The sequence below is a fragment of the Ureibacillus sp. FSL K6-2830 genome (assembly GCF_038004145.1).
GTDB lineage: Bacteria > Bacillota > Bacilli > Bacillales_A > Planococcaceae > Ureibacillus > Ureibacillus thermosphaericus.
In genome coordinates this window covers 1,972,501-2,087,843 of sequence record NZ_JBBOQR010000001.1, presented here as the reverse complement: position 1 = coordinate 2,087,843, position 115,343 = coordinate 1,972,501, and the positions used below count along the sequence as shown (strand labels likewise).

Sequence of the window (115,343 nt, the reverse complement as noted above, 5' to 3'; positions counted from 1 at the left end):
TTCGTTTGCTCCCACTGGTCATAGGCATATTTGACATTTTTGTCAGTTGGAAACAATTGAAACCCTTCCGTAATGTGGCGGATTCGTTCATCAATGGCTACCAGCTGCTCTCGTTTTTCTCTGAGTTGAGTGTTTAAAAGCTGTAATTCTTCCTCAAATTGCTGAATTTTCTCAAGACGCAGCCGTTTCCGTGCGGCTCTTCCAATATACTTTGCCTTTTCCCTTTCAGGGGCATGTCCTTTTAAAAGTCCTAGTGAATATTGTCCGGATTCGTTTATGACAAAATAATCCTTTTCTTGCGGTTCGTCCGATACGATAATACTGCGCAATACCGCTTCGATTCGTTCCTTAGTAACACCTGAGTCATTCTCTACATCAGGTTTTAAATAATCCTCTAGCGTGTGTGCCATCATTGCCGGGTTTGGCATGATTACTCGATCATATTGGATATCTAAATCCGCTTCCACAATTAAAGCGTCGAGCAATCCAGCATGATTTAATGTAGATTCGATCCGTTCCCTCAACTCTTCAGAAACGTGCTCCTGAAATTCCACAGCTGCATAAAACGGAACGTAAGGTATTCCTTTCTCTTTTAACAAAACCCTTGTTTGCACCGTTTGCATGTCTCGTTCTGGTTCAGGATCTTTTTGTTCCTTCCAATAGCGTAATTTTTCTTCCGTTTCACGAATTTCATTTTCTATCAATTTCATTTCATGTTGTTTTTTAATTTTTTCCGCTTTCCACGATTCTAAAGATTGATAATATTGATTTGTAAACGGTCGTTTCACCTCTTCGAAATGATAGCGCTCATATAGCTCATTCAACCTTTGTAAAAATACTTGAAATGCTTCGTCATCCACCTTTATATCCGGATACATTTTGCTCCATTCAAACACGCTTTCCTGCAAACGGGATTTTTCGTCTTCAACCAGTTCATACCATTTTTTCTCTTCATTTTTTAGTTGATCTAATTCCCTATTTAATTCGCCGAGCTCTTTATACGTTTCTTCATAACGTAATTGAATTTCATCATGTTCTTTCCAAAGTCCGTTAATTTGCTCCAGTCGATCAAAATGTGCATTAGCTTCCCGCTTCCATACGGTAAAATCAAATTCATATTCTCGGTTCCGCTGAAAATCTTCTTCGTTGATTGTATGCTCGGAAAAAGAGCTTTCTAACGCATCGTTCCGCATCATTTCTAACTGTTCTGTTAGCTTTTTCAACAACTGTTCGAAACGTTCTTCATACATGTTTAAGTTTTGTTCAATTTTCCGTTCTTGCTCTCGTTTTTCATCTATAAATCTTTCTTTCTTTTTGAGCTCTTTGTTTACATTCTGCAGTTTTTCCGCTGTTTCATTACGCTTTTCTTCTGCCTGAAACACTTCATGATTGGATAAATCAAGTTCCCGTTTACGCAGCACTTCTTGTTCAATCGATAATTGTTGAGTCTCTTCTTTCAATGTCGCAAGTGTTTCCTCATATTCACGATGTTGTGCGACAAACTGTTTCTTTTCTTCAGCTAACTTTTTAAATCTTTTTTCCGATTTTACATATTCATTCGCTTTCTCAGCCAACATATACTCATTGTAAGTCGAATAATGCTGGCAAAGATGCTTTAGAGCCTTCTCGTCTTTTTCAAGCTGTTCTAATTGTTGTTTTGCTTGATCCATGTTTTCTATCGTTTCTGACAAGTGTCGCAGCTCTTCATCTGTAAGTGCTGGCAGCGAGCTTTCTAATATTTCGTAGATCACAGTTGGCTTAAAATCTTTTGAAAGCTTCGGACTGCGTAATTGAATGAGTAATTCAATCAATTCGTGGAACGCATCAAGCGACTCAAATCGAAAAATATGTTTATTCACTAACTCCATATATTCACGTTGCGAATCAACAACCGTACCGCCTTCACCAATAACAGTGATCAACTCCCGTTTCGTTAAAGGAATTTTTTGCGTCTTCCCGTCTGTCTTTTCTTCTTTATATAAACGCAAGTCTTTGCCGATGCGCCGATTGTCAAAAACGACAAATCCCCAAAAATCCATATTTTTCTGCCGTTTTGCCCGTAAGCCGATACCCGTTGTGATATATTGTTCAGAGTTTTTTCGCTTATATTCTAAAAATAAATAGCCTGTTCGTTCATCCCTGTCGACGAGTTCTTTTTCCCCAAGCAAGTAATCTTCCATTCTTCTAGCTCGGGAACCGAACGGATCGAGGCGGTCAGGACTCTTTTTTCCATCAAGCAGAACCGGAAGAAAACTTTGCATCGTCACCGATTTGCCGGAGCCGTTGCTTCCACGCAATAAAAGTTTTCCGTCTGCGAAATGAAAAAATTCTTCATCATAATACCAAAAATTTAACACTCCCGCTCGATATAACTCCCATTTACTCGTCATCTTCATTCGTTCCTTTCATTAGAAAATCATCAGGATATGTTCCGACTAATCGACCTAAAAGAGGGTAGAGAATAATCATCCCAGTCTCCGCTTCACGTTCTGCCATTTTCCACTCCTTTAATGCACTCAATACTTCATCAGAAAGCTGAGAGATTGTCATGTCGCGGTATGTTTTACTCCATCCTTCGGAAAATTCGTCACGGCATTTTTTTAACAGACCTAAAAAATCATTTGGTGTTAAGCGGATTTGTCCATATTCATCAGGCATGTGAACATCAAGATGCTGGCGAATAATTTTGGAAAAATGAAGAATAATCTCCGAAGTACCTTTTTGATCCGGAAACAGCGTATAGCGGCTTTGACGTTCCGGTAAAGTTAAAAGTGCCGCATTTTTAAAAAGTTCATAGTGATAATCAGTATGTTTTTCAATATCTTCCCGCAAGCGATGGCGAAAGTTTCTTAAATAATAAAAGTCAGGATCGTCTTTTTGTCTTCGATAAATGGCTGGCGACAAAAATAGTTGCCGATATATCCGATGGCGGCGATAGTCTTGCGGGGACGCTTTCCATTCTTCTTCTAAAATCTCCTCTATCGTTTCATATTGAAACAAGTCTTTCGGATATGATCTCATAAAATAGCGGGATACAACGGGAACTTCATAGAGTGCTTCATGGTCTTCTTTATTTGCAAACCCTTCAAGATCCCCATCGACGCGTTTTACGATACCAATTTGCTCCGACGTTCTCAGCACGCGAATGAGCGACTTCCGATGTTGATAATTCGTCCAATCGATTGGCAGTTCCCCAGGATACATCGCTTGAATCTCTTCACATAAATCGGACAGAAGAAATTTTTCATCGACGGCTTTGCTCTCTAAATATGCTAATAAGCAGCAAAACAAGGCATAATCTAATATATCTTGAAAATCTTGAATACCCATCCACGATTCTGGCTCAGCCGGGATTTTCTCGAGCTTTGCAAAATAGCGGTGAATGATTAGCCGATATCCAAACTTTTCTTGCAAGTAACGTTTCAATACTTTTTCACGTTCTCTAATCTTTTGATAAAGCTCTGGTTCCTCTTCCCGGACAATCCAGAAGTTTTCAAACAGGGCTGTCATGGCTTCTTTCGCTTTTTCATCAAACCCTTGCTCCGTCTTTTCCAATGTTACATCTCTCCCTTTTCGAGGACATAAAGTTCATAATTCGGCATCGTAAGTGTACCGTCAGAGGCTTTCAATTGAATCGAGGAAGAATCCTTTTGCAAGATTTTCACTTTCCACCCGTTTTCCGTTTTTACGACTCCGTCTTGTTTTGTCATTGATTTTGCTATCCAGCTTAACAATGTTTTTCGAATGTGCGGTTCGATCACCGGCAACTCTCGTAATACGATTTTATTGTCTTGAATGAGGTTCTCTAACTCTTCTTTCTCACGTTTTTTCTCCAGCAAAAATTTCTCCTTCATCTCCTGTTTCTCTTTTTCATGTGTTTCGATCGCTTCCGGCTTTTTCTTTTCACGGTAATGGCGAACGCGAGGCTTTACCGTCCATTCTGTCGGCTCTTCTTCCCAAATATCGCGATAAAAGTTTTCTGTTGCATCGTTCTCTGTTATGAGATGCTTTGTATGGAAACAGCCGAAAACAACAGAGGATAGTCGGTGGGCATCTACTAAACTCGGAAGCTCGGAAAACCACTTTGCTAAATGGAGAAAATCTTTCTTGCGGCTGCGGAAATTGTGATGACGTTCCCCCAGCCTTTGCACGACCCGAGTCATGCGGCGAATGGCTTCATTCGTTTGGTGCTGAAGAAAATACAATTCACTTTCACGTCCTTCTCTGCCTAAAAACCATTCTTTTAGACCTCTCCACTTTTCGAATAAATCTTCTTCAAGTTGTTCTTTCGTCACTTCCATTTCTTCTAATCGAGGAATCGTCATTTGATAATCAGCAACAATTGCGACTAGTTTGTGAACATCATCTTCTGCGATATCTTCCAACAACTTTTCAATTTTTAACGATGTTTTCTGTAAGGCAACGATGAAATCGCGTAAATATGTCGTAAATTTTTCTTTATATACAAGAAAGGCTTCCGACATCATTCGTTCTTCCGTGTTCTCACTGTTAAGGTAAGCGATGTAATCCGCAGAATTTTGAATGATTTTTTTGAAATAATCGAATGTTTCTTCCCAAATTTGATTAATCTCTTCTCGTTTTTCTTGAAAATCGTTTTGTATAATATTTTCTATTCGAACGAGTGAAGAGTATAAACGGTCAAAACGAGTTTTTTCTAAAGATCCTCCGAATGAATCCCCTAGCTTCTCTAACGTGCGGATCATCCTCTCAATTTCAACCGTGTAAGGACTGCATTGATAACGAAACCGTTTCTTTTTAAATTCTTCGATTGTGCGAATATTCACCGTCTCTTGCCGAGCAATTAAGTTTTTCCATTTGACAAGCTGATCTAAATCCTGCTGGAGATCGTCTTCCGTATAGTTCTGAAACTCCTTATGTTCTTTTAAAAATGCAAATACTTCTTCAGGAAACAAATATTGCCGCATTCGTTCATGCTGCATATAAAAATATCGTAAAATCGCCCGATAGCGATAAGCATTGTCCGTTGCCAAATACTTTGCCTCAGAAATCGGCTTCAGCCATGAAGAATCCATTATGCATCACCTTATAAATTATGTTTTTATTTCTATTGTAATAGATTTGCAGAGAGATTGAGACAAGATTTTGATGGGGATTTTTTTGCTGTTTTGATTTTTTGGGTATATTTCGTTTTTACGATCTGTTTTGTAAGCGTTCGCCAACCATCTCATCCTGTTTGTGTGTGCCTCTTTTGTTTTTTAAAACCCTTTCAACACTTTTAATGCTTGTAAATCGGTGTTCCTGCCGTTTTCCGAAATACTCGCGGCAAGCGGTGATCCACGCGGTTCCATCTCCATTCAGAAAACCAGTCCATCATCGGGTCATAGCCGTATTCTTCCATCATAAACCTTTCAAGCCCTTCCTACACCGGCTCATTTCGTCTGATGCACATAGTGACGTTTGTTTACCAAGGGCACTCGTGATCGATGTACTCCAACACCTGTTGAAGCAGTTCCCCGAAGGTTTCTTGAATCATCGAAAATAATTCCATTTCGATCTTTCCCCAGTACTTAGGTGCTGGGGGTTAATGTATTTATTGGAGAAGATTTCTTACGAAGAAAATCTACATAAAGGTCTGCAATGTTGAATGATTTCGCACCAAAGCGGCTGAATTACTTGTGTAATTCAACATAATTAATGTACGTGTTCACTTACAAGGGGTAGAAAAGAGCATCCGTTGATTTTGCTGCCAGCTGCCTAATAAATAGAAAAAGGTATTTTTGCCCGGCAGATCAACGAACAAGAACAATACAAAGGGCAATAAGTTAAAATTTCTTTGTTATATACAAGAAAGACTTCTAACATCATTCGTTTTTCCGTGTTCTTTACTGTGAAGGTAAGCGATATCATCCGCACAATTTGAAATCATCGAACGTTTACTCTCAAATTTGATTCATCACTTCCAGTTTTTGTTCATAATCAGTTTTTCAAATATTTCTATTCAAACGATTAAAGAATAGAAGCCGTCAATACACATCTTCTAAAGCCCCTCCAAGTGAATCTCCTGCTTCTCAACGTGTGAAGCATCTGTTCAATTTCTTTATACCTTCCTATGGTATAATGAAGTAAGTTTTTTGATCATGAAAGGAGACGAAATGAATTTTGCAGACAAACCATGATTTATTTTCCATAGAAGATGTCGAGCAATTTATTAATAGTCATCATTTGGCATTTTTATATATATCCAAAACAAATTGCAGTGTTTGTCATGCTTTGCTGCCAAAGGTGGAAAAAGTGCTGGCTGAGTTTCCAAAGATTCAAATGGGCTTTATCAACGTCGATGATATTCCGAGCATAGCCGGTCACTTATCCATATTTACCGCACCTGTTTTAATTTTGTATGTCGATGGAAAAGAGGTTTTGCGAGAAGAGAGGTTTGTTCATGTTGAACAATTTAAGGAGAAAGTGAAGAAAATTTATTTTTTAGCGGAACAATCGTAACTTGTTTGCGTGGTGATAGGCACCTTTTGGCTGAGATGTTTCACAGAGGCGGAATGCTAACTAATGTATTCCATGAGCGGAGTCTTCTACACATAGGGGCTGTCTAATAAGTCGATTTTCCGGCTTATAGACGCCCCTTTAATATTTTAGAAACGTTGATATATCAATGCTTATGATGTTTCATTTTCAGTGGATTTTGACTTTCTGGACAGCCCAAAAAATATTCTTGTTCTAAAAGGGAATGAGCCTGCTTAAAGTTAGACTGGATCATCAAACGAAAGCAAACTTGCCAACGCCGCAAGAAAAATCTCCAATGATAAAAATGAAATCTGGAATAAAAAGAAACGTTTAGTTATTTCATTCATGAAAAATCTATATGTTCTCACAACCGTAAAATCTATCTTGATGGCGGTTGAAATAACGGAATGCATGCGCGGTACATTCCGTTTCTTTTCTTCATTTTATGTTGAATTTAACTTAAAATCAGACACAGATGCTTCCGAAGGTCTGAGACACTTGAGTAGAAGCTACTTCAAACAAGTCCGCTTCTTAGAGAAAGTCCTCCCCCAAAATCATCTGAACAAAAAACTGCAGCTTAGCAATTAAACATTCACATTAAGTTTCAAAATTACATCAAATATAGTGCTTGTTCGTTATTTCGCTGCTTCTAACAATAGATCCACAATATGAACAGCTTTTACATCCTTTAATCCTTCTCTTTCAATTCCTAGCTTCATTTGCATGAAACATCCTGGATTAGCTGTTACTATTGTAGTGGCTTTGGTTTTTTTCATTTTTTCCATTTTCTGATCTAAAATTTCCATGGATGTTTTCGGTTCGACAATGTTATAAATGCCTGCAGAGCCGCAGCAGCTATCGGCATTTTCCATTTCTGTGAATGTTACTCCTTTAATTGAACGAAGCAATTCTCTAGGAGCTTTTGACGTTTTTATGACGTTTCTCAGATGACAGGAATCTTGATATGTGACGACTTGTTCAGGAAGTGAAAGGCGAAATTGTTTGTGAAAATCAAGCTCATATAAAATGGACGTAATGTCTTTTATTTTTGCAACAAATTTTTCAGCGCGCTCTGACCATTGCGGATCATCTTTTAATAAGTGATCATATTCAATCAAGAAAGCGCCGCAGCCACCTGCGTTTGTTATAATATAATCTACTTCGTTTTTTCCAAACGCTTCAATATTTTGTTTTGCTAATTCTTTCGCTAGTTCTTTTTCTCCGCTATGACCGTGCAAAGCTCCGCAGCATGCTTGTGTTTTAGGAATAACAATTTCACACCCGGCTTTTTGCAATAATTGAATGGTTGCATGATTTGTTTCGAGAAACAACGTGTCCATTAAACATCCGGAAAAGAAAGCAACAGTTGCTTTTTTCTCTCCTTTTGGCGGGAAATATTCAGATCGCTGTTTCAGTGTCTTTCTCTCAGGAACATCAGGTAATATTTTTTCCATTTCCCGGAGATGATATGGAAACAGTTTCATAAATCCTATTTTACGTGCCGCTTTTTGAAGTCCAGATTTTTGATAAAATCCAACTAAGCTAGTTATGTTGATTAAATTACTTTTTTTAGGAAATAGTTGTTTAAAAACTACATTTCGAACTGCCCGCACAGGTAAAGAATGCTTTTTATTTTGGTTAATTATGTCTCTTGCTTCTTCTAATAAATGTCCATAATTCACACCTGATGGACAAACCGGCTCACACGCACGACATCCTAAACACAAGTTTAAAGACTTTTCAAATTCATCATCCGGTTGAAGGACCCCATCATAAACTGCCTTCATTAAGGCAATTCTTCCTCTTGGTGATTGGCTTTCTTTATATCCAGACACAATGTAAGTTGGGCAAGATGGCAAACAAAAACCGCATCTCATACAATTTAACAGCTCATCTTCGTCCATGCGTTCCTTGAAATCTCGTTGGATATTTTGCTTTTCTGATTCTGTCATCATTTTGAGATCACCACTCGTTTTCGTGTATCCTTTGCAAATAATTTCCCAGGATTCATAATATTGTTTGGATCCAATGCAGCTTTGATCGACTTCATCACATCGATGCCAGATTTTCCTAGCTTCCATTCTAAATAAGGCGCTTTCATGGCTCCTACTCCATGTTCTCCAGTAATTGTTCCTCCCAGTTCAATGGCCTTTGCAAATATTTCAGCAAAAGCTTTTTCCACCCGTTCCATCTCATCTTTCTTCCGAATATCTGTCGTGCAGGTAGGATGAAGGTTTCCGTCTCCCGCATGACCAAACGTGCATATTTTTACGTTATGTTTTGCGGCTATTTCATTAATGGCTTTGACCATTTTGGCAATTTCTGATCTTGGTACAGTCGCATCTTCTAAAATAGTAGTTGGTGCTAGTCTGGCTAAGGCGGACAAAGCGGTGCGTCTCGCTGTTCGTAAAGCTTCAGCTTCTTCTTCTGACTGGGCAATTTGTACAGATACGGCGTTTTCACTCCTGCATATTTCTTCCATGACCTTCATATCTTTACTCACATTTTCAGGCGTTCCATCTTGTTCAATCAGTAATACGGCTTGAACGTCTGTTGGCAGTCCGATTTGTGAATAGTCCTCCACTACTTTTAGCGTCGGCTGATCTAAAAACTCTAAAGTTGCCGGAATTACTTTATTGGCAATAATTTTCGATACGGAACGCGCAGCAGCTTCTAAATCTTGAAATAAAGCAAGCATTGTCTTTTTTGATTCAGGCAGTGGGATCAGCTTTAATGTCGCTTCTGTAATCACTCCTAACGTTCCTTCAGAACCTATAAATAAGCGTGTTAAATCATACCCTGCCACATCTTTCGCTAGCTTTCCTCCTGTTCGAACAATTTCCCCATTAGGAAGAACCGCCTCTAGCCCCAGCACATAATCACGAGTTACTCCATATTTCAGTCCTCTTAATCCTCCAGAATTTTCGTTAATATTTCCCCCAATTGTAGATATTTTCATTGAGCTTGGGTCTGGTGGATAAAACAAACCTTTTTGTTCCACCGCATGGATTAAATCAAGTGTGATAACTCCCGGTTGACATGTGACGGTTAAGTTTTCCTCATCGATCTCTAAAATTTTGTTCATATGTTTAAATAGAAGAACGATTCCTCCTTCAACAGGACAAGTGCCGGCGCATAAGTTCGTACCAGAGCCCCGCGGAACAATCGGTATTTTATTTTCATTACATAATTGCAATATTTTAGATACTTCCTCTGTATTTCTAGGCGAAACGACCGCATCCGGAATCGATTGAAAATTTGGAGTCGCATCATACGAATATACTAACCTTTCAACTTCCGAATCTTCAAAATTTTCTTCTCCTACAATATTTATGAATTCCCTCTTTATATCAGGAGCAATCATTCAAACCCCTCACTTTTATTCTTTTCGTTTTATTATAAAGAATGAGAGTCATATTATCTATGTATGATGATATAATTAACATACCAAAAATGCCTATTTTATTGTCTTTTTAACCAAAAGGGTGGTGATACGAGTTGCAATTATCCCCAAAGCTGGCTGCTAAAATTATTTCAGAGGTTCAGGACGTAGTCAAAGAGGATATTATATTAGTTGATATTAATGGGATCATCATATCCTCCACTGATGAGAGTCGGATCGGCTCTTTTCATGAAGGAGCTACGATTGTTATTAAGTCCAAACAAAAGCTTTACATTGATCAAATCAAAGCACAAGTGCTGAAAGGCGTCAAAGCAGGAATCAATATGCCCATTATGTTTCATAAGAAGGTAATTGGAGTGATCGGAATAACTGGCGAACCGAAACAAGTGGAGCCTTATGCGGACTTAATTAGAAGAATGACAGAGCTCATTATACAAGAAGCATATTATACTGAAAGAAACGAATGGGAAATAAGAGGAATAGAATCGTATCTTTATGAATGGATCAATGCTTCATCTGTGGATAAAGATTTTTTAGAGCGCGGGTTTATGTTAGGCATTCCTGTGTATGACACTCATGTTTGCACACTCATGGAATTGGAGATACACACATTAAATAATTACGATATTCATCGAATTCAAAAAGAAATCATAGAATTGTTTTATTCTATCTTCGGGAAAGAAAAACATTTTATTGTTCGATGGGGGCAAGAGCGCTTTTTAGTATTAAAAAAGATGGATGCTTCTTATAAACAAAATTATTTTTACAGTCAGTTAAACGATTTAAAAAAAAGATTCGAAAACAGATACAAAAGCACTTTAGCTATTGGCATAGGAAAAACAGCTTGCAAACACATGATCAATAAATCTTTTAAAGAAGCACAAAAAGCATTAAAGGTAGCGCGAAAAAATAAAGGCATTGTATTTTATGAGGATCTTATATTAGAGATCATCTTGGATGATATCCCAACAGAGATGCAAAAGGATTTTTTGAAGCAAACCATTCATATGATGGAAAAAGATCAAATTCTAATCGAAACGTTACAACACTATATGAACAATAATCAATCGATCAAAAGAACGGCAGAGGAAATGAATATCCATATTAATACACTGCACTACCGTTTAAATAAAATCGAAGAGCTGACAGGAATTAACCCTAAAACAACAGAAGGAATTGTCATATTTTATATATCGTTACTGTTATTAAATTCTTTAAACCGTTAAGTCCGTATAATTTGATCGAAACGGGAGTGAATGAAAAAAGACAATCGGCAAATGTTGTTCGGGGAGACGACCGGCAGGAAAACTTTGGGATTGCTGCCATACAGCAAGCATTAATTCCATAGTGTCTTTCAATGGGCAATTTCCTTTTAGACAAGTAATTAAGAACTGCTCTACTGGAGCTTCTTTTTAACAGGTGAGGCAATTGTACAATTAATATTTTCTTCAATACAACGATAATAAGGATAAAAAGTTGCAGAGAAAGAAGAAAATTTTTCAATTGATTTTGAACTAGAAGCAGCTTTTGATGAAAAAGGTGAACAGTTTGGAATAACTGCTGAGGCAATTGCATTTTATCAAGTGTATGATAAGGTACGAAAAGGATTTAAGATTGAAAGAATTGTAAAAAGTAACAATAGAGTCCAGTATCGTTTATATAAACCTGAATTGATCGGCGTTTCTCCTCCGAGAAATGGAAGGAAATCAAAAATATATTGGGAAGATGATTTAAAGGCAAAAGCAAGACAGGGCAATCCACCAAAAGTGTCTTCATATGTTCGTCCTGGAGCAAGTGCAGTAAGTGCATTAAAAAGTAAAGCAGGTTGGATAGGTATAGGGATTTCAACTGTAGAAAATGTAGTTGAAAATGTAAATAATGGTGAAGATGCAACAAGAATTATTGGGGATGCAGCGGTTGATGTTGGTATCGGTGCAGGAACATTGGTATTAGGTGGAGTTGTTGCAGGAGTTGCTGGGACTTTAGGGGCTCCAGTTATTGTTGGTGCAGGTGTAGCTGCTGCAGTATCCGTAGGAATTTCTGTATTACTTGAAAGTGTCAAAATTAATGGAAAGAGTATCACCGACCATGTTAAAGATGCCGTTAATTCTATAGCTAATAGTGCAAAAAATGCTGTTAGTACGGTTGCTGGTTGGTTTGGATTTTAAAAAAATTATTGAGCCTGATACAGCAATATAACCACGGAATCAATTTTGTAATACTAATATTAAAGGTGGATGACAATGAAAATCGATACAGAAATAAAAAAAGAACATTTACCAACATATGTTCAAGAACATTTAATGTTTTTTGATTCGCTCCAAAAAAACGGCTTAGTTGCAGGAATCACCTTTGCAGGGCTGGATGTGTTGATCGCAGTTCCTTTGTTTTACCCAACTAATAACTTATTTCATTTTGTATTATTGCCTTTTTTAATTTTCATTAATATTTGGGCGATAAGACTACTATTTAAGAATAGCTACTCCATTCAATATGAACTGATTCTTTTCATTGGTTCGATTGGTTCGATTGGTTCCTATACTTATTATTTACTTGCGCTTAAAATGGCGTATCACTACGTAAATATCACAGAACCCATTTATTACTTCATTTCCTTTGCTATATTTATTATTTCCGTCGTTTCATTGATTATTTATCAAATAAAAAAATATTCAAATATAAAACCAGTCAACAATAAAGAAAGGGCATTGGAGGAACTTATTAAAGCAAGAAAAGAAAAGTATTATTCAGTTGCAGCTATTTTTCCTGCTTTAGGTTATTTTGTTGCACATAATTGGATTATTAAATCTGATGATTTAGCACTTGGGATTCTTGTTTTAATCTTTTATTTAATGTCCTTCTTTTATGCATACATTGGCGCTAAGTTTTTCCACCGATATTTTTTCATGAAAGCAAACCCTAGTTTCGTTCATTTATTAAAACCTTCTAAAAGCGAAATTAAAGAAATGCGAAAAAAAGGGAAAGAAATTATTATTAAGTAATTAAATCTGTAAAACATAAATAATTTAAAAAAGTAGCTTTATAAAAAAGTGGTGATTCTTATGTCATTATCTTATGTAAATTCGCAAATTCAATATTATAACCATTTAATATCTTTGACTAACGTAAGCATTGGGAATAAAGAGGAAAAAATACAACGATTAAAGAATGTAAAGTCAGAATTACTAGATATCAAAGGTGAGTTCTCTAACTATGAACGTCGAACAAAAGAACCAGAATTCACATCAACCACTTGGCACGGAAAATTAGCTACTGAATTCCATTCATTTCGTCTGGGAGATTTAGTTTCAAATTATCGATACCTTTATCAAAATCAATTAAGTGACATTGTATCGAAAATAGAAACAAAAATTAATGATTTAAATCAACAAATTCAAAATTTAAAAGAAGATATTAATAAATACGAAAACCGAAGAAGTGATTTATATAATCTAAGGACAAAATTAAAAAACGAGGGGGGAATGAATTAATATGAGTGAAATAAAACATGAAGAAGATTAATGAAGAGTTCTATGAATTAATTGCACAGGATAAGCTACCTAGTGATAATAATCCTTATGAAGTGGACTGGAGTAAATACGATTCATTAGCTCCTAGAGAGGAGGCTGTCAATTGAAACAGGACATTAAAGAATTGTGTAAGGTCATTGAGGTTAGCTTATGTTGCGGATGTATACGAGCAAATACCGTTTGAAACTCCGGAACAATTCTTGTATGGGCTACTTAAGGAGGAAATAAGATTAAGAGAAAAAGCGAGAGCGATCCGCTTGATAAAAAAGGCGAAGTTCTTAGATAAAATCGTTACTTCTGAAACACCATATTCGCTAGAGAGTTGACTGACTGGAGTGCCTGAGCGATAAAGCTCAACTACTGTTTGTTTAAATTCTTGATTATACCGTTTTTGACTCATGATTTGGACACAACCTTTCGTTAGTTTAATATTAATGACTTAACCAAGTTGTGTCCATAAATCTATACTACATCTACTTGTACCGCCCACACGATAAAAGAGGATTTTCTAAAAGAAACAATCCTAGATGACATCCAAACCTTAATTCAACAAGTTGATAAAGAGAAATATATAAAGAAGATGGAGAGAAAATCGAAAAGTACAAAATCGGATTCTCAAAAGAAAATCAATAAGATTAACAAACAGATGGATGTTTTAAAAAATCGAAAAAGGAAATTCATCAACCTGTTAGCTGACGGAATCATTACCAATGAAGAATATCAAGAGAGTATTGAAGCAACGAACAAGGATTTAACTGAATTAATGGAACAGAAAAATGAACTTCTTTCATTGATGGAAAGCGAGGATGTAATCGAAACAATTGAAAAGCTCAAAAAGGAATTACTTCAATTCCTAAATTTCGATGAATTAACCGAGGATATTCTCCATCGACTGATTAATCGAATCGAGGTAAAAGAGGACGGTACACCAATAATTCATTACCGGTTTACCACACCAAAAATTGAATAGAGGCAAGAGAGAAACCTTATCTTGCCTCATTTTTTTCATTTTAAAACTATCTGCGAAACGCACTCAACGTGTGTTGACTATACAGTAAGAACAATTATTCAGAAGTGGATAGTGTTTGCTGTTTTCTTAATACCCGTGTTCAAGATGTTATTTCTTTAGAACTATATCCTGAAACAAGCAATTCTGGTGCTACTGCCGCATCATTCCGATTCGCTGTGGTCAACACAGGAGATAAAATGATTCCCTCGGCAGTGGTGGAGAGATGGAGCTTATATCCTTTAAACCAGTGGTATCGGGTGGCCGCTCCTCATTTTGCTTGCGAATCGTAAAAACTACTTCGAAGTTCCGTGCTGTCGGATCCACACAATTTGGGGATACCGTACTTCTAAATCTTTGAGCAGCTGTGCGCGAAAAACAGGAAATCCCTGTTCTCAACCACTTCGCCGCTCGGAAAAACGAGGAGGGACTTCCCGAAGCCCGCAAGCTCGCTGAAAATAGCGAAAACGCCGGAGGATGGGCCTAACATAAAAGAAGTACACTTCATATCCAACACCTAATAATTTACATATAACCAAATAAAAACCTTAGTTCCCTATATATGTAGTGGAACTAAGGTTTTCAGGCTTTCTTCTATAATCTATCATGTACCTTAATTATTTAAATTTAACGCACGATATAAGAACACTGCAAATTCAGCTCGTGTCGTTTTAGAACGTGGATCAAACATTCCACCTTTTCTACCAGTTGTTACCCCATTTTGATAAAGGATTTTTATATTTTCTTGATGAGCAGGCGAAGCGGATTTTAAATCAGATAATTTTACTTGAACATGGTTTTGAGCTTTTAAAGAAAACGCACGAACTAAAATAGTCGCCATTTGTTCACGGGTTAATACATCATTAACACCAAATGTTCCATCTGCTTTTCCCTTAAAAATGCCTTTTGCTTTTGTTGCAGCAATTTCTTTAGCATATGGATGATTTTCATTCACATCTTTAAAAGCGTTTAAATCAGTTGGAATCTCAAGATTTAATGCACGCTGCAACATAACAGCTGCCTCAGCGCGTGTAATCGCTTTGTTTGGATAGTAGTTTCCTTTATCATCTAGAGAAATGACATTTTGACTGATTAAATGTTGAATTTCATTATAAGCAAATTGACCCTCTTTCATATCGGCAGGAGTTTGTCCTGTTTTTGGTTTATTCACTTTTTTATTTTCTAAAATGTCAAAAATAATTTTCGCATGATCAGTGTTGTCAATTTTACCAGCAAAACGTTCAATTTGCGGTCCGTATCCATAAACCGCTACATCTTCTCCAGTATGACCGCCTGTTGTCCAACCAGTAACAGAACGGGTATTAAAAATTGCTTCAATCGCATCATCAATTGTTCTAAGGTCTTTCGTTTGCGCAGCGTCTTCTACGGATTTAATTTCTTCTTCCGTTAAATCAAGAGCAATATATTTCTTTAATGTTTCTCTCACATTTGCACCATTGACGATTTTTTCTGCCATAAAATCAGGTGTTCTTTTCGCTGCTTTGATTGGCTCTGGGAACCAGTTATAAATACCATTAGCTCCTAATGAGAATCCCCCTGTAGAATGGTCTGCTGTTAATACGACTAAGGTTTCACCGTCTTTTTTCGCAAAATCAAGAGCTACTTTAAAAGCTTGTTCGAAATCTTCCATTTCAGACATTGCCGCTACAATGTCATTATCATGTCCAGCCCAGTCAATTTGGCTTCCTTCAACCATTAAGAAGAAACCATTTTCGTTTTTACTTAAACGTTCAATCGCTTCTCTTGTCATTTCTTCTAGATCCGGAGTTTCTTCAGTACGGTCAATGCGTTTAGGAAGACCGCCTTCAGCGAACAATCCTAAAATACGTTCGTTATTGTCTTTTAACAATTCATCTTCATTTGTCACAAAACTGTATCCATCTTTTTTAAATTCTTCGACTAAACTCCGATCTTCACGAATGAAGTTCTTAAGTCCTCCGCCTAACATGACATCAATCTTATGTTGGCCATTGATTAATTCGTCATAGTAGTCATCCGCAATCGCATTCATGTTCTTTCGGTTCACATCATGGGCACCGTAAGCAGCCGGTGTTGCGTGCGTAATTTCTGATGTCGCTACAAGACCTGTCGACATTCCTTTTTCCTTTGCTGCTTCCAATACCGTTTTTACTTCCGTCTTATCATTATCAACCGCGATAGCCGCATTATACGTTTTAATACCAGCTGACATCGCTGTTGCTGCAGAAGCAGAGTCCGTGATATTTTGATGTTCATCTTCTGGATTTGTAGATTGCATACCAATTAAGTAGTCATCAAATGTTGTATTTTCGACAACAAATGTATCAGGGTTATCTTTCATATAACGATGTGCTGTTAGGTAAGAAACCCCCATTCCGTCCCCTATCATAAAGATGATATTTTTAACTTGCTTCGGTTTTGTCTCAGCTTTGACAACATCATGATTCGTTACTAAGCTGCTGACTCCTAAACTAGAAGCTAACGTGAACGCCGCTAATCCTCTAAAAAACTTCTTCTTGTCCAAATACAAAACCTCCTTACAATGTTTTATATCAATAATAAACATACAACGATTGTATTAATAGATTATGAATTTTCTATTAATATTTGTAAAATTTCCGAAAATACAATAACAATTAAACTTGACCAACTGTACAAAAACTGTTCATTCTAGACGTAATGCTTCAAAGAGATATGCCATTATTTTTACACCAATTTACATTCATTTAATTTATATTAAAAGAAAATTCATATTTCTTTATTATCATAAATTTATGCTACTTAAAAATTTCGTTTTAGGAGGAACACGAATGGTGAAATATGTTCCATTGATTTTAAGTTTTATGCTGTTATTCGGATGTTCAGCCAATCAAGATAAAAAAGAAGAAATAACCCGGACAAAAGCTGCTAATCAAAGCGAAATAAGAGAAAACGAAGCAAATAAGACCGAGTATTCAAAGACAGAATATAGCGGTAATCCTCAAGTTACAGACGATTCGTCATTACAAAAAACCGGTGATTCGTTTTGGGATGAAAAAGGAAAATTGATATTAGAAGACATAAAAGAGGTGAACAAAACGTATAAAATCGGTCCTATAGAGTTAACCATATTAGATGTCAAAGTACTTCATTATCTTCCAGCATATAACTTAATTGATTTTTTCCATGGATTTACACATGAAGCAGAAGACTTTGATTTTATAAGAGTGCAGATGAAGATTAAAAATACAACAAATGAAGAAGTATACTTCGCACCAATCGCTTTATTAGAAACAAGCTCAGGGGAAAAGATGACTTGGGAAAATGATTTTTATCTTGAAGAATTAAACGGCATGTATAGCGGCAGCGAAGAGAAGATAGGCAACATGGGATTTCCTTTAAATAACCATGTTCATGGGCAAGAAGACAAAGCTAAGAGTAATCATTTAGAATGGATCAAACTAATGACAAGTGAAGTGCTAAATAAAGAACATAAAGAAATTGCCGGCAAAAAAATAATAGAAATAAAATTCTAATAGTGCGACTTTAACTTTGAAAAGAACAGTGAAGTTCATTGATCAGCCTGAAAGCTGAATGAAATAGGTGTACTTGTTTATAGAAGTTTAGCCAAGAAAACCTGTCATCTTGCCGTCAGAATGAATCAGCTTTAGACAAGAGAGGACTTTCCCTCTCAATTGTCCGACTTTCATACTCTTTTGCATAGATCATCTACAACTTGCTTTTTCTTAAAAGCCGGTGACATTGGAATATGAAATGTTCTGCCTTTTTGTATTTGAATTGCGAATAACTTCATTCGAAAAATTCGTCTTTATTAAATTGCTTTAATGTTTGTTGAGCAGCAGAACTCATTAACTTTAACTTATAGTTTTAGTTTTCGCTCGTTTTGCATTTATGATGGTTTCGAAAAAGTGTTGTCAAACAGAATAAAGACCGAAAAATAAACTTTTGACATGGAAAAGGGGAAAGGGCTTGAGAAATAAGGATTTCCCTTCCCCTTTCCCTTTTTTCTCGCAAAACTTTATTTTCATTTTCGCACAAGTTTATTCAGTTTCTACAATTTCAAGGCTAGTTTCGCTACACACTCCACATGACTCGAGAGGACAGAATGAATGTCATTTGAGTATGCCTGTTCTCGGAAACATATCTACTTCATTTTTAGAGCTATCGGTAGACGGGAACATATCGACCCAAGCAACCACTCAATTTACGAAAGGGACACTCTATTTAAGAGTGCCTCGGATTTAAGTTCCCTTTTCCGCCGTGGTAGAAAGGCCCGAGTCTAAAAGTTTTTCATTAATTGCTCTTTCCATTTATTAATATTAACGATTGCATTTTGCTCCCAACCTAAATATATATCTTCAATTGTCATTGCCCAAAGTCTTAGTTCACGCTTTCTTGCGTTGCTTGGTAAAGGGTTTGTTACCAACCTCCCTTATTTAAATTATTTTAATATTCATTAATGTAATGTTTGCCAAAGAAAAAAGTCTTTTTACTTTAACAATGAAGCCGCCAGCCAGAGAAGCCTATTCTGACCAGCGACTACCTTACGTTTAATGTTTCAGATTTATTTTCTTATCACTAATTTCATAAATCACATCAGCCACATTATCAAGCAACCGTTTGTCATGGGTGATAAACACTATAGTTCCAGCATACTCCTTCATTAAAATTTCCAAAGCCTCTAAGCTTGGTATGTCAAGGAAGTTGCTTGGTTCATCCATTAGTAGGATGTTATATCTGCCCATAAGCATTTTAGCTAGCAACAATTTTATAATTTCTCCGCCGCTTAAAACAGATAAACTTTTCCCAATATCGTTTTGTTTAAACCCCATCGAGGCTAGCACTGAACGAATTTCTGAAACATTGTAATCACTATCTTCCTGCATAAACTCCAATACTTTCTTATTACTGTCGTACTTGTAACCATTTTGTGCAAAGTAGCCTATTTTTGCCTTAGGTGAAATAGATATTCCATCCTCATGGTTTAAGATCATTTTGATTAAAGTTGATTTTCCGGTTCCATTACCACCAGTTAATGCTACTTTTGCGCCAAGCGGAATTTGAAAAGATGCTTTTTCAAACAATACCTTATCTCCAAATATTTTATTAATTTCCGTACCGATAATAGGATATGGATTGTGGAGCTCCAATGCTTTACTTTGCCTGAAACGAATCCTGCGAATGTCTTCTGGAGCTTCTACATTTCCTAAGGCCGCAATCCTATGTTCTAGGGATTTAGCGGCATTATGCATCTTTTTTTCCTTACTTCCTATAGATTTTTGATGAGCTAAACGCCCTCCGCCTTCAGTACTTTTTTTCTTTGAAGCACCTTTTGCCTTCTGTCCTATTTTACGAGCCTGTTTTCGCTTTTCCTCTGCAGCCCTTTCCAATCGGGCACGTTCTGCAACAAATTGTTCGTATTCTGCAGCTTGGCTCTTGCGTTCTTCTTCTTTCTGGCGAAGATAATCAGAATAGTTTCCCCAATACTCAGTGATTTTGCCATCTTTCAGTTCCCATATTTTATCTACTACCTCATCAAGAAAATAACGGTCATGGCTAATAACTAACAGTGCACCTGTAAAATATTTTAGCTGTCCAATTAGAAAATCAATTCCTTCACGGTCTAAATGGCTCGTAGGTTCATCCGCTAAAATACCATGAACCTGTGCTGATAAAGCCTGTGCTATTTTAAGCCTTGTTTCTTCACCACCGCTCATGGTCTGTATATCTAATTGTTCAACACCAAGCTTTCCTACAAGTGCAAAATCTTTTTCTTTCTGCAAAGTTACTTCGTCTAACTGAGGGATATAGGCAAGTTCACCCAGACGATTCAATTTACATCCTGGGGGAGTTAATTCTCCTAAAAGTACCTTGAGTAGAGTGCTTTTCCCTGCACCATTTGCTCCCACTAAACCAATACGGTCATAATCATATACTTCTAATTCATCTATATCTAAAACATCGCGTCCTTTGAATTCCACACGAATGTCTTTTGCTTTTAATATCAATTCCATAACATTATCCTCCTGTCTATAATCGCATGTTTTCATTTGCTTGTACGCAGGGAAAACCCTGCGATTTAAGCAGGAAGAATTACATGAAAATAAGATACATAAATATCCCTCCAATATTGTTTATTTTAAATCTAATTTTCTAACCTCAGTTATCATGGGGCAAACAATAGCAATGCCAATAATTAAAATACCTGATAGTAAAAACCAATGATTTACACCGATCCTATCAGCAAAGAACCCAGAAAGAATTAACCCAATTGGCATTGCAAGTGACATGATACTTCCGGTCAAAGAAAATACACGTCCTAAATATTCAGGCTTAATTTTCTCCTGAAAAAGAGCTGTTTGCACACCGCTATAAAACGGCACCGAAAGCCCCATTATTGCACAGCAAACTACAAATATAACAAATCCACTTGGAGGAAGTATTCCTGAAACGGCTAAACTGGCCCCCATTATAAAAAACGAACCTGTTATTAGTAGTACACGCTTTTTGAAACTTCCTAATCTCCCCAATAGTAAGCCTCCTACTAGCATTCCAGATGCAAAAGCGATTTCGGTAATAGAAATATGCACAGGTGTTCCATTAAAGTATTCCATGCTTATTAAAGGAAATAGTGCATTAATTGGCATATAAACAAACGTATATAGTGTTCCTAAGAGTAATAAGGCAAATAATCCTTTGTTTTGTCTCAGTACGACAATTCCTTCTTTCATTTCTCTTATGAAATTTGGTTTCAAGCTTTGCACTTGATCGCCCAGCTTAGGAATACGTACAATTGCCACCGTAATAGACGCAATCACAGCACCTAATACATCGATGGTAATAATAGCATTTAATTCCCAAACAGAATATAACAATGCTGCAACCGCCGGACTAACAATATAGCTTATAGACTGCAAAGACTGACTATAGCCTGCGCATTTCGTCAGCTGCTCTTCTGGTACTAAAAGTGGCGTAACTGCATTGAGTGCTGGGGTATGAAAAGCTGTTCCAACGCTGCGGATAAACAATACTACCATAACCATCCAGACAGGTAGCTCCATATACAATGCAACAATAGCAAGCACTGCCCCAGCTGCTGCGATAATTAAATCAGCACCAACCATTATCTTCTTCCTATCATGACGATCCACTAATACACCAATTGCAGGTCCAAAGACCGCATAGGGTAAAAAACCTACTAGTGAAGCCATAGACAAGACCATCGCAGATCCTGTTTTTTCTGTAAGGTAAAAAATAATCGCCATTTGCAGGATAGCACTAGTGATTAATGATACTGCCTGCCCTGCCCATATTGTATAAAACTTAAGTTTCCAATTGTTGTTGTTTTCCATTTATATTATCTCCTGCATATTATTTTGCTTGAATTTCTATTTTGAATAGCATTCTAGGCAATAAAAAATGCAGGCCTAAATCCACAATGTGGCTTTTGGTCTGCATACATACAACTTGGAAACATTCATATTAAAGACATAGCTAAATAAAGGTATAGTTAAATAGCCTATATCCTCACCGTAACTAATGAATGCTCAATATCGTATAAATAAGCACAACAAAAAAGCCTATCATCGGGGATAGATTCTGCCTTTTTTATTGCCAGCTTATCTTAAACGCATTGAGGCTGTCATAGTTTCGGTTCCTCCTAAATTCTTATTTGTATCATCGTACATTTTAACACAATAAGGTGATATATTCAATATAAAAAATATAAAAGCAGGAAAAACCGCCAAAGGGCGATATTTTCCTTAATTGCGGTTGACCCAATAATCTATATCATTTCCTCAATCGTCACACCTGATTTGAATTCTACAGTGAGCTTTTCTTCATATATCGTTACTTTTTCAATAAGTCGCCTTACTAATTGCTCATCATACTCCTCCAACTCACAGGATTGCTCATTCAAAAAATCAGTCATTTCAGCGATTCGTTGCCTTTTCCCTTCTCGCTCTGCATTCTCTACAAGTGCATTTTGCTTTAACTCCCGAAGTCGATAAATTTCGTCAGCCACTTCTTCATAGTCATTCTTTGATTTTGCTTGTATAAGAAGCTGTTGCTGTAATTCTTCCAATTTGCCATCAATATCGTCAGTGGCATTATCATTTTCTTCATTAAATACAGTAGCTATGTTTTTCTGCAAGGTTGAGAGGAAGGGTTCTTTGTTAGCCAAAAGTTCGTTAATGGCCTTGACCACTGCTGTCTGCAATGTTTCCTCGTTTATGGTTGGGGCCATGCATTCAGACCCTTTTTCCTCCAATCGGCTGACGCATCTCCAAACAATAGACTTGTATCCTCGGTTATTCCAATGTACCCGTCGGTAAATATCGCCGCAATGACCGCAGTACACAATACTCGATAAAGCATACTTGCTGCTATAGACTCTCTTTTTACCGCCTTTACCGCCACGCAGGTTGGCTCTTCGAACCATTTCTTCTTGAACCTGCATAAAAAGCTCCCTTGGAATAATCGGCTCATGACTGTTTTCTACATAATACTGGGGAACGATGCCGTTATTCTTGACCCGTTTTTTAGAAAGGAAATCAACCGTATAAGTCTTTTGTAGAAGGGCATCACCGATGTACTTTTCATTCTGCAATATCTTTTTCAGTGTTTCTGGTCTCCATTTAGCTTTGCCTGCCGCTGTAAGAATACCGTCTGCTTCTAGTCCTCTTGCTATTTGTAAAAGACTAGCTCCTTCAAGGTACTCTCTATAAATCCGTTTAACAACCTCCGCACCCTCTGGGTCGATGACTAGTCGCTTGTTTTCGTCCTTGGTGTACCCAAGGAAACGCTTGTGGTTGACCTGAACTTCACCTTGTTGATAGCGATACTGAATACCTAGCTTTACGTTCTGGCTTAAGGATTGGCTCTCCTGTTGGGCAAGAGAAGCCATAATGGTCAGCATGATTTCGCCCTTAGAATCCATGGTGTTAATATTCTCTTTTTCAAAGAATACGGCGATGTTTTTATCCTTTAATTGACGAATGTATTTAAGGCAATCCAACGTGTTTCTGGCAAATCGGCTGATGGATTTTGTGATGATCATGTCTATTTTTCCTGCCATACACTCTTCAATCATACGGTTGAACTCTTCACGCTTCTTGGTATTTGTACCTGTGATACCGTCATCCGCAAAAATACCTGCCAATTCCCATTCCTTGTTCTTCTTAATATAGTTTGTATAATGTTCAATCTGAATTTCATAACTTGAAGCCTGCTCTTCACTATCCGTTGAAACACGACAGTAAGCAGCTACTCGTGTTTTGGGTTTGCTTTCACTATTATTATTATTGTTTCCGATTCGTTTAATTGCCGGAATTACTGTGACATTCCTACTCACTGCCACTTGTTACACCTCACTTTCTATTAAACTGTAGGCATATTCGGCCTGCTTGTATGGATCTTCATATTTTTGCACTAGAGGTTTTGCTTTGAACTTTACAGGGTAGGTCGTTTCCGGCACATCTTTAGGTTCCCATATCCTTCCGAGCTTTTCTGCTCTTTTTCGTTTTTCCACCCTGGCTTTTTCAAAGGTCTCCTCATCAATAATGGGAGGGTAAAATTCATCGCCAAGGTAGTGCTTGTTCTGTAACATCTTACCTGCTGTGCCATGATAACAATCTATCCCAGCTTTTTTAGCAGCTTCCTTCAAAGAAAGGCCTGCCAAGTAACCTGAGAATAATTCTTTTATCTGCTCAGAAGCTTTTTCATCCACAACAGCCTTTCCATCCTCAATTCTATATCCATAGGGTGTGTGACCCATCTAATTCACCAACCTTTCCTTCAATGTGATTCCACATTTTAATTCAAAACCTACTTTCTCCCGTGAAAAGACCATAATCCTCTCTACGTAATCTTCAAACAACTCATCCTCATAAGCTGTGAGCATTTTGGACTTAGTGGCAAACTTAATCAGACGGTCAACTTCATCTACTTTTGCAAAATTGCCATTGACGGAACGAGTAAGTTGATCCTTTTCGGCAAGAAGCCTTTCTCTTTCTGCCTCCAGTGCATTCTTTTCTTTATTAAACAGAGCAGGTTCCAGATACCCTTTGGCCATTAAACCTGTCAGTACCTGGCTCTGCTCCATGTTGTTTTCAATTTTAGTTTCCAGCTCTTCAATTCTACGAAAACTCGCTGCATTGTTCTGGTTACGTAACGCCTGCAAAAGTGGTCTTAATATGAACTTCTGACCAAATATGAGTTTATTCATCATCGTAACAAATGCAGTCTTTATATCTTCATCTCGAATGAACTGCATAGAACATTCCGTTATATTGCTTATATGCTTACTGCAGCACCAAGCAATGTATTTTCTTGGACCAGATGAATGAATCCGTCTTTTAAAGGTACTGCCACATTCCGAGCAGATAATTTTGCCAGAGAAAGAATATCGGTTTAGATATTTACTGTTGCGCTTTTCGATGCCTTTTTCCTTTGCTCTCTGATTGAGAATGGCATCTACAGCTTCAAAATCTTCATGGCTGATAATTGCCTCATGGTGGTTTTCTACTAGATACATATTTTTCTCACCATAATTGGTGTGCCTGTTAAAATGGCTATCAGTATAAGTCTTTTGCAAAATAACATCGCCAGTATATTTTTCATTGGTTAGAATCCCTCGAATAGTAGTAGCCGTCCAACGACCTCCTCTTTTTGAAGGGACACCCTTTTGATTAAGATCATTAGCAACCTTCTGTGTGCCTTTGCCCGATAATACCTCTGCAAAAATATACTTTACAACTTCAGCCTGCTTGGGATTTACTATCATCTGACCGTCAATGTTTTGATATCCATACGGTGGGTAGGAAATTTTAAAGGTTCCGTTTTGGAATCGTCTTTGAATTGCCCATTTCGTATTTTCAGAAATTGAAATTGACTCACTTTCAGCAAGTCCACTTAAAATGGAGAGCATCAATTCACTTTCCATTGAACCCGTATTGATGTTTTCCTTCTCAAAATAGATATGAACCCCAAGGTCGATCAGTTTTCGAACCATCTCCAAGCAATCTGTAGTATTTCTCGCAAATCGGCTAATTGACTTTGTAATGATTAAGTCAATTCTTCCAGTTTCACAGTCTGATAACATTCTAAGTAGGTCAGAGCGGTTTTCCTTTTTCGTGCCGCTGATTCCCTCGTCATAATACAAGCCTGCGTATTCCCATTCTGGATTTGCCTTTATGTAGCTCTCATAATGGGCCTTTTGTGCTTGCAAGCTGACAAGTTGTTCATCACTGCCTGTAGAAACTCGGCAGTAGGCAACTACTCGTATTTTTGGCTTAATAAAAGAATTGGCCGTATTTCCTTCTATTTTCGTTATCTTTTTCATCCTCTCACCTCCTTCTTGGTAGGTCACATATTACCTCTGAAACCCTTATATATCAACGATTTCATGGCATTATCTCCGCTAAAAAGGGGGAGAAAGTTTGGCGATTTAGAGCGTCTATCTTGTTGAATTCCACCTCTGTTATTAAGCCTTTTCCGAGCATCTTTCTTAGCATTTTTTCTGCCTGGATATAATCAAACTCACGCTGTAGCTGTTCCTGTGATACCCTCTTTAATTCAATACTTTTGTCTATAATCTCGTCTGAAATTTTTGTAACTTTTTTATCCTCGTGCTGATTCACTAGGAAACACCTCCTACCTAATAGCCGTGGGAACAGGTCGAAGTTGAGGATTTGTAAAATTTAACGTGAATCAGAGCATAAAAAAAGAGCCTGCAAGGGAAGAACCCCCACAGGCTGGATAAATCTAATAGTTTAATATTTTATTTGGGAACCCGATGAAATTCTAGGAGCACCGCTTTTTAGCTTGCCAATTGATTAGTCATACTTAATAAATGCATCCTTAAAGCCTGCCTTTTTAGCTTTGGCAAGCTGTGCCTCAGCATTTGCTTTGTCCAAATATGCACCGATCTGCACACGATAATATTTCTTTTTCACTGGCTCTGATGGTTTATTTTCTGTGATAAGTAACTTCTTCACATCTGCTCGAAAGGTATTCATACTCTTTCCATGCTTAGGAAACCAATGCATCACATCCGCATGATTACTGGCAATGCCCAGTTTATAGCCTTCACTGTGACAGATGATATCTTTCTCACTAAACCCATAGAGTTTGCAAAGATATACACAAAGCTCCGTAGCTTCCTTATAAACTGCATTAAAATACGAGGCATCGGTCAAACCGTCCTCGCAGATTTCAAATCCAATATGAGAATTATTTGCAGTTCCTCCAGCATGCCAACCTCTGTGATTCCAAGGCAATGTTTGATAGGTAGCAATGGAACCATCTGCTAATTTACCAATAAAGGCATGGACACAAACTTGACGGCCTCCAGGTTTATCTTGATTCCAATGGTTATTGTATTGATTCCTCCCGAGCAAGCCATCGTCTGGGCCAACGTATCGCTTGAGCCATGGGTTATTGGCACCGGTCGAGTGAACCATGATACCCTTGGGTTTTATAGTTCTGCCCGCCTTGTAACAAGCGTTTTTTGTAAGTATTAGTTTACGTAAATTCATTATAATCACCTCTAATTAGACATTCTGAGCCAATCATATTCCATCACCTGGCTTACGTGGCTCTTCATCACGTCCATGTAGTTGCCGAAGAACCGATTTTAATTTTTCTGGGATGGGCAGTCCAATATGACCAGCATTCTCTAAAATAGATACTCCTTCATTACTAAGGTAGAAAAAGATTACTGCTGTGCGCAAAGCGCCACTATTGTCTCCAATGCTTCCTAAAATTTGTGTATCGATAATATGAGCGATACCTACCATTGCAAAGATGAGTACCTTTTTGAAAATTCCCTTAGCACCGATTTCGCTACACAGCTTTTTATCTATAATGGCGCAGAGTACTCCCGTGACATAATCGATGACAATAAAGGCTATCAATGCATAGAGAAATCCATCATAACCTCCGAGAAACCACCCAAGAAATCCACCTATAGCTGCAATAGCCAGTTGTAGCCAATTCCAAATTTCTTTCATTCAAGACACCTCCATTTCGTGTATGTCCATATAGAAAAGCGCCCCTGCAATTACAAGAGCGCTGAATGTTACCTTTACATTATTTTTATTAGGTCATGAATTTGTTGCATTACGTCTGCCTTGGGTCGTCCTGAACCGATAGGCAACCACGTGACAGGTGGTATATCGAATACCTGGGAAGAATCAAAACTATTAATCATCAAAATAATCTCATCTATTGCTTTACGTATTTCAACGATATGAAATGGCCAATTCTTAATTGTAGTCTTTCCTGCGATAATCTCTTCTTTCCAAGTTGCAGGGGACAGATTGTAATAGCTACGCACCCTGTTTATAGCAGTTCGAAGCGTCTGAATATGCGATGCCTTTACGTGTGTTACATTAGCAATGATGATTTCAAAAGGTAATGCTAAAATCGTGAAGGTACGAACAACTTCTGCGCTTGCCGATTCGATATCACTGTCAAGACAACGGAAAGTAACTGTATGGCTTCCTACTGAAAGCGGTTCAGCTTGGTAAACGGTCCTGACCCCATTACCAAGGTAGCCGCTTATGGAAAACCTCTCAGGATTATCTACGCTGTTTTGCCATGGACCAGAATCAATCCTTACCTCCACTATTTGTGTTTGTCCATCTGGTTCAATACCTGTTGTGATCATAAAACGTGGTGTGGTGTTATAAGTAAAATTACCAGACATTGGACAGTCCACTACCGGTGCTGCAGGTGGGCTGTTTTTCTTTACCGTGTTGCTAACTACAAAAGCAGAAACTGCATCAAGTGCATCCGTAACACTTATTCGATAACGGGTATACCTACCGGCTATCTGTGTGGCATTTACCTGAAGGTTACCTGAAGAATTGTTTGAAACAATAGTTGCCAGTGCTTCGTATGCCGACCAATTCACACTATCTGTCGATGTAGCCTGTTGTATGACATATTGCTTAATGGCACTGGTCCCAGGTACTGTTCCACTCCATGAAAGATTTATTGTGTTAGCTTCATATATAGGAGGGTTTGCTGAAAAAGTAGTCGGCGGGATCGGCAGTATATTTTTACGAACAGTGTTGCTTGATATAGCCCAGTCTGAGTAAAAATCTTCTCCAGCCGTACCACGGGTTCTTATTCGGAACTGACGATAATGACCACGTGTGGTAGGTGGACTGACATTTAAAATACTGCTTGTTGCTGAAGTATTGACGATAGCCAATGCCAACCAAGCACCCCAGTTGCTGTTATCGGGTGAATCACTATATTGTATTTCATAGGATGTGATGGCATTACCTGCACCACCAGATGCCCCACTCCACGAGAGAGTAACATTTCCTTCGGATAATGTTGCACTTACCGTGCAAAGGGTCGGTGCTGTACAAGCTGTGACGTTACAATAAATGCTATTGCTGATTTTCTCTATTGAATAAACATCCAATGAATCAATTGTCCAGATACCAAATTGTGTATATGTTCCCGAAGTCCTCGATACTATTGGATTATAACTGCCACCACTTGCCGCCAATGTCAACGTAGTCAACACATTCCACGCACTCCAAGTACTATTATCCGTTGAAGTACGGCTGGCAATTTGGTATCCCTTAATTGGACTCGTACCACTTGATGCTCCACTCCAAGTCAGTGTAATCGTTTCATCACTATATGCTGCAGGGGAGGCAACAGCGGTGGTTGCTGGCTTTGGTACAGTGTTTCTGCGGACGCTGTTTGTGGATACTTTCCAGCCAGAGTAATAACTAGCACCTGCTGAACCACGGGTTCGCACCCGAAATCTACGGTAATTACCTCGGGTAGGAGGTGATGCAACAGATACACTACCACTTGTTGCTGTGGTGGTCAGCGTAGACAGGGCAGTCCATGCACCCCATGTGATGTTATCGGCGGAATCACTATATTGAATCTCATAACTGGAAATCGTATTATTAATACCTCCAGAAGCCCCGCTCCAAGAAAGAGTCACATTCCCTTCTGCAAGTGTTGGAGAAACCGTACAAGTTGTTGGTGCTCCACAAGCTGTAGTGAGCAATGGAGAGCTTAATACCGTATAGCTTGAATTGGTAATCACACCTGAGGTTAATGACAATCGTCCATCAGATACTACTTTAAATGTGACTGGCTGGTTTGCATTACCTGTAGTGGAAGCACAGGTCACCGAAACATATCTGATCCTTGGTGTGGTCCCTTCCCAGTTATCGCCGTCCGCTGCTTTAATACGCACCTGTGAAGAAGATCCATTTACAGTCATCGTGCAAAGCAATGCATAACCACTACGGATAAAGGAACCTGATGAACCCAACGCAGCGGATATGGTGAAGTTGTATGTCATTTGACTATTATTAGGTCGACTTTTAGTATAAGTAATCGTGTAATAAACGGCTGGGCTGGAACCCGCCTGCAGAGTAACGCCGTTAATATCCGCCACTTATATTCACCTCCTATTCATAAACCGCAGAAACTAGCGAGTTTACCAACCCGCAAAGACTAGTATTCAATCGGGTATCAACAATGTTATTTGCTGAAATCGACGTAGCAGCAGAAGGTACTAAAATATCAGCAATACCAAGTTCATAGATATCACTTGTTCTTGTCAGTTCTGGGGCTATGGGCGATGCTGTTGGAGTACCAGTAACAATGGCAAGCTGAATACTTCTTGTAATTTGGCTTAGGCGAACCACAACTCGGTCTATGCGTGGATTGCTCCCATCTGCTGTAGCAAGAGGTTTGTTTAAATCATCTGTGTTTTCATATCTATAACCATTAATCCATGCACTGCCTGGTGCTATGGTTACTGCTAATCCAATCCCAGGAGATACCAGTAGGTTTGTTGGTGTCGCATAAAATACACCATTCGAAACAAGGCTTCCAAAATATGCAGCGAAGTCCGTTGCATCATAGACTCTATCCCCATCGGATGAATTGAAAAATCCACTTTTCTCCATTAATCACTCCTCCTTCTATATCGTTTTTGTATACTCTATTACTACATAGCCTGTATACGCGGTTCTATCATTGCCTGGTTCGACTACAATGTCGGTCTTATTTGCGAAGAGACCAATTTGCGATTCGAAGTTGTTATACCGAGCAAGGGGCAGTGGCAAGAAAACACTTCCGTTCGTGACAAAGCCGGATAAACTGACAACAGTACTGAGGTTTGCTATACCATGAGGTACATGTTTTGGTGTTGTATCTGTAAGGGAACCGAGATTTATCTGTTTACGATAAATCGTCTTGCCATCTATCCATAGTCGCCCTGTGTTTTGTTCTGTAGTTGAATAATCGCTAAAGGAAGAAGCCAGTTTAGTAGCAGTAATTGTACGGTCTGCAATTTTTAAACCTGTAACTGCTCCGTTTGCAATTCTTGCAGTAGTTACAGGTTCGTTATTGATATTAAGCCAGTTTGCTTGACCAGAAGGATTATCAAATACGAAAACGGAAATCACATAGAATGTCATGGTATTGCGAGAAATGAAGAAACCCATTGCCCTCTGATAGCCATTTCCCGTATCGTCACCGTTATGTTTTATCAAAAAGACATGCCCATCGTCACTTGGCTGGTCACTAAACTTATTTCCGCTCCATGAAGTGAAATAAAAGGCATCTCCAGGGTTCATATGGTACAACGCATATTGGCCAATCGATATAGTACCTCCACCCACATTAATCTCCAGTGCAGGTAATTTTCCATATAGATTGTTAATAGTAGATGCAACGTTGTCTCCTTGAATCTCTGAATCTACCTCCGTCAAGTCGCCTAAGGTTTCCTCAACTGTTACTAGCGTATCCTCCACGGCTCCTAAAGCCTGTGCAATTTCAGATATGCCCGTTGGAGCGGATATTGCTGTTTTTACCTCACTTAACTCAGAGCGGACTTTTTGGGCGATTGTCAACTCCGCTTTTCCGAACACTACGCTGATGCTCTGTCCATCTGCGTCATAGGTTTCTTCGACTTCGGTGATGCGCGTCGTCATGGATACACCCCAGGCTTTGGAAATGACTTTGACAGTCTGCCCAAGATCGAAGTCTACTTTATATGTTAAATTGCCGTGTGGATTGATAGATGTATCAAATGAATAGCGTATGGCTTGCTCACTCAGCTTACTTTGACCTCGAAAGATTAGTGTATCAATGTATTCTGAACCAAAGTCTTCTGCCCGCAAGTCCTTAGCATCCACAAACATTTCGTGCCTTGTCTCACCAGAGCCACTTGTAATTGCAACAAAAGTTCTGTCTGAACCTTCTCCTTCACCACCAACAAGGGCGGTGTTGGCATAATCTCCAGCACTTATTGTATAAATCTGTTCTGTAAGGTTTTCATATTCCTTAGAAAATACAGCTTGTGATTCCGTTCCCATATATAACACTACGGTAAAAACCCCTGTAGCAGGAGTGAACACAGTCTTAATGCCAACATCCGATGCAACACATAGTTCCGTCACAGCATCCATCAAATTTCGGTACGATACCTGTGTGCTAATGGGAACATTTAAGTTTGGAGCAGAAAAGGTTATGTTCGAAATCTTCCTTGCTACATCAGAAGGATTGATAAGATTATTACTTATCAGCTGCTCTACACATACAGAAATGTCACCAGAGAGTTTCTCCGTTTGCCATACAATGCGGCGGGAAAGGAAGGAAGTTGCAAAGCGACCACTTGCAGTAATAATTTCATGCTCGGTTTGAGAAAGTTCCAGATGCTCAATGATCCCGGCTTCCTCATCATCATTTTTCCAGATGATATTCCCTTCCTTTAAGAGTTCTGTATTCTCCGGAGTTGCAATCGCTTTTAATTCAAATGAGCCACACTGGGAATAGCGCCTCGTCCAGCGCAAGTACTCGAAGGATTCCACAATGCCCGCAAGCTCTCGGTTTGAGTTGTAGATATACAGTTCCATTTTTACACCCCCAGAAACTGCGGACGAAAGTAAATACTAACCTCTAACAGTTCCATATTGACTGAAGCATCGTAGCGCAGTGTGTTAAGACCAGCGGAAAGTTGAAAGAACGCCGAAGTGGTATCTAATAACGAAAAAGCATTTGTAATCGAAGAACCCTCCACTTTTACTACACGCTTTCCGGCGAAATGAGTATATACACGCAGCTCGTCTCCGGCATCCATTGTCGTAAGAAGCCGAATGTATTCACCAGTGTCTATCTTTAAGAGTTCAGGATTCGTAACAGTACCCAGAGCTCGAAATACAATTTCACATCCGCAGGACACATCACCGATATTTTCCACCGTAATGATTTGACTTGGCTGACGCATTCCAAATTCCATCCCACTCATAGGAATTTCCAATTCAAACTCAAATAGCGGTATCCATGATGCCAGTTCCTCTCGCACCTCATTTAATGTCTCGAAGAAAGGGGATGGGCAGAGTAGACTGACAAAGAAGTTTGGTATTCGTTGCCGATTAGAAACACTAAAACCTGCCTCCTCCACCACGCAGGATATCTGTCGGTCACGGTATTGAAGGGTCCCTAGTAGCTTTGGGCTGAATATTTTAAGGAATCGTTGCCTCCTTTTAAAGGCTTCATCGGGAGTATCAGCAACAACCGTACCTTCAATCGTTATGTTTCGCATATCTAACGTGGAGGAAATATAAAAAGCGCCATCCTGATCTGGCGCCTTGAAAGTGTTGACGGTTTGACGCATATTGCCAGTGCCGTCTACCTTCGTAAGAAAGTACGGTCGGCTTTGCTTAAGCGTAATGCTCTCTCCATCTCTATTTGTATATGTTAGTTCCATTGCCGTACCTCCCTTACAATTCCAGTGCCAGTTTACGGGATAGGTTCTTAAACTCCCGTGCTAGTTCTTTTTCTGATAGAGCCTTAGGTGTCACAACTGAAATATTTTGAGTAATACTTGCACCTGTAGCATTCCCTTGCCCAGATACACCTCTGTAATTAAAATCAAAGCTAGTTGGTACTGCATTTTGCATATCCCTTGAAACTGCTGTCATTGCATCCTCAAAACCTACACCGATACCTTCACCCATGTTGTGGCCAATTCCAGCAAATAGAGTTGAAGGGGAGCGGATACCGAAAAAGTCTTTTATCCTCGATACAACATTTCCGAAAAACCCGGATATTTTACCCCATAACCATGCACCTGCGTCTGATATACCCTTCCACAACCCTTTAATCAAATTGCCGCCCACTTGTGCCATTTGACCGATATAGCCAGTAAAGGCCCTAACCAGTCCAGAGATAATCTGCGGTACGGCTTTTACGATCTCCACGATTATCCTTGGCAGATTTGCAATCAGTGCCACAAACAGTTGTACACCCGCTAAGATAATCTTATCGATGTTACCAATAATGGCATTGACCAGCGAGCTAACAATCTTGGGAATAGCACCTACAACAGTAGTTATAATCTGTGGCAATGCCTGTATGAGTGATATTAGAAGCCGGATACCTGCATCAATAATCAAAGGAATCGACCCTATAACAGCACTGATGATACTATCGATAATTTGCGGAATTGCTTCCACAACTGCTGTAATAATGGTAGGCAAAGCTGTGACCAGTGAGGTCAATAATTGAATACCCGCATCAATAATCTGTGGAATAGATGCAATGATAAAATCCACTATTGCTTTGATGATGACCGGTAAGGCAGAAATAAGCTGAGGTATTGCCTCTACCAATCCCTGTGCTAATCCTATAATCAACTGCAAAGCGGCATCCAAAATGAGTGGTAGGTTATCCATCAATCCTTGGACAATCTGCATAACTGCAGAAACTGCCGCAGGGATGAGTTGTGGTAACGCTATGCCGATTCCCTCCACAAGTGCTGTTACTAATTCAATTGCTGCATTTATTAGCAGTGGAAGGTTATCAATTAATGCACCGACAATCGTCATTAGAGCACTTACCGTCGCTGGAATAAGTTCGGGTAAAAGGCTCAAAATTGTTTCCAGTACTTGCGCGAATATATTTGTAACCAATTCAAGAAGCATTGGTAGCAAGTCTGCAACCGCCGCTAATATTGCGCCTGTCGCTGTTGGCAAGGCGGCTACGATATTTTCCAAGACCGGTACGATATTAGTAACAACTGCCTCAAAAGCCTCCACAAGATTCTCAGTCAGATTCGTCATATCAGCATTGGCATTACCGAGTCCAGCTGTAAATGAACCAAGTGCGGCCTGTAGTAACCCAATAGAACCGGAGATTGTCTCGGTTGATTCTTTTGCAAAGTTACCTGCATACTGCTCTGTGTTCTCAAAGAACATTTGCATTGCTACTTCGGCTTTTTCCGCTTGTGTTGCAGTATTCCAAGTAAAATCCAGACCCTTTGCAAGAGCGTAGGCTTCGATGTTTGTAGCGTTCATCGCAACACCTAAGTTATCCATCATATCAAAGTTACCCTTTGCCGCCCCAGTGACTGCCTCTAATGCCGAGGACATATCAATACCCATAACAGATGCCATATCTGCCGCACGTTGCATGGCCTTTTCAGTTAGCTCAAGACTCCTCTGTTGCTGTATACCAGAACCTTGTAACAATGCACCCATTTTGTTGGCGGTCGCAAGATACTCACTTTGGGAAACACCAAGATTTTTATAGGCTTCCTCACCAGTTTTCTGAATCGATGCAGCATATGCTCCAAAAACCGCCTCTGATCCGCCTAGGTTTTGTTCCAGCTCTCCAAATTGAGTGACTACTTCTTTACCTAACTTAATAGCAGCGGCTCCGGCTGCAACAGCAACCGCCCCCATCGCCACACCAATTCCCTTGAGTACACCGCCAAGCTTTTCAAACCTGCCACCAGCATCCTCTGCACTTTTACCTGAATCCTCTAACTCTTCACCGAGATTATCCGCTTCAATTGTGGACTGTTCAAGTTCACGCTCCATAAGATTCAGTTCAGCCTGAGCCCTGTTTAATTGGATTTGCCAGTTTTGGGTGCGGCGGTCATTTTCACCGAAAGAGGAGGAGGCATTATCAAGGGCAGCCTTAAGAGTAGAAATCTTTTCCTTCTGTGCGTCAATTTCCTTATTTAGAACAGCATTACGAGCGGTAACTGACTGAATGGATTTATCGTTTTTATCAAACTGACTCGTTACAAGAGCCATTTCACTGCCCAATACTTTAAATGATTGATTGATTTCTCGCAGTGCGTTCTTGAATTCACGCTCGCCTTCAACACCTATTTTTAAACCAAAATTATCTGCCATGCCTTCACCTCCTCCTAAATACCTGGTGGGATAATATCGTCAATGGTCCGTGTTTTCTTTGGCTTTTCGATACCATGCCATTGTTTATGACAAGTCCATAAATCAAAAAACAGCCCAATTGGCATAAGCCAGAATTCCTCTGTCTCCATGCCCATCTGAACTGTTCCATAATAAAGAAGTCGGGTAAAGACCTCATCGTCCGTTACCCGACTTCCACGTTTTTTGGAGCTTCCTCCTCACTTTCGACATTTCGCTTTGTACCTTTGAACATCGCCTCGGTAATTGCAGTTTTATATGCCGCCAAGTCAAGCGGTGAGGTAAGAAGCTCTACTTCTTCCTCTGTCAGTAATTCTTCTGGTGCATTCTTATTCTTTAGGTTTCGAATCAAAATGGACTGGTTTGCAAGCAGCGTGATGAGCCAAACTATCTCGTCCAGTGCCATCTCAAAGTTTTCTGATTTCATCAGTTTTTCTCCAAGATTTTCAAGACCACCGTAACGACCAGCAATTGCCTTTGTTGCACGTGTAGTTAAAACCAGTTCATATTCTTTGTCACCTATGTTGATTGTGGCACTTCTCTCATTATGCATCATTTCTCCTCCTATGGTTCAGGTGTATATACGGGTTCATAAACTTCAGTGAACCAGCCTGTTATGGTGGACGATGAAACACCGGGGTCACCTTCTGTGACTTCTGCTTTCCATGGGTGCTTGCCCAACCCATCCAGCTTGTTCCTACGCATAACTGTTCCTTCAATAGTAGGTGTAGAAAAGGTAATGGAATCCGCCTTTGTCTGTAAGTTGGTTGCTGGCAGTCCAAACTTAACACGATACAACCAAAAATATCGGTATGTTCCATTGGCCTTTTGCGCACGAAACCCCACTGCAACAGGTGTACCTACACTCTCACTTGCAGAAATTAATACCCCGTTGTCGTCGGTGGACGCACCAGTTAGATCTGCTGCGACCGTCGGGCCAATGTCATCTACACCGAGAGTGAGTGTACCGCTGTTAAAGTCCTTCACAACCTCGGCAGCACCATCATCGGCATACAGAATTGCTTCCACCAATTCTACCGAAAGTTCGGCAGTAATGGCTTTTGCGAGTACCGAAGGCACACCATAGGTTTCCTCGCCATTTGAATCCTCGGTTATTTTTGCATAGTACAGTTTATCCAAACCGATAGTTGCCATATGTTATTCCTCCATTCCATAGTTTTTCGCCACGTCGATGGCGTAATGATGATATCCAGTATCATCCTCGTGACCAATATACCTACGCTCAGTCACTGTAAAATCATCGTTTAACAAAGCCGTTGTAATCTGCCTCTTTCTCTCTAAGTAATTTCTCTTGGAAAATAGTGATATCCGTGCTTCCTGCACATCAAAGCCAGGGCGGTTATCCGCATGAACTTCAAAAACATCCGAAAGTGGGAGTATCACCACGTACTCATCCGGTGCCAAACCTGAAAAAACCCCGGTTTCTACGGGGATAGGTATTGCTGTCAGAAGTGTATTTAGCTCCTCTAAGATATTCATATTTTATCAATCTCCTCCTCTAGCTTTGCGATCATCGCATTGATGCAAGGTTTCCTAGATGCAGTTCTCGCAGGCTTTAGGAAGGGTTTTGCAGGCTGACCATGCTTACCATATTCAATGATTGTGGCAATTTTAGCATTGCTCTCACCATCAGAACGTGGCTCGGCAAAGCCAACTTTTACATTGAAGTTTCCGTTTCTATCTTGCTTTGCTCCAGAAAGACCCAGTGAAGATAGCAACTCACCAGTGCTTTTGGATGGATATTTTGTGTTCTTACCAATCACTTTACTTAAATTTCCCTTAACTTTATCCAGTACCACTTCACCGCCAACTTCCAAAACCTTAGGAAGAATTACATCGGTCTGGTCAGCTAATCGTGATACCTTTAAAAGGAATTCTTCTGGCATCTTTATATTTACTTTTGCCATATCCATCACCTCACAGTTGGTTCTATCTTTTCTGCTAAAACCTCGACATACATGCCTCGTTTTCTTACATCATCAACACTTAAAATCTGATATCTGCCATCATCACAAACGATGACCATTTCATTTGTCACCCTAAGGCCAGAAATTTTCCTAAACCTAAATAGGGAAGTTGCAGAAGAAAATGATGCTCTATTCGCCCACCGCTCACTGCCATGCCGATCTTCCTTGTAGGCACGTACACTAGCAAGTATGTTATCGCCTATAGCAGCGAAACCATCCTTGTCTTTAATAGGCTCTGTACTGATGATATCAATAAAGGTGTTCATCTTTCCAAAACTCATAATTTACACCTTCCAATTCCGGTCTAGTCTAAGAAGTAGGTTCACCGTGTTCCAAACCTGCTGCCCCGCCTGTACGCTATCGGCGAAGAAACCAGCCGTCGAGCCATCTCTGCTTTCGTAGAAATGACTCGACAGCATGATTACTGCCTGTTCAGTTGTTGGGGGCATGATGTTTTCAGTGTAATAACCCTCAGCAACATGCTGATAACTTTCCGCATAAGAGACGGCGGCTTTGATGTAATGCAGCAGAAGTCCATCGTCTGCGTCATGCGTCAGGATCAGATTTGCTTTTACTTTAGGTAGAAGATTATCAGTTGTCATGCCGTCCGCCTCCCTCCGGTCATTCTTCGTCTGCTGCCATTAACCCAGCCGCTTTTAGTTTAGCGAGCAGAGCATTAAAATCCGTGACAAGAGTGGCTGTATCCTCGGCTATGCTGTCGGCTTGATTTACAGCCATTTTTACCAACCCAGAGACTGACTCCGTAGCATCGGTAGGATATGCTGGAGCATACAGCTTACCATCTTCACCAATTTTTACTTCGACGGTGTCACCCTCACCTGCGGCAGTAGCTTTTACACCGCCAAGAGTTTCCTCTGTTGCCACGAGTAGTGGATCGGCGGAGAGCCCCGTTACCGAGGCTCCTTCCTTGATTTCAAGCGTTCCGCCTATAACAGTTTTCTCTCCGCCTTGTTCGGTGTAATTCTTAGTGTTATAGCTCATAATGCACCTCCATTAAGCTTTCTGCTGAAGTACTTTTATGGCTTCAGGTAGAATCAATTTTCCATCCACACGCTGAGTAGCAACAAAGCCTACTTGGCCAGTAACAGCATAAAGTTCATTAAGCCTCTTAAATACACGACCCTGACGATCAGCTACCCAGTAATAACTAAAGTCACCAAATGCGATACTCTTCGCAGCTGCAGCAATAGTTGGCATATATGCAGAAGTATACAATGGTCGATTGAGGATAGTATCCGGTGTACCTGCCTGTAAGGAAGGTTGCCATAGGTACTGTCCTTGACCATCCTTTAGTTTACGGATTGCTTTTACAGTGGCGTCGTTCATAACGAATACAGCCTTATTACGGTAAGGTGCCTTTAATGAATAGAACAGATCAAGTACCTCGTCCATAGTAATTGCCGTAGCACCTGCAGTAGTCACACCAATTTGGGCACCACCTGTAGAAGCAAGTATACCTGTCGGTTTTCCAGATCCATCACCAGTAAAGAACGCTTCTTCCTCTTTGTTACCGATACGTCTTGCAAATTCCCTAGAAATATAAGGTTCAAGTTCAAATACACTATCGTTTAGAAGTTCCTCAGAAACCTTAATCATCGTACCTAGCTTATATGCTCCTATAGATACTTGACCGAAGCTATCATCACTTTCTGGGATTGCACCTTCCTCGTCAATCCATGAGGCTGTGCCCTTAGATGCTACCACTGGAATTTTTCTATCGCCAGAAGCGGTGGTAATAACTTTAGCCAGTCTACGGAAGATGTTCTCCTCCTCCAAAGCCTCGACAAGTGTTCTCTCAAACTCATCAGGAACTAAGTATCCACCCTCAGAATCTGTGCCAATTTTAAGAGCATTTTTTACAACCGGGTCAAGGCCTTCCCCTGCACGAGTACGCATAGCATTCCAGAATGCTTTCTTGTACTCTGCGGATGCACGACCCGTCTTTTCTTCAACACCTTTGAATGGAGTGTTTGTAATAGGGTTACTAGTGGCTTTGGAAAGTTCTAAGTCGATAACCGCCTGACGTTCCAAACGTTCTATTTCCTTACCAAGTGCAACAACATCGGCTTCCATCTTTTCATAGGTTTCTGTGTCCTCTGCGGATAACAATCCATCACCGCCACGTTTCGAATCAAGGAATGCTTTCGCCGCATCCCATACCTTAGCACGTTTCTCGCGCAATTCTAGAATTTTACTCATTGTTATTTCCTCCTTTAAATTAGTGAGAAATTAAAGAAAGCCGCTTATCCAGCGACTCTATAGGTGTACCTGTTTTTCGTTTTTGTTTTTTAGGTAATTTGCTAATAAGAGAGTTAGTAACCGCCATCCTGCTAAAGATAAGGCTATCCGTCAAATCCGGTGTTTCATTTTCCATAAACATGATCTTATCTGCAAAACCAAGTTCTATGGCTTTGTTTGCATTCATCCATGATTCTGCATCCATCAGATGAGAAAGCTTTGTTCGGGAAAGACCAGTCTTTAACTCATAGGCATTAATAATACTTTCCTTAACCTCATCTAATAGAGCTTTAGCTCGCAGCATTTCCTCGCTATCACCGATGGCAATGGTCGAAGGGTTATGAATCATAATCATGGATACCGGCGACATATATACATCTCCACCCGCCATTGCAATAACAGAAGCTGCACTTGCCGCAAGCCCGTCAATTTTTACAGTGACCTTTCCTGTATAGTCCATAAGCATGTTGTAAATCTGAGCTGCTGCAAACACATCCCCGCCAGGAGAGTTAATCCACACTGTAATATCACCGGTGCCAGCCAGCAGTTCATCTTTGAACATCTTAGGTGTGACCTCATCACCCCACCACGTTTCTTCGGATATCACTCCATTTAAATAGAGAGTGCGCCCTTCATCAGAATCTCGCACCCAATTCCAGAACTTCTTCATTTACTGACCTCCTTCGGTTTTGGCAAACGCTCCTGCGTCAGCCAATTTCGTCATATTTCCGTTAACCAGATATAAATCGCCACCTTCCTCAGCTGGGATACGGTTCATGTCCTCCAGTTCACGGATATCGTTGGCTGACATCCAGCCATTTTGACGACCTGTAGCGTAGCCATTCATTCGGCTTTGGTAATCACCACGAAGCAGACCGTCCAAATTGAACTTGATAAACAGTGAAGCTTTCTCAGAAGGCAAAATAAGCGATTGCTGGAGACTTTGTTCCCATCGCACCACCCACGGATCGAGGGTGTATTTTACAAACTCCAAAGACTGCTGTTCAATATTGGAAAAACTAGACTTCTCAAGATCACCCACCATATGAGGCGGTACTCGGAAAATCCTCGCAATCTCATTAATTTGGAATTTCCGTGTTTCAAGAAATTGCGCCTGTTCCGGCGGGATACCAATGGCTTGAAACTTCATGCCTTCTTCCAACACAGCAATTTTGTGAGCATTTCCTGTGCCTTGGTAGGCACTATTCCAACTATCCTTGACCCTCTGTATATCTTTGATTACTCCTGGGTGTTCCAGCACACCTCCGGGATTAGCACCATTGGCAAAGAATGCCGCACCGTACTCTTCAGTAGCAAGTGACATACCGATTGCATTTTTCGCCATAGCGATTGGGCTATAGCCAATGAGTCCATCAAAACCTAAGCCAGGAATGTGAAGAACCTCATCTTTACGGAGTGTGACATAGCCACCCTTTGGGTTTAGACCACTTTCGTCCGTATCACGGTAATAGGTATAGACCAGTTCACCATTTGTTGCTCGACTAACCTCCATCTTGTTGGGGAGTAGGGGATAAAGCGCCAGTGCCTGCCCACGACCGTTTCTGACCACCTGTGCATAGGCATTTCCCCAAAGCAAAAGATGACTCATCAGTGTTTCTCGAAACACGAATGAAGTCATCTCTGGATTTGGTTCATCATGAAGAAGGTAATACAGCGGGTGGAAAGGAATCTTTTCTTTACCTCCATCAGAACGATATCTATATACATGAAGTGGTAGTCCTGCAATCGCTTCAGCTAGTATCCTTACGCAGGCATACACTGCTGTTGCTTGCATTGCAGTACGCTCGTTCACTGTTTTGCCGGATGACGTACCACCAAACAGGAAGGAAAATGCACTACCCACACGGTTTTGCGGTTGGTCCCTTGACCGAAACAGTCCTTTTATTAGATTCATAGGCGTCACCTCCGAATATAAACATTGTGTTAACCATTAAGCCTTAAAAGACAATCAAACCTCTCTCGTCATACACTGAATCTCCGCTATTACCTGAGCCGCAACGGATAGCACGATCAAGTGCCATGATGGTCGCTACCGCACCATCTATCTTCTCTGTACTTTTTTCCTTATCCGGTTTAACGTTACCTGCTGGGTCAGTTTTTATAAAGATGTTGTCCATCATCCATCGAAGCACTGGATGTCCACCATGCGCTATTCTTTCTTCTAATGTCAATTTCATTAATTCTTTGGTTGGCGGTGACATATCTTTAAAGCCTTGACCGAATGGAACGACAGTAAAGCCTGCTCCTTCAAGGTTCTGAACCATTTGAACTGCTCCCCAACGGTCAAATGCAATTTCTCGAATGTTATACTTTTCGCCAAGTTCTTCAATAAACCGCTCAATGTAGCCGTAATGCACTACATTGCCTTCTGTAGTTAGAATATATCCCTGTTTCTCCCAAAGATCGTATTGTACATGGTCTCTTCGGACTCGGAGGTCAATATTATCCTCCGGCATCCAAAAATATGGGAGAACGGTATATTTATCTGTTTCATCCTCCGGTGGGAACACCAGCACGAAGGCTGTAATGTCAGTGGTGGATGATAAATCAAGTCCTCCATAGCATACTCGACCTTCAAGGCTCTCTGGTTTTACTGGAAACGCACAGGCATCCCACTTTGCCATTGGCATCCAACGGACAGATTGCTTAACCCACTGATTCAGACGCAGTTGTCGAAAGCTATTTTCCTCAGCAGGGTTCTGCTTTGCGCTTTCACAAGCGGCTCTAACTTTATCGATACTTACTGTAATTCCTAAGCTTGGATTTGCTTTCTTCCATACTTTAGGATCAGTCCAATCATCCTCTTCTTTGGCACCGTAGATTACGGGATAAAAAGTAGGATCGTATTTTCTGCCCTCAATAATATCAACCGCTTTTTGGTGTGTTTCATAGCAGATACTCTGAGTATCCGTCCCTGCAGTGGTGATAAGAAAATATAGCGGTTGGGTCCTCGCATCACCAGACCCTTTTGTCATAACATCAAATAGTTTCCTATTTGGCTGAGTATGAAGTTCATCAAAAACAACACCATGTATATTGAAGCCGTGTTTTGAGTAGGCTTCAGCCGACAATACCTGATAAAAGCTGTTGGTCGGCAGGTACACCAGTCGTTTAGTTGAAGCCAGCAACTTCACTCGTTTATTCAGTGCCGGACACATCCGCACCATATCGGCTGCTACTTCAAATACAATTGATGCCTGCTGGCGATCTGCGGCACAACCGTATACCTCTGCTCGTTCTTCACCATCTCCACAAGTGAGGAGAAGAGCGATTGCTGCTGCAAGCTCGCTTTTTCCCATCTTTTTAGGTATTTCTATATAAGCCGTGTTAAACTGCCGGTATCCATTAGGTTTTAAGATACCGAATAAATCACGGATAATTTGCTCCTGCCAGTCGATAAGTTCAAAAGGCTTACCTGCCCATGAACCTTTCGTATGGGAGAGTGCTTCGATAAAAGCCACAGCGTAATCAGCAGCGTCCTTATCGTAATATGACCCTTCAGCTATAAAGGCGGTCGGCTTATATTTCTTCAGTTTCCGCATAAACACCGCCCCTTTTATGGAAAAGGACATAAGAAAAGAGCCTCAATCCTATAGATGAAGCCCTTCTCATTATCCTGTTTAATTTTGTTTACTTATTTTCATCCACTTCCCCCGTCAGTATGAAATGGGCATATTCCGCTTTATGGTCTATTAAATAGACTACCAATTCATAAAACCCTCGTTCATTTGCCTCATACTGTACCCGGTCCACATCAAACATATTTGTGACTCCGCTTTCTCGAATGGAAAGGATTTGTTCCTTGATTATTTCATTCATTGACTGCCTCCTCCGATTCGACTGAATCGGTTGTCGCCTTGCGCAGGATATCCACATCGAAGCCCGCACTTTTATAGCCTTCTAAAATTGTACTGTAATAATAACAACTCGGCTGTCCAAGCGGTCTACCATCATTCATGATGTAGACCATCGCCTTGACGGTTTTGCTTCCCAACTTCACTTTTATTGTTTCCTTTCGATAAAGGAACGGCCATCCCTCGTAACGGTCAAGTGCCGCTTCATCGGTCGGTGTAATCTCCCACACTAAAACTGGTACGTTGCCACCCTCAAAAGGCTCGATTGTCGCCACAGCGCTCGCGTGTGCCCCTCTAAATAATAGGCGGTGGTCATTGATTTGGCTTGCTCCTACCACCTTCGCTGTGGGGCATCTGTCGGCCATTTGCTTTAGATTAAGGTTGGAGCCATAGGCAAGGTATAATTTATTCTTCATTGTAATCCTCCTTCTCAGCTTTGTGGGTTAGGGGCAGCTCAGGCCGCCCGAAACCGCCATGCAGCTGAACCCGAAAGTGCTGCGGTCAAATGCTCTCTGCAGTTTGCAAATTCATCTCCAATGAAACCAATCCGGTTTAGGTAGGTCCTCATGGCAAACTTCTCGTTTTCCACCTGCGGTTTCTTTGCTGATGCACACTTTTGCGTCAAGGCTTGATGGTTAATGGCAAGTGCTAGAACAATGTAGCTTCTTATCTTTCCTGCATGAAGCTCACTATTGAATCCTCTAAGTTCAACTGTATGGTTTCCGGTAAAAAAGCTGTGAAGGTTGAGGAAATGGTAGCGGCTGTTGTGATAATGAGTGCTTCTGCTCTCGCTGTAGCCCTCGTACCAAATGTCCTCAATTTGTCTCATCGTTTTAGGCTTTTTACGGTTCATCTTCTCAACCAAAATGCTGTCCATCTTTTTGCAGTAATTCATTCTCTGCGGTGCAATCTGAAGTGCTTTATAAAACAAGTCATTTTTGCTTGCAATGATATTTACAAAGTTTCGAATGCTTCGTGGGGTATGTTCAGCACCGTCTAGATGAATGTGAATTCCGCATGATGTATTTGTAAAGGATCCAGCTTTGCGAAGCTTTCTTACTAGCTCCTGCAAAGTTTCAATGTCCTCCCGGTAGGTTAGGATTGGACTAACCAACTCAACGCTATAATCTCTACCTGCAGCTACTTTTCTTCTACCTTCTTTTCTTTGGCAATTGATGCTCCCATCGTACATAAACTTCCACACTCGACCATCTGGAGTTTTTACCTTCTTGGTGTCGTAGTATGTCCCGCCTTCACTGTAAATGCCTTGCAAAAACTCTGCAGCGACTCTAGCCGCCCTTTCCCTTGTAATCCCGGTAAATTCAATCTCAATCCCGAATTTTGCACTTAACATCGTATCTCGCTCCTTTTAAAGTGTGTTTGTCCTTTCGGCATGTACATATATCACTCTAAAAGGCTTATATAGCAAGACATTTCTGCAATATAAATCTACATATTTACTGCCATATTGGGCTTAAAATGTGTTTGTTTACTCTTCAATTTTCTTACATAAATCCTCTCCAAAGACCACTCCAAGGGAACTGCCTGAATCCCAACTTATGTGGATAGTTCCCATATCATCAACACTAGTAACCGTACCTTTATCTCCTGGCTGAAGCTTGGTATAAGGGTCATTCATCTTAAGTAGCATGACACGAGTTCCTGGAGTGTAATAACTTCTAAGTTGCTTTAGCATTTCTGGGTGAATGATATTCATTATTCACTCACCTCCTCATGCTTGGCACTTCCGCTTTTGAAGGCAGAGCTACCCGACAGTTTTGAGAGGAGAATTTTTCGTTCTGTTTTGTATTCTGGCCCGATAAAGCCAAGTCTTAGAAGGAAACAACGGAAAGCGTACTTTTCATTTTCCACTGATTTCTCAGTCGAGTTGACGCGGGTCTGTTTCTTTGCCATTTCACAAAGTGCTGTTACAAAGTGGGTATAAGCTTTAACCTCTTCTGCGGAGCATTCACTTTGGAACCAAGGGAAGGTTACAAATTCCTCATTTACGATAATGGGAATAGAGTCAGTATCAAGTGCTTTCTTTATAAGGATTTCTTTGCTTTCTACCAATCCTTTTAGGTTATCAAGTGCGGTTTCGCTAAAACCCTCCTTCGGCATTTGAATAATCAAACTAATAGCTTCTTCGGTTTCATTTGATTCCCTGTATACGGGAGGTTCTTCGTAATCACTATTTGGACTTACCCTACCCCCAAGAGCCGCTTCATTGGGAACTTGAATATTTTCAAGAACAGGCTCTGCTGCTGGAAGTGGTGTGGCAAATTCTACTGTAACCGCCTTAAAGTCATGAAGGCCTAATAGATCATTAACCAGTTCAGAATTATCTGGTCCTCTGACCACCCCGTTTTTGTCAATGTTGTAATCTGCCACCTCATATGCAAATGTAGGCGCTCCAAGATATCTTGCAGGAGCATTCAGTTTTTGGCTGATTGCATTGACTAGCTCTTTTCTTTTTTCTCCTGTGACATTATAGTTTATCTGCATTTTTTATACCGCCTTTCAATTTTCGGTACATACATATATCACTCTAAAGGCTGTTAATATCAAGTCATATAGAGCATCTTTCTGTAGAAAATACTGTTCCATTAATCGGCGGTAGCAACGTCTGGCAGGTCACAATATCTTATTTTCGAACCATCTCTTAAAAGAAACACACCGTCTGAGTTTCCAACTTGCTCAATATACCTTTTCACAATGACATCGCAGTACTTTTCATCTAGTTCAATGGTGTAACAGATTCTATCTGTCTGCTCACAGGCAATCAATGCACTTCCTGAACCACCAAAGGGATCAAGTACGATACAATTAGAAAGGCTTGAATTCAAAATAGGATATGCCACTAGTGCCACTGGTTTCATGGTTGGATGGTCACCGTTTTTCTTCGGTTTCTCAAACTCCCAGATGGTGGTCTGCTTTCGATCTGAATACCAGTTATGCTTGCCTTTCTTTTTCCACCCATAGAGAATAGGTTCATGCTGCCACTGATAAGGGGAGCGTCCGAGAACAAGGGACTGCTTTTTCCAAATACAAGTGCCTGAAAGATAAAACCCCGCATCAGAGAATGCTCTTCTAAAATTGAGTCCTTCCGTATCCGCATGGAATACATAAATAGAAGCGTCCTTCGCCATTACTGCTTCGGTGTTCTGAAATGCTGCAAGCAGGAAATCATAGAACGCTTCGTTAGCCATATTGTCATTTTTGATTTTTCCAGCTGTTCCTTCATAGTTGACGTTATATGGAGGGTCTGTAACTACCAAATTAGCAGTTTTCCCATCCATCAAGACATCAAAGGTGTCTTTCTTTGTACTGTCTCCGCAGACTAATCGATGCTGTCCAAGTAGCCAAATATCCCCTAAATGCGAAACAGCGGGCTTTTTCAGCTCGCCGTCTACATCGAAATCATCTTCTTTTATATTATCCTTAAGGGAATCCTTGAAAAGATCGTCCAACTCTCCTGGGTCAAAACCTGTCAAAGACACATCAAAGTCTGAAGCATTTAAGTCCGTGATGAGAAGTGCTAATTTGTCTTTATCCCAATCACCACTTATTTTATTTAGTGCAATGTTCAGCGCCTTCTCCTTTTGCTCATCCATTTCAACAACTACGCATTCTATCTCATCCATGCCCATACTCAGCAGGATTTTCAAACGCTGATGACCTCCGATGACTCTGCCTGTGGTCTTATTCCATATTACGGGTTCTACATATCCAAACTCCTCAAGGGAGCGTTTAAGTTTCTCATATTCCGGATCACCCGGTTTTAAATCCTTCCTTGGGTTATATTCAGCGGGGATGAGCTGTTTAGTTTTTATCTTCTCTATCAACATACTTTTCCACCGCCTTTCTAAATTCACTGTACTTATTTACATCCTCCCACGGGAATAGACAACTATTAAAGTGACCATAAACAGCTGTATCAGAGTAAATCACATTCCTTAGACGCAACTTCTCAATGATTGCCGCAGGTCTTAAGTTGAAAACCTCCTGTACAGCAAGGGTTAGTATTTCGTCAGAAACAATACCTGTGCCAAGGGTATTTACAGAAAAGGCTACAGGATTTGCCTTACCAATGGCATAGGATATACTAACTTCACATCTCTTTGCATAACCGCACCAGACGATATGTTTTGCAATGTACCGGGCCATATAAGCACCACTTCGGTCAACTTTGGTGGGGTCTTTGCCACAAAGAGCGCCACCTCCATGGGGTGCAAGTCCTCCATAAGTATCAACCATAATTTTTCTACCAGTTAAGCCAGTATCCGCAGCAGGACCACCAAGAACAAACTGACCAGATGGATTGATGAGAAGTTCTGTTTCATCATCAAAAGGGAAGTCCTCAAAGCACGGCCACAAGACATTGTTAAGGATATCTGCCTTAAGTTCTTCCTGTGTTTTGTTCTTATCATGCTGTACCGATATCACAATCGTCTTTATTCTCACTGGAGTGTCATCTTCATATTCTACTGTTACCTGTGCTTTACCATCGGGAAGAATCCCTTTTATCAGTTTCCCTTTGCGGCAATCATCCAGTCTCTTTACGATTCTGTGAGATAGTACAAGGGGTAGGGGAAGCATTTCTCCTGTTTCCTTTGTAGCATAGCCATACACAGTTCCTTGGTCTCCAGCACCTATTGAACCATACTGTTCATTTATTCCATTCCTTACTTCCAGTGCAGTATCCACGCCAGTTGCAATATCTACACTTTGTTTGTGTACGAATACATAAATTAAGAATTTAAGAGGGTTGTATCCAATCTCTTTAAGGACATTCCTAACAATGTATCGGATGTCTATTTTCTCGCTGCAGGAAATTTCGCCCGCCACGATAATTTTCCCTTTGGTTGCCATTACCTCACAAGCGACACGTGATGCTTTGTCTTTACGTAAACATGCTTCTAAAATGCTATCTGCTATGATGTCGCATAGTTTATCAGGATGTCCAGCACATACACTTTCAGCTGTTAAATATCTTTTACTCATTACATATCTCCTCATCTTTATTTTCCTCTGCGGGCAGATAGCAGTCGCTCCATCACATCGTCCTGTGGGTTTAAACCAGAATACTCTGTAGCACAATTCTCCCTAACGATTTGATATATCTCCATCCATAGCCTGTTTGTCTGACTCATAAAGCTTTGGCTCATTGCTACATAAGGACTTTGAATTGCATTGCCGGTTGTTGGATGCTTGGCTAGGAAACCAAATTCGGTTACCGCTTCCTCACACTGTATCCATCTGGCCGCACTCATGGCATACCGTTCTAGAAGCTGTGGAAGTACCAAATGGGCACATTCTCGCTCCTCAAGCCATTTCCATGTAATTTCATAGATTTCACTCGCTACTAGGGTTTTCCCATCCTTTTGCACTGCGGAGAGCATGGCCCTTGGCTTTGGCATTTCCTGCCCCTTCAGGTCAGCAGTATTCTTGAACTCGACAACTTCAAGCTTTCTTTTACCGGGATTTCCCTCTGCAATTTTGTCAGCAAGTGGTTTTTTCTTTTGACCGGAGCCTATACGGGCGCCGCCTCGATTTGTTCCATCTTTGGCCATTCACTCACCTCTTTTCATCGATGGGTCTATTACCCCGTTTGAAACCGCGAATTTTCACGCGTTGCCCCACGCCCGTTACACAAAGAAAAAGCTGTGGAGATTTGACTCCCCCTACCGGGTTCCCCAACGGTCTCCATCTCTTGCAGTGATTGCAGAGTGGCAAGGTGTACAAAGAGCCATCAGATTACTTCTATCGTGAGTCCCTCCTCTTGCAAGAGGAAGAATGTGATGCACTTCGGCTGCTGGGGTCAGCTTTCCTTGTCTTTTACATTCCTCACAAAGAGGATGGGCTGCAATGTAACGGTCACGTATCCTTTTCCAAGCACGACCATAACGTTTACGGGTTGCTGGATCACGCTGATACTTCTCATACCGTGCAGCTTCCTTCTTGCTATGCTCTTCACAAAAGCGCTTGTCGGTTAGCTCTGGGCAACCAGGGTAAGAGCACGGTCGCTTAGGTTTCTTTGGCATACTGCACCTCCTTTTTCCCATAGAAAAAGCCCTCGCAGGAGAAATGCTCCCGTGAAGGCTTCTGTTTATTAATATTCCATACTACCATTATATAACTTTCACTACGGACAAACAGTGTCATCTTATGCCAAACTGTGCCAAAGTGTGCCAACTTTTATTTTGGAACCTTTAAATGTTGCAAAGCGGATGAATGGAGTCTATGCACGGTTCTCATAGAAACATTAAGGTTGACACAGATTTCTTCCCAGTTAAGAAAGTTAATGTATCGGTAGCGAAGGAGCAGCTTCTCATCCACGTTTTCCATCTGGTTAATCGCTTCACGGATATCTGATTTCAGCTTTATTAATCGTTCAACCTCATGTTGTATCTGTTGTTCCAAATCTATTATCCTAATCACATATTTTTCAAAGGGTGGGTCAGTACTCTTGGTTCGACTGACTTTCTCATCAAGCACAGGGGATGAAACACTTCTTGATAAATCCCTTAAGTTTTGCAACTCTTCAAGGTCTGAGTTAATCAATTCATTCAAACGGTAAGCCTGTTTTAAGAATTCCTTAGCTGTCATCATCGCACCACCTCCTCTTGTAGCTGTTGAATTAACATGTCAGGGTTGAGAGAGGTAAGGACATTGAACAATTCAGAATGAAAGAAACGCTCAATCTCACATTTCGTATATCTAGCAGAATCATTGCGAGGGTATTTTGCTAGTCTTTTCAGAGCAAAACGATAATCTTTGACCGCCTGTAGAATAATGGCATTTGCCAGTTTTTCAAATGCATCCATCATACAACATCCCTCGCTTTCCCAAGATTTGCTTTGACCGCATTAATAAGATCGGATTGTGTCTTTTCCTTTCGTTTCAAGGCTCTCATCACATCTTCATCGATTGTGCCTTTAGTAATGATGTGATGGATTACCACTGTCTCTTTTTGTCCTTGTCTCCAAAGTCTCGCATTTGTTTGTTGATAGAGTTCTAGACTCCAAGTAAGTCCAAACCAGATAAGCGTTGAACCTCCACTTTGTAAGTTGAGACCATGTCCCGCTGATGCAGGATGGATAACTGCCACAGAAATATCACCGTTGTTCCAATCCTTAATATCCTTGGAAGTTTTAATTTCTCTGACATTAAATTTTGCCTTAATACGCTCTAAATCGTGATTATACCAATAGGCAATAAGCACAGGTTTGCCGTTAGCACCTTCAATTAAATCCTCAAGAGCATCTAGCTTGCGGTCGTGGATAATATGGGGGTTTTTATCATCATCATAGATAGCACCGTTTGCCATTTGCAGAAGTTTGCCTGAAAGGACAGCTGCATTCATGGCATCTATTTCTTCATCGCCAAACTCAAGGACCATCTCTTCACGAAAGTGTTCATATACTGATTGTTCTTTTTCATTTAGATACACAGGCACTTCATTGATCACGCATTCAGGCATTTTTAGAAAATCTATCGACTTCATGGAAATGGTAATATCCGAAATGAGCCGATATATAGCATCTTCAGCACCTGGCAATGGTTTATATGAAAATACGATTTGCTGATTGCGTTTATCTGGTGTGAAGAAGGAATTGCGGTAGTGAGTAATGTACCTGCCGAGTCTCTTACCCATGTCGAGAATACGAAACTCTGCCCACAAATCCATTAATCCATTACTGGAAGGTGTACCCGTAAGACCCACAATCCGTTTTGCCCTTGGTCTTACTTTTAGTAAACTTTTAAACCTTTTTGCTCCATAGGACTTAAAAGATGAAAGCTCATCAATGACCACCATGTCATAATCAAAAGGTATGCCACTTTTATTTACCAACCAGTCAACATTTTCTCTGTTTATAAGATAGACACTTGCAGGTTTCCTTAGAGCCGCCAATCGCTCCTGCTCTGTACCGATTGCTACCGAAAACTTGAGTCCTTTTAAATGCTCCCACTTATTTATCTCAGCTGGCCAAGTATCCCTAGCTACTCGAAGTGGGGCAATGACCAGAACCTTTCCAATTTCAAAACGATCAAGACATAGGTCGAATATAGCCGTTAGAGTAATGACGCTTTTGCCAAGACCCATTTCTAAAAACACCGCAGCAATGGGATGCTCTAGAATGAAGTTCGTTGCATAGGTCTGATATTTATGAGGATTGTATTTCACCCAGCATCCCTCCAATCTGCTTAACATCATCAATGACATAGCAGGCAAAGCCTAACTTCTGTAATTGCTTTATTCTTCTAATCTGTAACAGGCGGGGTTTCTTTCCGGGAGCCTTTAATTCCACAAATGCCATCTTCCCATGCGGTAAAAGCACTAGGCGGTCTGGCATTCCATCTAAACCTGGGCTAACAAACTTCGCAGCGATGCCTCCCATCTTTTTTACCTCAGCCACCAGTTTCTTTTCGATATATTTTTCAAGCATAAATACCTCCCATATAAAAAGGCCGGAACAAGAAAACAACTTTGAACCAATTTTCCTATACGCGCGTGTATGCGTGTACGCACAGGCTACTATTACTTCTTTTTACTATTTATAAATAAATAGGTTACTTCTTGTTCCACTTGTTCCGAACCGTTGATTTTCCTTATCATTGCTAACTTTAGGGAAAGAACAAGTATGGGAACAAGGTAAGGTACAACTTAGCGTTGTTCCTCGACTCGGGAATAAGCTCGTTGCTTTCCGTAGACAGGAAACATTACAACACCATTCTTGTTCCCAGTGTACTTGTTCCACTCACTGATCTTTCTCATAATGGCACCGATGGCATAGGAATCTGAAGGCTTTAGCATTGATGCCTCTTTACCGAAACACTCACACCAAATTTCCATATTGCAGACAAGGGTCCTTTTTACTGTTCCAACACGGGTGCCGCCGCCAAATTCGCTACCGCCGAGGAAATTTCTACGCTCGTACAAAGACATCGTGTCCCAATCATCAGGTAAGAGCGTATCCAAGTAGGTACGAACCAGTCCTTCTCGTTCATCCGTTTCCATAGCATCTGCCTGTTCACTGGTTGCCATGGTTACATCTTCACCTTCAAGGTAGAGTTTTTCGCCCTTCTCGTAAAGAACTAGAGCCTCTGCCCAAATTTGCTGTACTTCCCCTTTGGTCATCTGCCACGCTTTCTTTTTACCGTTACCGCTAATGCGGACTGGCCAAAATCTGCGGTTACCTGTTATATCACGAAGAAATCCGCTTTCTGCATTGGTAGAACCTACAATTACGCATTGACGGGGATGGCTTTCCACGTTGACACCATAACTGGCACGGTACTTATCATCAGCCCTCGAAATAAAGGACTTCACAATCTCCACATCCGTCTTACGCATTCCTGCAAGCTCACCGAGTTCCAACAACCAATATCCTTGAAGTTTTTCAGCACCTGATTTATCTTTCATGTCCGTAATGGTCAAACTGTCTGAAAACCAATCTCCGGCAAGCTTAGCAAAGAAGGTTGACTTACCGATACCTTGAGGCCCGTTTAAGATTAGAACACTATCAAACTTTGTACCAGGTCTATAAATGCGGGCCACCGCTGCAACCATCGTTTTACGAATCACTGCTTTTGTATAGGAATTATCTGTTGCACCGAAATAATCAATAAGTAGATTTTCTACTCGGCTAATACCATCCCATTTTGGCAGTGAGTCGAGATACTCCTTAACAGGGTGGTAGGCTCGTTCTGACGCTACAGCTAACACAGCATCTTTGGTCTTGGTAGGGGAATAGACTCCGTATTTACTGCTTAAGTACACCTTAAGAAGCGCGTTATCCGAATCATTCCAACCAGCCTTGATCTGTTCCCAAGGCAGACCACCTTTGGCATCGATCCCATCACGGTGGCAATTGAAAGCGATATGTTGTAATTCCTCATCATGCCGAATAATCAAGACGATGTTATCCAGTGTGTCTTTTATCCGACCTTGCTTATCTAGTTCCAAACCTGTCTGCCAATCCTCATCACTAAACTCCTCTTCAGCCTGGACCTGTCTTTCCTTTGCGAACTCGGCTTTTACCGCTTCATCTTTTATAGCAAACTCGCACATTGCCACAAAAGACGGCATCCTGTCAGGAGCCGTAGTAGTGGAAGCTCTATCATCTAAAGAGCCGAATTTATGAATACGAACTAGATCAAAAGCATTGAGGAGCAGGCCGCTTGCTGGATCGGTGGCATGGTGGCTGTATGCAAATTTATCATCATAGATAATCACACCCGCACTGCTGTCAGCTGGAATATAGTCATAGCGCCCTTCCATAGCAGATGCTTCATAAACTGTACCTAAGAATTTCTCTATTGCTTCACGAACGGAATAAGCGCGACAGAAAGTTCCTACCACACCTTCCTTTAAAAGAGGATCTGCTTGTTCTTTAAGACTGCGATTAATAACTTCAGACTGCCTGCTTGATACGGGCCAAGTTGTTGTATCTCGCCAGTTTTCATATTTTGAAAGATAAATATCTGGGTCAAGTAATGCTCCATCCTGCTCTTCGTAGACAAATTGACCGTTAGAGGAAGTGGATGGCCAATACATAAGGCGATGGGCTTCATATGTCGTATCATCGAAAAGGTCAATACCGATTTCTTTTGCCACCATACGTCCAACAGCTGCATATTCTTCTTCGCTGATCTCACGAGCAAGGGGAACAATAAGCCTGAGTCTTGGATTTTCCGGTGTGTGCTTATGGGTGGAGTAAACGCAACATTTGAAATCAAAAAGCATACTGATTTGCTCCCAAATATCTGGTCTACCGTAATCCATATCAAGGGTGAGCAAAGAACGACACAGAACATTGCCCTTCTTTCGCCTTCCTTCTTTTAAATGTCCTCCGACAAAGCCGCCTACATCCTTGATATCATCTTGTTGACCTCTTTTTAACTTCCGATATTCTTCTACTGTTTCCGTGGTGCGTTGCGTCGTCTTTACACGGGAGCAAAAATCCTCCCAGGAGATATCTTTGTTTTTCCATTTTCTATCCATCCGGCTATTGCCCACTGCAATTTTCATAAGCTTTCAACCTCCTCATGCTCCGGACTAAAATATCTAACCGTTTGTCTGCGTTTCTTGGCTACTTCAATTTCCCTCGCCATACCGGTTGAGATGGTATTGCCCAGCACCCACACCTCGGAGCATTTGCCCATAAGCACGATGTCCATAAATATGGCAAGCTCCCGTTCCTCTGGGTTTTCATCATCCATAAACTGAGGAAACATAAGATGGGGAGCAATCGGGATACAGTTTTGGTCTAGAGCAAACCTGCAAAAACTGCGAGCCTTTTTAATGTTTCCTTCTACATCACCGGAATAGGGAGAACAGATATATACAAGCGGCTTAAAGGCAGATTTTTTCTCTGCCTTTTCCTTTTTCATTATGTTGGTCAGTGCTTCATGGGGAGTTGGATCATGGTATCCTTCATGATTGAATTTGTTGATTCCCATTACACACCCTCCATTTCTATCTGTGGCAAAATACCGTCTGCCTTCATCAGTTCGTAAATGAAGAGTCTGCCTTTTTGAGTCCAGTATGTATGGACCTTTGTATGTTGCTGGCCGTTACTGCCAAGATAGCTATGTGTCTTGGTGCTGGTGTAGCCTTTTTCCGCATACTTCTGATATAAAAGCCAGATGCCGCCTTGTTTAAACTGGACACCCTTTTTATTAAGATAGCGATTCATCCAAATAGCTGACTTGCCGTAATCTTTGGCAATTGCTGAGGTGGAAATGAGGTCTTTGCAATTTAAAACTACATCGTAATAGGAGACTTTCGGTTTCATTTCTGCAATTTGCTGATTCTGAACGGCAATCGTACCTTCAAGCACTTTATTTTGTTTCCTTACTTGAGTTAGCTGTTGATTGGCAATCTGAAGTGCCCTTGCCATGATTGCTTCTGGGGAATTCCATCTTCTTTCTATTTCAAGAAAGTATTGGCGACACTCTTTCCCTTTTGGAGTACGCTGTATCATGCATAGCTCTTTTGCCATGTCAATTGTTAACTGATGGTCAATGCTTGGTCTGCCTCCAGTACTTTCGCTCAAAAATGAGCTAAAGTCTGATCCTTCCTCAAATCCGTACTCACACATTCTTGGAAACCAATCTTTATAAGCGGTCTTTACTTCCAAGGCTTCATGTAAATCACGACCGAGTACGGTTGGTCGTTGATTTTCATAATTGATTTTTACTAATTCGTCCATACGAATTACCTCCTGCAATATAGTCAGAGAGGAAACCCCTCTACCTAATAGCCACAGGAGGTAATAATTGTTGAGGATTTTGAAAAAATAAATTATACATCCGGATTTTTGTTCGAAATTTGTGTATGTAAAATAGATTTAAAAGCTGATTCAGTAATTTTCTACTTTTACAAACGGACTAGATTGATGAACAAAAAATGGTAACGTAAACTGTAATAGGCCTATAGGATTTGGAGCTAATAAGAGAAGAGGAAAACAATCATTTTGGTATCATATTTTATCTATGACCTGGATGAGTAAGGTTGGTAGAGCCTCGAGGAGAATCAATTAAAATAAAAAATACAGAGCGAGAAATTCTCACTCTGTATTTTTTATTTTACATCATTCACTTATTGCTTTTACTTGATGTTATTTTACGAGTGGCTAAAGCTATGATTCCACCAACTGCAATAAATACAATGTCCAAAACGATTTCAAACCCTTGAAACGCATCAATATAATTTACTAAAAACCAACTTTTTCCCCCATTAGTCAAATGATTGATTAATCCGCCTATTCCCTGAATAATAAAAAGTAGACTGAGACCACTGATAATTTCTTTCATGATGAACACCTCTTTAATATTTTTTCTAATTTAAAATGCCTCTAAGACCGATATTAAAAAAAACTGCACCTATGACTCCTGTCGCTACCAAGAGCGAAGAGATTGGAGCTTCATTTAATTTTGACCTGATTTTAATAAGAAATTGTTGCAATCTTTCTTTAAATATAATATTAACCCCTAACAGTAATAGAGAAGGAAGCACCATTACTAGATTGTATCCAATTATTATTAAGATAGCAGGTGTAGTCTCAATTGTTTGATGATTCATTAAAAAGATTGAATAAAAGTAAGGCAATGCCGTTACAAATTCAATTAGGAAAACAATGATTCCTAGTATAATCATCCCTTTAATTGTTGTATTTTTGGGGATAAATGAAATTAAACGTTTTTTTGTAGTCTCTTTTGGTTTACTGAAGCTTATTAGAACAAGAACTGCTCCAAGTAGGATATAAAACCAATTGATAAAGTCAAACTGAGACAATTGTTCTATTCTCTTCAATAATGAATTTCCACCAAAGTAGAGTAATAAACCCGTGATGAAATAGCCTAACTGCGTGATGAATAAAAACACAAATAAACGAGAAGATAACTGATTCGGTTGTGTCAGTAATAAATAGGCTGTTACAGTCAGTACACCGGGACTTAAAATATCAATTAAAGCACACAAAGAAATAATCATTAATGCTGAAGAAATGTCTAATGATGAAGAAGGCATCAATGCTTCAATAGTTTCGATCAAACAAACTAGTCCTCCTTTAAATGTTGTGGTATTATCTATTTAACACACCGTGCTATAAAAAGATAATAACACACTGTGCTAAATAAAGGAAGTGATTTTTATAATGCCAAAAATTGTTGATCATGATGAAAAGCGCAAACAAATTGCTGAGGCTGCATGGAATATTATTAGGAAAGAAGGGGTTGAGAAAGCGTCTATACGAAGAGTTGCAGCTGAGGCAGGGATGTCTTCTGGTGCGTTAAGACATTATTTTTCAACTCAAGATGAAATGTTATTATTTATTATGAATTACTACTTAGAAGAAGGGAAAAAACGTTCTCAAAATAAAGAATGGTCAGAAAACCCAGTGCAGGCAGTAGAAGAAGTTTTATTAGAGCTAGTACCAATAGATGAAGAAAAGAAAATTGAAACGAGTGTTTGGTGGATTCTTGCATTACGTTCACTTACAAGTGATACAATAAAGGACAAAAAAGATGAAATGACGGACGGTACATATGAATTAGCAAATTCAATGATTGAAATCTTAGCTCTAAAAGGCGTATTATCAGATTCAATGAATGCAGAATTAGAAAAGAGTAGGTTAACGGCATTAATAGAGGGATTGTCGATTCATGCTTTATTAAGACCTGATGTATACTCTCCAGAAAAGGTGAAGGAAGTTATTCGTTATCATTTAGAGACACTCTGCAATAAAATCAATTAAGCTAATCGGTCGATGTATCAATTATTGTCCCATTTGTTTTTAATAGATTTAGTCTTACCCCTTGATTTATTATTAACTTGGCTCTGTTAAATTTAATTGTTGTTTTTTAAATAAATAATTGGGGGAACTTGATTTATTGTGGTTCCCCCATTTTAGGTATAGTAAGAGAAATATGTATTTACAACAATAAGGAATATACACAATTTTATGCAAGATAGCGAAAATACCCATCAAGTACAAATACAGTTGCATCAACAATTTGAGCCATCTGTATAAAATACGGTATAAACAATGTTCACAAGAAAAGGCACGAAACGATGTTAAATCAACGTTCGTGCCTTTTTAAACTGTCCCTAAACTTTGATTTGGGAACGTTATTTTGAATACGGATGATTTAAAAGGCTTGAAAAAAGACCGTCCAGACGGTATTATAGAGATTGGAGAAGGAGGTTTTGTATGAGTCAAAAAGCAAAAGAAAAACGCGAAACACTAATAAATAGTGCAATTCAATTATTGCAAGAAGAAGGTGTAAATGCTCTAACACTTGATGCTGTTGCAAAAAAAGCGAACACAAGTAAGGGTGGGCTACTGTATCATTTTCCAAATAAACAAGCATTGATTGAAGGCATAGTGCAAGATATTTACGAAAAGTTTTCGGAGGAATTCTTTATTCTAGTTGAAAAAGAAACAAGAAATCGTTATACAAAAGCATTCATTGAGTTATGCTTCAATGATTTAAGTAAACACAGCGACTTATATGTTGGTTCGATGGTTGTACCATTTTTAGAAAATAAACAGGTGCAGGACATTTACCAAAACATCCTAGAACATTTGAAAAAAGATGAATTAGATGAGACAACAATCAATTTAATTCGTCTAACAATCGATGGTGTTTATTACAACAAATTTTCAACAATCGCACCCTTAACAGCGGTCGAAATGGATGAAATCAAGCAAAAATTATACCGTTTAGCAGAAGGAGAATAAGGAAATGACATATGTTTTATTAGGTATTGCAATTCTTTTTGAAGCCTTTGGAAGTGCGATGTTAAAAGTGACAAGTATGACAAAGAACTATGGTCCATACATTGGTGTTGCAGTTGGCTATGCAGCAGCGTTTTATTTTCTATCTTTAACTTTAAAAGAACTTGAGATTGGTGTAGCATATGCCATTTGGTCAGGGGTCGGTACAGCTTTAGCTGCTACGATAGGTGTCGTCATATTTAAAGAAGGATTTGACAGAAAAAAACTAATTGGTATTGCAATCATCATTTTAGGTGTTGTACTGCTAAATTTAAGTAAGTAAGGGGTTGTATTCGTGGCAAAATATATATATTTAGTATTAGCGATTGTTACAGAGGTATTTGGCACAACAATGATGAAATATTCAGAAGGATTTACAGTCTTATTACCATCAATAGGCTCAGTTGCTGGTTATTTATTATCATTCACATTTTTAGGGTTAACCTTACGAGGAATGTCGCTAAGCGTTGCTTACTCGGTGTGGGCGGGTGTAGGTACAGCTCTTACAGCCTTTGTTGGATTCCTTATTTGGGATGAACCATTAGGATTGTTAAAGGTGTCTGCGATTCTACTAATTATCGTGGGCGTTGTGATTTTAAACTTTTCAAATCAAGAGGAACCAGTTGTAAAATCAAGTTAAATAAAAATCACAGTAGCACTCTACCTTTTGAAATTGAGAGCTATTGTGATATTTTTTTCTCGATGCATTACTAAAACACCTTCAAAAATATTCCCAAAGTGTCGTTTGTAAACTTTATTGTTTAACGTTGTAAATCCGCAAAAATTTGCCAGAACTCTATTTTGATTTAGTCACCCTAACAGTCAAATAAGCATTACATATTGAATTTCGATAGCCTTAAACTTCGATAGGTTTCTGTCATTTCAAAAACAAAGGATGTCAAAAGTAATTCTTTGATATTGTGTTTTGTACTTTCATTGCTATGACTATCTACAAATAAAAACCAAGCAAGGTAATTATCAAGGTATTTAGAAGCAACACCTTTAAAACGATGTATCCAATGTTTTAAACGTGAATGGAGTCCATTTACATTTTGGATATGGTATAAGCCTTTAATAACGTGTTTTCCATCGTCAGACTTAATGCGATAATGGAGTCTGTAGAATAAATTGTGTAAACTCTCAAACCTATTAAAATGGAATTAATAGAAAGGTTGGGAGCACATATGGGATTATGGTCGAAGGAGCAGCTTAGATCGTTTATCAAGGAGAATAACCTTGTCACCGCTCAGGATGCACAGAATGCTTTAAAGGACTTGTTTGCAGAAACGTTGCAGGAGATGCTCGAGGCCGAGATGGACACGCATCTGGGCTACGAGAAGCACGATGTGCAGAACAAGCAGACGAGCAATAGTCGCAACGGGAAGAGCAAGAAGAAGATCATAAGCGAATATGGTGAACAGGAAATCGCAGTTCCACGGGATCGTCAAGGCGAGTTTGAACCGCTCGTCGTTCGGAAGCACCAATCGAATGTAACGGGCATCGAGGATCAGATTATCGCGCTCTACGCCAAGGGTGTCAGCACCCGTGAAATTCAGGATCATCTGCACCAACTGTACGGCGTTGACGTCTCGCCAACGATGATCTCGAACGTAACGAACAAGATAGTTCCCCTCATCAAGGAGTGGCAGAATCGCCCGTTGCAAGCCGTCTACGCCGTTGTCTTTCTTGATGCCATCCACTTTAAAGTGAAGCAGGACGGCGCGATCGTGAACAAGGCGGCTTACATGGTCATCGGCATCGATTTGGACGGCAATAAGGACGTTCTGGGCATGTGGATCGGTGAGAACGAGTCTGCGAAGTTCTGGCTGAGCGTGCTGAACGATCTCAAAAACCGCGGCGTTCAAGATATCCTTATCACCTGTGTCGACAACCTAACCGGCTTCTCCCAAGCAATTACGGCTTGCTACCCGAAGACTGAAATCCAGAAGTGTATAATCCACCAAATCCGCAATTCGACGCGCTACGTATCCTACAAAGATCTCAAGAAAGTGACAGCGGATCTCAAACCTATCTACAAGGCTGCAACGGAAGAAATGGCGCTTGTGGAGCTGGATCGTTTTGAAGAAACGTGGGGGGCTAAGTACCCCCTTATCATCCGATCGTGGCGTACCAACTGGGACGAGCTGGCTACGTTCTTTAAGTATCCACCAGAAATCCGTAAGCTCATCTATACGACAAACATGATCGAGAGCTATCACCGTCAGCTTCGTAAGGTAACCAAGGGCAAGAGCATCTTCCCGACCGACGAAGCGCTCCTAAAGATGCTGTATCTGGTCACAATGGATGTCACCCGCAAATGGACGGGCAGGGTCCAAAATTGGGGGCAAATGCTTCTCCAGCTCTCTGTCTTCTTTCCGGACCGGATTGGTCAGCATTTACCGTGAGGGCCAATCTCCCCCTCGGGGGAGATTCTCTATAAATGAGTTTACACAAAATTATTGACAGACCCCGATAATGTTCTATCCCTCTTTCATCTGCATAGGTTTTATAGGCTCTCCAAGCGTCTGTTACAAGTACATTATTAGGTGTTAGTTTAGACCCAATCATACCATCAACTTTGGTTTTAACAACACGCCCCATACAGGCTACCTTTGAAACTGTTGCTTTTGTTCGGTCTCTAGCAACTAGAACACAGACTTGTTCCTTACTAACTCCTCTTAGTGTTGATTTACCGCCTCGCTTACGTGGTTTACGTTCACTAATGCCACGTTGACCTTTTTGAGAATACAAAAAATAAGTCTCGTCCACTTCAACGATACCATCAAATTGTTCAAAATCCATTTGTTTAAGAGCTGATAACAGCTTATGTCTCCAATAGAATAATGTAACCCAAGTAACGCCCACAATTTTTGCTGATTTACGCAAGGAATATCCTTTAAACATACATTCAACAAAAGTAATCCATTCATTACCTTTTCGAGTGCGATAAAGAATTGTATTTGTAGTATCCATAAACGTTTTACGACAAGCCTTACAGCGATATCGTTGGCGACCATTAACTTTACCGAATCGATTAATGTGTTCTGAAGTGCAATGAGGGCATTCAAAACCTTCTTTATAACGTACTTCCCGCATTTCATCGATTAAGCGACCATCAACAGTTAAAGAAGGTTCAACATAGTGTTTTACCCATTGAAACACTCGTTCTTTATCTGTATGCGATAATTTATCGATATGTTTTAATAAATTGCTAAACGCTTTACTCATCCTTTGGACCCTCCAAATAAGAATGTTTGTTCTTATTATAACCACTTTTTTGAAGGTAATCAATTTTCAACATCAACCTTTAACAGAGCCATTAACTTTATAGAGAGAGGAGTCAAAATCGGTTCTTTCACTATATTTCTTCAAGATTAGAATTTTAACCCTTTATTCCACAAAAATGGAGCGTTTATTAAACAAACAAGATAGCACGTACCGGTCATAAAATAAGTGCTATCCTGTTTTCATTATTTAAAAATTGAAGGTCTTTTAACCTCCTCCCACACGATTATCCGATTACCAATTAATTTAATCTTTTTGATAAAACTGACACTCATAACCATCAGCACTAAGCAACAGGCCATTTGCCCATGTTGGTATCTTAGCCATCTGTTCACAGATAGCGGAAAGTGACGTCCCCATATCTGCCTCGATGATAATTTCATCGTGTACATGAGCCACAATGGAACAATTCTTTAATGTCTGCATGGCATGACACAAGATGTCACGACTGATTGCCTGAACAATATTCTCTACAAATTTGGGTCCATAGCTATCGATTCTTTCCCATTTCTTCGTCCCACCGACCCCTTCGTAAGTAACCGACTCACCGCCAAACATATTCTCTCCCATACGAGGTTTCACATAGGCAAGCCGTCTACCAGAGGGGAGGACAATAAAGAGCATTCCACTTTGATAGATAAATTTAATGCCGTGTGTCTCTGTAGGAGTTTTTTGCTTAACACAAGTTTTTACTGCACGGTCAACATCCCACCAAAGTTTTGTGATATTGGGATTGGATTGTCTCCAAGCCGTTACAAGGGGCTGAAGTTCCTCTTCTTCAATTCCCATCTCCAAAGCACCCATTGATTTTAATGCTCCAACAGATCCACCATAACCGAGGGCAAGTTCGGCTATTTTCCCTTTCTGACGAAGGTGACCGTTCACACCATGCTTTTCAACAGGTACATTAAACATCTGAGAGGCACTGGCACAGTAGATGTCACCGCCGTTTTGGAATACATCTATTCTCCATTTTTCACTTGCAAGCCAAGCAATGACGCGAGCCTCAATCGCTGAAAAATCTGCCACAATGAACTTCATACCTTCTCGCGGTATAAAAGCAGTACGGATAAGTTCCGACAGTACCTCTGGGATTGAATCATAGAGTAAAGTAAGAGCATCAAAGTTTCCGCTTCGAACTAAAGCACGAGCCTGTTCCAAATCGGGCATATGGTTTTGGGGGAGATTTTGCAACTGAATCAGCCTGCCAGAGAATCTCCCAGTTCTGTTGGCCCCGTAAAACTGAAACATTCCTCTTGCACGACCGTCACTACATACCGCATTTTCCATTGCCGTGTATTTTTTCACCGATGATTTTGCAAGCTGCTGGCGAAGTTCCAAAACAGTGCCTAGTGGTTCAGGAGCCGTCTTTAACATCTCAGCAACCGCTTTTTTACCAAGGGTATCTGTTTCTAGCCCATTGTCGGCAAGCCAGTCTTTCATTTGTTGTACAGAGTTTGGATTCTCCAAATTAGTTATATCTTGCATCGTAGCCATTAGCTTTTCACGAGAATGTTCATCCATCTCTACAGCCTGTTTTACGAAAGTCATGTCAATGGCAATGCCACGATCATTGATTACCTGGTCGAGATGATATTCCTCCCAGATGTTCTCTGGTACTTGAAACTTGGATAATTTCTGTTGTATTGACATCTCGGATTCCACATCGCGAATGTTATATACTTTAAACCGCTCCCATTTATCCATGTCGTGTTCTGGTAAATTACGAACTCGACCACCATTAGATTTTGTAGGGGAGCAAGGTGTACAGAAATATTTGATGAGGTCTTTACCCTCTGTTAGCTTTTGTTTCTCCAAACCTAGAACTGCACCGACTCCCTCCAAAGAAAGAGGTAATCCCATATATGCCGACCATATCATGGAACATTTCCAGGATGCGGGGTTAAGATATTCAGTAAGGTTAAGCCATTTTGATAGACACACACGCTCAAACATTGCATTGAAAGCCCACTTGGTAACGGAATCATCCATAAGTGCGTTTATAATTTCATCGGGGATTTCCTCCCCACTGGCAAGGTCAACCACATGTACTTCACCGCCATCCACCGAATAACCAAATAGTAGAATTTCAAAATCATCACTCTCGGCATAACGGTAAACTCCACATTTTTGAAGATTGGCACTACTAAATGTTTCAATATCAATTGAAATAGAATTCATGTATTACCACCCTTTCCAATGCAAACGAGGGTGGCAGAAGAACAACTTCCACCACCCCGTTTGTATTCATACTTTAGCTGTTATGCTAGGAAATCATCATCTTCAATTGTGGTGAAATCATCAGCCGCTGTGGTTCTGCTGCCTAAAGGCTCTCCATCTCTAATCTTCTGGATGTTACCAAGTCCGCAGGCCACACCCTTGTTGCCGTTAGAATTGAAAGCATAAAAATTAAGTGACACTCTTGCATAGCAACCACTGTATACCTCATTGCGATCCAGAATAGGCTTGACTGCTTTATCTACAATCTGAGGCGGGGTAGTGCTGTTTGCATTTACAAAATAATGTCCTTTATAAGCCTCATCATCTCGTTCTACATCACCATCTCGAAGCGGCAGCTTGATAGCAGCCTTATTTGGTTTTTTACCGCCAAACTTTGCAATGCCCTCTTCAATAGCTGCATCAACTGCTGCATTGATGGCATTAATGGTTTCCTTATCCGATTTAGGAATTAATACCGATACACTATACTTTTCTGCCCCACCATTGATGGATACCGGTTCCCAGCCATGAAAGTAGCTGAGACGTGTGTTTACACCAGTAATAACCTTCGTTCTGTTTTTGTTATTCATATTCACATTCCTCCGTTATTTCGTTAAATTCGTTTTTTGCATTAGATACGTTCATAGCCGGACGCTTATCCGATAGCGGGACCAGAGCCGGCTTTCCCGGTGGCTTGTATATAAGATCACCGAGTATCTTCTCAAATTTTGCCTTGCCCATAAGCCTTTCCATTTCCGTAAGAGTGATGAGACTCTGACGAAAGATATCTTTATAACCGTTTGCTTTGGCTACTTCAGCCACAGCATCTTCATCCTTGAATTTGCGGACAGATCTGCCCTCAACAACCTTAAAACCATGCCACTCTTTACCGTGATTAACAGCTGCATCGGTGGCATAAGCAATGATTTCATTTGCCCACTTCGTAAGATCGGACAGTTTAGATAGAACTTCCTCGATTTCAGAGTCCGTAAGTAGTGGAGGTAGTTTAAACTCCGATTGTGCCAATTTCAGTTTTTCCTCAGCCCTAGCACGGCATTTAACTGCCGCTCGGCAGAAAGTACACCACTCACCCGGAAGATATTCACCTTCACCGTCATAAGCTTTTTTTGCCTTTGGTTTTAGTTCTTTTTCTGCCCAATCTTTTAGATCCTCTACCCGTATTGTCCATGTGCTGACATTCTCTCTGCGTGGCTGGAAAATGGTCATGGAAACTTCCTCGATGTCGTACAAACTATCGTAAATTTCTAAAGCACCCAGTGCGTACAACTTCATCTGCGGATTGTCCACCGCATCTACCAATACTCCCATGCCATACTTGAAATCGATAATGTGAAGTTTCTTATCGGCAATAATGATGCAGTCACCGGTTCCAAATCCCTGTGGAACATAGCAAGAAAAATCAAGACGCTGTTCGATTAGTATTAAAGGGTCTGTGCAGCTCTGCTTTGCCAGCTCCAACTGCTCCATTACAAATTCCACATATGCATCACTGTGTTCTTCCATCTCATCGGAGTTATAAACTGAGACAGGACGCTTACTTCTCATATGAAGTGCTTTTTTGAGTTTATGTTCGCAGAGAGCATGGGCGGCGGTGCCTTCGGCAGCTGCACTGGATTCGTTATTTACAAACTCCAGTTCCAATCGTGCAGACGGAAGGCAATTCAGCCACCTATGGGCGCCTGATGCGGAAAGAACTGCATGATCACTCATTCCCAAGTACCTCCGCATCTTTTAACATATCTGCATAATGTTTTGGGTCAACTTCGCTTAATTTAGAGCCACCGTATTTTTGGATAATTTCTCTTACTTGGGCAGTAAGACCGGCTTGACTCTTTTCAGCGAGTTTTGCTCTGACTTCCTCCAGAGTGATTTCCTTTTTATTTGGTTCAGGCTCTTTTACAGTTGTAGTCGGTTCTTTTGTTTCGACAGGTTCATTGCCCGCCATTACATCAGCAACCGCTTGTATGCTGTCTGCCAAAGAGCGCATATCGGAAACCACATCAAGGAGTAGCTTGATCTTGCTCATGGTTTGTTCCTCCTTCCTTAATCTCACTGATGGCGAGTTCCTGTACGGTGTCACCCGGAACAAGGATGGTTATTTTCTGCTTATCACCAAGTAAAAAACGAAGGAAACGCTCCCTAATGGTGACGTTTCGACAGGAAACAATCCCGCCAGTCTGTGGTTTTTTTGAAACACTGATTTTCAAGTTGTGCTTCATGTATTCACCTCTTTCCGAGAGCATTTATGTATTGCCCTCTAACTATTAGCCGTGGCAAGAGGGGAAAGTTGAGGATTTTGGATAGATTTTTTTGAAATTCCTCTTAGCTGTATCTAAGCGGTGTGAAATGGCACTTACACTTACTCCCTCACGTTCTGCATACTCCGTTACCGAAACACCATCCAAGACTATAGCGATCAGTAGCTCTGCTTGTTTTTTCTTGAGAGCCTTGCGAATAATTTCACAGATATGCTCATACTCTTCTTTTTTCTCTCTAGCCATTTCATCTGAGTAGTCAGGGAAGTAGTCCATATGGTCGGTTTCATCAACCTCTTGCTCATCCTTGCGGAATGGTTTCTTTGGCATACCTCTGTGTCTGTCAAATTTATGCCAGTTATTGTATTCCGGCTTGTTGAAACGTTCGTCCATTATCTCCTGTGGAGAGCGCCGGGTCACAGTTTCTTTGTCCTCTGCAGAAGATAGCCTGTCCTCATAATCCGCCTCAATCATTAAGGTGAAGTCCTCGTCTGGTACCTCTAGGTAGATAGATTTGTTTTCGTGCTGAATTCTAATTTTCATTTTGCATCCTTTCCGCCGGATTGCATTGGCGGCAAAGGATACAAAAATAGGCCTGTACCAGAAGTACACAGACCTTTTTATCCTGAAAATGAGCGCAATAAGGTAAGGTACTTCTATTGCACCGCAACAATCCTTACGGATTGGAGCGAAACAATATGTATCCTCTGCCCTTATTGCAAATCAGGCATTCGATATTTTTTTTAGACGAGGAACGGTCTTAATCTAGATACTTACGAAGGACCTTTCCTTCGTCTTAATATTATTGTAAGGTAGAAATGGACAGCCTTGGCGGACACCTCATGCCCGGTAATTTCATACTCAAAACGATGCCTTTTTTCATATAAACACCTAAAAACAGCAATAAAAAAAGCCATACACAAACCCTTAAAAAGATTTATGTATGGCTCATGTTCCTAACAGCTAAAAAAACGGACATCTCGTGTCCGCTTTTTCAAAAATATTTTGAAATTTTATAATGGATCTGCACCATGTTCTTGTAAAAACGCTCTAATCTCATCCATCGATTTTGGATATAGGTGAGTCAGGGCAAAATTATACCAAATATGACTATCGTTATTGAAGTTTAACGAAAAGGGGGAATTGCGAATTATATGACTACTAATATTAGGTGGTAGATGAAGTCCAAGGCAAATTAAGATTATGGAATTGATAGAACCTGGCTCTTCACCATTAACGATTCGTCTTATAGTTCGTTCGTTAATTAGTATTCGTTCAGCTAATTCTTTATAAGTTACATTTTTCCATTCACGCACTATTTTAAGAGAGCTTGTATAACTATTTGGCAGTTCATTATAGATCCGCGTTTCTTCAGCCAGTGTATCAGCTAATATCTTTGCTTTCTTCTCTGGAGCCGCATACTCAAAACCATTACAATACTTTATATCAAAATCTATATTTGATGTCTTATCACGGTTGAGGAAACATTCAGTATAGTATCTTTCCCTACACCCGGATTTGACTGATAACTCGAAAACCAAGCAGCACTCTTCCATATGGGTTCGTGCGTGGTCAGTAAGTACCGTTTGTCCGAATATATCATGTGTTAAATATTTTGGATGGTTTAGCACAAAGTGAGAATCTACATATATATAACTTCCGTCTCTAACTAGAGCGGCCATTTCTGGATTGGTTATGCTTTGGATGGCAGCATCCTCTGCACTTATAGAGAACGTTTGATTTCTTTCAAGCGCACCCTTCTTAAACCTATGAGGTTTGACGTAACGACCATCTATGTAAGTAAAAGTTCCAATTGCTTCCTCATATCCAGCATCAATCATTCGGATTTTAGCCGCTGTCCGAGATACGCCGAAGAACGTTGCTAAGGCGTCAATAACTGGCTCCATTACATCTATAAGTTCGGATGTTCCTAACTCCGTACGAAATTGCTTAATATACTTAAACGCTTGGGTTTTAAACATTGCAAGAGGCATTTGTATCTTAGGAGTGAGAGCATTCGCCTGCCATTCCATCCAGTCAGTTGCATCTCTGGTATTGTCTTTTATACCCCCAACTACCTGACACTTGATTCGTGTGGCACTACTATTATATAACCGCTCCAATTCAAATGCTTTTCTATGTTGGTCCCAATGAACACACTCATGCACAATAGTATTATTGACTGATCCCAGATTACGAAGGAAGTAAGCTTTAGGGTCCACGATTATTGTACGGCTACTCACACGGGTCTGTACCATTTCATCGCTATCTTCATCATAAAACTCAGCATCACAGTCGTGAAAGTATATCTGCCCAAAAACAGTGAAATCCTTTGTAATCTCTCTCATTTCTACTGTAAGACCCATTTTTTCTGCCAACACCTGTGGCTCAACTGCCATTGGGTTTTTTAATGCTTCAGGATAATGTCTTCTAAGGAAGTCTGTGGCAACAGATTCTAGTTGTTCCTTATGAATGATAGGGACAAGGGAGTCTGACATAGGTTTCGGCTGCTTATTTTTACTAGTATACTCAGTTATACTAGAGATTGAAAAATCATCCAAATTGTCATCTAAATCTCCTGAGCATTCCAGCATAAACCATTGCCGACAATTTTCTGATTCATCATAACGATGATTTGATTCACGGACTTCGAATTCAGCTTCAACAGCAACATCAAATTCTATTTTCATACCTGGCAAGTCATTAACAGATACAAACTTTACTTCTATATCTGATAATTCTATGCCACCAATATTTCGAACCCTGTATAGCCTTAAGTCCAAATCATCGTAGTTATCCGTGGTGTAACTTTGTATAGCAGCAAATATTTCATTATAGAATCTATCTGCCACATAATCAGTAAATGAGCGATTGGTTGCCACGACATCCCCTCCTCTCCCTGTGAAAGTTAACTATCAAATATCCCAAGGATAAATTAAAACTTCACTATCATCTCTGTTTCTATAGAAAATTAGAGCATGGAGTCTTTTCAACAATACCTATTTTGTCGTTTTCAATCAGAACCTTTAGCAACTCTGTTGCCAGCAACTTGATTACTGGTACAGATACCGCATTGCCCGCTTGCTTATATAAATAACTATCTGCAAAAGCCCTTCCTTTGTATCTTTCTGGAATCTTAAACCCCTTTCCTACTGGAAAACCTTGTAACCTCAATGTTTCAGCAGGAGTTAGCTTTCTAATCCCCCAATTATCTCTTATTAAAGGGACATTGTGCCCTCCAGTCCCCATATTTGCAGTCAAAGTAGGACAAACATCGCTTTTGTTCTTCCTTACATACATCCCTCTTCTAACTTGATAAAACTGGTACATTTCATCTATTTGCTCGTCCAAGTTGACTCTAACACTTTTCCTATCCTGCTCGGGTATGCTTTCGTATTCCTCAACTGAAAGAAAGTAGTGAGGATATTTTTCTTTTGTATAGTAGTATTTATCATCAGCTTTTTTAGTATAATCGATAATTTTCTTAATTTCATTTTTTCTATCTTGAGCATTCTGCTTAAGTTTGAATTTCTCCATATCTTCAAACATAGTAAATTTGTCGGCATCTTCCTTGTTTAAAAAACAAATTATATAAATTCTTTCTCTGTTTTGTGGCAAGTATGAATAGTCCATTGTATTTATAATATGCTCTTTTACTATGTACCCAAGCTTTTCAATTTCACTTTTTATAACTTTATAAGTCCTGCCCCCATCGTGACTCTTTAGATTCTTGACATTCTCTAAAAATAAGATTCTCGGCATGCCATGAATTTTATCAAGTTGCTCGACAAGGTTAATGATGCTCCAAAAAAGGTTCCCTCTTTCGTCATCAAAACCCCTCCTCTCTCCAGCTATGCTAAAAGCCTGACACGGAAATCCTCCTGTTAGCACATCAATTTTACTTTTTAATATTTCTTGTTTCATAAGCTGATAGTATTCTTTGTTTCGTGCCTCGCCCTCTTCTGCAAGTTCTGGATTTAGGACTTTATTTATATCGCCTTCAATCAGTTTATGGGAAAAGTTTGTTCGATAAGTTTCGCAAGCATACTCATCTATTTCATTTGCCCATTCAAGTTCATATCCAGCAATGCCATCAAGCTTTGCCTGCTGAAACCCTAAACATATTCCACCAATCCCTGCAAACAAACTTCCAACCTTGTATATTCTATCCATTTCAGCAATCTCTCCTTATGATTAATATTAGTGATGTAATTTACCATGAAAGCTGAAATTTATCAACTCATTATTGCTTTTCATAGTCATTTACGTGTTATCTGCAAACATTAATTTGCTTCTATCTTTAAAAACTTCGTGTATAAATAATCTAGCAAAGCGAGCAGTTCCTCAGTACGGTCAACATCGCCCGCATACTGGTTTTTCAACCCGACATACTCAATCCAGCCTGATGAACGTTCAAATTCAGCAATTTCAATACTATAATATCTATTTGCCTCTAACTGTTCGTCATATATTGAACAAGGTCCTGCCGTCTCAATAATTAAGCTTTTTTTGTTAATCTTCTTTATCCTAATATTCTCCGGATTGTCACAAACAACAGGAATTAATTGCTTGTTATTCCAAGAAAGCTCATATGCCCCTTTCGTGCTATTATATTCGAACATCTCATCAAATCTTTTATCTGCATTAGAGCCGGTTACTCTTTCTCTAATGGTAATTTCCTTTACATAATAGACATTTTCTTTTTCCACGCATCTCGTTGTTCTTTTTCTGAAATCATCGCCTTTTATTACAGTTATAATTCCAATGCTTCCGATTTCACCACATTCAAACGGAGACACTGGCTGTGTTTGTGTAATAATACCACTGTTATTGCTCTTTATAAATTGCTCGCTCATACGAATTGAATCTAAGATGCCTTTATCAAAAAAGGAATCATCAAACATGCTAATTAAATAATCCGGCTTAAAGTCTGATTCAACGAAAACATAATAATTGTCATCCTTAAGTTGCGTTTCACGTACAGAAACAAGCTTTTGATTTTTCCTGAAACTCTTTACTTCAATATATGGCATTCCCTCAACTGGCACCCATGTGTTGTCGAAAAACTCAGCAAACTTGAGTATATTGCCATTTGCCTTTAAGCCTAATATATCTGGAGCATTTTTATCAGACTTTGCGCCGTAAATAAAATAGTCATTAATAACTTTATAATTTTTGTCTTTAAGTAGTAAATTATTGAACAGAAGGTTTTCCGGTATTTTATTTATCCATCTGTCAATATATCCTCCGAGCATATCACTTTTAGAGCTTGTTCCCTGACGATGATTGTTTTCTTGTTGAAACATCGAAACAATAAAGTATATTAGGGGAAGTATGTCCCTTTTAGTTACGGGTATAGTTTTCACAGCTGTATAATCCCCCTTTCTGTTATCTGATAGGTTTCTTTTGATATGTACCGGTTATGCAGAATCAATCCGCTATATATGCTGAACCTGGGTCTACGGCCTTGCGCTTGTTGATCTGAAAGGGTTTGAGTGGCATTGACCGGGTAATTTTTTATGTCATTTGTGTCTAGCTCGTAAATATCAAATGTTCCGTCCCAATTGCCTTCACGATAAAAATCTACAAAATAAATTCTATCCCACTGCGAATTTGGGCCAAACGAAGTTAAATCCGGCAAAACGCTGCAAGCTTTAACCTGAATGCGATTATTTCCTCTACCGCCATTTGGGTCGTAACAGTCAAAAGATGAATTTGCTCCAGGTATACTATTTGTACATCTCCATACCCCTTTGGCTATAGAGAAGGCGATCTCAGACAGTCCTTCCGGTAAGTTAACCGCTCTTGCATTCATTGCAGCAAGGGTTCCACATAGTGTGCGCCAACTCTCATATATTGTCTTAAGACTACTAGCATCCTCATTAGTAAACTGACTAACGGTTGTTATGAAATTGCCTTCTGGCAACTCAAGTGTAACTCTCTTATTCTCCATTTTCCCCCTCCTGTTTTAACACCTTTTTAATATCTTTTATCGGAAGCATATCTCCAGATTGTATATAATAGTTGTCCGCGTCCATCCTTGTCTTGCCATTAAGCATTTGACCTTGTTGGATTATATGCTTGTTTGATATTGCGTACTTTACTTCCTCCCTTGTTACAAAACCAGGTATATCGTATTTCCACTTTTCTGACAAAATTAAAGACTCTAGGCTCCTTTTACTCTGAGTTTGCGAATACAAAGCCCTGATTTTCTTTAATAAATCTTCACAGTAGGGCTCAATTCTCACTAAAATAAAGATGTCGTATGAAGCTGTTCCTTTTTCTAAATTTGGAATATACTCCGCTGAATCATTCCAGTCTTTAGTCTCTAATAACAATAGGTTTCCAAAGCTTTTTGTAGATTTAATCGATGCTTTCATTCCATTAATAACAAAATCCCAATCATCCCATTTACCCAGTCCATATGTAGATAAATCTGGTTTTTCTAGTACAAAATCCTTGTACAGCTGGTTGTATACAGCAAATTCTGATAGCTTTCCTTGGAACGTGTTTGCAAATATTTCTCCGTTCTTTCTTACATGAGTTCCACCGCTTCTATGATTTCTATGTTCGCCGCCATCACCAAAGCTCATTTCATATGCAAAATCGAGGGTTTTCCTTATTGTTTGTTCTTTAAACGTTCCTAATGGGTTAAATTCTTTCTTTTGGTTAATGTATACACCATCATATCGCAACTCTAATTTATTAAGAGCCATCTTTATCACCTCTTTTTAAAGCTACTGAAAGTGTCTGGCTGTTATTTCACTGGATATTTTATCGCATTCTTTTGCATTTTCTCTTTAACTATCTCAGCAACATCGAAACCAAATTGGTTTGAAAGCGAAAAACAATATATTAGTACATCAGCCAGTTCTTCCGCTATATGCTCTTTCACATGCGTGTCAGTTATTCTCATTGATTCTTCAATCGACATCCATTGGAATATCTCCATAAGCTCTGCAGACTCAATAGCGATACTCATCGATAGATTTTTAGGATTATGGTCAGATTCCCATTTTCTATCTTCTACAAATTTCCTTACCAGTTCCTGAAGTTGAGTTGTATTTTCTCTACTTTTCATAGTTGTAAATCCCCCACCGCTAAAAGTTTCTGTTTATCAAATTTTTGTTTATTGCCTCCCACAGATATAATGATGCAAAAGTTCTATAAGGTTTCCATTTTTCACTTATTTGCATTAATTGCTTTCTTTTTGGTACTTCATCTAACCGATACAGCCATTTAATTGATCTTTGCAATCCTCCATCTCCAAGAGAGAATACATCACGCCTTCCCAGGCAGAATATTAAAAACATCTCAGCAGTCCATTGCCCGATTCCCTTAACTTTTGTGAGATTTTTCACTATCTCTTCATTTTCAATGCCCTCTAAATTGTCTAAGCAAATTTCATTATTTAACACTGCGCTCGACAAATTTTTCAAATAGCCAATTTTAGAATAAGATACACCAATTTCTCTAAGCTTCTCGTCCTCTAAAGAAATCAATTTTTGAGGGCTTGGTTCCCCGTCCATCAATGAAAGCAACCTATTCCAAATAACAAATGCTACTTTATTTGATAACTGTTGGCCTATAATTGACCTAGAAAGAAAAGAGAAATAATCGGTAGATAGCTCTACTTCTAATGGTCCACAAGCATTAATAATCTTTTTTAATACAGGATCCAACAAAATCAATTCATTATTAATATCTGGCTCCGTTCTAAATACTTTTCGCATCACTTATCCCCGTCGCCTCTTCGCACCCATTCATCAACCTCGCTCTTCTTGAATTTCCAAAGTCGCCCGATTTTGTGAGCGGGAAGATTTTTATTCGATATCCATAAATAAATTGTGTCCTTGCTGACACCAAGATGATTTGCAATCTCTTCTAGAGAAGACCACTTTTCATTTATGTTTTCAGTCATAACTACACCTCCATAATAATTTACATTTTATCACACCGGACTACATTCGTCTATGATTTAATATGAAATGAGATGGTTTAAGATGAAGCAAATTGATTTAAGATGAATAAGTATTACTTTTTATTAAAAATCTGTTATTAAAAAAAGACAGCATTTGCTGTCTCTTTATATGGATTGGTAGTTGAGTTTAATTTTCTTTCATGCTTTTTATTTTATCGATTTCTTTCAACAAGCCCATCATAGTTGCCTCAAAATCAGATTTAACCTGACACTCCCAAACAACAAATACATTCCATCCCATTTGTTCTAGCTTTTCCGTGTTAGTCTTATCTCTTTTTTTATTTTTCTCTAGCTTTTCTTTCCAGTATTCGAGATTTGATTTGGGCAGGCGATAATATTTGCAATTGTCATGTCCATGCCAAAAACAACCATGAACAAATATCGCTATTTTATATTTTTGTATAGCAATATCTGGTTTGCCAACTATCGTGTTGCAGTTTTTTCTATATCTTATTCCGCGATGATAAAGCCAGTGGCGAACTTTAATTTCAATTTGTGTATCTTTGCTTTTTATCTTAGACATAACCTCGCGTCTTTTTTGTTTTGAAAAACAATCAGCCATTTTCGCCTCACCTACTACTCACTCTCCGCTTGGTGCTTTTAGATCCCACTGAATCTTTTGATTTATACTACTATAACACTTGTTGCATTGAATATAAAATCCTTCCACGACCTATGGATATATAAACATCTATCCTGTCTTCACAACCCTAGCAAAAAATCTAATCTGTCAACTCAACCCTATCATTTTTAGGCTAGTTGATATGTTCCCCCAAATATTAAAATTAAGGCGTTCCTGGCACTGTCATCTCCTTAAAAGCGACCATGAGAAAATCTCGATGCCAGAAAACCCTTTATTTATCAGTGTTTTGAATACTTCTATTTCTCTACCCTTGACATCAATACCACGCACTCAACATGTGTCGTCTGCGGGAACATGTCCACCGGTGTAATCTCCACCGTTCTGTATCCCCCGTCTTCCAAAATACGCAAGTCCCGCGCAAGAGTGGAAGGGTTGCAGGATACATAGACTACCCGTTTTGGTTTGTATTCGATAATCGTGTTGAGCAATGCCTGGTCGCAGCCTTTGCGCGGCGGGTCGACAACGAGCACATCCGCGCGTTTTCCTTCCTGATACCAACGAGGAATTACTTCTTCCGCAGGTCCAGATTCAAAGTAAGTGTTTGTAAAACCGTTCAGCTCTGCATTGCGTTTTGCGTCCTCAATGGCTTCCTCGACGATTTCAACTCCCATCACTTGTTTCGCTTTTTTCGCTAGAAATAAGGAAATCGTTCCAATGCCGCAATAGGCGTCGATGACCGTTTCTTCCCCCGTTAGCGCCGCATATTGCAAGGCTTGGTTGTATAATACTTCCGTTTGCACCGGGTTTACTTGGTAAAAGGAGCGGGCAGAGATTTCAAACCGGATGTCGTCGATGGTATCTTCAATCGTTTCCTGACCCCACAGCACAATCGTTTCTTTTCCTAAAATGACATTCGTTTTTTCACTGTTCACGTTTTGTACAATGGATGTAACATGCGGAATGAGTTTTCGAATCACTTCTACCGCCGCATCCTTCTGAGGAAATTTGCGTTTTTTTGTAACGAGCACCACCATCACTTCGCCAGTGGCTCTTCCTGTCCGCACAATCACATGGCGGAGCATTCCTTGATGAGACGTTTCGTTGTAAGGCTCTATCCCGATCTTTTCCAACTCTTTTTTCAAATTGGCCATGATGATATCCGCTTCACTCATTTGAATGAGGCAGCGCTCCATATCAACGATTTGATGGGTTCTCGCTTTATAGAAACCTGCAATTGGACCTGTTTCACTCATAGCAAAAGGAATTTGCGATTTGTTGCGGTAATTCCATGGATGTTCCATTCCTTTGATTGGTCGTACTGGTGCATCAATTTTTCCAATGCGTTTCATGACATTGCGAACCATGTTTTCTTTCCATTGCAACTGGGCTTCATAAGATAAATGTTGCAATTGGCATCCACCGCACTTTTCAAAGTAAATGCAAGACGCGTCTACCCTGTCAGGTGAAGGTTCTTTCAATTCTACAATTTTCGCAAAGCCATAGCTTTTTAGTGTTTTCAATACATGCACTTCCGCCGTTTCTTGAGGCAACGCTCCATGGATAAATAACGGATACCCATCCACCTTCCCCACGCCCAGGCCATCATGGGTCAAATCTTCTATGTAAACCGTTACTCGATCATTTTTCTTTACGGGTGCTGTCATACATTCCGTCCTCCATTTCGTTTTTCTTTGTCGCACGGAGTTTTTATTAAAATCAAACAAATATTATTCTACCTCAAAATAGAATAAGGATATATTGAAATTTCATTTTTTCCGAACCGCTTGTAAAATTGAAGTATCACTATGTATTGGGTGGATGAAGATGGACTTTTATCTTGTCGCATTGTTTTGCATTGCCATTACCCTTCATAATATCGAGGAAGCCATTTGGTTGCCGGAATGGTCACAACAAGCTTCGATGTTTCATAAACCCGTTACCCCGGGTGAATTTCGTTTTGCCGTGACTGTCATTACTATGCTGGCTTATTTATCCGCACTTTATTTTTCTATAATCAGGCATCAGAATTGGCAAAATGGTTTTTCATCGGATTTTTAGGTTCCATAATCGTGAATGCGATTTTTCCGCACCTGATTGCAACGATTTTGATGAAACAGTATGCACCCAGGCTTATCACTGGTTTATTCCTAAACATTCCATTCAATTTATTCATCATCGATCAAATGTTCCAAAACCATTATATTACCTGGAAAGAGCTAATCATATCAACTATTGCGGTTGGAAGCCTTCTACTCGCCCTGATTCCGTTATTATTTAAAGTGGGAGGAAGAATCGCTTCTTCCCGTGAACAAAAATAAAATACTCTCGCAGCTGCGCGAGAGTTTATTTTTCTTCTTCCCTAACCCCTTTATCTAGTGGCGCTGTGAAAAAGGCAATCACAAGAGAAAGTAGAACCGTCAAAAACGGCGCTACAAATATCATGAATTCATTCATGGCAACCCCTCCTATTAGGCATGAAAATCCTTTTGATTCCCAGTAAGGTATTCTTTATTAAATAAAAACAATCGAAACAGTAAATAGAGTGACGGAATAAGCAAACATAGTCCCGCAATAAAGGCAATCACAAGAGAAATGGCCATTTCTTGATTCGTAAACCCTTCATAGATTGTTAAATACGGATAGAGTAAATATGGATAATGGGAAATACCGTATGCAAAAAAAGCAAATAAGAATTGAAGAATCAACAACCCAACTGAAAGCCCTAGCCCCCGTTTCTTCCAAATCAGCCAAACCGTCATCAAAAATAACATCCCAGAGATGCCAAACATCGGCCAAATGGAAATCATATTTCGAAATCGGTCCGGGTTATGCTGTTGCATTTGTATGATGATTGCAACGGCCATAAAAATTAACGGTCCTGCCCAAATGAGCGCATACTTTCTCATTAATTCATGAGCTTCCCAATCTTGCGCTTTCCATGCATACCATGTTAAAAACACGGCAGATATATATAACACACTGGCAATACTTAAAAGAACGATGCTCCAAGTTAAGGGGCTTGTAAACAGAGCCCAAAAATCCAACTGAGGGCGGTCATCAATTATATCAACAAATCCACCTTCTGAAATCGTCAACACAACAGAAAGGGATGAAGGAATGAGTAAGCCTGATACCCCATAAGCAACTGCATATCCTTTATGGCCTCTTGATCCGTACGATTCAAAGGCATAATATGAACCTCGTACCGCTAATAAAATGATTGCAATGCTTACAGGTACGAGCAATACCGTTCCGTAATAGAAGGCAGTTTGCGGAAAAAAACCAACTATGCCGACAAAGAAAAATACTAAAAAAACATTCGTCACTTCCCATACAGGGGATAAATATCGTTGAATAATATTCGATAAAATATGTGATTTGTTCGTTAATAAACTATAAGCGTTAAAAAATCCTGCTCCAAAATCGATTGAAGCGACAATGACGTACCCGAAAAGGAAAATCCATAACACAATAATTCCTAACACTTCTAGATTCATCGTACGCCCCCTTCCACTTCTGCCATTCGGTCTTGGATCTCCTGTTCAATTGGATTAGCACGGTACATTCTACTTAATACGACAATGCTCCCAATTCCTAAAACGATGTACAAAATACAGAATAAAATAAACATCATATCCACATGTTCACTCGTTGTAGCTCCTTGTGCAGTTCGCATATATCCTCGCAAAATCCATGGCTGTCTTCCTACTTCTGCAAGCCACCAACCAGTTTCTATCGCAATAATGGATAATGGCCCTCCTAAAACGGTCAACCATCTGAACCATACCTTTTTAATGAATTGCCATCCTCTCCATACACCAGCAACATAAAGTATTGAAACTAACGTCATAAACATTCCAATAAATACCATAATATTAAACAAATAGTGGATATAAAGCGGAGGAATTTCATCTTCAGGAAATTCATTTAGACCAATCACTTCTGCCATTGGATTTCCATGAGCTAATATGCTTAAAGCGTAAGGAATTCGAATGGCAAGCTTTATATTTTCCTCTTGATCCATAAATCCTAACAATATAAGTGATGCTGCTTCTTCTGTTTCAAAATGCCACTCTGCAGCAGCCAATTTTTCAGGTTGATATTCTGCTAAAAACTTTCCTGAAAAGTCCCCAATCACCGCCGTAGCAATCGAAAAGATTAGTCCCAACTTCATCATCAAAAACAACGATTTTTTATAATAGATGTGGTTTGAACCTTTAAGTAGACGAAAAGCGGCAATGGATGCTAGTAAGAAAGCAGATGTCATATAGGCAGAAGCTAATACATGAGCTACTTTTGTTGGCATTGATGGGTTAAACATCGCAATAAGCGGTTGAATATTCACTAGCTCCCCATTTACCAATTCAAATCCTTGTGGCGTATTCATAAAAGAATTCACAACGGTGATAAATACGGCAGACATCGATGCACCAATCGCCACAGGGATAAGGAGAAGCATATGTTTTGTTTGATTATCAAATCGATCCCACGTATATAGATAAATTCCTAAAAAAATAGCTTCAAAGAAAAAGGCGAAAGTCTCCATAAACAACGGTAATGCAATCACTTGTCCAGCCAATCGCATAAAGTTCGGCCATAACAGTGATAGTTGCAACCCAATTGCCGTCCCTGTCACGACGCCAACTGCAACCGTAATGACAAACCCTCGTGTAATACGCCTTGCAAGCAAAATATAATGCTCATCATTATTTTTCATCCCTACCCATTGAGCAATCATAATCATAAGCGGAACGCCGACTCCAATGGTTGCATAAATAATGTGAAAGGATAATGTTAATTCCGTTAACATTCGACTCCAAAATACAGCGGACTCGTTCATCAAAAGTTATCCTCCTAACTACCGAAAATCCTTCCGATCATCGAAAGAAACATAATGATAGCCACTCCAAAGGTTAAATACACCAACCATTTTTCTTGCTTTTTATACATTTCATATAAACTCCTTTCATCTCCAGTTATTTTGTGTAAATAAAAAAAACCTATGCAAATGCTTGTATAACAACATTTGCATAGGTGTAAGGACTCTTAGCACATTTTTTCGAGTCAAACTAAACGCGATCTTGTTCGCGAATATCATCAATTGGTACAAAAACTTCAATATGTCTTTTTAGATTTTTAAATGTTACTGGCGCTTTTCCACCTAATTCCCCATCTAAATTAATCAACACGTCCTCATCCGATGATACTTTCACGACATTTGCCTTACGATAAATTACATGTGGATCACTTAAATGTTCTCCTCGAAGTGCTAGCGTAAGGACTTTAATGAAATCAGCTAAACTACATTTTTTTAAAATCATCATCGTAAATTTGCCATCGTTAATACTTGAATCTGGAGCAATTTTTTCAAACCCACCGACTGAGTTCGTGAGTGCACATAAAAAGGCCATCACTTCGCCTTCATACACTTCTCCGTCCATTTCAAATCGCATATTGGTTGCTTTGATGGAAGGAAGCATTTCAATTCCTTTAATGTAATATGCTAATTGCCCTAAAACCGTTTTCATTTTTATTGGTACATCATAGGTTAACTCTGTGATGCGTCCACCAGCTGCTATATTGATAAAATAGCGCTCCTCATTTAATAATCCAACGTCGACTGGGATTGTATCGCCTTTTACAATCACATCAAGAGCATCTTCAATTTTCCTAGGAATATGTAGAGCACGAGCAAAATCATTTGTTGTTCCCATTGGAATGACACCGAGCTTTGGACGTTTTTCAAAAGAGCTGATTCCCGAAACGACTTCGTTTAATGTCCCATCTCCACCAGCAGCAACAACTATATCAAATCCACGTTCAACGGCTTTTTCTGCAGCAGCTTTTGCATCACCTGCGCCAGTTGTTGCATGGCAAGATGTTTCATACCCAGCAATCTCCAGCTTTTCTAGCACTTCAGGCAAGTGCTTTTTAAAAGTTTCTCTACCTGATGTTGGATTATAAATAATTCTCGCTCTTTTCATGTTTTCGCCATCCTATTTATTTTTTTAAATTAAAAACGTTTATGTATCTTTGAATGTTCCTTATGATGAATGAAACTAACAAGAGAAAATTTCCAATCCAACGAAAGGGAATTTTTTAAGTTTAACAAACTTTGGTTTGAAATCAAGATAACATTTCCATTATAAATTTTTTCATATCTTCATATACCCACTTTGCACATTGTGGATCTTTTACAAATTTCTCCTTCAAAGTAGTATACAACTCTTTTTGTTTTTCTTCAAATGTTGGGTCATCTTTAGTCGGCAATTTTGCTCTTTCTTCCACTACTAATTGTTGCAGCTCTGGAGCTCTAGGTCCCCATTTTCCTATGACTTGTCCTTCTTCATTTAGGAATAAATAAATGGGAATCGCTCTTCCTCCGTTTGTTAAATAGCGGTCAATTAAGTCTGTATCTTCGTCTCGGAATACACATCGAATGTCCAACCCGGCTGCTTCAGCAATTTTACGCATGATGGGATTATTGAGCATGGCATCTCCACACCAATCTTCCGTAATAGTTAAAATATGTGGCTTTTTTTCTTTAAGCAGCGGGATCAGTTCGTCATTTTCATCAATGTTGAAGTTGTGATATATTTCAAAACTTCCCTCTTTTAAATTCGTTTTCATTTGCTCCATGTATTCTGCCATGGAAATCCCCTGTTCGAAATATTGTTGTTCTGTTTTCATGTCATCAACCTCCCTTTTGTTACTATATTGCATGGAAAAGTTTAGAATTACAATGTTTTTGATTATATAAAGGGATGTTGCATCTGCAAAAAATGAAGTGCTATGACTTTTGCACACCCCTTCCGCACATGTTGATTTGCTCATGCTCCTATCCGCACATGGTCATTCTCTATACACACAAGCAGTACTCCTATCCGCACGAATGACACTTTATCCGCACAAGTGATACTCCTATCCGCACATGGTCATTCTCTATACACACAAGCAGCACTCCTATCCGCACGAATGACACTTTATCCGCACAAGTGATGCTCCTATCCGCACATGGTCATTCTCTATACACACAAGCAGTACTCCTATCCGCACGAATGAAACTTTATCCACACAAGTGATGCTCCTATCCGCACATGTTGATTCTCTATACACACAAGCAGCACTCCTATCCGCACGAATGACACTTTATCCGCACAAGTGATACTGCTCATACTCCTATCCGCACATGTTCATTCTCTATACACACAAGCAGCACTTCTATCCGCACATGTTGATTCTCTATACACACAAGAGACGCTCCTATCCGCACAAATGACACTTTATCTACACATGTTGATTCTCCATATGCACAAGTGGACACCCTATCAGCTCATGTTGAAATCTATCTCACAAATGAACACCTTATCAGCACATGTTAAATTCTCTATACACACAAGCAGCACTTCTATCCGCACGAATGACACTTTATCCGCACAAGTGATGCTCCTATCCGCACATGTTCATTCTCTATACACACAAGCAGCACTCCTATGTACATGTAGAAATCATATCTGCACAAGTTTACATCCCATCCACACAAATGGAAACCCTATTTTCACAACTAGACACCCTTTTGCACAAGCACCTCATTCATGCTGTAACCACTAATATAAAAATCCGCATAAGCCAAAGAAGCTTATGCGGCACATATTATTTATCGTTTATTAATTTCTTCAAGTAATATTTTATTAACCATTGGTGGGTTTGCTTGTCCTTTTGTTGCTTTCATAATTTGACCTACTAAGAAGCCAATAGCACGATCTTTACCATTTTTAAAGTCTTCGATAGATTGTGGGTTATTGTCAAGCACTTCAATAATAATCGGAAGAAGTACGTTTGGATCAGAAATTTGAACCATACCTTTTTCCTTCACGATTTTTTCAGCATCTCCACCGTTTTTCACTAACTCATTAAATACTTTCTTCGCAATTTTGGAAGAAATTGTACCATCAGAAATAAGTTTTACTAATCCAGCCAAGTTTTCAGGCGTTAATTTTGTTTCTGTAATTTCAATTTGTTCTGCGTTTAAGTAAGCGGAAACGTCACCCATTAGCCAGTTAGCAGAAAGTTTTGCATCTGCACCGAGTTTAACCATTTCATCGAAGAAGTCTGAAATCGTTTTATTTACTACTAGTACATTTGCATCGTACTCTGTTAAACCAAGCTGTTCAATGTAACGTTTTTTACGAGCATCTGGAAGCTCAGGGATGGAAGCTTTCACGCGCTCTAACCATTCATCATCAATTTCAAGATGAACTAAGTCTGGCTCTGGGAAGTAACGATAATCCTCAGCAGCTTCTTTTACACGCATTAAGATAGTTTTTCCTGTTTTTTCATCGAAACGGCGTGTTTCTTGCTTGATTACCCCACCGCTCATTAAAACTTCTGCTTGGCGTTTTTCTTCGTATTCAAGCCCTTTACGAACAAAGTTGAAAGAGTTTAAGTTTTTCAATTCTGTTTTTGTACCGAATTCTTTTTGTCCGTATGGTCGAATGGAAATATTTGCGTCACAACGCAATGAACCTTCTTCCATTTTCACATCAGAAACGCCTGTATATTGGATAATGGACTTTAATTTTTCAAGGTATAAATACGCTTCTTCTGGAGTACGTATATCTGGTTCAGAAACGATTTCTAAGAGTGGCGTTCCTTTACGGTTAAAGTCAACAAGTGAGTAGCCATCTCCGTGTAATAATTTACCAGCATCTTCTTCCATATGAAGTCGTGTAATACCGATTCGCTTCGTATATCCAGGTTGTCCATCTTTTGCAGGTACTTCGATTTCAATCCATCCATCATAGCCGATAGGTTTATCATATTGAGAGATTTGATAGCCGCTCGGATTGTCTGGATAGAAATAGTTTTTACGGTCAAATTTTGTATGCTGATTAATCTTCATGTTTAATGCAAGAGCAGCTTTCATTGCATATTCAACAACAGTTTTATTTAAAACCGGAAGTACTCCTGGATAAGCAAGGTCGTAAACTGTTGTATTTGCGTTTGGCTCTGCACCGAATTGGTTAGGTGCTGCAGAGAAAATTTTAGAATTTGTTTTTAATTCAACGTGTACTTCTAAACCAATAACTGTTTCAAAATTCATGATTATTTACCCCCCAATCTAGGAGATTGTTTATGGAAATCTGTTGCTTTTTCAAATGCATAAGCAGCGCGATAAACTGTTTCTTCATCAAAGTGCTTACCAATGATTTGTAAACCTAGTGGCAAGCCGTTGTCAAATCCACAAGGGATTGAAATTGCAGGTACACCCGCTAAGTTAATTGGAATTGTTAAAATATCATTCGCATACATTGTCAATGGATCATCGAAGTTTTCACCAATTTTGAATGCTGGTGATGGTGTTGTTGGACCAACGATTACATCATAATCTTCAAATACTTTATCGTAATCTTGCTTAATTAATGTACGAACTTGTTGTGCTTTTTTATAGTAAGCATCATATGTTCCTGCAGAAAGTGAATACGTACCAAGCATGATACGACGTTTTACTTCATCTCCAAAGCCTTGTGCACGTGTTTCTTTATATAATTCCATTAAGTTTTTCACGCCTTCTGCACGGAAGCCGTAACGAATTCCGTCGAAGCGAGCAAGGTTAGATGAAGCTTCAGAAGATGAAAGGATGTAGTAAGTTGCTAAAGCGTATTTAGAGTGAGGAAGTGAAACCTCTTCAACTGTTGCACCAAGTCCTTTGAACACTTCAAGAGCATCTAAAACTGATTTGCGTACAGATTCACTTACACCCTCACCTAAAAATTCTTTCGGTACTGCGATGCGAAGTCCTTTAATATCTCCGTCTAATTTAGATACATAGTTTGGCACTGGCACATCGGCACTTGTAGAGTCATTAGGGTCCACGCCAGCAATCACTTCTAGTAATAACGCATTATCATACACATTGCGTGTAATTGGTCCGATTTGGTCAAGAGATGATGCAAAGGCAACTGCACCAAAACGGGAAACACGGCCATAAGTTGGCTTCATTCCGACTACACCACAGAATGCGGCAGGTTGACGAATTGAACCACCTGTATCTGTACCTAATGCGAATGGAACTTCTCCTGCTGCAACACTTGCTGCTGATCCACCTGAAGAACCGCCTGGTACACGTTCAAGATCCCAAGGGTTTTTCGTCTTTTTGTAATATGAAGTTTCCGTTGATGAACCCATCGCAAATTCATCCATGTTGAGCTTGCCAATTGTAATCATGCCAGCTTCTCGAAGCTTCTTCACAACTGTCGCGTCATAGATTGGAATGAAACCTTCTAAGATTTTAGAAGCACAAGTCGTTTCAAGTCCTTCAGTCACGATATTGTCTTTAATTCCAATTGGTAGACCGAACAATGGGCCGCGTTCGTTCTTTGGTACTTGATCCTTTTCTTTTGCTTCCTCAAGCGCTTTTTCTTTATTTAAAGCAAGAAACGCTTGCACATCTCCATCAACTTCTTCGATTCTTTTATAAGATTCATTCACCAAATCAACAATTGTAAAATCGCCATTATGTAAACCTTCTTGTAATTCTTTAGATGAACGTTCTAATAACGTCATGAAGTTCCCTCCTTTAATATGGGTATATTGAACAATGCAAGCCTCGCTAGTGACTTACACAAAAAATAATGGCTTTTGCCATTAACAAATCCATCCATTAACTTTTATTCTTCTAAAATTGGTGGAACTTTAACAAGACCATCTTCATGTTCTTTTACATTCAATAACACTTTTTCCCGATCCAATCCTTTTTCAGCTACGTCTTCTCTCATTACATTAACGATCGGTAAAACGTGTGACGTTGGCTCTACATTTGTTGTGTCTAATTCATTTAATGTTTGTACATATTCCGTAATTTTTCCAAGCTGTTCAGCAAATTTTTCAGCTTCTTCTTCTGTAATTGCTAAACGAGCAAGGTGAGCTACGTGCTTTACTTCTTCCTTCGTCAATTTTGACATTGATGATTACACCTCCACATTTCGTAAACCTGGCAATAATAATACCATTTTTTTATTGAAAAATCACACTTTTATAGGAAATTCCCTTCAGTTAAATATTACTTTTCAATTATCTCCAAAAACTACATATTTTCAAACATCACTATCAAAGAGAAAATAAACAATTTGAAAGGGGCTGTCCAGAAAGTCGAACACTTTCTGAACAGCCTTACTTCTTATAGTAATATTCTCTTAAAAACTTTGCTCTCCTGCGGTGGTCACATTAAACGCGCCCCCTCGCCGCAATTTATCTGCGGCGAAAGCTCTAGCGACAGCCGCAATTTATCTGCGGCGAAAGCTCTAGCGACAGCCGTAAAGGGGGCGTCTCAAAATGACTTTTCAGACGCCCCCTTTTTCATTAATAATCATAGATATGAACAAATGGCTCCTGATCATTGCGATCTTTTAGAATAAGTGCTTCCGGTCCATTAATGGAAGTAATGCTCACTTCAATATCAAAGCTATTAGGGAATCTTTTCATTAATACGCCTGTTAAATATTGAGTAAAACCGATTATTTCCGTCGTTCCATAAAATTGAATCGGCACTTCCACATTTAATCTGACTAATTGGTCGTTCTGGTAAAATCCTCGACCGATGACGCTTGTATAATTTGAAAAATAATCTTGAATATCTTGTTTGAAGTTTAGGAAGTTTGTATTGATTTCTCGATAAATATCCTCTGGATTTGTCATAGGGAACGTTACATATTTTTCATTGATAGACGTCCATTCTTCTAAACTATTTTGTCCTGGCTTGGATAGACTATATGCAAAATAAGTTCCCGGAACGATGGAGTTACGTGCTTCCTGTTTAAATAATGCAATCAGAATAGGAATATCTTGTAACTCCGGACGGGCACGTAAACGACGAATTACCTCTTCCGCTATTTCTTTTCCTTTTTTCTCTAGTTGTGCAGGAGGTATTGGTTCATCATACCATTCGCCATATTGTTCTTTCTGATAGTAATAAATGGAATTTAATGCTAGTCCAATGGAGATTCCGCCAAGCGTCACTTTATTGTCATTCGTCTTTGTTAAGTAGTTTTGCTCGATAATATGCGCTAAGTATACAGGCGCTTCTTTTGCCCGTTTTACAGGATCCATGTCTTTTTCAGCAGGGGGATTTAACCCATCTTCCGTTTGGTTGCTTCGTGCAAGCCAACTGGTGACCGTATCACTATCTAAATATTGTCCTTCTTGGAAATAATACTTATCTGTGCTGAATTCGTTTTGCGAAATACGCATTAACCCTTCTTCTGCTTCTTTAATGTCGTATTTCGTATAAATATTTGATACGACGAGACCTCTGCTTGCACTCTCTTTATATGGAATCAATGTTTTATAATATCTTTCATCCAGTTGCATATTTGGGATGATAGTCGTTTCAACTTCTGCTTCAGATTTTTTATTTGGTCCTACTACTTCCGTATCTTCTCGAAAAGAAGGCGTACAACCGCTAAGCACAGCGACAACGACCATCGCCGTTATCCAGCGAAATCGGTTCATTGTATGAATCCCCTTTACTTTTCTAATTGTTCAATAAGGCGGTTTTCGTCCCAAACTTCTATACCCAATTCTTGTGCTTTCGTAAGTTTAGAGCCTGCATCTGTTCCTGCAATAACAAGATCTGTCTTTTTACTGACGCTTCCTGTCACTTTACCACCCAACTCTTCTATTTTCGCTTTAGCTTCATTGCGTGTCAATCTTTCCAATTTTCCAGTTAAAACAATCGTTTTCCCTGCAAATGGGCTATCTGAAATTGCTGCTTGAGACTTCTTCTTCCCTTTATACATCATGTTGACACCGGCTTCTTTGAGTCGGGCGATTAATTGTTTCGCTTCATCTTTTTGGAAATAAGAAACAACTGATTGAGCGATTTTTTCACCGATTTCATGAATATTCGTCAGCTCTTCTACTGTTGCCTCCATGATGCGATCCATTGTTTCAAATTCTTCCGCAATGAGCTTTGCTGCTTTTTCACCAACATGGCGAATTCCAAGGCCAAATAATAACCGTTCTAATGAATTTTCTTTTGAACGTTCGATAGCATTGACTAAATTTGTTGCAGAAAGTTGCCCCATACGTTCCAATTTCGCCAGCTCTTCCACTTGTAAATGATATAAATCCGCTACATCACGAATATAGTTTTCTTTTAAAAGCTGTTCCGTTATTTTCTCTCCCAAACCATCGATATTCATTGCATTTCTAGAAACAAAGTGCTTAATTCCTTCAGCAATTTGAGCTGGACAGGCAGGATTTACACAGCGAATTGCTACTTCTTCGTCAATACGAATGAGTTCGCTGCCACAAACAGGGCAATGATCAGGCATTTTATATGGTACAGTACCTTCTGGCCGCTGTTCTAAAATGACGCTAACGACTTCCGGAATAATGTCTCCTGCTTTATGAACGATGACCGTATCACCAATTCGGATATCTTTTTCACGTATTAAATCTTCGTTATGAAGGGAAGCTCGTCCCACTGTAGAACCTGCAATTCTGACAGGTTCTAGAATTGCTGTAGGAGTTACAACACCTGTGCGTCCTACTGTTAATTCAATATCGATGATTTTCGTAATGGCTTCTTCCGCCGGGAACTTATAAGCGATGGCCCAGCGAGGACTTTTTGCTGTAAATCCGAGTTCTTGTTGGTGAGCAAATCGATTCACCTTGATTACAATACCATCGATTTCATAGGGCAAGTTTGGGCGTTCCGCTGTCCATTTATTTATAAACGCTAATACATCATCAATTGTTTCACAAACTGCTCTTTCTTTGTTGACACGGAAACCAATCGAATCTAAGTATTCAAGCATTTCTGCATGGCTATCAATACCGTATGCTTCTCCATCTCCACCAATTGAGTAGATAAATGTTGCTAAGTTTCGAGAAGCGGTGATTTTTGAATCGAGTTGGCGCAGTGATCCAGCAGCTGCATTCCGAGGATTAGCAAAAAGATCTTCTCCATTTTCCGCTCGCTGTTTATTTAATTCTTCAAAGGATTTTTTAGGCATATAAGCCTCTCCGCGCACTTCAATTGTTACCGGCTCTTTTAATCGCAATGGAATGTCTTTAATAGTTTTTAAATTTACTGTAATATCTTCGCCGACTGTACCATCACCGCGGGTAGCGCCTTGTACAAATATTCCATTCTCATATCTTAATGCGATGGCAAGCCCATCTATTTTCAGTTCACAAACATAGTTGTATCGATCGCCAATCGCTTGACGAATTTTTCGATCAAAATCCCGCAAATCATCTTCGGAAAATGCATTCGAAAGGCTTAACATCGGGTATCTGTGAGTTACTTTGTTAAACCCTTCAAGCGGCTTTCCACCAACCCGTTGAGTAGGTGAATCCGGATAGATGAATTCCGGATGTTCCTTTTCGATTGCCATTAATTCTTGCATTAGCTGATCATACACCGCATCAGGAACTAAAGGCTTGTCTAGTACATAGTAGGCATGAGCATATTCATGTAAAAGCTTATTTAGTTCAGCAACACGTTTTTCAAGGTCTTTCATCGTAATCCTCCACTAATTGTTAAGTGAAATGTTATTTAACCTTTTGTAATTGGGGCAAACTTGGCAAGTAGCCTTTTGATGCCTTTGTCTGGAAAGGCAATATCCAGCTCCATATCGTCACCTTCACCTTTTACACTAACAACAACACCTGTACCCCATTTACCATGAATCGCCTTATCTCCAACTTTCCATTGGAATTGTTCTCCACCAGTCGATTGGAGAGTAGCAATTTGCGATTTTGATTGAACAACACCAATTTTTCTTTTGTAACTTGAAGCTCTCTGCTGACCTGCGAAAGGCAATTTTTCTTCCACATCACCAAAGCTATATGAATTCGAAATTGGATAAATGATGTCATCCGAAATTTCTTTGATGAAACGGGACGGTAAGTTTGAATTAGAGCGGCCAAAAAGCGTGCGATAAGAGGCACAAGTTAAGTATAGCCGTTCTTCTGCCCGTGTGATTCCCACATAAGCTAAGCGGCGTTCTTCTTCCATTTCAGCTTTATCTCCAATTGAGCGGGAATGAGGGAAAATGTTTTCCTCCATACCGATAATGAATACAACCGGAAACTCTAATCCCTTCGCGGAATGCAACGTCATTAATACAATGCTCTCTTTTGAATCGCTTTCTTGATTAAGCGAATCAATATCTGCAATCAATGCGAGATCTGTTAAAAATGCAACGAGGGATTGATCGTCGCTTCTTTCTTCAAAGGCTTTTGTTACAGATAAAAATTCTTCAATGTTTTCTAATCGACTTTGAGATTCAATCGTATTTTCTTTCTCAAGCATTGCACGATATCCCGATTTCTCAATGACTTCTTCCACCAATTCCGTGACAGATAAATAATCTTGCATTTTCGTCAATCCTTCAATTAATTCACGAAATTTTTCAATTGCGTTCATTGCCCTAGGTGTTAACCCGATGGAGGAAATGTCATTGAATGCTTTAAAAATGGATATATCGTTTTCAATTGCATAAGTCGCAATTTTATCGAAAGTTGATGGACCGATGCTTCGTTTCGGTTCATTGATGATGCGGGCCAGTGATAAATCATCATCATTGTTGGCAATTAATCGCAAATAAGCAAGTAAGTCTTTAATTTCTTTACGATCGTAGAATTTCGTACCCCCAACAATCGTATACTGCAAATTGGATTTCACTAAAACTTCTTCCATGGCACGGGATTGGGCATTTGTGCGGTAAAGTATAGCAAAATCTTTTAAACTACGCCCTTCTTTTTCCATTAATTCTTTAATTGTTTTAACTACAAATTGCGCTTCATCTCTTTCATCACGAGCGGTATAGAATACAATTTTTTCGCCTTCAGGATTATCTGTGCGCAGCTTCTTTGGATAACGGCTTTCATTGTTTGAGATGACATCGTTTGCTGCTTGCAAAATTCTCTTTGTGGAGCGGTAGTTTTGTTCAAGCAAAATAACGTTTGCATTCGGATAATCTTTTTCAAAAGATAAGATGTTTCGAATGTCTGCACCACGCCACTTATAAATGGATTGATCAGAATCCCCTACAACGCAAATATTTTTAAATTTTGAAGCGAGCATTTTGACAAGTTTATATTGAGAATGGTTCGTATCTTGATATTCATCGACGTGAATGTATTGAAATTTATTTTGGTAGTATTCTAATACGTCCGGTACGCGTTCAAACAAAGTAATCGTCATCATAATTAAATCATCAAAGTCAAGGGATTGATTTTTACGAAGGGTTTTTTCATATTCCTCATACACATCTCCTACGATTTTTTCGTAAGGATTATGTGAATTGGTTATTTTTTTATATTCTTCTGCAGTGATGCATTCATTTTTAGCAGAACTAATCGTGCTTAAAACCGTTCTTGGATCATATCGTTTCGTATCAATATTGAGTTGTTTAAAAACGTTTTTTATTGCTGTTAATTGGTCGGATGAGTCAAGAATCGTAAAGTTTTTTGAGATACCGATGCGATCAATATTTCTTCTTAATATGCGAACGCACATGGAGTGAAATGTAGAAACCCACATGCTTTCGGATATACCGCTTCCCAGTAAAGCATCAATTCGATCACGCATTTCCCTTGCAGCTTTATTCGTAAAGGTAATCGCTAAAATATTTGAAGGGTATACTTGTTTTTCAACAATTAAATATGCAATCCGGTGAGTCAGCACTCTCGTTTTTCCTGAACCTGCACCAGCCATAATGAGAAGGGGACCTTCCGTTGTTTTGACCGCTTCCTTTTGTTGTGGATTCATTCCATCCAATAAATTTTTTGTTATGTGTTCCATGGTGCACCTCACTATTCCAAACATTTGTTCTCAATTATACTACAAAGAGATCATTTTCGCACCGTTTATCTTGTTACACTTTTTACTGCCTCAACGGTTTTTAGCGCTTCTTTTAAATCTTCATAAATGACGTTTCCAACGATAACAGTATCTGCAAATTTGGCCATCTCTTTTGCTTGTTCAGCGTTGCGGATACCTCCACCATAAAATAGTCGAGTTTCTGATAATACTTCTTTTACCCCAGCAACAATTTCTACGTCACCATATGTACCGCTGTATTCTACATAAAAAATAGGCAATTTAAAGTAATTTTCAGCAAGTCGGGCATATGCAATTACGTCTTCTTTTGTTAAATTTGTATCGGCCTCCGTTGCTTTTGCTACTTTGCAATCTGGATTTAATATACAGTAGCCTTCTGCAACTAGTTCATCCCATACCATGACATCACCAAATTCTTTAATGGCCGCATGATGAAGGTCTTTTACCCATTTTGTATTCGTACTATTTAAGACAGTAGGTATCAAATAATAATCAAATCCAGGGGTAATAGATTCAATTGTTGATATTTCTAAGGCAATTGGAACAGAATATCTTCTGATTCGAACGAGTTGTTCGAGCACGTTATCTAAAGTAATCCCATCTGTCCCTCCTACTAAAATGACATCTGTGCCAGATTCGCACACCTTTTCTAATGCTTCATCTGAAAGTTCTTTTGAAGGGTCAATTTTAAATACATGTCTCCAATTTTTATAGTCCATAAAGGCCTCACCTATTCCTATTTATTTTGTGCTTATAAGTATATCTCAAAGTAGCTTTTACCGAAAACTCCTACCTACTTTCCTGTAAGTGAGAGCGCTGCATATATAAGAAACGTTTCTCAATCCTCGTTCAGTTGTCCTTGACCGAAAAAGAGAGTATGAGGAATGAAGAAAGCATCCACGAAATCGAAAATCGACAAACAAAAAATTATCACCCAATTAAACTGAGTGATAATTTTTACTTCTAAACAATCCCAATTTTAACAAACTTATCTTTTTGGTTCATATGGTTTTTCATTTGGATAAAGTCGACTTAACATTTCTTCATAAGCATCATTGCCATAATCGAAACAACGACGCACCCGTGAAATGGTTGCAGTAGAAGCTCCGGTTTCTTTTTTGATTGTTTCATAAGTTTTTTTCAAACGTAATAGATGAGCTACTTCAAATCGTTGAGCCATCGATTGAATTTCACTAATCGTACATAAGTCATCGAAAAATTTATAGCATTCTTCAAGGTCTCTCAATTCTAATATCGCTCTAAAAAGCTGATCTGTTTGAGGACCACGAATTTTATCTACCTGCATTTTCTTCCTCATCCTTTCAACTTTGCTGCTCAGAATTTGAATAAGTTACAGAAGTAGCAATTCCCGGATTTGTTGGTACAAAATGAATCCATGTTTTACCTGGCATAAGTTTTGCTTCACTGCCGTCGATTTCTACCGCTGTTAAAACGCCGTCAATATTTTCCCAACGCAGTTCTCGCATCATCCCTTGTTGGAAAATATAAGCTCTCCCACCAGAATAAATATCAATCTCTCTACGGCCTTTGTTGTCAATCACCTGATGATCCATTTCCAAGACTAACACATTGGATAACTTTATCGGTTCTCCCGTCAATAAATCTGTTGTTACCGTTCCACCAGAAGAGCGGGAATAAGTGTTGCTCACTGGATCATATGAATAGGTGCTGTTAAAGTTTTCATTATTACTATAACGGACATGTATACGATCTGCTTGCGCACCTACTTTAACACTTTCCTCATCATCATAATAAGTATACGATACTTTTTTCTGATAGAGAAGTGAAGCATTCACTTTTTCTGCAGCAGCTTCTAGGTTATCGCTCATAAAATATGAGTTATGTGGTGCAACCCGATCTTTAGAACGTTTGAAGAAGGAACCATCGTAATACATACCGTTCATGTTATCAACGATGCCATTTTCGAGCATCTGTTTTGCTTCTGGACTGAAACCGTGTGCAATGTAAAAGGCGTCAAGTCCATCCGCTAATTCAATAAAATAGGATCTTGCACTACGAATTGGTCCGATGCTATCAGGAATTTCCGATTGGAACAATGCCAAAAATCTTGTAACATCCCCTTCTGCAAGCATTTCATAAACTACATCAGCACTTGCAATACCAGATTGCGGACGGGCAGCAGGGTGATTGTTAATCGTAGCAATAACAGGCCTCATTGTAATCTCATTAGAAATCAGTTCTCCAGTAAATGGTGTCGGATATAATATTTCTTTCGGTTCTTCTTGAACTGGTTCAATTGGTTTATCACTTATGCTTTTTTCACTACCATCTCCACATGCTGCAAGAAGTGAGATACTTGCTAAGACACAAAGCAATGTTTTTTTTCGAAACATAATCTTCATCCTTTCAGCTAGCGCATCACTGATGGAATCATTACTTCTTTTTTCATGACATCAACAATTCCATTTTGTGTGATTCGGATATAAGGTAAATGAGTTGATTGTAAGAAGAACAATGTATAAATCGCATCGCTATGCTTATAACCTCTTTCTCGCAATGCCGCTATTAATGCCGCCTCATTTTCCATTAAGTCTTCCATCTTTCCAGTGAAAAAGTTACCTGCTCCAGTCAATGGTAGAGACATAATAACTTCATTGTCTTCTGTAAGGACAATGCCGCCCTTCATTTTTTTCATTTCATTAAAAGCAAGCATCATATCTTGCTCATTTTTACCTATTAAAATGATATCCCCTGTATTAGAGTACGAGGAAGCAAATCCTTTTACATTTGTTGCAAAACCTTTTAATATTGCATTAATTCGCCATTTTCCGTTTTTATCTATAAGCATTAATAAACTTTCATCGGAATTTACAAGAATTTCATTTTTATGCAATTGGAAATTCACAGAGTATGGTTTTGTTATGACATCGTTAACCAATTCAATTCCAATTGGTGTAGATACTTGGAAATCTTCCTCGTTTAACTCAAATTCTAGTTCAAGAGATGGATAATACTTATTCCAATCGATTTCTGGTAATGTTTGTACTTTTTGTCCATCTTTTTTCAACCAAACACCTTTTGATAATACCGATTCCGGATTTGGAGTAAATTCATCTTTTAAAATATTTAAAGTAGCAAATCTTCCTGTTGCAATCAAACCATGTAAATGAGATAAATTATAATACTTCGCGATATTATATGAAGCCATGTTATATGCATCAATAGGGTCGACTCCTACTTCAAGTGCAATTTGGATGCATAAATTCATGACACCTTCACGATGGAAACAAGGTGTTGAACCATCTGTTGTCATCATTAAATGGTCAAATATATTTAACTTTTTATTTAGTATTCCTTTTAATAGATTTGGAAGATCAGGACGGATGGAAGAATATCGTAGCGTTACACCATAACCATGAAAAATCCGTTTTTCAACTTCCTCAACCGTCATTGCTTCATGATCGCCATCTGCTCCAAGTAATTTCATTCTGACAAGGGTTTTATCAGATGCCCCTGGAAAATGTCCTTCAATTTTCTTCCCATTCTTCTTTGATGACTGAATCCAATAAAGCATTTGGTCATCACCACGTAAAAGACGTGGCCAACCAGTTAACTCGCCTCCAAGTAAAACGTCATCTCTTCCAATCCATTCAAAAATAGATTTATTCGTAAATATTTGATCTTCATTACCCAATTCGGTTTGCGCATCATAACGAGTCCACCAATAATAAGAAAACGGCATCTTTTTCAATTCATCTAGAAGTGAAAACGCTTTCGTATTAGGGAGTTGTAACGCAAAATGTAGATTATCGCTTATAAACATTGTTGTTCCAAATTGTGCTGCGTAATCTGCAAATGTTACAGGATTATATAATTGAAACGGATGGACATGGGGTTCAATATAACCTGGTACAACCGTTTTTCCCCCTAAATCTATTACTTCAGTATCAAGTAAATTTTCTGGCATTTCATTACCAACATATACGATTCGATCATGATGAACCCAAATATTACCGAAAACCCATTGTTTTAACATGCTATGTAAAAAGCGTGCATTTTTTAAAACAATGGTTGGTGATAGCTTTCCTTCTATCACAGCAATTTGATTTCGGATTTCTTGAATCTTCCAAATAGATTCTGGCATATGTTACACTCCCTTCTATTATATAAAATATTTATTTCGTTTAATCGAGTTTTATTCGCACATACTAACAATGCTGAAAAGCAAGTATATCTGATTTTATCGTAACACAGCACTTTACTAAATTAAAGTTCTTTCGATCAGCACATTTGAAAAGGAGTGATTTTGATGTTGGAAGAAAATATTTCTGAAAAAAGCGGCTTCGTTCGACTTGCTTTAGGCATTGGGTTAACAGCTTGTGGCATTAGTCATATAGTGAAAGAGAACGGAAACAAAACTTTAGGAATGCTATCAATTACAGCAGGTTCATTAAAAATTGCTGAAGGTATCTTTTTATACTGCCCTACCAAAGCAATGTTCAGCAATAATGTGAAAAATGCCGTTACAACATCCATGCAAGAATTTATGGATGGCGATAGCTTAATGACTGCTTTTAATTCAAGATATAATAGCGGAAATCAAAATTCCAATGGCGGCAATGGCTCCACTATGCAACAAATGACACAAACTGCAGCTAAAGTTGCAGAGACAGTTGCTAACACAACCCAATCGGGCACAATGATGGAGGAAGCTGCCAAAGCCATTCAAGGTGTTACAAATAATGCAAATCAGAAGAAATCCAAATAAATAAAAATGTTTAACTCAGAAAAAGCACAAACCCCATTACTTTTGGTTTGTGCTTTTTACTTCATTTTATCTCATGGAAAAATTATTTAAATGTTCTCCATCCAATATCTTTGCGGTAGAAGAAATGATCCCAAGAATACTTATCTATTCCTGCATATACTTTTTCTTTCGCTTCTTTTAAAGACTCTGCTTTTGATGCCACTAATAACACACGTCCACCATTACCTACATATCGTCCATCTTGAAGTTTCGTTCCTGCATGATATACTTCATATTCTTTACTAAGCTCATCTAAATTTGGAAGTGGATGTCCTTTTTCAACTGTTCCAGGATAGCCTTCTGCCGCAATGACAACTCCTAGCATTACTTCATTAGACCATTGTAAATCAAAGAATTTTTCTTCCATTAATGCTTTCATGAATAATCCAAAATCAGAAGTCATGCGGGGAAGCACTACTTGTGTTTCTGGATCGCCAAAACGTGCATTAAATTCAATAACTTTTGGACCTTCCTTCGTAAGAATTAATCCTGCATATAAAACTCCAGTGAAGGATACGCCTTCTTCTTCCATAGCTTTTACAGTTGGTTCCACAATTTCTGTATATGCGCGAGATACCATTTCTTGCGGAATTTGCGGAACCGGTGAATATGCACCCATACCACCAGTATTCGGTCCTGTATCGCCATCATAAGCTCGTTTATGATCTTGAGCAATCACCATTGGATAAATTTGCCCTTTATGTACAAAGGACATGAAAGAAAATTCTTCTCCTTCTAAATATTCCTCAATCACTACTTTTGATGAAGATTCACCAAAGCGTTGATTCCCAATCATATCCGTTACAGCATCAATCGCTTCTTGTTCTGTCATTGCAACAACTACACCTTTACCAGCTGCCAAACCATCTGCTTTTACAACAATCGGTGCCCCTTGTTGTTTAATATATTCAATCGCTTTATCCATCTCAGTAAACGTTTCATAAGTTGCTGTTGGGATGTTGTATTTTTTCATTAATTGTTTTGCAAATGACTTACTACCTTCAATTTGAGCTGCTTGTTTTGTTGGTCCAAAAATGACAAGACCTCGTTCTTGGAAATAATCCACAATTCCCTCAGCAAGAGGTTGTTCAGGACCGACAAAAGTTAAATCAATACCTTGTTCTTTTGCGAAGTTTGCCAAGCTTTCAAAATCCATTGAATCAATCGCAACCAATTCTGCACAATCACGCATTCCATCATTTCCAGGTGCTACATACACTTTTTCTACCGATGGAGAAATGCTAAATTTTTTTGCGATAGCATGCTCACGTCCACCGCTACCAACTACTAATACTTTCATACGATCGATGCCCTCCTACAAATTATTGGCATATATATTTCAAATGAAGTTAGAAATAACTGCAAATCTTGAAAAAATATGTCATCTTTAGAAAAGACGGCTACGAAACGAGCCGTCTATATTCATTAATGTTTAAAATGTCTTACTCCTGTTGTAACCATGGCAATACCAGCCTTGTTGGCCACATCGATGGAGTCTTGATCGCGAATAGATCCCCCTGGATGAATGATTGCTGTAATTCCAGCTTTGATTGCTTCTTCTACTGTATCTGGCATTGGGAAGAAAGCATCCGAAGCCATTACCGCTCCTTTCGCTTTTTCACCAGCTTGCTCTAATGCGATTTTCGCTGCTCCAACACGATTCATCTGACCTGCACCGATTCCTAATGTCATTTGTTTATTGTTTACGACAATAGCATTTGACTTCACGTGTTTCACAACGGCCCAACCAAGTTTTAAAGCTTCCCATTCTTCATCCGTTGGTTCACGGTCTGTTACAACTTTTATATCGGCATCGTCAAAGCCATATGTATCGTCTTCTTGGACGAGTAAACCACCTTCAACGGAAACAACTTTGAACGGATCTTGTTTTTCTTGAGAGAAATTGATTGTAAGCAAGCGAATGTTTTTCTTTTTCGTTAAAATTTCTAATGCTTCTTCTGTAAATGAAGGTGCAATGATAATTTCTAAGAAGATATTGCTTAATTTTTCTGCAGTAGGTGCATTTACTTCACGGTTTAACGCAATGATTCCACCAAAAATTGAAACTGGATCTGCTTCATAAGCTTTGTCAAAGGCTTCTTCAATCGTGCTACCTGTACCAACACCACATGGGTTCATATGTTTTACCGCTACGGCAGCTGGTATTTTAAATTCTTTTACAATTTGAAGAGCTGCATTCCCATCTTGAATATTATTAAAGGATAATTCTTTTCCATGTAATTGAGTAGCATAGGCAAGAGAAAAATCTGAGCCTAATCGTTTTTTATAAAATGCAGCTTTTTGGTGAGGATTTTCACCGTATCGCAACGTTTGTTGTAATTCGTAAGTAAGTGTTAAACTTTCAGGGAATGATTCTTCTGTTAAGTAGTTTGAAATATATGCATCATAGCTTGCTGTATGGCGGAATACTTTCGCTGCAAGTTTTTTTCGCGTTTCAAAAGTAGTTGTACCGTTCGCTTTCAATTCTTCAAGAACCGTAGCATAGTCATTGCTGTCAACGATTACTGTTACATATTGATGATTTTTCGCAGCTGCACGCAACATTGTAGGGCCACCAATATCAATATTTTCAATTGCATCTTCCCAAGTGACATTTGGTTTTGAAATTGTTTCTACAAATGGATATAAGTTTACACAAACGATTTCAATTGGTTCAATTCCGTGTTCTTGCATTTGTGCTTGGTGGGAAGGATCATCAAATTTCCCTAATAGACCACCATGAATCATGGGATTTAATGTTTTTACACGTCCGTCAAGAATTTCAGGAAATTTTGTTACTTCATCTACACCAGTTACCGGTACGTTATTTTCTTGCAATAACTTTTTCGTACCACCAGTAGATAATATTTCATAACCAAGCGCAACTAATTCTTTCGCAAACTCTAAAATTCCATCTTTATTTGAAACACTAATAAGTGCACGTTTTGCCACAGTTAAAGCCTCCAGTTTATACTCTATTTTTGCAATTATTTATTTTCAAATAATTTTTTTAACGTTTTTGGATAAAGTTCATGTTCTACTTTGTGAATACGTTCTTCCGTTGCTTCTCGATTACCATCCACAACTTCTACCGCTCTTTGTGCAATAATTGGACCTGTATCCATCCCTTCATCAACATAATGAACAGTAACCCCAGTGACTTTCACGCCATGTTCCATTGCTTGTCCAATCGCATCTTTTCCAGGAAAAGCTGGTAATAGAGAAGGATGAATATTAACGATTTTATTAGGATATTCAGTAAGTAATGTGTCGCCAATTAAGCGCATATACCCAGCTAATACAATCCATTCCACCGCTTTTTGTTTCAATATTTTTACAATTTCAGATTCATATGTAGCTTTTGAAGCATAATCTTTTGGTGAAAATGCGAAAACTGGGATGCCGAATTTCTCCGCTCTTTTAACCACATATGCATTGGGTTTATCTGTTACTACAACTTCTATGTTTGCATTTAATTCTCCACGTTCGATGGATTCTTGAATCGCTTGAAAATTCGATCCACTTCCTGATGCAAACACTGCTATTTTCGTTGTCATTGGCTCAAGCTCCCATCGTGTTTTCCATTAAATAAAACCCCTTCGCCTTTTACAACACGCCCAATTTGATACGCTTTCTCCCCGTGGGCTTCTGCAATTTGAATTATTTTATCCGCATCTTCAGGAGAAACGGAAAGAACAAATCCAATCCCCATATTAAATACGTTGTATAAATCTCTGTCTGATAGCGAACCTTTATCCTTCAAAAATTCGAAAATTCGAAGAGTTTCCCATGATCCTAAATCAATTTCTGTTGCAAGTCCTTCTGGCATCATTCGAGGCAAGTTTTCATAAAATCCACCACCAGTAATGTGAGCCATGCCGTGAACGTCCACTTGCTTTAACATCTCAAGAACTGGTTTGGCGTAAATTTTTGTTGGTGTAAGCAAAGCATCACCAATTGGCCCCAAATCTTCATAACCTTCAATCAATTCATCATATTTATAGCCGCAATTTCCAAATACGATTTTGCGAACTAAGGAATAACCATTGGAATGCACGCCGCTAGATGCAAGTCCAACAAGGACATCCCCTTCAACAATTTTTTCCCCAGTAACGACACGAGATTTTTCACAAGCCCCAACCGCAAAACCAGCTACATCATATTCATTTTCATCATACAAACCAGGCATTTCAGCAGTTTCCCCGCCGATGAGTGCAGCACCTGCCTGAACGCAACCATCTGCAACGCCACTTACAATTTGCTCGATCTTTTCAGGGTCTGCTTTCCCAATTGCAATATAATCTAAAAAGTATAACGGTTCTGCACCTTGAGCAACGATATCATTCACACACATCGCCACGCAGTCAATGCCAATCGTGTCATGTTTATCGGCCATAAATGCTAATTTGAGCTTAGTCCCGACACCATCTGTACCAGAAATTAGAACAGGTTCTTTTAAATTTAATGAAGATAAATCGAACATGCCACCGAAGCCACCAAACGTTCCCATGACACCAATTCGTTTTGTTCTTTCTACATGGGATTTCATGCGTTTAACAGCTTCATAACCAGCTTCAATATTGACTCCCGCTTGTTCATATGCCTTTGACATGATTCTTCCTCCTTAATGTGAAAGTTCTTTAATATGTGGTAAGACAGTGTCTGGAAAAATTTCAGTTGGATATTTTCCAGTAAAGCATGCCATGCAAAGACCGCCATTCTCATCGTCAAAAGGTCTTGAGATTGCTTCTACTAATCCGTCTGGAGATAAAAATGTTAAGGAATCTGCACCAATTGCATTACGGATTTCGTCGATTGTTTTTCCTGTTGCGATTAGCTCTTCATCTGATGAAATGTCTATTCCATAGAAGCAAGGATTCGAAAGTGGAGGAGAAGTGATTGCTACATGCACTTCCTTTGCTCCAGCTTCTTTTAACATTTTGACAATTCTACGAGAAGTTGTTCCTCGAACGATGGAATCATCCACCATGACGACTCGTTTTCCACGAACGACTTGAACGACAGGAGATAATTTCATTTTTACTCCGCGTTCACGCAATTCTTGTGTCGGTTGAATAAATGTTCTTCCCACATAACGATTTTTGATTAATCCCATTTCGTAAGGAATGCCAATTTCTTCTGCAAAACCAATTGCAGCTGAAATGGAGGAATCCGGAACACCTGTTACAACATCCGCATCAATTGAACCCATTTCTTTTGCTAATTGTTTACCCAAACGTTTACGAGCCATGTGAATGTTGACATAATCAATATTTGAGTCAGGACGTGCAAAATAAACATATTCCATTGCACACATTGCTCTTTGTTCCATTTGAGCATAGCGATCTTCTTCGATACCTTTTTCTGAAATAACAACTAATTCTCCCGGCTCCACTTCCCGTATAAACTCTGCACCAATCAAATCAAAGGCGCAAGTTTCAGACGAAGCCACCCAAGCGCCCCCTAATTTACCAATTGACAGTGGACGTAAACCATTGCGATCTCGAGCTAGGATCATTTTATCTTTCGTTAAAATAATGACGGAGAATGCACCTCTCAATAGAGAAAGAGCTTCTTTTACTTGCTCACGGAAGCGAGGCTTTTTGCTTTTTTTAATTAAATGCACAATTACTTCCGTGTCTGAAGTAGAATGAAAAATACTACCTGATCGTTCAAGGTGTTGTTTCAAATGATTCGCATTGACTAAATTACCATTATGAGCCAAAGCAATCGTGCCAGTTGAGGAACGAACCAATAACGGCTGTACGTTCTCTATTCCTCCGCCGCCTGCAGTTGTATAGCGAACATGAGCAATGGCAGAAGTGCCTTTTAAACTTTTTAATTTTTCTTCATTAAATACTTCATTTACTAAGCCTTCACCTTTTACCACTTTGAAGTACTGGCCGTCAGTAGCGACGATGCCAGCACCTTCTTGACCGCGATGTTGTAAAGCATGTAAACCGTAATAGCTTAAATGAGCTGCAGCTTCATGTCCCCATATCCCAAAAACCCCACATTCTTCGTTTAAGCCTCTGATTTCAGCAAGCATGGGATAGCTCCTTTCCAAGCAGAACAAAATTCTTCCACAGACCCCTCAATTAACAAGCCTGATTCGCCTTCAATTGTGATTTTCCCATCATTTGTAACAAGTCCGATTTTCTTTGCATCAGTAATCAATTCTTCAAATTGCTTCACGTTTTCTTCTTTTACTGTGACGATAAAACGAGATTGAGATTCACTGAATAAAGCAGTTACAGGTGATCCTTCTAATCTCACATGAAGTCCTAACCCTTCAGTTCCGAAAGTCTTTTCAGCTAACGCGACTGCTACGCCGCCTTCAGATACGTCATGAGCAGATTGAACAAGTCCAGCACGAATTGCAGAAAGTAATGCTTTTTGGCGCGCTGCCTCCACCTCTAAATCGATGCTTGGCGCTTTACCAAAGATTTTGCCATGAACTAATTTTTGTAGTTCTGATCCACCGAATTCTGTTTTCGTTTCACCAAGTATATAAACAACGTCACCAGCTTGTTTAACTTGTTGTGTTGTCACATGTGATAAATCTTGAATTAAACCAACCATACCAATTGTTGGAGTAGGATATACAGCTTGACCTGAATGTTCATTATAAAGGGATACGTTACCGCTAATCACTGGAGTTTCTAAAGCTGTACAAGCCGCAGAAATACCATCCGCACTCTTTTCTAATTGCCAGAAGATTTCTGGCTTTTCTGGATTACCAAAGTTTAAGCAGTCTGTAATTGCTAGCGGTTCGCCACCTGATGCAACAATGTTGCGAGCAGCCTCTGCCACCGCGATTTTGCCACCTGTTTCTGGATCTAAATAAATGTAGCGAGAGTTGCAGTCAGCTGTCATAGCAAGTGCTTTATTTGTACCTCTAATGCGCAATACTGCCGCATCTGAACCAGGAGTTACTACTGTATTTGTACGAACTTGATAGTCAAATTGATTGTAAACCCATTCTTTTGAAGCAATAGTCGGTGCTTGAAGTAATTGTTTCAACGTTTCTTTCAAGTCACTTACTTCAGGCTCCGCGTTTTCCATTGCTTGGAACTCGCTAAAATAAGCAGGTTCTTTAGAAGGTTTATGATAAACTGGTGCATCTTCTGCTAATGCATCAGCTGGAACTTCAGCTACAACTTCACCTTTATGAATCAGCCTCAACATTTTGTCGTCTGTCACTCGGCCGATTGCAACAGCATCTAATCCGTATTTTTCGAAGATTTGTTTGATTTCTTCTTCGCGACCTTTTTTCACGACTAAAAGCATTCGTTCTTGTGATTCTGATAACATCATTTCATAGGCAGTCATGCCTGTCTCACGTTGCGGCACTAAATCTAAATTCATTTCGATACCTGAACCTGCTTTTGAAGCCATCTCTGCTGAAGAGGAAGTTAAACCTGCAGCTCCCATATCTTGTATACCAACGAGAGCATCTGATTTTACAACTTCTAAACAAGCTTCTAATAGAAGTTTTTCCATGAATGGGTCCCCAACTTGAACTGCTGGACGATTTTCTTCTGATTCTTCACTTAATTCTTCAGAAGCGAACGTCGCACCGTGGATACCGTCACGCCCTGTTTTAGCACCCACATACATGACAGTATTGCCTACACCTTTAGCCACACCTTTTTGAATATCTTTATGGTCAATTAAACCAACACACATAGCATTTACTAAAGGATTTCCTTCATAGCAAGGGTCAAATTGAACTTCTCCACCAACAGTTGGGATACCGATGCAGTTTCCGTATCCAGCGATTCCTGCCACTACTTCTTCAAATAAGTATTTCACTCGAGGCGACTTTAATTCACCGAAACGTAAAGAGTTTAACAGTGCAATTGGACGAGCACCCATGGAGAACACGTCACGAATAATCCCTCCAACCCCTGTTGCTGCACCTTGGTAAGGTTCAATCGCTGAAGGGTGGTTATGAGATTCCATCTTGAATACAACTGCTTGCTCATCACCTATGTCAACAATCCCCGCACCCTCTCCAGGACCTTGTAATACGCGAGGTCCGTTTGTTGGGAATTTACGCAATACCGGTTTTGAGTTTTTATAAGAACAGTGTTCAGACCACATAACAGAGAACAAACCTGTTTCTGTCCAATTTGGAAGACGGCCTAAAATTTTCTCAACCATCGCAAACTCTTCATCACTTAACCCCATGTCACGATAAAGCTTTTGTTCCTTAATTTGTTCTGCAGTTGGTTCTAAATTAGACATGTGATTCCCTCCACTGTTTCACAATTGATTTGAATAATGCTAGTCCGTCTGCACTGCCAAGTAATGCATCCACCGCACGTTCAGGGTGTGGCATCATACCAAGAACGTTACCACGCTCATTCACAATACCTGCAATGTCTGATAGACTTCCATTTGGATTTTCACCTGAATAAGTGAAAACGATTTGATTCTTTTCTTGTAATTTTTTTAATGTTTCCTCATCACAGAAATAGTTTCCTTCACCATGAGCGATTGGAATATTAATGATTTGCCCTTGCTCATATTGATTTGTAAATAGCGTATTGTTATTTTCAACTTTTAATTGAACTGTTCGGCAAATGAATTTTAAGTTTTGGTTGCGAAGTAAAACCCCTGGTAGCAAACCCGCTTCCGTTAAAATTTGGAATCCGTTGCAAACTCCTAAAACTGGTTTTCCTTCTTCTGCCGCCTTTTTCACTGCTTTCATAACATTTGATTGACTTGCCATGGCTCCACAACGGAGATAATCCCCGTATGAGAATCCTCCTGGAATTAAAATGGCATCAAATTTACTTAAATCTGTTGCATCGTGCCAAACATATTCTACTTCTTCACCTAGTTCGTCCTTTATTGCATGATACATGTCGATATCACAGTTCGACCCTGGGAATACGAGTACAGCAAATTTCATGATTAATTAGCCTCCTCGACTTCAAAGCGATAATCCTCAATCACAGTGTTTGCCAGCAGCTTCTCACACATTTCTTTTACCAATGCGTCAATATCACGTTCAGTATCTGAAATTAATACTTCTAAATATTTACCGATACGTACGTCCTCAACTTCTTTATATCCCATATTTACTAAAGATCCTTTTACCGCAGAGCCTTGTGGGTCTAATACACTTTCACGTAACGTAACGTAAATTTTAACTTTTTTCATATCACTTTCCTCCAAGTCTAGAAAGAATAATGTTATAAACATCTGTTAAACTACCAAGATCACGTCTAAATACGTCTTTATCCAGCTTTTCATTCGTTTCCGCATCCCAGAGTCGGCAAGTATCTGGAGAGATTTCATCCGCAAGCAAGATGTTGCCTTCTTTATCACGACCGAATTCCAATTTAAAATCAACTAATACGACATCGATTTCTTCAAATATTTTCCTCAATGCTTCATTCACTTTAAATGCATTGTTAGTAATCGTTTCAACTTCTTCTTTTGATGCAATCCCAAGTATGTCAATATGTTCATTGTTAATCAAAGGATCTTTTAATGCGTCATTTTTATAGTAAAACTCAACAATCGGACGCTTTAACTTTGTTCCTTCTTCAATGCCAAGCCTTTCAGCGAAGCTACCTGCTGATATATTGCGAACAACCACTTCAAGGGGGATGATATCCACTTTTTTTACTAGTTGTTCGTGTTCAGATACACTCTTAATAAAGTGAGATTCGATACCATGCTGTTTTAATTTTTCAAAAATCAGGGTAGAAATTTTATTATTTAATATTCCTTTCCCCTCAATTTCTGCTTTCTTCAGCCCGTTAAAGGCTGTCGCACTGTTTTTATACTCAACAAACAAAACATCTTCCACATCTGTTGCATATAAGCGTTTCGCTTTTCCTTCGTATAACAGCGCACCTTTTTCCATAACCGTTCCCCCAATAATTTAAATTTTTCAATGGCTTCGCCTTTTACTGTACCGATTAATCATTTAATCCTAAACGTTGAAAAATCAAATCAACATTTTTCAAATGCCAGTTGTAATCGAAACAATCATCAATTTCTTCTTTAGATAAAAGTGAACTGATTTTTTCATCTGCTTCAACAAGCGGACGGAAATGTCTTTGTTCATCCCAAGCTTTTGCCGTTAATGGTTGAACAGTATCATAAGCTTCTTCGCGAGATAATCCTTTATCGATTAATGCTAGAAGAATACGCTGTGAATAAATTAGTCCGAACGTAGCGTCCATATTGCGTTTCATGTTTTCTGGGAAAACGGTTAAGTTTTTCACGATATTGCTGAAACGGTTCAACATATAGTTAAGTGCTATCGTTGTATCAGGAATAATGATACGTTCTGCTGATGAATGAGAAATATCACGCTCATGCCATAAAGAAACATTTTCGTAAGCTGTGATCACATGTCCACGTACTACACGAGCAATTCCAGCCATGTTTTCTGATCCGATTGGATTGCGTTTATGCGGCATTGCTGATGAACCTTTTTGTCCTTTTGCAAATCCTTCTTCAACTTCTCGAGTTTCGGATTTTTGCAATCCTCGAATTTCCGTTGCGAATTTCTCAATGGAAGTTGCAATTAGAGCTAATGCTGCAATGTATTCTGCATGGCGATCACGTTGCAATGTTTGAGTTGAAATTGGTGCTGGCGTTAGACCTAATTTTTCACAAACGTATTGCTCTACAAATGGATCGATGTTGGCGTATGTTCCAACAGCTCCTGAAATTTTACCTGTCTCAATCGTTTTTGCTGCTCTTTCAAATCGTTCTAGATTGCGTAACATTTCTTCACGCCATAAGGCAAGTTTTAATCCAAATGTTGTCGGTTCTGCGTGTACTCCATGAGTGCGCCCCATCATCACCGTATATTTATGTTCTTTTGCCTTGGCTGTTAATACATCAATAAAGTTTTGAATGTCTTTTCGTAGAATGTTGTTTGCTTGTTTAATTAAATAAGAGAGGGCAGTATCTACAACATCTGTTGAAGTCAGTCCGTAATGAACCCATTTTCTTTCTTCCCCAAGCGTCTCAGAAACAGCGCGAGTAAATGCTACTACATCATGTTTCGTTGTTTGTTCAATTTCGTAAATACGGTTAATATCAAATGAAGCGTTTTGACGCAATTTCACTACGTCCTCTTTTGGAATAACTCCAAGTTCAGCCCATGCTTCACACGCTAAAATCTCAACTTCAAGCCAAGCTTTAAATTTATTTTCTTCAGTCCAAATTGCTCCCATTTCTGGACGAGTATAACGTTCAATCATTTTCAAATCTCCTTTTCCTCATTCTGACCAAATGCCAGAAGCTTCAATTTCTATTAGTGTTTCTTCGATGTTATCAGTTAGTATTGTTACATGTCCCATTTTTCGGTTAACTTTTGCCTCTTTCTTTCCATAGAGGTGAATCGACCAATGTGGATATTTAGTAATGGAATTGGAAAGCGGCGCTACATGTTGCCCTAATACGTTTACCATCACTACTGGAGAATGTAGTTTTGGTTCACGCAATGGCCATCCTGCAACAGCACGGATATGTTGCGCGAATTGAGAAATGTTGCATGCTTCAATGGAATAATGACCGGAATTATGCGGTCTTGGTGCTAGTTCATTAATGATAATTTGTCCATCGTTTAATACGAACATTTCAACTGCTAATGTTCCAATTAATTGCAAATGTTCAGCGATTTTTCGTGCTGCTTCTTCCGCTAATTGTTTTGTTTCTGTAGAAATTCGAGCAGGCACAATTGTTTCATGTAAAATGTGGTTAATATGAACATTTTCGCCAACTGGTAAACAATAAGTTTCTCCATTTCCATTCCTTTGGATAATGACGGAAATTTCCTTCTCAAATGGGATAAATCCTTCCACAATACATTGTGAGTGATTAAATAAATTTTTAGCTAATGGCAAGTCTTCTTTTGATAGAAGCTTTTGTTGACCTTTTCCGTCATAACCAAAACGGGCAGTTTTCACAATGCTCGGAAAACCAATTTGATCTATTTTTTCAACAAGTTCTTCATAGCTCTCGCAAACAATATACGGTGCAACAGGGCAACCGGCATTTACAATAGCTTCCTTTTCCGTTACTCGATTTTGAGTAATGCGAATAATTTCCGCGCCTTGAGGAACGTAGGCAATCTCTGTTAATCGTTTTAGTCCTTCATAATCTATATTTTCAAACTCAAAAGTGATGACATCACTTGTTTCCGCTAATTCTTCAAGTGCAGCTTCATCATCATACGGAGCTACAATTTGTATATCTGCAACTTGACCACATGGTGAATCCATTGTCGGATCAAGAACTGCAATTTTGAAACCTGCTTCTCTTGCACTGAGAGCCATCATTCGTCCTAACTGTCCACCCCCGATGATGCCAATCGTTTGACCGGGGTATATTGTTTTTGTCACTTCAAGTCACCTGAACTTTCTAATACTTTTTGTTTTAATTGTTCACGTCTTGCTTCCAGTTTTTCTGCTATTTGTTTATCTGTAATGGATAAAATTTGTGCTGCTAAGAGTCCAGCATTTGTGGCACCTGCTTTGCCAATAGCAACTGTCGCTACAGGAACACCACCAGGCATTTGCACAATGGAAAGCAATGAATCAAGTCCATTTAAAGCTTTTGATTGTACAGGTACACCGATGACTGGCAAAGTTGTTTTACTTGCAACCATCCCCGGTAAGTGAGCTGCTCCTCCCGCTCCGGCAATAATGACTTCAATACCACGTGAACGGGCAGTTTCGGCATATTCAAACATCAAATCAGGAGTTCGATGAGCTGATACAACTTTCTTTTCGTATGGCACTTCTAACTCGTCTAATATGTCACAAGCATGTTTCATCGTATCCCAATCACTGGAACTTCCCATTATGACTCCGATTTTAGGATTCATTAATAACGCTCCTTTTTAAGTTAACAATGTATTTACATGTATTCGTAAAAAAATCCTCAAATAGCCCGCCTTCGCTACACGGTAGAAAGCAGAGTACTTGAGGACATAGCAAAACAGAAGGTTGAGGTAATTTATTTCCAACCTACCGAATCATCCAAAAGTTGCTTTCCCGCATAGTCCGACATTTACGGTGTCGGGTAGAGACACTAGAGCCATATTCTCTAGCATATATGAGGGAGTTTTCCTCTGTTCATTGTAGCAAGGGTGAAGAAGAAAATCAATTAAAAAATGCGAACGATTATAAAATACCACTATTTAATGTTCGTGTTTTTTCTCATTATTTGTTTTTTCTTCAAGTAATTCCGCCTTAAATTTAACTTTTTGACGAAAATACGTAATCTCACCATTAGTATATTGAAAGACTGGCTCCTCTTTTCGAACAATTGGCTTATACCCCATTTGTTCTATTCTTGTTATACATTGTTCAGGCGTTTCATTTTCTTCCATTTCCACCCAGATTGTTTTTTTAGCCAAATAATTCATCCTTTCATGAAAAACATTTTATTCTCCTATTATACATAAAGAAAAATAATGAATTATATGGAAGATTCAATAACTAATTAGTAAATTCTTATTATTTTCGTGTGTAATTCTGTTTTTGGCAATTAAAAAATGCATGAAATGGCAATTTAATTTATTCGATATTTTGAATAATTATTCGTATCTATAATCGCTTGAGATGGAGCCTCTGCGAGCATGATTTCTTACAAAGGGGGCAAGCCATAATTATATTTAGACTTTGCAAGGCAAAGTAGCCTATCATGCCCGCCACTCCATGTAAAGCGTCAAATATGCAAAAATTTATGCATAACCTTAATTGCCAAACACTACAAAAATTAATTACCATCAACAGTTTTAATTCTTTAATCAATATTATTTGTAAAAACTAATGTTATTTATGGAACATAAGAATTTATTTTTTGATTAATGTCCGAGTATTAAATGGATCTTGAGTTTGAAGGATAAATTACTGATGTAGCGAATACTAAAACTGAAGGTTTAATTAAAAATCAGGAGAGTGGATATGATAATTCTTTTTGATTTAATATTGCCCGAATTGCATGGTTTTGATGTACTAAAACAGTTACATACGATACATACATCCGAACAATTGACATAGACATGAAGGATATTATGATAAATTTAATCATTCAATAATAAACTGGGTAAAGAGAGGTTATGTTTATGATTAAACCAAAATTATTAAAACCGGGGGATACTGTAGGAATCATATCTACTTCATCTCCAGTTGCAGCAGCTTGCCCTAATAGATTTCAAAGAGGAATTTCTGAATTAGAGAGTATGGGTTTTAAGGTGAAAATAGGGAAAAATGCTCTGAAACGCATTGGACATTTAGCAGGAACCGTTGAAGAAAGGTTAGAGGATTTACATGAAATGTTTCAAGATCACGAAGTAAAAGCTATTATTAATACAATAGGTGGTTACAATTCGCACCAACTATTAGAATACATTGATTATAATCTTATAAAGCAAAATCCAAAAATAATATTGGGTTATAGTGATTTCACTGCTATTCTATTAGCTATTCATAAAAAATCTGAACTAATAACCTTTATGGGACCCGCACTATTACCTCAATTTGGTGAATATGGTGGAATGTTAGAATACACAAAGAAAATATTTAAAGACGTTTTAATGACCCAAAATGATGAAATACACATTCCTCCTAGTAAATATTGGACAAGCGAATTTTTAGCTTGGGATATAGAGGATAATCGACCACGACAACTTACTAAAAATGAAGGACCTCTTATTATTAAAGAAGGAAGAGCAAGGGGAAGTATCTTAGCTGGCAATATGGGGACAATGTTACTATTAGCAGGAACAGAGTTTCTTCCAACCTTTGATAACAAAATACTATTTTTAGAAGAAGATGAACAAGAAAATCCTGGTACTATCGATCGCTATTTAACTCAGTTACGGCATATGGGGGTTTTTGAAAAAATTAATGGAATAGTGGTCGGACGTTTTCATCCAAAAGTAGAATTTTCACAAGATTATACATTTATAGATATCATTTGCCAGGCTACTAAAGGATATGATTTTCCAATTGTGTATAATGTTGATTTTGGACACACGGATCCAATGATGACAATTCCAAACGGTATTGATGTAGAAGTTGAAGCGTCTAACAATAACGTCAATATTTTATTTCTCCTTAAATAGATAGCCAGTTTTCGACTATGTGCTGTCGTAGGTTTTGTACGGGCATCTTATCTACTCCATGGCTTCCTTTATTCTGTTCTACACGTTTTAGTGCTTGAAGCATGTTCTCCCGTGACAGGATTTGATTCAAAAGCATCGTTATTCTCCTTCCGTGAATAGCTGTTCTCTTTATGCCAGTGGTCACTCCACCCTCCAAGAGGACCCCCACGGGATTCACCGCTTCCTCCCTCAAGTGAGGTACTACGTTTTCTGTGTTCATCATGACTCACTGAATGCCAAGGGCTATTCTCTCTTAATTGTTCGGTCCTTCTTAGTAGTTCTAAACCAACTAATACTATGACCTCTGCTGACTTCTGACGGTTCAGCTACTTATCACTAAGTAGGTTATGAAGCGTACTTCACCTATCCGCCAGACCTCCCCGGGTAAGTACATGCACTTTCACACCATCTATCCGCCTCATCTACTCGATATGACCTTCGACAGAAAGAGCTTTGTTTTGTTTTGCAAACTCACTCAATCATACCTAGCCTTATATGAGGTTCGTGTTCCTCGGACCGGTGTTTTGCCTCCAGCTTCCTTCAGATTCCGCGTCACCACGGACACCCTTGCGTTAAGCTAACTGTTACTTCTGCCTTCACAGTTCGGGACTTACACCCTATAGTTCATGTACATGCCGGACGCACACATAAAAAAAGCACCAATATTGTGGTGCCTTTTTGCGAAGCGCTCGTCTATCTCTCACAAGGGGACCCCTTAACTACCATCGGCGCTAACTCCGAAGCACGTTGACCGGCGAATTTCTGCGTCAGCTTCGGCGGTCCGGTGCTCACGTACATAGTACGCTCCGCTCCGAGCCGCCTCGCTTCCTTGAACTTCTTGGTCCCCGTGCTTCTCGTCTCCTCCAAATAATTGTTTTGCTTACGTTTTAAATGCCACTTCTCTATCGCGCCGATCGGACTTTCAGTCCTTGGTAGTAAGGGGCTTCAATTTTTGCAATAAAAAAAGCACCACTGTTGTGGTGCCTTTTTGCGAAGCGACGTCCTACTCTCACAAGGGGAAGCCCCTTACTACCATCGGCGCTGAAGAGCTTAACTTCCGTGTTCGGTATGGGAACGGGTGTGACCTCTTCGCCATCGTCACTTCACTATATGAGAGGTTGTTCTCTCAAAACTGGATAACGACATTGAAATGATTGGTTAAGTCCTCGATCGATTAGTATCCGTCAGCTCCACACGTCACCGTGCTTCCACCTCGGACCTATCTACCTCATCGTCTTTGAGGGATCTTACTTGCTTATGCAATGGGAAATCTCATCTTGAGGGGGGCTTCATGCTTAGATGCTTTCAGCACTTATCCCGTCCACACATAGCTACCCAGCGGTGCCTTTGGCAAGACAACTGGTACACCAGCGGTGTGTCCATCCCGGTCCTCTCGTACTAAGGACAGCTCCTCTCAAATTTCCTACGCCCACGACGGATAGGGACCGAACTGTCTCACGACGTTCTGAACCCAGCTCGCGTACCGCTTTAATGGGCGAACAGCCCAACCCTTGGGACCGACTACAGCCCCAGGATGCGATGAGCCGACATCGAGGTGCCAAACCTCCCCGTCGATGTGGACTCTTGGGGGAGATAAGCCTGTTATCCCCGGGGTAGCTTTTATCCGTTGAGCGATGGCCCTTCCATGCGGAACCACCGGATCACTAAGCCCGTCTTTCGACCCTGCTCGACTTGTAGGTCTCGCAGTCAAGCTCCCTTATGCCTTTACACTCTGCGAATGATTTCCAACCATTCTGAGGGAACCTTTGGGCGCCTCCGTTACCTTTTAGGAGGCGACCGCCCCAGTCAAACTGTCCACCTGACACTGTCTCCCAAGCCGATCAGGCTTGCGGGTTAGAATTTCAGTACAACCAGGGTAGTATCCCAAGGGCGCCTCCAGGGAAGCTGGCGCTCCCCCTTCTACGGCTCCTACCTATCCTGTACAAGTTGCACCGAAATTCAATATCAGGTTACAGTAAAGCTCCACGGGGTCTTTCCGTCCTGTCGCGGGTAACCTGCATCTTCACAGGTACTATAATTTCACCGAGTCTCTCGTTGAGACAGTGCCCAGATCGTTACGCCTTTCGTGCGGGTCGGAACTTACCCGACAAGGAATTTCGCTACCTTAGGACCGTTATAGTTACGGCCGCCGTTTACTGGGGCTTCAATTCGGAGCTTCGCTTGCGCTAACTCCTCCTCTTAACCTTCCAGCACCGGGCAGGCGTCAGCCCCTATACTTCACCTTACGGTTTTGCAGAGACCTGTGTTTTTGCTAAACAGTCGCCTGGGCCTATTCACTGCGGCTCATCAGGGCTTGCACCCCAATGAGCACCCCTTCTCCCGAAGTTACGGGGTCATTTTGCCGAGTTCCTTAACGAGAGTTCTCTCGCTCACCTTAGGATTCTCTCCTCGACTACCTGTGTCGGTTTGCGGTACGGGCACCTCCCGCCTCGCTAGAGGCTTTTCTTGGCAGTGTGAAATCAGGAACTTCGCGCATAACGCGCTCCCCATCACAGCTCGGCGTATTAGGAAGCGGATTTGCCTACTTCCACGCCTTGCTGCTTGGACACGCTCGACCAACGGCGTGCATTCCCTATCCTCCTGCGTCCCCCCATCACTCAAACGGCGGGGAGGTGGTACAGGAATATCAACCTGTTGTCCATCGTCTACGCCTTTCGGCCTCGACTTAGGTCCCGACTAACCCTGAGCGGACGAGCCTTCCTCAGGAAACCTTAGTCATTCGGTGGATGGGATTCTCACCCATCTTTCGCTACTCATACCGGCATTCTCACTTCTAAGCGCTCCACCAGTCCTTCCGGTCTGACTTCGACGCACTTAGAACGCTCTCCTACCACTCGTGCAACGCACGAATCCACAGCTTCGGTGAATCGTTTAGCCCCGATACATTTTCGGCGCAGCGTCACTCGACCAGTGAGCTATTACGCACTCTTTAAATGATGGCTGCTTCTAAGCCAACATCCTGGTTGTCTAAGCAACGCCACATCCTTTTCCACTTAACGATTACTTTGGGACCTTAGCTGGTGGTCTGGGCTGTTTCCCTTTTGACCACGGATCTTATCACTCGTAGTCTGACTCCCGTGTATAAATAGCTGGCATTCGG

General features: G+C 39.6%; 107 protein-coding genes, 2 rRNA genes, 7 pseudogenes and 1 riboswitch (2 of these 117 only partly in view). Of the genes and pseudogenes, 15 read left to right on the top strand and 101 right to left on the bottom strand.

Translation table 11 applies throughout. The annotated features are described in order from the left end of the window. The 3 genes in view from NSU17_RS10195 to NSU17_RS10185 are tightly spaced (at most 47 nt apart) and all read right to left on the bottom strand, a layout consistent with a single transcriptional unit that may run on beyond the window. Positions 1–2,390 carry the 5' portion of a TIGR02680 family protein gene (locus NSU17_RS10195; protein WP_340704957.1) on the bottom strand. 1,762 nt of this gene lie to the left of the window's left edge, so 2,390 of the gene's 4,152 nt are visible here — the first part of the coding sequence; its start codon is at positions 2,388–2,390; its stop codon lies off the left edge, out of view. Continuing rightward, a complete protein-coding gene (locus NSU17_RS10190) occupies positions 2,380–3,510 on the bottom strand; it encodes a TIGR02678 family protein (RefSeq protein ID WP_117017513.1) in 1,131 nt (376 codons plus the stop codon). The genes NSU17_RS10195 and NSU17_RS10190 overlap by 11 nt, the downstream gene beginning before the upstream one ends. 47 nt (positions 3,511–3,557) lie before the next feature. Then, positions 3,558–5,054: a TIGR02677 family protein gene (locus NSU17_RS10185; protein ID WP_063386431.1), complete on the bottom strand. Its 1,497-nt coding sequence runs from the start codon at positions 5,052–5,054 to the stop codon at positions 3,558–3,560. A 1,087-nt stretch (positions 5,055–6,141) separates the two neighbouring features. On the opposite strand from NSU17_RS10185, the gene NSU17_RS10180 reads away from it, so the two are divergent. Continuing rightward, a complete protein-coding gene (locus tag NSU17_RS10180; RefSeq protein WP_096549720.1) occupies positions 6,142–6,480 on the top strand; it encodes a thioredoxin family protein in 339 nt (112 codons plus the stop codon). Positions 6,481–7,133: 653 nt separating this feature from the next. Here the strand turns inward: NSU17_RS10180 and NSU17_RS10175 are convergent. Both NSU17_RS10175 and glcD read right to left on the bottom strand, forming a co-directional pair. Then, positions 7,134–8,450, bottom strand: coding sequence for a (Fe-S)-binding protein (locus NSU17_RS10175; RefSeq protein WP_340705502.1), 1,317 nt, complete (start codon positions 8,448–8,450; stop codon positions 7,134–7,136). Beyond that, a complete protein-coding gene (gene glcD, locus NSU17_RS10170; RefSeq protein ID WP_063386437.1) occupies positions 8,450–9,862 on the bottom strand; it encodes a glycolate oxidase subunit GlcD in 1,413 nt (470 codons plus the stop codon). Before glcD ends, NSU17_RS10175 begins: the two co-directional genes overlap by 1 nt. A 134-nt stretch (positions 9,863–9,996) precedes the next feature. On the opposite strand from glcD, the gene NSU17_RS10165 reads away from it, so the two are divergent. The 4 genes from NSU17_RS10165 (at position 9,997) to NSU17_RS10150 (ending at position 13,392) form a co-directional block, all read left to right on the top strand. Further along, entirely contained in the window at positions 9,997–11,127 is a 1,131-nt protein-coding gene (locus NSU17_RS10165) for a CdaR family transcriptional regulator (RefSeq protein ID WP_340704956.1), read from the top strand. Between the two features lie 357 nt (positions 11,128–11,484). Continuing rightward, complete coding sequence (locus NSU17_RS10160) at positions 11,485–12,069, top strand: hypothetical protein (RefSeq protein WP_096549722.1); 585 nt, start codon at positions 11,485–11,487, stop codon at positions 12,067–12,069. Positions 12,070–12,144: 75 nt separating this feature from the next. After that, a complete protein-coding gene (locus tag NSU17_RS10155) occupies positions 12,145–12,903 on the top strand; it encodes a hypothetical protein (RefSeq protein ID WP_096549723.1) in 759 nt (252 codons plus the stop codon). Positions 12,904–12,963: 60 nt separating this feature from the next. Then, entirely contained in the window at positions 12,964–13,392 is a 429-nt protein-coding gene (locus tag NSU17_RS10150; protein ID WP_340436781.1) for a YwqH-like family protein, read from the top strand. 325 nt (positions 13,393–13,717) lie between these two features. Here the strand turns inward: NSU17_RS10150 and NSU17_RS10145 are convergent. Next, positions 13,718–13,831, bottom strand: a pseudogene (locus NSU17_RS10145) (IS3-like element ISBce13 family transposase); the annotation flags it as partial. Positions 13,832–14,011: 180 nt separating this feature from the next. Between NSU17_RS10145 and NSU17_RS10140 the strand changes: the two are divergent. Continuing rightward, the gene (locus NSU17_RS10140) at positions 14,012–14,401 is read left to right on the top strand and encodes a hypothetical protein (RefSeq protein ID WP_096549725.1); all 390 of its coding nucleotides are present in this window, start codon (positions 14,012–14,014) and stop codon (positions 14,399–14,401) included. Between the two features lie 169 nt (positions 14,402–14,570). Here NSU17_RS10140 and NSU17_RS10135 read toward each other — a convergent pair. From NSU17_RS10135 to NSU17_RS10125, 3 genes and pseudogenes are all read right to left on the bottom strand, one after another. Further along, a pseudogene (locus NSU17_RS10135) lies at positions 14,571–14,916 on the bottom strand (transposase); the annotation flags it as partial. A 134-nt stretch (positions 14,917–15,050) separates the two neighbouring features. After that, positions 15,051–15,572 carry an S-layer homology domain-containing protein gene (locus NSU17_RS10130; protein WP_244151156.1) on the bottom strand — a complete coding sequence of 174 codons (522 nt, stop codon included), beginning with the start codon at positions 15,570–15,572 and terminating at the stop codon, positions 15,051–15,053. A 27-nt stretch (positions 15,573–15,599) separates the two neighbouring features. Continuing rightward, a pseudogene (locus NSU17_RS10125) lies at positions 15,600–17,003 on the bottom strand (alkaline phosphatase); the annotation flags it as partial. A 244-nt stretch (positions 17,004–17,247) separates the two neighbouring features. Between NSU17_RS10125 and NSU17_RS10120 the strand changes: the two are divergent. After that, the gene (locus NSU17_RS10120) at positions 17,248–17,952 is read left to right on the top strand and encodes a hypothetical protein (protein ID WP_340704955.1); all 705 of its coding nucleotides are present in this window, start codon (positions 17,248–17,250) and stop codon (positions 17,950–17,952) included. A 764-nt stretch (positions 17,953–18,716) separates the two neighbouring features. Here the strand turns inward: NSU17_RS10120 and NSU17_RS10115 are convergent. The 43 genes from NSU17_RS10115 to NSU17_RS09905 form a co-directional block, all read right to left on the bottom strand. After that, positions 18,717–18,863, bottom strand: a complete 147-nt coding sequence (locus tag NSU17_RS10115; RefSeq protein ID WP_340704954.1) for a hypothetical protein — start codon at positions 18,861–18,863, stop codon at positions 18,717–18,719. Positions 18,864–18,987: 124 nt separating this feature from the next. Continuing rightward, on the bottom strand, positions 18,988–20,451 hold the full coding sequence (msr(D), locus tag NSU17_RS10110; protein ID WP_340704953.1) for an ABC-F type ribosomal protection protein Msr(D): 1,464 nt from the start codon (positions 20,449–20,451) through the stop codon (positions 18,988–18,990). Between the two features lie 120 nt (positions 20,452–20,571). After that, positions 20,572–21,789: a macrolide efflux MFS transporter Mef(A) gene (gene mef(A), locus NSU17_RS10105; protein WP_340704952.1), complete on the bottom strand. Its 1,218-nt coding sequence runs from the start codon at positions 21,787–21,789 to the stop codon at positions 20,572–20,574. Positions 21,790–22,223: 434 nt separating this feature from the next. Then, positions 22,224–23,798: a recombinase family protein gene (locus tag NSU17_RS10100; RefSeq protein ID WP_340704951.1), complete on the bottom strand. Its 1,575-nt coding sequence runs from the start codon at positions 23,796–23,798 to the stop codon at positions 22,224–22,226. 3 nt (positions 23,799–23,801) lie between these two features. Continuing rightward, entirely contained in the window at positions 23,802–24,215 is a 414-nt protein-coding gene (locus tag NSU17_RS10095; protein ID WP_340704950.1) for a recombinase family protein, read from the bottom strand. Continuing rightward, a complete protein-coding gene (locus NSU17_RS10090) occupies positions 24,216–25,781 on the bottom strand; it encodes a recombinase family protein (protein WP_340704949.1) in 1,566 nt (521 codons plus the stop codon). A 61-nt stretch (positions 25,782–25,842) separates the two neighbouring features. Then, positions 25,843–26,079, bottom strand: a complete 237-nt coding sequence (locus NSU17_RS10085; protein WP_340704948.1) for an SHOCT domain-containing protein — start codon at positions 26,077–26,079, stop codon at positions 25,843–25,845. 195 nt (positions 26,080–26,274) lie between these two features. Then, on the bottom strand, positions 26,275–26,976 hold the full coding sequence (locus NSU17_RS10080; protein WP_340704947.1) for an N-acetylmuramoyl-L-alanine amidase: 702 nt from the start codon (positions 26,974–26,976) through the stop codon (positions 26,275–26,277). 33 nt (positions 26,977–27,009) lie between these two features. Further along, on the bottom strand, positions 27,010–27,450 hold the full coding sequence (locus tag NSU17_RS10075) for a phage holin family protein (RefSeq protein WP_340704946.1): 441 nt from the start codon (positions 27,448–27,450) through the stop codon (positions 27,010–27,012). Between the two features lie 74 nt (positions 27,451–27,524). Beyond that, positions 27,525–29,879, bottom strand: coding sequence for a hypothetical protein (locus tag NSU17_RS10070; RefSeq protein ID WP_340704945.1), 2,355 nt, complete (start codon positions 29,877–29,879; stop codon positions 27,525–27,527). 13 nt (positions 29,880–29,892) lie between these two features. After that, a complete protein-coding gene (locus tag NSU17_RS10065; protein WP_340704944.1) occupies positions 29,893–30,396 on the bottom strand; it encodes a hypothetical protein in 504 nt (167 codons plus the stop codon). A gap of 15 nt (positions 30,397–30,411) precedes the next feature. Then, on the bottom strand, positions 30,412–32,349 hold the full coding sequence (locus tag NSU17_RS10060) for a siphovirus ReqiPepy6 Gp37-like family protein (protein WP_340704943.1): 1,938 nt from the start codon (positions 32,347–32,349) through the stop codon (positions 30,412–30,414). Positions 32,350–32,351: 2 nt separating this feature from the next. Continuing rightward, positions 32,352–33,203 carry a phage tail family protein gene (locus tag NSU17_RS10055; protein ID WP_340704942.1) on the bottom strand — a complete coding sequence of 284 codons (852 nt, stop codon included), beginning with the start codon at positions 33,201–33,203 and terminating at the stop codon, positions 32,352–32,354. Between the two features lie 13 nt (positions 33,204–33,216). Next, complete coding sequence (locus NSU17_RS10050; RefSeq protein ID WP_340704941.1) at positions 33,217–35,637, bottom strand: phage tail protein; 2,421 nt, start codon at positions 35,635–35,637, stop codon at positions 33,217–33,219. Positions 35,638–35,839: 202 nt separating this feature from the next. Further along, entirely contained in the window at positions 35,840–36,226 is a 387-nt protein-coding gene (locus NSU17_RS10045; RefSeq protein WP_340704940.1) for a hypothetical protein, read from the bottom strand. An 11-nt stretch (positions 36,227–36,237) separates the two neighbouring features. Beyond that, the gene (locus NSU17_RS10040; RefSeq protein ID WP_012102978.1) at positions 36,238–36,828 is read right to left on the bottom strand and encodes a major tail protein; all 591 of its coding nucleotides are present in this window, start codon (positions 36,826–36,828) and stop codon (positions 36,238–36,240) included. A 3-nt stretch (positions 36,829–36,831) separates the two neighbouring features. Beyond that, positions 36,832–37,173, bottom strand: coding sequence for a hypothetical protein (locus NSU17_RS10035; protein ID WP_340704939.1), 342 nt, complete (start codon positions 37,171–37,173; stop codon positions 36,832–36,834). Further along, positions 37,170–37,601, bottom strand: coding sequence for an HK97 gp10 family phage protein (locus tag NSU17_RS10030; protein ID WP_340704938.1), 432 nt, complete (start codon positions 37,599–37,601; stop codon positions 37,170–37,172). The genes NSU17_RS10035 and NSU17_RS10030 overlap by 4 nt, the downstream gene beginning before the upstream one ends. A 5-nt stretch (positions 37,602–37,606) precedes the next feature. Beyond that, the gene (locus NSU17_RS10025; RefSeq protein ID WP_340704937.1) at positions 37,607–37,942 is read right to left on the bottom strand and encodes a head-tail adaptor protein; all 336 of its coding nucleotides are present in this window, start codon (positions 37,940–37,942) and stop codon (positions 37,607–37,609) included. Positions 37,943–37,945: 3 nt separating this feature from the next. Continuing rightward, a complete protein-coding gene (locus NSU17_RS10020) occupies positions 37,946–38,263 on the bottom strand; it encodes a head-tail connector protein (protein WP_340704936.1) in 318 nt (105 codons plus the stop codon). 19 nt (positions 38,264–38,282) lie between these two features. Next, complete coding sequence (locus NSU17_RS10015) at positions 38,283–38,663, bottom strand: head fiber protein (protein ID WP_340704935.1); 381 nt, start codon at positions 38,661–38,663, stop codon at positions 38,283–38,285. A 12-nt stretch (positions 38,664–38,675) separates the two neighbouring features. After that, complete coding sequence (locus NSU17_RS10010) at positions 38,676–39,881, bottom strand: phage major capsid protein (RefSeq protein WP_340704934.1); 1,206 nt, start codon at positions 39,879–39,881, stop codon at positions 38,676–38,678. 19 nt (positions 39,882–39,900) lie between these two features. Next, positions 39,901–40,590 (bottom strand): head maturation protease, ClpP-related, encoded by a 690-nt coding sequence (locus NSU17_RS10005; protein WP_340704933.1) that lies wholly within the window; start codon positions 40,588–40,590, stop codon positions 39,901–39,903. After that, the gene (locus NSU17_RS10000) at positions 40,591–41,835 is read right to left on the bottom strand and encodes a phage portal protein (protein ID WP_340704932.1); all 1,245 of its coding nucleotides are present in this window, start codon (positions 41,833–41,835) and stop codon (positions 40,591–40,593) included. It lies immediately after the preceding gene. A gap of 43 nt (positions 41,836–41,878) precedes the next feature. Then, positions 41,879–43,483, bottom strand: a complete 1,605-nt coding sequence (locus tag NSU17_RS09995; RefSeq protein ID WP_340704931.1) for a terminase large subunit — start codon at positions 43,481–43,483, stop codon at positions 41,879–41,881. A gap of 88 nt (positions 43,484–43,571) precedes the next feature. Then, on the bottom strand, positions 43,572–43,760 hold the full coding sequence (locus tag NSU17_RS09990; RefSeq protein WP_340704930.1) for a DUF5049 domain-containing protein: 189 nt from the start codon (positions 43,758–43,760) through the stop codon (positions 43,572–43,574). Next, positions 43,753–44,211, bottom strand: coding sequence for a gamma-glutamylcyclotransferase family protein (locus NSU17_RS09985; protein ID WP_340704929.1), 459 nt, complete (start codon positions 44,209–44,211; stop codon positions 43,753–43,755). Before NSU17_RS09985 ends, NSU17_RS09990 begins: the two co-directional genes overlap by 8 nt. Before the next feature lie 38 nt (positions 44,212–44,249). Then, on the bottom strand, positions 44,250–45,149 hold the full coding sequence (locus tag NSU17_RS09980; protein WP_340704928.1) for an amidoligase family protein: 900 nt from the start codon (positions 45,147–45,149) through the stop codon (positions 44,250–44,252). A 135-nt stretch (positions 45,150–45,284) separates the two neighbouring features. Beyond that, positions 45,285–45,512: a DUF4314 domain-containing protein gene (locus NSU17_RS09975; protein ID WP_340704927.1), complete on the bottom strand. Its 228-nt coding sequence runs from the start codon at positions 45,510–45,512 to the stop codon at positions 45,285–45,287. Then, a complete protein-coding gene (locus NSU17_RS09970; RefSeq protein ID WP_340704926.1) occupies positions 45,512–46,300 on the bottom strand; it encodes a virulence protein in 789 nt (262 codons plus the stop codon). Before NSU17_RS09970 ends, NSU17_RS09975 begins: the two co-directional genes overlap by 1 nt. Positions 46,301–46,401: 101 nt before the next feature. Beyond that, positions 46,402–47,643 (bottom strand): site-specific DNA-methyltransferase, encoded by a 1,242-nt coding sequence (locus NSU17_RS09965; RefSeq protein ID WP_340704925.1) that lies wholly within the window; start codon positions 47,641–47,643, stop codon positions 46,402–46,404. Beyond that, positions 47,618–48,799 (bottom strand): methionine adenosyltransferase, encoded by a 1,182-nt coding sequence (metK, locus tag NSU17_RS09960; protein WP_340704924.1) that lies wholly within the window; start codon positions 48,797–48,799, stop codon positions 47,618–47,620. Before metK ends, NSU17_RS09965 begins: the two co-directional genes overlap by 26 nt. Positions 48,800–48,816: 17 nt before the next feature. Further along, the gene (locus tag NSU17_RS09955; protein ID WP_042357509.1) at positions 48,817–49,368 is read right to left on the bottom strand and encodes a P27 family phage terminase small subunit; all 552 of its coding nucleotides are present in this window, start codon (positions 49,366–49,368) and stop codon (positions 48,817–48,819) included. 111 nt (positions 49,369–49,479) lie between these two features. Next, positions 49,480–49,839 carry an HNH endonuclease gene (locus NSU17_RS09950; protein WP_044037701.1) on the bottom strand — a complete coding sequence of 120 codons (360 nt, stop codon included), beginning with the start codon at positions 49,837–49,839 and terminating at the stop codon, positions 49,480–49,482. Positions 49,840–49,993: 154 nt separating this feature from the next. Continuing rightward, the gene (locus NSU17_RS09945) at positions 49,994–50,407 is read right to left on the bottom strand and encodes a DUF1492 domain-containing protein (protein WP_042357512.1); all 414 of its coding nucleotides are present in this window, start codon (positions 50,405–50,407) and stop codon (positions 49,994–49,996) included. Continuing rightward, positions 50,404–50,622: a hypothetical protein gene (locus NSU17_RS09940; protein WP_340704923.1), complete on the bottom strand. Its 219-nt coding sequence runs from the start codon at positions 50,620–50,622 to the stop codon at positions 50,404–50,406. Before NSU17_RS09940 ends, NSU17_RS09945 begins: the two co-directional genes overlap by 4 nt. After that, positions 50,622–51,983 (bottom strand): DEAD/DEAH box helicase, encoded by a 1,362-nt coding sequence (locus NSU17_RS09935; RefSeq protein WP_340704922.1) that lies wholly within the window; start codon positions 51,981–51,983, stop codon positions 50,622–50,624. The genes NSU17_RS09940 and NSU17_RS09935 overlap by 1 nt, the downstream gene beginning before the upstream one ends. Next, on the bottom strand, positions 51,964–52,245 hold the full coding sequence (locus NSU17_RS09930) for a VRR-NUC domain-containing protein (protein WP_044037705.1): 282 nt from the start codon (positions 52,243–52,245) through the stop codon (positions 51,964–51,966). The genes NSU17_RS09935 and NSU17_RS09930 overlap by 20 nt, the downstream gene beginning before the upstream one ends. A 218-nt stretch (positions 52,246–52,463) precedes the next feature. Further along, positions 52,464–54,830 carry a virulence-associated E family protein gene (locus NSU17_RS09925; protein WP_340704921.1) on the bottom strand — a complete coding sequence of 789 codons (2,367 nt, stop codon included), beginning with the start codon at positions 54,828–54,830 and terminating at the stop codon, positions 52,464–52,466. Beyond that, positions 54,827–55,261, bottom strand: coding sequence for a DUF7768 domain-containing protein (locus NSU17_RS09920; RefSeq protein WP_000512442.1), 435 nt, complete (start codon positions 55,259–55,261; stop codon positions 54,827–54,829). The genes NSU17_RS09925 and NSU17_RS09920 overlap by 4 nt, the downstream gene beginning before the upstream one ends. After that, positions 55,261–56,013 carry a phage antirepressor Ant gene (locus NSU17_RS09915; RefSeq protein WP_000344037.1) on the bottom strand — a complete coding sequence of 251 codons (753 nt, stop codon included), beginning with the start codon at positions 56,011–56,013 and terminating at the stop codon, positions 55,261–55,263. Before NSU17_RS09915 ends, NSU17_RS09920 begins: the two co-directional genes overlap by 1 nt. A gap of 385 nt (positions 56,014–56,398) precedes the next feature. Further along, positions 56,399–56,617 carry a hypothetical protein gene (locus tag NSU17_RS09910; RefSeq protein ID WP_000658732.1) on the bottom strand — a complete coding sequence of 73 codons (219 nt, stop codon included), beginning with the start codon at positions 56,615–56,617 and terminating at the stop codon, positions 56,399–56,401. A 25-nt stretch (positions 56,618–56,642) separates the two neighbouring features. After that, positions 56,643–57,356, bottom strand: coding sequence for a GAP family protein (locus NSU17_RS09905; RefSeq protein WP_015926217.1), 714 nt, complete (start codon positions 57,354–57,356; stop codon positions 56,643–56,645). Positions 57,357–57,459: 103 nt separating this feature from the next. Between NSU17_RS09905 and NSU17_RS09900 the strand changes: the two genes are divergently transcribed. The 4 genes from NSU17_RS09900 (at position 57,460) to NSU17_RS09885 (ending at position 59,722) form a co-directional block, all read left to right on the top strand. Continuing rightward, on the top strand, positions 57,460–58,059 hold the full coding sequence (locus tag NSU17_RS09900) for a TetR/AcrR family transcriptional regulator (RefSeq protein ID WP_015926218.1): 600 nt from the start codon (positions 57,460–57,462) through the stop codon (positions 58,057–58,059). A gap of 456 nt (positions 58,060–58,515) precedes the next feature. Further along, positions 58,516–59,046, top strand: coding sequence for a TetR/AcrR family transcriptional regulator (locus tag NSU17_RS09895; protein ID WP_340704920.1), 531 nt, complete (start codon positions 58,516–58,518; stop codon positions 59,044–59,046). Positions 59,047–59,050: 4 nt separating this feature from the next. Beyond that, positions 59,051–59,365 (top strand): DMT family transporter, encoded by a 315-nt coding sequence (locus NSU17_RS09890; protein WP_340704919.1) that lies wholly within the window; start codon positions 59,051–59,053, stop codon positions 59,363–59,365. Between the two features lie 12 nt (positions 59,366–59,377). Continuing rightward, positions 59,378–59,722: a DMT family transporter gene (locus tag NSU17_RS09885; RefSeq protein ID WP_082169273.1), complete on the top strand. Its 345-nt coding sequence runs from the start codon at positions 59,378–59,380 to the stop codon at positions 59,720–59,722. A 193-nt stretch (positions 59,723–59,915) separates the two neighbouring features. On the opposite strand, the pseudogene NSU17_RS09880 reads toward NSU17_RS09885, so the two are convergent. Beyond that, a pseudogene (locus NSU17_RS09880) lies at positions 59,916–60,194 on the bottom strand (IS1595 family transposase); the annotation flags it as partial. Between the two features lie 72 nt (positions 60,195–60,266). On the opposite strand from NSU17_RS09880, the gene NSU17_RS09875 reads away from it, so the two are divergent. Then, positions 60,267–61,487 (top strand): IS256 family transposase, encoded by a 1,221-nt coding sequence (locus tag NSU17_RS09875; protein ID WP_340704918.1) that lies wholly within the window; start codon positions 60,267–60,269, stop codon positions 61,485–61,487. A 64-nt stretch (positions 61,488–61,551) separates the two neighbouring features. On the opposite strand, the pseudogene NSU17_RS09870 reads toward NSU17_RS09875, so the two are convergent. The 17 genes and pseudogenes from NSU17_RS09870 to rlmD form a co-directional block, all read right to left on the bottom strand. Continuing rightward, positions 61,552–62,310: pseudogene (locus NSU17_RS09870) on the bottom strand (IS1595 family transposase); the annotation flags it as partial. Between the two features lie 303 nt (positions 62,311–62,613). Further along, positions 62,614–64,548, bottom strand: coding sequence for a DNA polymerase (locus tag NSU17_RS09865; protein WP_340704917.1), 1,935 nt, complete (start codon positions 64,546–64,548; stop codon positions 62,614–62,616). An 80-nt stretch (positions 64,549–64,628) separates the two neighbouring features. Further along, positions 64,629–65,177: a DUF2815 family protein gene (locus tag NSU17_RS09860; RefSeq protein ID WP_044036310.1), complete on the bottom strand. Its 549-nt coding sequence runs from the start codon at positions 65,175–65,177 to the stop codon at positions 64,629–64,631. After that, positions 65,170–66,318 carry a DUF2800 domain-containing protein gene (locus NSU17_RS09855; RefSeq protein WP_340704916.1) on the bottom strand — a complete coding sequence of 383 codons (1,149 nt, stop codon included), beginning with the start codon at positions 66,316–66,318 and terminating at the stop codon, positions 65,170–65,172. Before NSU17_RS09855 ends, NSU17_RS09860 begins: the two co-directional genes overlap by 8 nt. Then, positions 66,311–66,634 (bottom strand): rRNA biogenesis protein rrp5, encoded by a 324-nt coding sequence (locus NSU17_RS09850; RefSeq protein ID WP_050355253.1) that lies wholly within the window; start codon positions 66,632–66,634, stop codon positions 66,311–66,313. Before NSU17_RS09850 ends, NSU17_RS09855 begins: the two co-directional genes overlap by 8 nt. Then, a complete protein-coding gene (locus NSU17_RS09845) occupies positions 66,609–66,827 on the bottom strand; it encodes a hypothetical protein (protein WP_340704915.1) in 219 nt (72 codons plus the stop codon). The genes NSU17_RS09850 and NSU17_RS09845 overlap by 26 nt, the downstream gene beginning before the upstream one ends. A 45-nt stretch (positions 66,828–66,872) precedes the next feature. After that, positions 66,873–67,406 carry a sigma-70 family RNA polymerase sigma factor gene (locus NSU17_RS09840; protein ID WP_340704914.1) on the bottom strand — a complete coding sequence of 178 codons (534 nt, stop codon included), beginning with the start codon at positions 67,404–67,406 and terminating at the stop codon, positions 66,873–66,875. A 470-nt stretch (positions 67,407–67,876) separates the two neighbouring features. Then, positions 67,877–69,745 carry a helix-turn-helix transcriptional regulator gene (locus NSU17_RS09835; RefSeq protein ID WP_340704913.1) on the bottom strand — a complete coding sequence of 623 codons (1,869 nt, stop codon included), beginning with the start codon at positions 69,743–69,745 and terminating at the stop codon, positions 67,877–67,879. A 79-nt stretch (positions 69,746–69,824) separates the two neighbouring features. Then, the gene (gene dcm, locus NSU17_RS09830) at positions 69,825–71,036 is read right to left on the bottom strand and encodes a DNA (cytosine-5-)-methyltransferase (protein ID WP_340704912.1); all 1,212 of its coding nucleotides are present in this window, start codon (positions 71,034–71,036) and stop codon (positions 69,825–69,827) included. A gap of 110 nt (positions 71,037–71,146) precedes the next feature. After that, complete coding sequence (locus NSU17_RS09825; RefSeq protein WP_340704911.1) at positions 71,147–72,229, bottom strand: hypothetical protein; 1,083 nt, start codon at positions 72,227–72,229, stop codon at positions 71,147–71,149. Next, positions 72,226–72,816 carry a Bsp6I family type II restriction endonuclease gene (locus NSU17_RS09820; protein WP_340704910.1) on the bottom strand — a complete coding sequence of 197 codons (591 nt, stop codon included), beginning with the start codon at positions 72,814–72,816 and terminating at the stop codon, positions 72,226–72,228. Before NSU17_RS09820 ends, NSU17_RS09825 begins: the two co-directional genes overlap by 4 nt. After that, positions 72,806–73,579: a hypothetical protein gene (locus tag NSU17_RS09815; RefSeq protein ID WP_340704909.1), complete on the bottom strand. Its 774-nt coding sequence runs from the start codon at positions 73,577–73,579 to the stop codon at positions 72,806–72,808. Before NSU17_RS09815 ends, NSU17_RS09820 begins: the two co-directional genes overlap by 11 nt. A 41-nt stretch (positions 73,580–73,620) precedes the next feature. Continuing rightward, on the bottom strand, positions 73,621–73,944 hold the full coding sequence (locus tag NSU17_RS09810; protein WP_340704908.1) for a nucleotide pyrophosphohydrolase: 324 nt from the start codon (positions 73,942–73,944) through the stop codon (positions 73,621–73,623). A 19-nt stretch (positions 73,945–73,963) separates the two neighbouring features. Next, on the bottom strand, positions 73,964–74,596 hold the full coding sequence (locus NSU17_RS09805) for a DNA-3-methyladenine glycosylase family protein (RefSeq protein WP_340704907.1): 633 nt from the start codon (positions 74,594–74,596) through the stop codon (positions 73,964–73,966). After that, entirely contained in the window at positions 74,596–74,784 is a 189-nt protein-coding gene (locus tag NSU17_RS09800; RefSeq protein ID WP_340704906.1) for a helix-turn-helix domain-containing protein, read from the bottom strand. Before NSU17_RS09800 ends, NSU17_RS09805 begins: the two co-directional genes overlap by 1 nt. A 187-nt stretch (positions 74,785–74,971) precedes the next feature. Beyond that, positions 74,972–75,406: a very short patch repair endonuclease gene (locus tag NSU17_RS09795; RefSeq protein ID WP_340704905.1), complete on the bottom strand. Its 435-nt coding sequence runs from the start codon at positions 75,404–75,406 to the stop codon at positions 74,972–74,974. 317 nt (positions 75,407–75,723) lie between these two features. Further along, positions 75,724–77,091, bottom strand: coding sequence for a 23S rRNA (uracil(1939)-C(5))-methyltransferase RlmD (gene rlmD / locus NSU17_RS09790; RefSeq protein WP_340704904.1), 1,368 nt, complete (start codon positions 77,089–77,091; stop codon positions 75,724–75,726). A 160-nt stretch (positions 77,092–77,251) separates the two neighbouring features. On the opposite strand from rlmD, the pseudogene NSU17_RS09785 reads away from it, so the two are divergent. After that, positions 77,252–77,745: pseudogene (locus NSU17_RS09785) on the top strand (HXXEE domain-containing protein). Between the two features lie 25 nt (positions 77,746–77,770). On the opposite strand, the gene cydS reads toward NSU17_RS09785, so the two are convergent. From cydS to NSU17_RS09715, 15 genes are all read right to left on the bottom strand, one after another. Continuing rightward, on the bottom strand, positions 77,771–77,881 hold the full coding sequence (gene cydS, locus NSU17_RS15950) for a cytochrome bd oxidase small subunit CydS (protein WP_016838744.1): 111 nt from the start codon (positions 77,879–77,881) through the stop codon (positions 77,771–77,773). A gap of 14 nt (positions 77,882–77,895) precedes the next feature. Continuing rightward, positions 77,896–78,924 carry a cytochrome d ubiquinol oxidase subunit II gene (locus NSU17_RS09780; protein WP_340704903.1) on the bottom strand — a complete coding sequence of 343 codons (1,029 nt, stop codon included), beginning with the start codon at positions 78,922–78,924 and terminating at the stop codon, positions 77,896–77,898. Then, a complete protein-coding gene (locus tag NSU17_RS09775; protein ID WP_340704902.1) occupies positions 78,921–80,270 on the bottom strand; it encodes a cytochrome ubiquinol oxidase subunit I in 1,350 nt (449 codons plus the stop codon). The genes NSU17_RS09780 and NSU17_RS09775 overlap by 4 nt, the downstream gene beginning before the upstream one ends. A 226-nt stretch (positions 80,271–80,496) precedes the next feature. Next, positions 80,497–81,411, bottom strand: a complete 915-nt coding sequence (locus tag NSU17_RS09770) for a diacylglycerol kinase (RefSeq protein WP_340704901.1) — start codon at positions 81,409–81,411, stop codon at positions 80,497–80,499. A gap of 142 nt (positions 81,412–81,553) precedes the next feature. Next, the gene (locus NSU17_RS09765; RefSeq protein ID WP_340704900.1) at positions 81,554–82,117 is read right to left on the bottom strand and encodes a thioredoxin family protein; all 564 of its coding nucleotides are present in this window, start codon (positions 82,115–82,117) and stop codon (positions 81,554–81,556) included. 967 nt (positions 82,118–83,084) lie between these two features. Further along, positions 83,085–84,530: an Asp-tRNA(Asn)/Glu-tRNA(Gln) amidotransferase subunit GatB gene (gatB, locus tag NSU17_RS09760; protein ID WP_016838750.1), complete on the bottom strand. Its 1,446-nt coding sequence runs from the start codon at positions 84,528–84,530 to the stop codon at positions 83,085–83,087. 2 nt (positions 84,531–84,532) lie between these two features. Then, positions 84,533–85,993, bottom strand: coding sequence for an Asp-tRNA(Asn)/Glu-tRNA(Gln) amidotransferase subunit GatA (gene gatA, locus NSU17_RS09755; protein ID WP_340704899.1), 1,461 nt, complete (start codon positions 85,991–85,993; stop codon positions 84,533–84,535). A gap of 104 nt (positions 85,994–86,097) precedes the next feature. Next, entirely contained in the window at positions 86,098–86,391 is a 294-nt protein-coding gene (gene gatC / locus NSU17_RS09750) for an Asp-tRNA(Asn)/Glu-tRNA(Gln) amidotransferase subunit GatC (protein ID WP_016838752.1), read from the bottom strand. 397 nt (positions 86,392–86,788) lie between these two features. Next, on the bottom strand, positions 86,789–87,937 hold the full coding sequence (locus tag NSU17_RS09745) for a CamS family sex pheromone protein (RefSeq protein WP_340704898.1): 1,149 nt from the start codon (positions 87,935–87,937) through the stop codon (positions 86,789–86,791). 14 nt (positions 87,938–87,951) lie between these two features. Further along, the gene (gene ligA / locus NSU17_RS09740; protein ID WP_340436045.1) at positions 87,952–89,955 is read right to left on the bottom strand and encodes an NAD-dependent DNA ligase LigA; all 2,004 of its coding nucleotides are present in this window, start codon (positions 89,953–89,955) and stop codon (positions 87,952–87,954) included. Positions 89,956–89,990: 35 nt separating this feature from the next. Then, entirely contained in the window at positions 89,991–92,243 is a 2,253-nt protein-coding gene (pcrA, locus tag NSU17_RS09735; protein ID WP_340704897.1) for a DNA helicase PcrA, read from the bottom strand. Positions 92,244–92,308: 65 nt separating this feature from the next. Continuing rightward, on the bottom strand, positions 92,309–93,001 hold the full coding sequence (locus NSU17_RS09730; RefSeq protein ID WP_340436047.1) for a heptaprenylglyceryl phosphate synthase: 693 nt from the start codon (positions 92,999–93,001) through the stop codon (positions 92,309–92,311). A 269-nt stretch (positions 93,002–93,270) separates the two neighbouring features. Beyond that, entirely contained in the window at positions 93,271–93,588 is a 318-nt protein-coding gene (locus NSU17_RS09725; RefSeq protein ID WP_016838756.1) for a YerC/YecD family TrpR-related protein, read from the bottom strand. A 16-nt stretch (positions 93,589–93,604) separates the two neighbouring features. After that, entirely contained in the window at positions 93,605–94,657 is a 1,053-nt protein-coding gene (locus NSU17_RS09720) for a DUF3048 domain-containing protein (RefSeq protein ID WP_340704896.1), read from the bottom strand. 17 nt (positions 94,658–94,674) lie between these two features. Further along, a complete protein-coding gene (locus NSU17_RS09715) occupies positions 94,675–96,408 on the bottom strand; it encodes an adenine deaminase C-terminal domain-containing protein (RefSeq protein ID WP_340704895.1) in 1,734 nt (577 codons plus the stop codon). Between the two features lie 165 nt (positions 96,409–96,573). On the opposite strand from NSU17_RS09715, the gene NSU17_RS09710 reads away from it, so the two are divergent. Further along, positions 96,574–97,032, top strand: coding sequence for a hypothetical protein (locus NSU17_RS09710; RefSeq protein WP_340704894.1), 459 nt, complete (start codon positions 96,574–96,576; stop codon positions 97,030–97,032). An 82-nt stretch (positions 97,033–97,114) separates the two neighbouring features. Here NSU17_RS09710 and purD read toward each other — a convergent pair whose 3' ends face one another. From purD to NSU17_RS09645, 13 genes are all read right to left on the bottom strand, one after another. Next, positions 97,115–98,371 carry a phosphoribosylamine--glycine ligase gene (gene purD, locus NSU17_RS09705; protein ID WP_340704893.1) on the bottom strand — a complete coding sequence of 419 codons (1,257 nt, stop codon included), beginning with the start codon at positions 98,369–98,371 and terminating at the stop codon, positions 97,115–97,117. A 125-nt stretch (positions 98,372–98,496) separates the two neighbouring features. Continuing rightward, positions 98,497–100,023 carry a bifunctional phosphoribosylaminoimidazolecarboxamide formyltransferase/IMP cyclohydrolase gene (purH, locus tag NSU17_RS09700; protein ID WP_340704892.1) on the bottom strand — a complete coding sequence of 509 codons (1,527 nt, stop codon included), beginning with the start codon at positions 100,021–100,023 and terminating at the stop codon, positions 98,497–98,499. A 35-nt stretch (positions 100,024–100,058) separates the two neighbouring features. Continuing rightward, positions 100,059–100,628 carry a phosphoribosylglycinamide formyltransferase gene (gene purN / locus NSU17_RS09695; RefSeq protein ID WP_016838762.1) on the bottom strand — a complete coding sequence of 190 codons (570 nt, stop codon included), beginning with the start codon at positions 100,626–100,628 and terminating at the stop codon, positions 100,059–100,061. Beyond that, a complete protein-coding gene (gene purM / locus NSU17_RS09690) occupies positions 100,625–101,683 on the bottom strand; it encodes a phosphoribosylformylglycinamidine cyclo-ligase (RefSeq protein ID WP_016838763.1) in 1,059 nt (352 codons plus the stop codon). The genes purN and purM overlap by 4 nt, the downstream gene beginning before the upstream one ends. A gap of 12 nt (positions 101,684–101,695) precedes the next feature. Then, the gene (purF, locus tag NSU17_RS09685) at positions 101,696–103,120 is read right to left on the bottom strand and encodes an amidophosphoribosyltransferase (protein ID WP_340704891.1); all 1,425 of its coding nucleotides are present in this window, start codon (positions 103,118–103,120) and stop codon (positions 101,696–101,698) included. Beyond that, a complete protein-coding gene (gene purL / locus NSU17_RS09680) occupies positions 103,096–105,321 on the bottom strand; it encodes a phosphoribosylformylglycinamidine synthase subunit PurL (RefSeq protein WP_340436058.1) in 2,226 nt (741 codons plus the stop codon). The genes purF and purL overlap by 25 nt, the downstream gene beginning before the upstream one ends. Next, entirely contained in the window at positions 105,314–105,991 is a 678-nt protein-coding gene (gene purQ / locus NSU17_RS09675) for a phosphoribosylformylglycinamidine synthase subunit PurQ (RefSeq protein ID WP_016838766.1), read from the bottom strand. The genes purL and purQ overlap by 8 nt, the downstream gene beginning before the upstream one ends. A 2-nt stretch (positions 105,992–105,993) precedes the next feature. Next, positions 105,994–106,242, bottom strand: coding sequence for a phosphoribosylformylglycinamidine synthase subunit PurS (gene purS, locus NSU17_RS09670; RefSeq protein WP_016838767.1), 249 nt, complete (start codon positions 106,240–106,242; stop codon positions 105,994–105,996). A gap of 1 nt (position 106,243) precedes the next feature. Beyond that, positions 106,244–106,954, bottom strand: coding sequence for a phosphoribosylaminoimidazolesuccinocarboxamide synthase (purC, locus tag NSU17_RS09665; protein ID WP_016838768.1), 711 nt, complete (start codon positions 106,952–106,954; stop codon positions 106,244–106,246). A gap of 55 nt (positions 106,955–107,009) precedes the next feature. After that, on the bottom strand, positions 107,010–108,308 hold the full coding sequence (purB, locus tag NSU17_RS09660) for an adenylosuccinate lyase (RefSeq protein WP_168412270.1): 1,299 nt from the start codon (positions 108,306–108,308) through the stop codon (positions 107,010–107,012). An 18-nt stretch (positions 108,309–108,326) separates the two neighbouring features. Next, a complete protein-coding gene (gene purK / locus NSU17_RS09655) occupies positions 108,327–109,451 on the bottom strand; it encodes a 5-(carboxyamino)imidazole ribonucleotide synthase (RefSeq protein WP_340704890.1) in 1,125 nt (374 codons plus the stop codon). Beyond that, positions 109,448–109,936 (bottom strand): 5-(carboxyamino)imidazole ribonucleotide mutase, encoded by a 489-nt coding sequence (gene purE / locus NSU17_RS09650; RefSeq protein ID WP_016838771.1) that lies wholly within the window; start codon positions 109,934–109,936, stop codon positions 109,448–109,450. Before purE ends, purK begins: the two co-directional genes overlap by 4 nt. A gap of 154 nt (positions 109,937–110,090) precedes the next feature. Beyond that, positions 110,091–110,190: riboswitch (purine riboswitch) on the bottom strand. 61 nt (positions 110,191–110,251) lie between these two features. Then, on the bottom strand, positions 110,252–110,470 hold the full coding sequence (locus NSU17_RS09645; protein ID WP_340704889.1) for an NETI motif-containing protein: 219 nt from the start codon (positions 110,468–110,470) through the stop codon (positions 110,252–110,254). 711 nt (positions 110,471–111,181) lie between these two features. On the opposite strand from NSU17_RS09645, the gene NSU17_RS09640 reads away from it, so the two are divergent. Continuing rightward, positions 111,182–112,183 (top strand): S66 peptidase family protein, encoded by a 1,002-nt coding sequence (locus NSU17_RS09640; RefSeq protein WP_340704888.1) that lies wholly within the window; start codon positions 111,182–111,184, stop codon positions 112,181–112,183. On the opposite strand, the pseudogene NSU17_RS09635 reads toward NSU17_RS09640, so the two are convergent. The 3 genes and pseudogenes from NSU17_RS09635 to NSU17_RS09625 form a co-directional block, all read right to left on the bottom strand. Further along, positions 112,179–112,319, bottom strand: a pseudogene (locus tag NSU17_RS09635) (group II intron reverse transcriptase/maturase); the annotation flags it as partial. The gene NSU17_RS09640 and the pseudogene NSU17_RS09635 overlap by 5 nt on opposite strands. Before the next feature lie 893 nt (positions 112,320–113,212). Next, positions 113,213–113,328 (bottom strand): 5S ribosomal RNA (rrf, locus tag NSU17_RS09630). 48 nt (positions 113,329–113,376) lie between these two features. Next, positions 113,377–115,343, bottom strand: a 23S ribosomal RNA gene (locus NSU17_RS09625); it runs 960 nt beyond the window's last position.

Excerpts from the sequence above, each read along its gene's own strand:
- NSU17_RS09995 (WP_340704931.1), bottom strand. The coding sequence starts at position 43,483 with ATGCGGAAACTGAAGAAATATAAGCCGACCGCCTTTATAGCTGAAGGG.
- NSU17_RS10000 (WP_340704932.1), bottom strand. The coding sequence starts at position 41,835 with ATGAATCTAATAAAAGGACTGTTTCGGTCAAGGGACCAACCGCAAAAC.
- NSU17_RS09855 (WP_340704916.1), bottom strand. The coding sequence starts at position 66,318 with ATGAGTGATCATGCAGTTCTTTCCGCATCAGGCGCCCATAGGTGGCTG.
- NSU17_RS09980 (WP_340704928.1), bottom strand. The coding sequence starts at position 45,149 with ATGTTAAGTGCAAAATTCGGGATTGAGATTGAATTTACCGGGATTACA.
- NSU17_RS09710 (WP_340704894.1), top strand. The coding sequence starts at position 96,574 with ATGTTGGAAGAAAATATTTCTGAAAAAAGCGGCTTCGTTCGACTTGCT.
- NSU17_RS10055 (WP_340704942.1), bottom strand. The coding sequence starts at position 33,203 with ATGGAACTAACATATACAAATAGAGATGGAGAGAGCATTACGCTTAAG.
- NSU17_RS09990 (WP_340704930.1), bottom strand. The coding sequence starts at position 43,760 with ATGAATGAAATAATCAAGGAACAAATCCTTTCCATTCGAGAAAGCGGA.
- NSU17_RS09925 (WP_340704921.1), bottom strand. The coding sequence starts at position 54,830 with ATGAAAATTGCAGTGGGCAATAGCCGGATGGATAGAAAATGGAAAAAC.
- NSU17_RS09720 (WP_340704896.1), bottom strand. The coding sequence starts at position 94,657 with ATGTTTCGAAAAAAAACATTGCTTTGTGTCTTAGCAAGTATCTCACTT.
- NSU17_RS09900 (WP_015926218.1), top strand. The coding sequence starts at position 57,460 with ATGCCAAAAATTGTTGATCATGATGAAAAGCGCAAACAAATTGCTGAG.
- NSU17_RS09860 (WP_044036310.1), bottom strand. The coding sequence starts at position 65,177 with ATGAATAACAAAAACAGAACGAAGGTTATTACTGGTGTAAACACACGT.
- cydS (WP_016838744.1), bottom strand. The coding sequence starts at position 77,881 with ATGAATGAATTCATGATATTTGTAGCGCCGTTTTTGACGGTTCTACTT.
- purS (WP_016838767.1), bottom strand. The coding sequence starts at position 106,242 with ATGAAAAAAGTTAAAATTTACGTTACGTTACGTGAAAGTGTATTAGAC.
- NSU17_RS09950 (WP_044037701.1), bottom strand. The coding sequence starts at position 49,839 with ATGCCAAAGAAACCTAAGCGACCGTGCTCTTACCCTGGTTGCCCAGAG.
- NSU17_RS09840 (WP_340704914.1), bottom strand. The coding sequence starts at position 67,406 with ATGAAAATTAGAATTCAGCACGAAAACAAATCTATCTACCTAGAGGTA.
- NSU17_RS09745 (WP_340704898.1), bottom strand. The coding sequence starts at position 87,937 with ATGAACCGATTTCGCTGGATAACGGCGATGGTCGTTGTCGCTGTGCTT.
- NSU17_RS09875 (WP_340704918.1), top strand. The coding sequence starts at position 60,267 with ATGGGATTATGGTCGAAGGAGCAGCTTAGATCGTTTATCAAGGAGAAT.
- NSU17_RS09970 (WP_340704926.1), bottom strand. The coding sequence starts at position 46,300 with ATGCAGATAAACTATAATGTCACAGGAGAAAAAAGAAAAGAGCTAGTC.
- NSU17_RS10185 (WP_063386431.1), bottom strand. The coding sequence starts at position 5,054 with ATGGATTCTTCATGGCTGAAGCCGATTTCTGAGGCAAAGTATTTGGCA.
- dcm (WP_340704912.1), bottom strand. The coding sequence starts at position 71,036 with ATGGATAGAATATACAAGGTTGGAAGTTTGTTTGCAGGGATTGGTGGA.
- NSU17_RS10060 (WP_340704943.1), bottom strand. The coding sequence starts at position 32,349 with ATGGAACTGTATATCTACAACTCAAACCGAGAGCTTGCGGGCATTGTG.
- NSU17_RS09930 (WP_044037705.1), bottom strand. The coding sequence starts at position 52,245 with ATGCTTGAAAAATATATCGAAAAGAAACTGGTGGCTGAGGTAAAAAAG.
- NSU17_RS10155 (WP_096549723.1), top strand. The coding sequence starts at position 12,145 with ATGAAAATCGATACAGAAATAAAAAAAGAACATTTACCAACATATGTT.
- NSU17_RS09770 (WP_340704901.1), bottom strand. The coding sequence starts at position 81,411 with ATGAAAAGAGCGAGAATTATTTATAATCCAACATCAGGTAGAGAAACT.
- NSU17_RS10190 (WP_117017513.1), bottom strand. The coding sequence starts at position 3,510 with ATGACAGCCCTGTTTGAAAACTTCTGGATTGTCCGGGAAGAGGAACCA.
- NSU17_RS09915 (WP_000344037.1), bottom strand. The coding sequence starts at position 56,013 with ATGGACGAATTAGTAAAAATCAATTATGAAAATCAACGACCAACCGTA.
- NSU17_RS09895 (WP_340704920.1), top strand. The coding sequence starts at position 58,516 with ATGAGTCAAAAAGCAAAAGAAAAACGCGAAACACTAATAAATAGTGCA.
- NSU17_RS10025 (WP_340704937.1), bottom strand. The coding sequence starts at position 37,942 with ATGAGTTTTGGAAAGATGAACACCTTTATTGATATCATCAGTACAGAG.
- NSU17_RS10075 (WP_340704946.1), bottom strand. The coding sequence starts at position 27,450 with ATGAAAGAAATTTGGAATTGGCTACAACTGGCTATTGCAGCTATAGGT.
- gatB (WP_016838750.1), bottom strand. The coding sequence starts at position 84,530 with ATGAATTTTGAAACAGTTATTGGTTTAGAAGTACACGTTGAATTAAAA.
- NSU17_RS09945 (WP_042357512.1), bottom strand. The coding sequence starts at position 50,407 with ATGATGACAGCTAAGGAATTCTTAAAACAGGCTTACCGTTTGAATGAA.
- NSU17_RS09910 (WP_000658732.1), bottom strand. The coding sequence starts at position 56,617 with ATGAAAGAAATTATCAGTGGTCTCAGTCTACTTTTTATTATTCAGGGA.
- purF (WP_340704891.1), bottom strand. The coding sequence starts at position 103,120 with ATGCTTGCTGAAATCAGAGGCTTAAACGAAGAATGTGGGGTTTTTGGG.
- NSU17_RS09795 (WP_340704905.1), bottom strand. The coding sequence starts at position 75,406 with ATGGCTGATTGTTTTTCAAAACAAAAAAGACGCGAGGTTATGTCTAAG.
- NSU17_RS10050 (WP_340704941.1), bottom strand. The coding sequence starts at position 35,637 with ATGGCAGATAATTTTGGTTTAAAAATAGGTGTTGAAGGCGAGCGTGAA.
- NSU17_RS10120 (WP_340704955.1), top strand. The coding sequence starts at position 17,248 with ATGGTGAAATATGTTCCATTGATTTTAAGTTTTATGCTGTTATTCGGA.
- purE (WP_016838771.1), bottom strand. The coding sequence starts at position 109,936 with ATGAATCCTAAAATCGGAGTCATAATGGGAAGTTCCAGTGATTGGGAT.
- NSU17_RS09850 (WP_050355253.1), bottom strand. The coding sequence starts at position 66,634 with ATGAGCAAGATCAAGCTACTCCTTGATGTGGTTTCCGATATGCGCTCT.
- NSU17_RS10065 (WP_340704944.1), bottom strand. The coding sequence starts at position 30,396 with ATGGAGAAAAGTGGATTTTTCAATTCATCCGATGGGGATAGAGTCTAT.
- NSU17_RS09765 (WP_340704900.1), bottom strand. The coding sequence starts at position 82,117 with ATGAAAACAGAACAACAATATTTCGAACAGGGGATTTCCATGGCAGAA.
- purL (WP_340436058.1), bottom strand. The coding sequence starts at position 105,321 with ATGTCTAATTTAGAACCAACTGCAGAACAAATTAAGGAACAAAAGCTT.
- NSU17_RS10080 (WP_340704947.1), bottom strand. The coding sequence starts at position 26,976 with ATGAATTTACGTAAACTAATACTTACAAAAAACGCTTGTTACAAGGCG.
- NSU17_RS10010 (WP_340704934.1), bottom strand. The coding sequence starts at position 39,881 with ATGAGTAAAATTCTAGAATTGCGCGAGAAACGTGCTAAGGTATGGGAT.
- purD (WP_340704893.1), bottom strand. The coding sequence starts at position 98,371 with ATGAAAGTATTAGTAGTTGGTAGCGGTGGACGTGAGCATGCTATCGCA.
- pcrA (WP_340704897.1), bottom strand. The coding sequence starts at position 92,243 with ATGGAACACATAACAAAAAATTTATTGGATGGAATGAATCCACAACAA.
- NSU17_RS10015 (WP_340704935.1), bottom strand. The coding sequence starts at position 38,663 with ATGAGCTATAACACTAAGAATTACACCGAACAAGGCGGAGAGAAAACT.
- NSU17_RS10045 (WP_340704940.1), bottom strand. The coding sequence starts at position 36,226 with ATGCATAATGAGAGAAGTGCCACAATCAACATAGGTGACAAAGAATAT.
- NSU17_RS09815 (WP_340704909.1), bottom strand. The coding sequence starts at position 73,579 with ATGGCTCTTAATAAATTAGAGTTGCGATATGATGGTGTATACATTAAC.
- NSU17_RS09940 (WP_340704923.1), bottom strand. The coding sequence starts at position 50,622 with ATGGATGCATTTGAAAAACTGGCAAATGCCATTATTCTACAGGCGGTC.
- purM (WP_016838763.1), bottom strand. The coding sequence starts at position 101,683 with ATGTCAAAGGCATATGAACAAGCGGGAGTCAATATTGAAGCTGGTTAT.
- NSU17_RS10150 (WP_340436781.1), top strand. The coding sequence starts at position 12,964 with ATGTCATTATCTTATGTAAATTCGCAAATTCAATATTATAACCATTTA.
- NSU17_RS09800 (WP_340704906.1), bottom strand. The coding sequence starts at position 74,784 with ATGACTGAAAACATAAATGAAAAGTGGTCTTCTCTAGAAGAGATTGCA.
- purB (WP_168412270.1), bottom strand. The coding sequence starts at position 108,308 with ATGATTGAACGTTATACTCGTCCAGAAATGGGAGCAATTTGGACTGAA.
- purN (WP_016838762.1), bottom strand. The coding sequence starts at position 100,628 with ATGACAACGAAAATAGCAGTGTTTGCATCAGGAAGTGGATCGAATTTT.
- NSU17_RS10090 (WP_340704949.1), bottom strand. The coding sequence starts at position 25,781 with ATGAAAAAGATAACGAAAATAGAAGGAAATACGGCCAATTCTTTTATT.
- NSU17_RS09820 (WP_340704910.1), bottom strand. The coding sequence starts at position 72,816 with ATGGAGAATAAGAGAGTTACACTTGAGTTGCCAGAAGGCAATTTCATA.
- NSU17_RS09845 (WP_340704915.1), bottom strand. The coding sequence starts at position 66,827 with ATGAAGCACAACTTGAAAATCAGTGTTTCAAAAAAACCACAGACTGGC.
- NSU17_RS09975 (WP_340704927.1), bottom strand. The coding sequence starts at position 45,512 with ATGAATATCATTCACCCAGAAATGCTAAAGCAACTTAGAAGTTATTAC.
- NSU17_RS09985 (WP_340704929.1), bottom strand. The coding sequence starts at position 44,211 with ATGAAGAATAAATTATACCTTGCCTATGGCTCCAACCTTAATCTAAAG.
- NSU17_RS09805 (WP_340704907.1), bottom strand. The coding sequence starts at position 74,596 with ATGCGAAAAGTATTTAGAACGGAGCCAGATATTAATAATGAATTGATT.
- NSU17_RS10140 (WP_096549725.1), top strand. The coding sequence starts at position 14,012 with ATGGAGAGAAAATCGAAAAGTACAAAATCGGATTCTCAAAAGAAAATC.
- NSU17_RS10035 (WP_340704939.1), bottom strand. The coding sequence starts at position 37,173 with ATGAATATCTTAGAGGAGCTAAATACACTTCTGACAGCAATACCTATC.
- NSU17_RS09715 (WP_340704895.1), bottom strand. The coding sequence starts at position 96,408 with ATGCCAGAATCTATTTGGAAGATTCAAGAAATCCGAAATCAAATTGCT.
- NSU17_RS10175 (WP_340705502.1), bottom strand. The coding sequence starts at position 8,450 with ATGACAGAATCAGAAAAGCAAAATATCCAACGAGATTTCAAGGAACGC.
- NSU17_RS09890 (WP_340704919.1), top strand. The coding sequence starts at position 59,051 with ATGACATATGTTTTATTAGGTATTGCAATTCTTTTTGAAGCCTTTGGA.
- NSU17_RS10005 (WP_340704933.1), bottom strand. The coding sequence starts at position 40,590 with ATGAAGAAGTTCTGGAATTGGGTGCGAGATTCTGATGAAGGGCGCACT.
- purQ (WP_016838766.1), bottom strand. The coding sequence starts at position 105,991 with ATGAAATTTGCTGTACTCGTATTCCCAGGGTCGAACTGTGATATCGAC.
- NSU17_RS09730 (WP_340436047.1), bottom strand. The coding sequence starts at position 93,001 with ATGGACTATAAAAATTGGAGACATGTATTTAAAATTGACCCTTCAAAA.
- NSU17_RS09810 (WP_340704908.1), bottom strand. The coding sequence starts at position 73,944 with ATGAAAAGTAGAGAAAATACAACTCAACTTCAGGAACTGGTAAGGAAA.
- NSU17_RS09865 (WP_340704917.1), bottom strand. The coding sequence starts at position 64,548 with ATGAATTCTATTTCAATTGATATTGAAACATTTAGTAGTGCCAATCTT.
- NSU17_RS09640 (WP_340704888.1), top strand. The coding sequence starts at position 111,182 with ATGATTAAACCAAAATTATTAAAACCGGGGGATACTGTAGGAATCATA.
- purC (WP_016838768.1), bottom strand. The coding sequence starts at position 106,954 with ATGGAAAAAGGTGCGCTGTTATACGAAGGAAAAGCGAAACGCTTATAT.
- NSU17_RS10040 (WP_012102978.1), bottom strand. The coding sequence starts at position 36,828 with ATGGCAACTATCGGTTTGGATAAACTGTACTATGCAAAAATAACCGAG.
- NSU17_RS10020 (WP_340704936.1), bottom strand. The coding sequence starts at position 38,263 with ATGACAACTGATAATCTTCTACCTAAAGTAAAAGCAAATCTGATCCTG.
- glcD (WP_063386437.1), bottom strand. The coding sequence starts at position 9,862 with ATGATTGCTCCTGATATAAAGAGGGAATTCATAAATATTGTAGGAGAA.
- NSU17_RS09920 (WP_000512442.1), bottom strand. The coding sequence starts at position 55,261 with ATGGGAATCAACAAATTCAATCATGAAGGATACCATGATCCAACTCCC.
- rlmD (WP_340704904.1), bottom strand. The coding sequence starts at position 77,091 with ATGACAGCACCCGTAAAGAAAAATGATCGAGTAACGGTTTACATAGAA.
- metK (WP_340704924.1), bottom strand. The coding sequence starts at position 48,799 with ATGAGTAAAAGATATTTAACAGCTGAAAGTGTATGTGCTGGACATCCT.
- gatC (WP_016838752.1), bottom strand. The coding sequence starts at position 86,391 with ATGTCAAAATTGACGAAGGAAGAAGTAAAGCACGTAGCTCACCTTGCT.
- NSU17_RS09965 (WP_340704925.1), bottom strand. The coding sequence starts at position 47,643 with ATGTTGATAGAGAAGATAAAAACTAAACAGCTCATCCCCGCTGAATAT.
- NSU17_RS10095 (WP_340704950.1), bottom strand. The coding sequence starts at position 24,215 with ATGGGTCACACACCCTATGGATATAGAATTGAGGATGGAAAGGCTGTT.
- gatA (WP_340704899.1), bottom strand. The coding sequence starts at position 85,993 with ATGACGTTATTAGAACGTTCATCTAAAGAATTACAAGAAGGTTTACAT.
- NSU17_RS10030 (WP_340704938.1), bottom strand. The coding sequence starts at position 37,601 with ATGGCAAAAGTAAATATAAAGATGCCAGAAGAATTCCTTTTAAAGGTA.
- NSU17_RS09725 (WP_016838756.1), bottom strand. The coding sequence starts at position 93,588 with ATGCAGGTAGATAAAATTCGTGGTCCTCAAACAGATCAGCTTTTTAGA.
- ligA (WP_340436045.1), bottom strand. The coding sequence starts at position 89,955 with ATGAAAGACCTTGAAAAACGTGTTGCTGAACTAAATAAGCTTTTACAT.
- NSU17_RS10130 (WP_244151156.1), bottom strand. The coding sequence starts at position 15,572 with ATGAAAGAGGGTCAATTTGCTTATAATGAAATTCAACATTTAATCAGT.
- NSU17_RS09955 (WP_042357509.1), bottom strand. The coding sequence starts at position 49,368 with ATGGCCAAAGATGGAACAAATCGAGGCGGCGCCCGTATAGGCTCCGGT.
- NSU17_RS09780 (WP_340704903.1), bottom strand. The coding sequence starts at position 78,924 with ATGAATCTAGAAGTGTTAGGAATTATTGTGTTATGGATTTTCCTTTTC.